Origin of the sequence: Streptomyces filipinensis (assembly GCF_014649495.1) — a bacterium.
GTDB lineage: Bacteria > Actinomycetota > Actinomycetes > Streptomycetales > Streptomycetaceae > Streptomyces > Streptomyces filipinensis.
Genome location: NZ_BMTD01000018.1, coordinates 1 through 111544, shown reverse-complemented (window position 1 = coordinate 111544; position 111544 = coordinate 1). Strand labels below are relative to the sequence as shown.

Sequence of the window (111544 nt, the reverse complement as noted above, 5' to 3'; positions counted from 1 at the left end):
GCGCGTCCCGCTGGCCGACTACCGGGCGTGGTTCGAGAAGCTCGACCCGGAGCTGCGGGACGCGATGACCGAGGCGTGGGGCGAGCCGCCGGGCGGCCTGTACGTCGACGGCGAGGACATCGTGCTCGCCTCCCTGCAGTTCGGGAACGTCGTCGTGATGATCCAGCCGCCGCGCGGGTTCGGTGAGAACCCGATCGCGATCTACCACGACCCGGACATGCCGCCCTCCCACCACTACATGGCGGCGTACCGGTGGCTTGAGAACTCCTTCGGCGCGGACGCGCTCGTGCACATGGGCAAGCACGGCACGATGGAGTGGCTGCCCGGCAAGGGGCTCGGGCTGAGCGCCGGCTGTGCCCCGGACGCGGTGCTGGGCGACCTGCCGCTGATCTACCCGTTCATCGTCAACGACCCCGGTGAGGGCACCCAGGCCAAGCGGCGCGGGCACGCCACGGTGGTCGACCACCTGGTGCCGCCGATGGCCCGCGCCGACACCTACGGCGACCTGGCCAAGCTGGAGCAGCTGCTCGACGAGTACGCGCTCGTCTCCGACCTGGACCCGGCGAAGGCACCGGCCGTCCGCGCCCAGATCTGGACGCTGGTCAAGGCCGCCGAGCTGCACCACGACCTGCACGTGGACCAGCAGCCGGACGACGACGCGTTCGACGAGTTCGTCATGCACATCGACGGCTATCTCTGCGAGATCAAGGACGTGCAGATCCGTGACGGTCTGCACATCCTGGGCGGCGGCCCGGTCGGCGAGCCGCGCGTGAACCTGGTGCTGGCCGTGCTGCGGGCGTCCCAGGTGTGGGGCGGGCAGGCCAACGCCCTGCCAGGGCTGCGGGCCTCGCTCGCGGCCCACTTCGGGCTGGACGAGAAGGAGCTGCTGGCGGAGCCCGGTGCGCCGGTGAAGGTGCCGGTGGAACTGACGGACCTGGCGGAGGGTCCGGCGCGCACCGCGTCGGACGCGATCGACCTGCTGGAGCAGCTGTGCCGGGGGATCGCGCAGAGCATGGAGGCCCGGGCGTGGGACCGGTCGGTCGTCCCGGCCGTCCTGCGCGAGGTCCTCGGCACCGGACAACCCGACGCGACCGCCGTGCTGGAGTTCGCCTGCGACGAGGTCGTGCCGCGGCTCGCGCGGACCACCGACGAGATCGGGCACATCCTGCGAGCCCTGGACGGCGGCTACGTCCCGGCGGGCCCGTCCGGTTCGCCGACCCGGGGTCTGGTGAACGTCCTGCCGACCGGCCGGAACTTCTACTCCGTCGACCCCAAGGCCATTCCGTCCCGGCTGAGCTGGGAGGTCGGGCAGTCGCTGGCCGACTCCCTCGTGCAGAGGTACCTGCAGGACACCGGCGCGTACCCGCAGTCCGTCGGTCTCACGGTGTGGGGCACGTCCGCGATGCGCACCCAGGGCGACGACATCGCGGAGATCCTGGCGCTGCTCGGCTGCCGTCCGGTGTGGGACGACGCCTCGCGCCGGGTCACCGGCTTCGAGGTGGTCCCGCTGCAGGAGCTGGGCCGGCCGCGCATCGACGTCACGGTCCGCATCTCCGGGTTCTTCCGGGACGCGTTCCCGCACGTGGTCGGGCTGATCGACGACGCGGTGCGGGCCGTGGCCGAGCTGGCGGAGCCGGCGGAGTCCAACTACGTGCGGGCGCACGCCGACGAGGACACCGCCGAGCACGGTGACCGGCGGCGCGCGACGGCCCGCATCTTCGGCTCGAAGCCGGGCGCGTACGGCGCCGGTCTGCTGCCGCTGATCGACGCCCGCAACTGGCGCTCCGACGCGGACCTGGCCGAGGTGTACGCCGTCTGGGGCGGCTACGCGTACGGGCGGGGGCTCGACGGGCGGGCGGCGCGCGGCGACATGGAGACCGCGTTCAAGCGGATCGCGGTGGCGGCGAAGAACGTCGACACCCGCGAGCACGACCTGGTCGACGCCGACGACTACTTCCAGTACCACGGCGGGATGGTCGCCATGGTCCGGCATCTGACCGGCGCCAACCCCGAGGCGTACGTGGGTGACTCGGCCGTACCCGACCAGGTGAGGACGCGCACGCTCGGCGAGGAGACGCACCGGGTCTTCCGGGCCCGCGTGGTCAACCCGCGCTGGATGGCGGCCATGCGCCGGCACGGCTACAAGGGCGCCTTCGAGATGGCGGCGACCGTGGACTACCTGTTCGGCTACGACGCCACGGCGGGCGTGGTGGACGACTGGATGTACGAGAAACTCAGCGCGGAGTACGTCTTCGACCCGGAGAACCGGGACTTCATGAAGAAGTCCAACCCGTGGGCGCTGCGCGGCATCACCGAGCGGCTGCTGGAGGCGGCCGACCGGGGCCTGTGGGCGGAGCCGGACGCGGACACGCTGGAGCGGCTGCGCGCCACCTACCTGGAACTGGAAGGCGACTTGGAGGGCGACGACCAGTGAGCACCCCCTTCCCCTTCACGGCCGTTGTCGGCCAGGACGACCTGCGGCTCGCGCTGCTGCTGAACGCCGTGTCACCGGCGGTCGGCGGGGTGCTGGTGCGCGGTGAGAAGGGCACGGCCAAGTCGACGGCCGTACGGGCCCTTTCGGCGCTGCTGCCGGAGGTCGCGGTCGTGCCCGGGTGCCGGTTCTCCTGTGATCCGGCGGCACCGGACCCGTCGTGCCCCGACGGGCCGCACGAGCAGGGGCCGGGCGCCGGAAGGCCGGCACGGATGGTCGAGCTGCCGGTCGGCGCCTCCGAGGACCGGCTGGTGGGTGCCCTGGACATCGAGCGGGCGCTCGCCGAGGGCGTGAAGGCGTTCGAGCCGGGCCTGCTGGCCGCCGCGCACCGGGGCATCCTGTACGTCGACGAGGTCAATCTCCTCCACGACCACCTGGTCGACCTGCTGCTGGACGCGGCGGCGATGGGTGCCTCGTACGTGGAACGCGAGGGCGTCTCGGTACGGCACGCGGCCCGCTTCCTGCTCGTCGGCACCATGAACCCGGAAGAGGGCGAGCTGCGGCCGCAGTTGCTGGACCGGTTCGGGCTGACCGTGGAGGTCGCGGCGTCGCGGGAGCCGGACCAGCGGGTGGAGGTCGTGCGGCGCCGGCTGGCGTACGACGACGATCCGGCCGGCTTCGCCGCGCGGTGGGCCGAGGAGGAGGCCGCCGTACGGCAACGGATCGTGGTGGCACGGGAGTTGCTGCCGCAGGTGCGGCTGGGCGACGGGGCGCTGCGGCAGATCGCGGCGACCTGCGCGGCCTTCGAGGTGGACGGCATGCGCGCCGACATCGTGATGGCGCGTACGGCGACCGCGCTGGCCGCGTGGGCCGGGCGGACCGATGTGCTCGCCGAGGACGTGCGGCAGGCGGCGCTGCTCGCGCTGCCGCACCGCAGGCGCCGCAACCCGTTCGACGCGCCGGGCCTGGACGAGGACAAGCTGGACGAGACGCTGGAGCAGTTCTCCGGGGACGACGGGAGCGGAGAGGACGATCCCGGTCCGGACGGTCCCGGTGGCGGCGGCGGTCAGCCGCAGCCCGACCCCGGTCCGCAGGGGGGCGCCGACACCGCCGCGCGCCCGGAGGCCGGCGAGGGCGGGGAACCGCAGCCGTCCGGCGCGCGGGAGCAGTCGGCCGTACGGGCCGCCGAGCCCTTCCGGACCAGGGTGCTGAGCGTGCCCGGGATCGGTGAGGGCGCGGCCGGGCGGCGGTCGCGGGCGCGGACCGAGCACGGCCGCACGACCGGGGCCCGGCGGCCCCGGGGCGCGCTGACCAAGCTGCACCTGGCCGCCACCGTGCAGGCCGCGGCCCCGCACCAGCGGGCGCGCGGGCGGTCCGGGCCGGGGCTGGTGATCCGCCGGGACGATCTGCGGCAGGCGGCCCGGGAGGGCCGCGAGGGCAACCTCGTGCTGTTCGTCGTGGACGCCTCCGGTTCGATGGCGGCGCGGCAGCGGATGAGCGCCGTGAAGGGCGCCGTGCTGTCGCTGCTCCTGGATGCCTACCAGCGGCGGGACAAGGTGGGGCTGGTGACGTTCCGGGGGTCCGGTGCGGAGGTGGCGCTGCCGCCGACCTCGTCCGTGGACGCCGCCGCCGCGCGGCTGGAGGCGCTGCCGACCGGCGGCCGTACGCCGCTGGCGGCCGGGCTGCTCAGGGCGCACGAGGTGCTGCGCGTGGAGCGGCTGCGCGATCCGGCGCGGCGGGCGCTGGTCGTGCTGGTGACGGACGGGCGGGCCACCGGTGGCCCGGAGCCGGTCGCGCTGGCCGGGCGGGCGGCGCGGCTGTTCGCGGCCGAGCAGGTCGCCTCGGTGGTCGTGGACTGTGAGTCGGGCCCGGTGCGGCTCGGGCTCGCCGGGCAGCTCGCGGGTGAGCTGGGCGGTACGGCGGTGACGCTCGACGAGTTGCGGGCGGACTCGATCGCCGGGCTGGTGAAGGACGTACAGAGGAGGGCCGCGTAATGCCGCAGGGACAGCCGAGTGTCGTGCCGGACGACGGTCTGACGACCCGGCAGCGCCGGAACCGGCCGCTGGTCGTGGTGCACACGGGCGTCGGCAAGGGCAAGTCCACCGCCGCGTTCGGGCTCGCACTGCGCGCCTGGAACCAGGGGTGGCCGATCGGGGTGTTCCAGTTCGTCAAGTCGGCGAAGTGGAAGGTCGGCGAGGAGAACGCCCTGCGGGTGCTCGGTGCCTCCGGCGAGGGCGGGACCGTCGACTGGCACAAGATGGGCGAGGGCTGGTCGTGGGTCCAGCGGGACATCCAGGGTGACAACGCGACCAACGAGGAGAAGGCCCGGGAGGGCTGGGAGCAGGTCAAGCGGGACCTGGCCGCCGAGACGTACCGGCTGTACGTGCTGGACGAGTTCGCCTACCCCATGCACTGGGGATGGGTGGACACGGACGAGGTCGTGGACGTGCTGCGGAACCGGCCCGGTACCCAGCATGTGGTGATCACCGGGCGCAACGCCCCCGAGAAGCTGGTGGACTTCGCCGACCTCGTGACCGACATGTCCAAGGTCAAGCACCCCATGGACGCGGGCCAGAAGGGCCAGAAGGGCATCGAGTGGTGACGTCGTCGGTGCCCCGGCTGGTCGTCGCCGCACCCTCCTCGGGCAGCGGCAAGACCACCGTCGCCACGGGTCTGATGGCCGCGTTCGCCGCGCGGGGGCTCGCCGTGTCCCCGCACAAGGTCGGGCCGGACTACATCGACCCCGGGTACCACGCGCTCGCGACCGGGCGGGTGGGGCGCAACCTGGACGCGTACCTGTGCGGTCCTGAGCTGGTCGCTCCGCTGTTCCTGCACGGGGCGCGGGGGTGCGACATCGCCGTCGTCGAGGGCGTGATGGGGCTGTACGACGGGGCGGCGGGCGAGGGCGAACTGGCGTCCACCGCTCATGTCGCCAAGCTGCTGCGGGCTCCGGTGGTGCTGGTGGTCGACGCGTCGTCGCAGTCGCGGTCGGTGGCGGCGCTGGTGCACGGGTTCGCCTCCTGGGACCCTCAGGTGCGGGTCGGGGGCGTCATCCTGAACAAGGTGGGGTCCGACCGGCACGAGTCGCTGCTGCGGGAGGCGCTGGACGCCTCCGGGGTGCCGGTGCTGGGGGTGCTGCGGCGGGCCCCCCAGGTGGACACGCCCTCTCGGCACCTGGGGCTGGTGCCGGTCGCCGAGCGGCGCTCCGCGGCGGTCGACGCCGTCGGGGCGATGGCCGCGCAGGTCGCTCAGGGGTGTGACCTCGGCGCGCTGGAAGCCCTTGCCCGCAGCGCCGGCGCCCTCCCGGGGGGCTCCGCCCCCTGGACCCCTCCGACGCCGTCGGCCGAGAAGCGCGCGCCCGTGGTCGCCGTCGCCGGTGGGTCCGCCTTCACGTTCTCCTACGCCGAGCACACCGAACTGCTCACCGCCGCCGGTGCCGAGGTGGTCACCTTTGATCCGCTTCGCGACGAGCAACTGCCCGAAGGGACGGCCGGCCTGGTCGTCGGGGGCGGGTTCCCCGAGGTCTACGCCGGTGAGCTGTCCGCCAACGAACGCCTCCGCGAGGCCGTCGCCGGGCTGGCCCTGAGCGGCGCCCCGGTGGCGGCCGAATGCGCCGGGCTGCTCTACCTCTGCCGGGAGCTGGACGGGCAGCCGATGTGCGGGGTCCTCGACGCCACCGCCCGCATGACGGAACGGCTGACCCTGGGCTACCGCGATGCGGTGGCCGTCGGAGACAGTTCGCTGGCCGCCGCCGGCACCCGGATGCGCGGGCACGAGTTCCATCGCACCGTCGTCGAGCCCGGCGCCGGTGCGGCCCCCGCCTGGGGTGTGCGGACCCCTGCCCGGCGGGTCGAAGGTTTCGTACAGCAGGGCGTGCACGCGAGTTATCTGCACACGCACTGGGCGTCCGAGCCCGGTGTGGCCCGTCGGTTCGTGGAGAGGTGCCGGACGTCATGAGCAGCAGGCTGGTCGGGGTCGGGGTCGGACCCGGTGATCCGGAGCTGGTGACCGTCAAGGGGGTCAACGCGCTGCGGGCCGCCGATGTCGTCGTCGTACCGGTGATGGCCGCACCTGATGGAAGGGACGCGGGCGAGCAGGGGCGGGCCGAGGCGACCGTGCTGCACTACGTGCCCGCCGAGAAGGTCGTCCGGGTGGTGTTCGCGCTGAACGAGCGGACCGACCGGGCGCGCCGGGAGGCCACCTGGGACGCGGCGGGCGAGCGGGTCGCCGAGCTGCTTCGGGCGCACGGGTCCGTCGCCTTCGCCACCATCGGCGACCCGAACGTGTACTCCACGTTCACCTACCTCGCGCAGACCATCGTGGAGCTGGTGCCGGGCGTGGCCGTGGAGACCGTGCCCGGGATCACGGCGATGCAGGATCTGGCGGCGCGCTCCGGTGCCGTGCTGACCGAGGGCACCGAGCCGCTGACCCTGGTACCGGTCACCGCCGGGTCCGCCGTGCTCAAGGAGGCGCTGGCCGGGCCGGGGACGGTCGTCGCGTACAAGTTCGGGCGGCAGGCCGCCGAGGTCGCCGAGGCGCTGCGGGAGACCGGGCGGCTCGGGGACGCCGTGTGGGGGGCGGCGCTGGGGCTGCCGGAGGAGTCGGTGCGGCCGGCCGGTGAGCTGGACGGGACGCCGTTGCCGTATCTGTCGACGCTGATCGCGCCGCCGCGGCGGGACGGCGGACGGGGCGGGAAGCTGTGAGCACCCGCCGTGCCGCCGCGCGGTCAGCCGCCGGAGAGGCCGACCACCAGCCAGATGAAGGCCGCGCCGGCCACCGTGCACAGCAGGGTGGAGCGCGCCGGGTGCTCGTGGTGGGCCTCGGGCAGGATCTCGGCGGCGGCCAGGTACAGCAGGACGCCGCCGAAGAGGCCCAGATAGCCGCCGAGCACCGCTTCGGGGATGTGGAAGAAGACCGTCGACACGGCGCCCAGCAGGGGTGCGCAGGCGTCGGCCACCAGCATCGCGATCGCGCGGCGGCGGGCGTTGCCGTACAGGCTCGTGATGGTGAAGGTGTTGAAGCCGTCGGCGAAGTCGTGCGCGATCACGGCGAGCGCGACGGCCGTGCCCATGCCGCTGCCCACCTGGAAGGCCGCGCCGATCGCCACGCCGTCCATGGCGCTGTGCCCCACCATCGCGCCGGCCGCCGTCAGACCCACCTCGGGCGCCCGGTGGTTGTGTCCCTCGGCGCCGCCGTGCGCGGCCTGGCGGGCGGCCAGGGTGCGCTCCACCAGATGGGCCAGCAGGAATCCGGCCACGAACAGCAGCAGGGCGGCGGGCACGCCGAAGACCTCGCGGTGCGCCGCGTGCAGCGCCTCCGGCAGCAGGTCCAGGCCGACCACGCCCAGCATCAGACCGCCGGCCAGTCCGAGGACGAGATGCCGACGGTCGGTCACGCGCTGTGCCGTCCAGCCGCCGGCCAGCGTCATCAGGAACGCGCCGAGCGCGACGAAGACCGCCATAGGGCCTTGCTATCCGATGGAGGCGCCTTCGCGCACATCCGGCACCGATCACACCACCGCAGACCCTGACATTTCACCGATTCCGACTTGAGTTTTCAGCCACCGCGGTCACCGCAGTCACAGCGGTTTCCGCAGTCTCCGCAGTTCCCGTACGAGAGGACCCCTCCCATGGCCGATGCCCCCACCGGCAAGGTGACGTTCGTCGGTGCCGGCCCCGGCGCCGCCGATCTGCTGACGTTCCGTGCCGCGCGCGCGATCGCCCAGGCGGACGTGGTGATCTGGGCGGCGAGCCTGGTCCAGGCCGAGGTCCTGGAGCACGCGCGCGAGGACGCGGAGGTCCTGGACTCGGCGGCCATGTCCCTGGAGGACGTCGTCGCCGTCTACCGGCGCGCCCACGCGGAGGGACTGCGGGTGGCCCGGATCCACTCCGGTGACCCGGCGCTGTGGGGCGGCACGCAGGAGCAGCTGGACCGCTGCGCGCAGATCGGGATCGCGACGGAGGTCGTACCGGGGGTCTCGTCGTTCTCCGCCGTCGCCGCGCTCGCGCAGCGTGAGCTGACCATCCCCGAGGTCGCCCAGTCCGTCGTCCTCACCCGGCTGGGCGGCGGCAAGACGCCGATGCCGCCCGGCGAGGAGGTACGCGAGTTCGCCCGGCACGGCACGACCATGGCGATCTTCCTGTCGGCGGCACGCAGCGGACAGCTGGTACGCGAGCTGCTGGAGGGCGGCTATCCGACCGACACCCCGGTGCTCGTCGCCTACCAGGCGACCTGGCCGGAGGAGCTGATCGTGCGCTGCACGGTCGGCACGCTGGAGGAGACGGTCAAGGAGCACAAGCTCTGGAAGCACACGCTGTTCCTGGTCGGCCCGGCGCTGGACGCGCACGGCACCCGCTCGCACCTGTACCACCCGGGGCACTTCCACGGGTACCGGAAGGCCGACCCGGAGGCCCGGCGGGCGCTGCGCGAGCAGAGGACGAACAGTTGATCACGGTCCTCGGCGCGGGGACCGGCGCCCCGGTCGACGCGGACGTCCTCGCGGGCGCCGCGCTGGTCGTCGGCGGGCGCCGCCACCTGGACGCGGTACGGCTGCCCGACACCGCCGAGCGGGTCGTGCTGGGGCCGCTGGCGCCGGCGCTGGACGTCGTGGAGCGGTATCTGGAGAAGGGGAGCCGGGTCGTCGTGCTGGCCTCCGGCGACCCGGGGTTCTTCGGGATCGTGCGGGTCCTGGCCGAGCGGTTCGGCCCGCGGCGGCTGGATGTGCGGCCCGGGGTCTCGTCCGTCGCCGCCGCCTTCGCGCGTGCGGGGCTGCCATGGGACGACGCCGTGGTGGTCAGCGCGCACGGCCGGGAGCTTCGTACGGCGGTCAACGTGTGCCGGGCGCGGCCGAAGGTGGCGGTGCTGACGGGGCCGGGCGCGGGGCCGGCGGAACTGGCGGCGGCGCTGCTGCACGACCCGCCGGTGCCGGGGGGCTCGGCCGCCGGGCCGGTGGCCGGGCCCGCGCCGGACTCCCCCGGGCCGGAGATCGCCTCGGCACCCCTGCCCGGCGGGCGGGTCCTCGTCGTCGCCTCCGCCCTCGGCTCCGCGGACGAGCGGGTCGAGCGGGTCACGCCCGCCGAGGCCGCCGCCCGGGACTGGGGCTCGGACGTCAGCGTGGTGCTGTGCCTCGACGAGACGCGCGCGCTCGGCGGGGTGCGTACGGTCGCCGGGGCGCCGGCCGGGCCCGCCGGATGGGCTCTGGACGAGGGCGAGTTCACCCACCGCGACTCGATGATCACCAAGTTCGAGGTGCGGGCGCTCGCCCTGGCCCGGCTCGGGCCCCGGCTCGGCGATCTGGTCTGGGACGTGGGCGCGGGTTCCGGCTCCGTGGCCGTGGAGTGCGCGCGGCTCGGTGCCGCCGTCACCGCAGTCGAGAAGGCCCCGGACGGTGTCGCGCGGATCCGCGCCAACGCCGCCGCGCACGGCGTCGACGTGCGGGTCGTGCACGGGGCGGCACCGACCGCGCTGTCCGGCCTGGACGACCCCGACGCCGTCTTCGTCGGCGGCGGCGGGCGTGAGCTGCCCGGCATCGTCGCCGCGTGCGCGCGCCGCGCCCGGCGGACGGTCGTGGTCGCCATGGCCGCGCTGGACCGCGTGCCGGCCGCCCGGGAGGCGCTCACCGATGCCGGGTTCACCTGCGACGGGGTGCTGCTGCAGTCCTCGCGCCTGGCGCCGCTGCCCGGGGACGTGACCCGGCTCGCGGCGACCAATCCCGTGTTTCTGCTGTGGGGCGTCAGACCCCCGGCGTCTAGCGAAGGAGTTACCGAGTGATCGGCCTGATTTCCGCCACCGCGGCGGGGGCGGTGGCGCGGGACCGGCTGGCCGCGGCCTGGCCGGACCGCACGCGGGTGTACGAGGGTCCCGTCGGGGAGGCGGTACGGGCCGCGTTCGCGCAGTGCGAGCAGCTGGTGTGCTTCCTGGCGACGGGCGCGGTGGTACGGCTGCTCGCGCCGCTGCTCGGCGACAAGGCGGCCGACCCGGGTGTGGTGTGCGTGGACGAGGGCGCCCGGTTCGCGGTGTCGCTGGTCGGCGGCCACGGCGGCGGTGCCAACGAACTCGCCCGTGCGGTCGGCGAGGTGCTGGGGGCGGAGCCGGTGGTGACGACCGCGACGGACTCCGTCGGGCTGGCGGGCCTGGACACGCTCGGGCTGCCGTACGAGGGGTCGGTCGCCCTGGTCTCCCGGGCCCTGCTGGACGGGGAGGCGGTCGCGCTGGAGGCGGAGGTGCCGTGGCCGCTGCCGCCGCTGCCGACCTCGGCGCAGGGGCCGTACACGATCCGGCTCACCGACCGGGATGTCCGGGCCGGGGAGCGCGAGGTGCTGCTCAGGCCGCCGTCCCTGGTGGTGGGGGTCGGCGCGTCCCGGGGCGCGCCGGCCGAGGAGGTGCTCGCACTCGTCGAGGCGGCGCTGGCGCAGGCCGGCCTCTCGGTGAGGTCCGTGGCCGAACTCGCCACGGTGGACGCCAAGGCGGAGGAGCCGGGCCTGCTGGCCGCCGCCGAACGGCTCGGGGTGCCCCTGGTGACCTACTCCGCCGAGGAGCTGGCGGCGGTGCAGGTGCCCAACCCGTCGGACGCGCCGCTCGCGGCCGTCGGCACGCCGTCGGTGGCGGAGGCCGCCGCGCTGGTGCGCGGGGGTGAACTGCTGGTCCACAAGCGGAAGTCCGAGCGCGCCGACGGGCAGCCCGCGATGGCGACCTGCGCGGTCGTACGACGCCCGGGGCGCGGCCGGCTCGCCGTGGTGGGGCTCGGACCGGGCGCCCGGGACCTGCTCACCCCGCGCGCGGCGGCCGAGCTGCGCCGGGCGTCGGTGCTGGTCGGACTGGACCAGTACGTGGACCAGATCCGGGACCTGCTGCGGCCGGGCACCCGGGTGCTGGAGTCGGGGCTCGGCGCCGAGGAGGAGCGGGCCCGTACGGCGGTCGCGGAGGCCCGCAAGGGGCATGCCGTGGCGCTGATCGGCAGCGGGGACGCGGGCGTGTACGCCATGGCGTCCCCGGCGCTCGCCGAGGCGTCCGACGACATCGAGGTGGTCGGGGTGCCCGGGGTGACGGCCGCGCTGGCCGCCGGGGCGGTCCTGGGCGCGCCGCTGGGCCACGACCACGTGTCCATCAGCCTGTCCGACCTGCACACGCCGTGGGAGGTCATCGAGCGGCGGGTGCGGGCGGCGGCCGAGGCGGACATCGTCGTGACCTTCTACAACCCGCGTTCCCGTGGCCGCGACTGGCAGCTGCCCAAGGCGCTCGCGATCCTCGCCGGGCACCGGGAGCCGACGACCCCCGTGGGCGTCGTCCGCAACGCGTCCCGGCCGGACGAGTCGAGCCGGGTGACCACGCTCGCCGCACTCGACCCGACGACGGTCGACATGATGACGGTCGTCACCGTGGGCAACACCGCGACCCGCACGGTCGCGGGCCGCATGGTGACCCCGCGCGGCTACCGCTGGCAGGAGGAGCCGAAGTGAACCGTGTGGCCCGTGTGGTCCACCCCATCGAGGAGGAGTCCTACCGGCGGCTGCGCGCCCGCCTGGACACCTCGCACTTCCCGCCGCTGACCCGGGCGGTGGTGGAGCGGGTGATCCACTCCGCCGCCGACCTGGAGTACGCCTCCGACCTGGTCATGGACGAGGACGACCTGGTGAAGGCGCACGCGGCGCTGCACGCCGGGGCGCCGGTCGTCGTGGACGTGGAGATGGTCGGGGCCGGCATCACGCGCCGTGAGACCGTGTGCCGGCTCAAGGACGCCACGGCCGCCCCCGGACTGACCCGTTCGGCGCACGGGATCCGGCTCGCCTACGAACAGGTCGGGCCCGGCGCCCTCTGGGTGATCGGCAACGCCCCGACCGCGCTGGAGGAGCTGCTGACCCTGGACGCCTCCCCCGCGCTCGTCATCGGCCTGCCCGTCGGTTTCGTCGGAGCGGTCGAGTCCAAGGCCGCGTTGCGCGAGAGCGGGCTGCCCGCCGTGAGCAACGTGTCCGAGAAGGGCGGCTCGGCGGTCGCCTCCGCCGCGCTCAACGCCCTGCTGTACCACCCCGTTTCGTCTGAGGAGATCTCGTGACCACCCCGCCCGCCCTGCTCATCGCCGGACACGGCACCCGTGACGACGCCGGAGCCGAGGCGTTCCGTGACTTCGTCCGGGAGCTGGGCCGCCGCCACCCCGGGCTGCCCGTCGCGGGCGGCTTCATCGAGCTGTCCCCGCCGCCGCTGGGCGAGGCCGTCACCGAGCTGGTGGAGCGGGGTGTGCGCCGGTTCGCGGCCGTGCCGCTGATGCTGGTGTCGGCCGGGCACGCCAAGGGCGACATCCCGGCCGCGCTGGCCCGCGAGAAGGAACGCCACCCGGGCATCTCGTACACCTACGGCCGCCCGCTCGGTCCGCACCCGGCCCTGCTCAGCGTGCTGGAGCGGCGGCTGGACGAGGTGCTGGGCGACACGGACCGCGCGGAGGTGACCGTGCTGCTGGTCGGGCGCGGCTCGACCGACCCCGATGCCAACGCCGAGGTGTTCAAGGCGGCCCGGCTGCTGTGGGAGGGCCGCGGGTACGCGGGGGTCGAGACGGCGTTCGTGTCGCTGGCGGCGCCGGACGTGCCGAGCGGCCTGGACCGGTGCACGCGACTGGGGGCGCGGCGGATCGTCGTCCTCCCCTACTTCCTCTTCACCGGCATCCTGCCGGACCGTGTGCGCCGGCAGACCGAGGAGTGGGCGGCCGCGAACCCCGGGGCCGACGTGCGCTCGGCGGACGTCATCGGGCCCGAGCCGGAGCTGCTGGACCTGGTGATGGAGCGGTACGAGGAGGCCGTCAAGGGCGATCTGCGCATGAACTGCGACTCGTGCGTGTACCGGATCGCGCTGCCGGGCTTCGAGGACAAGGTGGGGCTGCCGCAGCAGCCGCACTTCCACCCGGACGACGACGACCACCACCACGGGCACGGGCATCACCCGCACGGCGGGCACGCGCACAGCCATGCGCACTGACGACGCCGGCGGGTCCGGGCACGATCTGCGGCACCACGGAGACGCCGAGGTGCGCGACGACGGGGCCGCGTTGGCCGACCTCGCCGTCAACGTCCGGGCGGACACGCCCCCGCCGTGGCTGCGGGAGGAGATCGCCGCCTCACTGCCGTCGCTCGCGGCGTATCCGGACGGGCGGGCGGCGCGGGCGGCGGTGGCGGCGCGGCACGGGCTGCCGGTGGAACGGGTGCTGCTGACGGCCGGTGCGGCGGAGGCGTTCGTGCTGCTGGCACGGGCGCTGAAGATCCGGCGCCCGGTCGTGGTGCATCCGCAGTTCACCGAGCCGGAGGCGGCGCTGCGGGACGCGGGTCACACCGTGGACCGGGTGCTGCTGCGGGAGGAGGACGGGTTCCGGCTGGATCCGGCGGCGGTGCCGGAGGAGGCCGACCTGGTCGTGATCGGGAATCCGACCAACCCCACGTCCGTGCTGCATCCCGCGGACGCGGTCGTCCGGCTCGCCCGGCCCGGACGGGTGCTGGTGGTCGACGAGGCGTTCATGGACGCGGTGCCGGGTGAGCGGGAGGCGCTGGCCGGGCGGACGGACGTGCCGGGTCTCGTGGTGCTGCGCAGCCTGACCAAGACATGGGGGCTGGCCGGGCTGCGGATCGGGTACGTGCTGGCTCCTTCGGAGATCATCGCCGAGCTGGAGCGGGCCCAGCCGTTGTGGCCGGTGTCCACGCCGGCCCTCGCCGCGGCGCGGGCGTGTGTGGCGCCGCGGGCCCTGGCCGAGGCGGGGCACGCGGCGCATCGCATCGCGGCGGACCGGGCCCACCTGGTGGCAGGGCTGTCCCGGTTCGCCTCGCGGGGCGTGCGGGTCGTGAACCCCGCTCAGGGGCCCTTCGTGCTGGTCCGTATGCCCCAAGCCGTGGTCGTACGGCGTCGGCTGCGCGACCTCGGCTATGCGGTGCGGCGGGGGGACACGTTTCCCGGGCTCGGTGCGGAGTGGATGCGGGTGGCTGTGCGGGACCGGGTCACGGTGAACGGGTTCCTGGAGGCGCTGTCGGCTGCCCTGCCGTGACAGGATCCCCCGCCCGCCGGGAACTCCCGAAGCCGCCGGAACTCCCGGCCCAGAGGTTCCGCTGCGAGATCGCCCTGAACCGGCCTGGTGGGCGGCCACGCTCCGGTCGGGCCGGGAGGCGGCGCCCTACCCGGCGTGACGGCCGAGCGGGGGCGGCGGGTGGGACGGGCGCCGCCGCGCCACCGCTCTCCCGGGCGTCAGCCCCTGCGGCGGCGGGCCACCGTCACCGCTCCCCCACCGACCAGCACCAGCGCCAGCGCGCCGCCGGCGAGGTACGGCGTGGCGGAGCTGCCGCCGGTCTGCGCGAGGCCGGACTTCGCCACGCCCCCCTGGGGCTTCACGTCGGAGGCGGTGTCGGCCTTCGCGGGGGCGCCCTGCGGCTTGGGGCCCGCGGCCGGGTCGTGACTCGGCACCGGGTGCGGGGCCGTCGGGGACTCGCAGGTCGCCCTGGCCAGCGTGACCGTGCCCTCGACGTCGGCCACGTTGAGCTTCAACGGGTTGACGGAGACCTTGAGTTCGAGGGCGGTGGCGGCGGCCGTACGGGTCGTGGTGCGCCGCTGGGCGAGGTCGAGGCGGACCTCTCCGACACCGGGCACCTTCACCTCGGTCGGGCCGCCGGCGGTGAGCGTGACGCGCCTGCCGAGGACGGTGACGGCGCCCAGGACGTTCGCCGAGGCGGCCGGCGCCCGGCCGGCCTCGCAGGTCGCCTGGGCGGTGACCGTGCCCACCTCGATCAGGGACAGCAGGGGCAGGCCGGGGACGTGCAGCCGGGCGTCGACGAGCCGGACCGAGCCCTCGGCGCGCCGCGCGGTCACGGTGGCCTTCGCCGAGGCCACGTCGGCGCCGAGGACCGTGAACGGCCTGCCGCCGGCCACGCCGTCGAGCCGTGCCGACAGCGCGGTCCGGTCGGCGCTCCGCGGCGCCCGGACCTCGTCGAGGGAGACCACGAGCGGGACGTCGACGGTCTTGTCGAGCAGGGACACGTCGAGCCCGGTGCGCAGGACGACGGCGGAGGCGCGACCGGGGTCGGCGGTCGCGTGCGCGGGGCCCGCGCCCAGGACCGCGGGCCCCGCGGCGAGGGCGGTGACCGTCGCGACGGCGGCGAGACGGCGTGCGGGCATGCGGAAGTCGTTGCTGTTCAAGGTGGTGGGACCCCCAGAGGAAACTTGCTTGGGACCCGTCAACCTTGTACGCCCTGTGGGTGAACGGTCAGCGATCCAGGGCCGCTTCACCCGAACGTGGATATGCCGTACTTCCCTTCGAATCACCGGGCACGGGCGTTCCCCTACTGGACGATCCGGCCGTTCAGCACCACCCGGCGCGGCGCCGCGAGCACCCGTACGTCCGCCCGCGGGTCGCCCGCGTACACCACCAGGTCGGCCGGCGCGCCCTCCTCCAGTCCGGGGCGGCCGAGCCAGGCGCGGGCGCCCCAGCTGGTCGCGGACAGCGCCTCGACCGGCGGTATGCCCGCGGTGACCAGCTCGGCGACCTCCTCCGCGACCAGGCCGTGGGCCAGCGAGCCGCCCGCGTCCGTGCCGACGTACACCGGGATCCCGGCGTCGTAGGCGCCGCGCACGGTGTCGTACCGCCGCTCGTGCAGCCGCCGCATGTGGGCGGACCAGCGGGGGAACCGGGTGTCGCCGCCGGCCGCGAGCCGCGGGAAGGTGGCGATGTTGACGAGGGTCGGGACGATCGCGACACCGCGCTCGGCGAACAGCGGGATCAGGTCCTCGGTCAGGCCGGTCGCGTGCTCGATGCAGTCGATGCCCGCCTCGACCAGGTCGCGCAGGGAGCTCTCGGCGAAGCAGTGGGCGGTGACGCGGGCACCGAGCCGGTGCGCCTCGGCGATGGCCGCCCGGGCCGCCTCGCGCGGCCAGCAGGGGGCGAGGTCGCCGAGGTCGCGGTCGATCCAGTCGCCGACCAGCTTGACCCAGCCGTCGCCGCGCCGGGCCTCCTGGGCGACGTACGCGACGAGGTCGTCGGGCTCGATCTCCCAGGCGTAGTTGCGGATGTAGCGGCGGGTGCGGGCGATGTGCCGGCCGGCCCGGATGATCTTCGGCAGGTCCTCGCGGTCGTCGATCCAGCGGGTGTCGGAGGGCGAGCCGGCGTCCCGGATCAGCAGGGTGCCCGTCTCGCGGTCGGTGAGCGCCTGCTTCTCGGCGGTGTCCGCGTCGACCGGGCCTTCGGCGCCGAGGCCGACATGGCAGTGCGCGTCGACCAGGCCGGGCAGCGCCCAGCCCTCGACGGTCCGCACGTCACGGGCGCCGGCGGGGCGGTCGTACGACACTCTGCCGCCGACCACCCACAGCTCGTCGCGGACGTCCTCGGGGCCCACGAGGACCCGCCCCTTCACGTGCAGCACGGCGCCATCGCTCATGCACGCACCCTAACGACCTAGGGCTGGCCCCTCCCCACCTGGTCGGAGGTCTCCTCCTCGACCTGGGCCATCGCCGGGTCGAGGAGCCGGGAGAGGAAGTGGCGGGTGCGCTCGTGCTGCGGGTCGCCGATGACCTGGTCGGGGCTGCCGTCCTCGACGATCAGGCCGCCGTCCATGAAGACGACCCGGTCGGCGACCTCGCGGGCGAAGGTCATCTCGTGGGTGACGACCATCATCGTCATGCCCTCGGTGGCGAGCATGCGCATGACGGCGAGGACATCACCGACCAGCTCGGGGTCGAGTGCCGAGGTCGGCTCGTCGAAGAGCATGACCTCCGGGCCCATCGCCAGCGCCCGGGCGATGGCCACGCGCTGCTGCTGGCCGCCGGAGAGGGAGGACGGGTAGGCGTCCGCCTTCTCGGCCAGGCCCACCCGGGCGAGGTTCTCGGCGGCGATCCGCGCGGCGGTCTCCTTGTCCCGCTTCAGAACCCTGCGCTGCGGCAGCGTGAGGTTCTCGGTGACGCTCAGGTGCGGGAAGAGGTTGAACTGCTGGAAGACCATGCCGATCCGGCGGCGTACGGCGTCGATGTCGACGTCCGGGTCGGTGAGCTCGGTGCCGCCGACGAAGACCTGGCCCCAGGTCGGCTCCTCCAGCAGGTTCACACAGCGCAGCAGCGTGGACTTGCCGGAGCCGGAGGGGCCGATGACGCAGACGACCTCGCCCTGGCCGATCTCCAGGTCGATGCCGCGCAGGACGTGGTTGTCGCCGAAGGACTTGTGCAGGTCCTGGACGCGGATCTCGGGGCGGGTCACCGGATCTCCCTCTGGGCCTTGGACTCCATACGGCGCACGACGAGGCTGAGCGGGATCGTGATCAGCAGGTAGCACAGGCCCGCCACCAGGATCGGTGTGGAGTTGGCGGTCGTGCTGGCCAGGTCGTTGCCGAACTTGGACAGTTCGCGCTGCTCCAGGGTGACACCGAGGAACAGCACCAGCGAGGAGTCCTTGAAGAGCAGGACGAGTTCGTTGGTCAGCGGCGGCAGGATGATCCGGAAGGCCTGCGGCAGGATGATGGAGACCATGGCCCGCGCGGGCGAGAAGCCGAGCGAACGGGCCGCCTCCATCTGCCCCCTGGGGACGGCCTGGATGCCCGCGCGGATGGTCTCGGCCATGTAGGCGGCGGAGACCAGTCCGAGCGCGACGGCGACCTTTCCGTAGATGCCGCCCGGGTACTGGACGCTCGGGAAGGCCAGGGGCACACCGGTGCCGACGAAGATGAAGATCAGCAGTGCGGGCAGGCCGCGGAAGATCTCGATGTAGACACCGGCGAGCCAGCGGTACGGCCCCACGGAGGACAGGCGCATCAGGGCGATGACCATGCCGAGGACCAGGCCCACGACGAACCCGGAGAGCGTGTACAGCACGGTGTTCTTCAGGGCCACCGTGATGATGGCCGGGAACAGCCGCTGGGCGATCCCGGGCTGCGCGAACTGGTTCTGCAGCCGGCCCCAGTCCGCGGTGACCGCGAACGCGATCACCGCGGCGACGAAGAGGGCGTACTGCGCCCCGCGGGAGAGCCGGCGCTTCTGACGGAGCGTCAGTCCGGATTTCCTGGGCTGGATACGTGTGTCCGTGTCGGCCATGGGGTCAGGAGCCGGACGGGGCCGGGGAGGCGACGGAGGCGTTGTACGGGCCGATCCACTTCTCGTAGATCTTCTTGTACGTGCCGTCGGCCTTGGCGTCCTTCAGGGCCTTGTTGACGGCGTCGAGCAGGGCCTTGTTGCCCTTCTTGACCGTGAAGCCGTACTGCTCGCCCGTCTTGAGGTTGTCGACGACCTTGAAGGCGTCCGCGTTGGCCTTGTCCTTCAGCCAGCCCTGGACCACCGGGTAGTCGATGACGACGGCCTGGACCTGGCCGGTGCGCAGGCCGTTGAGGACCGCGTCGGAGGAGGCGAAGGAGACCGGGTCGAAGCCCTTGCTCCGGGCGTAGTCCTCGCCGGTGGTCTGCGCCTGGGCACCGAGCTTCTTGCCCTTCGCCTTCACGTCCGCGAGGGAGGTGATGCCGGCGCTCTTGTTCACGAGCACGGCCTGGGTGGCCTCGAAGTACGGGTCGGAGAAGTCGACGTTCTTCTTGCGCTCGGCGGTGATCGTCATGCCGGCGGCGGCCAGGTCGCACTGGCCGGAGTTCAGGAAGGCGCCGGTCTTGAAGTTCTCGAACGGGGTGTCGAGGATCTGCTGCTTGACGCCGAGGTTCTTGGCGACGAGGTCGATGAGGGAGACGTCGAAGCCCTGCACCGTGCCGTTGATCTCCGACTGGAACGGCGGGTACGGCAGGTGGGTGCAGGTGGTCAGCTGACCGGCCTTGACGACGTGGACCCCCTTGACGGTGGCACCGCCGTTCCCCCCGCCGGACGACGAGGAGCAGCCGGCCACGACGAGGACCAGCCCGGCGGTCGCGGTGGTGGCAGCCAGGAGGCGGGTCCGGCGACCGAGGAGCGTTTTCATGGGGGATCTCCCTGTGGGGGAACTGAGGGTTCCGATTATAAGGAAGAGTTTGAGTCTCTCAAATCAAACCGATGGTTTCTCGGCCGCTGGACCTAAGATCAAGGGAGTCCCGACGTCCGCGAACGAAGAGAGCACCACCGTGAGCCACCCCTTCCTCGATCTGCCCCCGCTGAGTGCCGAGCGCTTCGCCGCCATCGAGGACGCGGTCGCCCGGCTGCTGGACACCCGGCAGGACGTGCTGATCACGCAGGGTGAGGCACTGCTGCCGCTGGAGGGCGCGATCCGCGCGGCGGCCGGCCCGGGCACGGTGGCGCTGAACGTGATCACCGGGCCGTACGGGCAGACGTTCGGGAACTGGCTCCGCGACTGCGGCGCGACGGTGTACGACCTCTCCGTCCCCTTCCACACGGCCGTCACCGCCGAGCAGGTCCGGGAGGCGTTCGCCGCACACCCGGAGATCGACTTCGTCTCGCTGGTGCACGCGGAGGCGGCGACCGGCAACACCAACCCGGTCGCGGAGATCGGCGAGGTGGTGCGCGAGCAGGGGGCGCTGTTCTACCTGGACGCGGTCGCCTCCGTGGGCGCGGAGCCGGTGCTGCCGGACGCGTGGGGCGTGGACCTGTGTGTGATCGGCGCGCAGAAGGCGATGGGCGGCCCGGCGGGCGTGTCGGCGATCTCGGTGAGCGAGCGGGCCTGGGCGCGAATGGCGGCGAACCCGAACGCGCCGCGCCGCTCCTATCTGTCCCTGCTGGACTGGAAGGAGCGCTGGACCGACGCCGGCCGCACGGTGCTGCCGCACGCCCCGGCCCAGCTGGAGATGCTGGCGCTTCAGGCGTGCCTGGAGCGGATCGAGTCCGCGGGGCTGGACGCGGTGATGGCCCGGCACCGCGGCGCCGCGCTGGCCACGCGGGCCGGTGCGGTCCGCCTGGGCGGGGGCCTTGAGCCGTATGTGCACGAGGAGAAGGACGCGGCGCCGGTGGCCACGACGCTCCGGGTGCCCTCGGACGTGGTGGCGTCGGAGGTGGTGGCCCGGGCGCTGGCGAGTGACCCCGGGCTGCCGCTGGCCGCGGGGGGAGGCGCGTTGGCCAAGGAGATGATCCGGGTCAACCACTACGGGGCGGACGCTTCCCCGGAGACCGTGGAGAGGTGCCTGGCGGCGCTCGGAGCGGCGCTCGCGGTGCGGGACTAGGCGCGGGACCGGACGCCGGGGGCTCCCGGCCCCCGAGGTCCCCGTTTCCCGCCCGGCCACCCGGCTGGGTGGCCGGAAAAGGGCCGTCGCCTCCCGCTCGCCGGCGCGGCTGTCCGTGGCCCGTGCCACCCTGCCCTCATGACGACGCCATCGACGCCCCGGAGCCCCGGCACACCCGAAGCACCCCTCACCCTCCCGGACGGGCGGCCCGTCCCCCCGATGACCGGGTCCGAGCGCGCCATGCTGGAGGGCTGGCTGGACTTCCACCGGGGCACGCTGGAGCTGAAGTGCCGGGGGCTGGACGACCGGCAGGTGCGGCTCGCGCCGGCGGAGCCGTCGTCGCTGACGCTGCTCGGGCTCGTCCAGCACCTCGCCGAGGTCGAACGGAACTGGTTCCAGCGGGTGCTGGGCGGGCTGGACGCGCCGCCGGTGTTCGAGGAGGCGACCGGGTACGCCCTCGATCCGCAGCGGGGGCTGCGGGACGCGCTGGCCGTGTGGCGGCGGGAGATCGCGCGCGGCCGGGAGCTGCTCGCCGGACGGGCCCTGGAGGACACCGGCCGGATCGTCGACGAGCCGATGGCCGGTGTCGAGGTGAGCGTGCGCTGGGTGCTGATCCACCTCATCGAGGAGTACGCCCGGCACAACGGACACGCCGACATTCTGCGTGAACGAATCGACGGCACCACCGGGGCCTGAATTCAATTTAGCTTCACAATTCCCGCCTATTCTCCGGGTGACAGCTTCCCGTCTTCTTCTGCCCGCTTTTTGCAAGGCTAAACAGCGAAGTTTCCTGGCGGTTTTCTGGCGGTTTACGCACTGTGACACACTCCACAGCGCGATACTTTTGTCCTGATTTGACGTGGGTCAATTCGGGCATTTCACCGATGCCCCTGTGCGGCACAGCGAAGGCGGCCGTGCATTTCCTAATTCGCCTCGCTAAATTCGTGCCGCATGACTGCCGCACCCGCAGACCTACTCATCGACCGACCGGCGATGACCGACGGAGCCGCGCTCTGGCGTCTCGCCAAGGACTCGAAAACCCTCGACCTGAACTCCTCGTACAGCTATCTGCTGTGGTGCCGGGACTTCGCCGGCACCTCGGCGGTGGCGCGTGGTACGGACGGGGAGCCGGTCGGTTTCGTCACCGGCTACGTACGGCCGGAGCACCCCCGCACCCTGCTCGTCTGGCAGGTCGCCGTCGACTCCGCGTACCGGGGCCACGGCATCGCCGCCCGGCTGCTGGACGGGCTGACCGCACGGCTCGCCACCGAGCGCGGCATCACCGGCGTGGAGACGACCATCACCCCGGGCAACACCGCGTCCGAACGGCTGTTCACCTCGTTCGCCGCCCGGCACGGCGCGCACCTGGAGCGTGAGGTGCTGTTCGCCGCCGAGCTGTTCCCGGACGGCCCGCACGACCCCGAAGTGCTCTACCGCATCGGCCCGCTGACCGACTTCACCGCCCACTGAGGAGCGATTCACCGTGACCATCACCCAGCCCGACCTCAGCGTCTTCGAGACCCTTGAGTCCGAGGTGCGCAGCTACTGCCGCGGCTGGCCCACCGTCTTCGACCGCGCGCAGGGCAGCCGGATGTACGACGAGGACGGTCATGCGTACCTCGACTTCTTCGCCGGTGCCGGGTCACTCAACTACGGCCACAACAATCCCGTACTCAAACGGGCGTTGATCGACTATCTGTCCCGGGACGGGGTGACCCACGGCCTGGACATGTCGACCACGGCCAAGCGGTCCTTCCTGCAGACCTTCCAGGATCTGGTGCTGCGCCCGCGGGACCTGCCGTACAAGGTGATGTTCCCGGGGCCGACGGGCACCAACGCCGTCGAGTCGGCGCTGAAGCTGGCCCGGAAGGTGAAGGGGCGCGAGGCGATCGTGTCGTTCACCAACGCCTTCCACGGGATGTCCCTGGGCTCGCTCGCCGTCACCGGAAACGCCTTCAAGCGGGCCGGCGCCGGAATCCCGCTGGTGCACGGCACGCCGATGCCGTTCGACAACTACTTCGACGGCACGGTCCCGGACTTCCTGTGGTTCGAACGGCTGCTGGAGGACCAGGGGTCCGGCCTCAACAAGCCCGCCGCCGTGATCGTGGAGACCGTGCAGGGCGAGGGCGGCATCAACGTCGCCCGGCCCGAATGGCTGCGCGCGCTCAAGGAGTTGTGCGAGCGGCAGGACATGCTGCTGATCGTCGACGACATCCAGATGGGCTGCGGCCGTACCGGCGCCTTCTTCTCCTTCGAGGAGGCGGGCATCACCCCGGACATCGTCACGGTCTCCAAGTCCATCAGCGGCTACGGGCTGCCGATGTCGCTGTGCCTGTTCAAGCCCGAGCTGGACGTCTGGGAGCCCGGCGAGCACAACGGCACCTTCCGTGGCAACAACCCCGCGTTCGTCACGGCGACGGCCGCGCTGGAGACGTACTGGACCGACGGCTCGGCCATGGAGAAGCAGACCCGCTCCCGTGGTGAGCAGGTCGAGCAGGCGCTGATCTCCATCACCGAGGAGAACCTCGCCGACGTCAGCGAGTACCGCGGGCGCGGCCTGGTGTGGGGCCTGGAGTTCCGCGAGAAGGAGCGGGCGTCGCGGGTCGCCCGGCGGGCCTTCGAGCTGGGGCTGCTGATCGAGACGTCCGGCCCGGAGGGCGAGGTCGTCAAGCTGCTGCCCGCGCTCACCGTCACCCCCGACGAGCTGGACGAGGGCCTGAGCGTCCTCGCCCGCGCCGTCCGGGAAACCGTCTGAACCGTATTGCCGACCAGGAGGAAGAGCACCACCGTGATCGTCCGATCGTTCAAGGACATCGAGAACACCGACCGGCACGTCAAGGCGAAGTCCGGCACCTGGGAGAGCAAGCGGATCGTCCTCGCCAAGGAGCGGGTCGGCTTCTCCCTGCACGAGACCATCCTGTACGCCGGGACCGAGACGTCGATGTGGTACGCCAACCACATCGAGGCCGTCGTCTGCACCCGGGGCGAGGCCGAACTCACCGACCACGAGGCCGGGAAGACGTACACGATCACGCCCGGCACCATGTACCTCCTCGACGGGCACGAGCGGCACACGCTGCGCGTCAAGGAGGACTTCCACTGCATCTGCGTGTTCAACCCGCCGGTGACCGGACGGGAGGACCACGACGAGAACGGCGTCTACCCGCTGCTCACCGAGCCCGAGGAGGTGTGAGAAACCATGACCACTGCCCCCGTGAAGGATCTCTACCCGACCCGCGGCACCACCGAGGTGACCGTGCCGCGCCAGGACCCGGTCATCTGGGGCTCTCCGGACACGCCGGGCCCGATCCCGGCGGCCGACCTGCACGCGTACGAGCGTGACGGCTTCCTCGCCGTCGACCAGCTGATCACCCCGGACGAGGTCGAGGTCTACCGGCGTGAGCTGGACCGGCTGGTCACCGACCCGGCGATCCGCGCCGACGAGCGCTCCGTCGTGGAGCCGAAGTCGAAGGAGATCCGCTCGGTCTTCGAGGTGCACCGGATCAGCGAGCTGTTCGCGAACCTGGTGCGCGATCCGCGGGTCGTCGGCCGCGCCCGGCAGATCCTCGGCTCGGACGTGTACGTCCACCAGTCCCGGATCAACGTCAAGCCCGGCTTCGGCGCGAGCGGCTTCTACTGGCACTCGGACTTCGAGACCTGGCACGCCGAGGACGGCCTGCCGAACATGCGCACCGTGTCCGTCTCGATCGCGCTGACCGAGAATCACGACACCAACGGCGGCCTGATGATCATGCCGGGCTCGCACCGGACGTTCCTGGGCTGCGCCGGGGCCACGCCCAAGGACAACTACAAGAAGTCCCTGCAGATGCAGGACGCGGGCACCCCGTCCGACGAGGCGCTGACCGCGCTGGCGAGCGAGCACGGCATCCGGCTGTTCACCGGCAGGGCCGGCTCGGCGACCTGGTTCGACTGCAACTGCATGCACGGCTCCGGCGACAACATCACGCCGTTCCCGCGCAGCAACGTCTTCATCGTGTTCAACAGCGTGGAGAACACCGCCGTGGAGCCCTTCGCGGCGCCGGTGCGCAGGCCTGAGTTCATCGGCGCGCGCGACTTCACCCCGGTGTCATGACCTGGCTGAAGTGACCCCCCGAGCACCGGGCCGGGGCCTCCTCGTGTGGGACGGGAGGCCCCGGCCCGGTCATGTCAGCCGGCGAGCACGTCCAGCAGCCGGTCCACGTCGGCCGGCGTGTTGTACAGGTGGAACGAGGCCCGCAGACTGCCCGCGCGGTCGGACACCTCGATACCGGCCCGGCTCAACTCCGGCTGGCGGGCGCCCAGTCCGGGGACGGAGACGATCGCCGAGGCGGGGGCGGGCAGCGGCTCGTGACCGAGCGACGCGAGCCCGGTGCGGAACCGCTCGGCCAGTGCGAGGTCGTGCGCCTGCACGGCGGCCACGCCCAGCTCCTCGATCAGGGCGAGCGAGTGGCGCACCCCGGCGTGGGTGAACAGCGCGGGGCTGACGTCGAACCGGCGCGCGGAGTGGGCGAGTTCGGTCACCGGGCCGTAGCAGCTGTTCCACGGCTCCTCGGCCGCGACCCAGCCCGCCAGCAGCGGGGACAGCCCGCCGAAGTCCTCGGGGACGACGAGGAAGGCCACCCCGTGCGGGCCGAGCAGCCACTTGAAGGTCGTCGTCACGGTGAAGTCGTCGGCGCCGGCCTCCATCGGGAGCCAGCCGGCCGCCTGCGAGTAGTCGACGTAGGTGCGCGCACCGTGCGCACGGGCGGCCTCGCGCAGGGCGGGCAGGTCGGCGATCCGGCCGTCGGCGGACTGGGCGGCGCTGACCGCGACCAGGGCGGTGTCGGGGCGGACCGACTCGGCGAGCCGCTCCAGCGGGACCGCCCGCATCTTGAGGTCGCCGCGCACATGGAACGGGTTCAGCACGGAGGTGAAGTCGTCCTCGGCGGTGAGCACTTCGGCGCCCGCGGGCAGTGCCGCGGCGATCAGTCCGCTCTGGGCGGCTACGGACGGACCGGACGCGACCCGGGTCGCCGGCACGCCGGCCAGCCGGGCGAACGTGGCGCGGGCGACCTCGACGTCGTCGAAGAGCGGATCCAGCGGTCGGCCCTCGGCCCGGATCGCCACCGCCTCGTGCAGTGCGGCGACCGTCCGGGCCGGGAGCAGGCCGCTGCTCGCGGTGTTCAGGTAGGTGTTCCTCGGGGTGAACTCGGCGCGGACGAGGCTGTCGAACGACTCCGTGGTCTCCATGGGTCCACTCTGCGGCCCGGTGAAGTCCCCGTCCATTGCGCATTTTTACGTGGATCCGCTTAGAAGCCCTTATAGGTCCGCCCTGACCTGCGGTTTCAGCCCTGCTGCGGTACCGCGCACCCGTCCGGACCGCAGGCCGCCCCGCCCTCCTGGTCCCCCTGCTCGACCAGCTTCAGCGGGGAACGCTCCCCCCAGGCCTGGGCCAGCGCCTGGGTGAAGACCTCGGCGGGCTGGGCGCCGGAGACGCCGTACGCGCGGTCCAGGACGAAGAACGGCACGCCGGTCGCGCCGAGCTGGGCGGCCTCCCGCTCGTCGGCGCGGACCTCGTCGGCGTAGGCCTGCGGGTCGCCGAGCACCCGGCGGACGGCCTCGGCGTCCAGTCCCGCCTCCACGGCCAGCTCCACCAGGCGTTCGTCACCCTCGGTGAAGACGGAGCGCTCCTCGGCGAAGTTCGCCCGGTACAGGATCTGGATCAGCGCGTCCTGCCGGCCCTGCTCCTTGGCGAAGTGCAGCAGCCGGTGCATGTCGAAGGTGTTGCCGTGGTCCCGGTCCCGGGTGCGGTAGTCCAGGCCCTCGGCGGCGGCCTGGGCGCCCAGGTTGTCCTCGCCGGCCTGGGCCTGTGCCTCGCTCATGCCGTACTTCCTGGTGAGCATGGTGATCACCGGCTGCACGTCGCCCTTGGCGCGGCCCGGGTCCAGCTCGAAGGAGCGGTGCACCACCTCGACGTCGTCACGGTGCGGGAAGGCTGCCAGCGCCTTCTCGAAGCGGGCCTTGCCCACGTAGCACCAGGGGCAGGCGATGTCGCTCCAGATCTCGACGCGCATGCTTCGACTCTCTCCAGGTCGTACGGATGCGGGGGCTCTCCCCGGCCAGTACGTGAACGTTCAAGCAGACCGTTTCATTCCCGCGGTGGCACGGCGAGGCGCAGGAAGAGGTGGTGGTCCCCCTCGGCGGGCGGGTTGTCGGGGTCCGGGACCCAGCCCTGGCGGGCGTAGAAGGCCTGGGCGCGGGCGTTGTCCACGTGCACGTCGAGGACGGCCGTGCGCCGGGCGTCGGCACGCCACTGCTCCACGCAGGCCGCGTGCAGGGCCGTGCCGATGCCCGCGCGCCAGTGGTCGGGGTCGACGTGGAACTGGAAGAGTTTGACCGCGTCGGCGGGTGCGCCGTCCGGGGTGCGGAAGGAGGCGATGCCGACGATCCGGCCGTGCTCGACGGCGCACAGCACATGGCCGTCGGGGCGCTCGATGGAGCCGCGCCAGGCCTCGGCCCAGTCCACGTCACCCTGCGGGAGCCCGTCCGGGTAGTACGTCGAGCGGGCCCGGACGTGCAGATCGGCGATGACTTCGGTTTCGGCGGGCAGGGCGGTGCGGATCACCAGGGCGCCGGTCATGCGTTCACTGATCATGCAACGGAGGACGTGACGGCACCGGGCCCGGTTCCCCCGCGGTCCGCGGGCCGCACGGGCGCGTGCCGGCTGAACTGGGCGCGGTAGGTGCTCGGGGTGAGGCCGGTGCGGCGGACCATGTGGGCGCGCAGCGAGTCGGCGGTGCCGAGGCCGCAGGCCGCGGCCACCTGGTCCATGGGCAGGGTGGTGGTCTCCAGCAGTTCCCTGGCCCGCTCGACGCGCTGGTGCAGCAGCCACTGCAGCGGGCTGACCCCGCTCTCCGCGTGGAAGCGCCGGGTGAGGGTGCGTACCGAGACGCCGGCGTGCCGTGCCAGGTCGGTGAGGGTGAGCGGCTTGTCGAGGTTGCGCATGGCCCAGCCGCGGGTGTCGGCGCAGACGGTGCCCCGTTCGGGCGGCAGCGGGGTGTGGGTGAACTGGGTCTGGCCGCCGGGGCGGACCGGGGCGACCAGGGCGAGGCGGGCGACCTCGTTGGCGACGGCGGCGCCGTAGTCGGTGCGGATGAGGTGCAGGCACAGGTCGATGCCGGCGGCGTAGCCGGAGGAGGTGAGGAACTGGCCGTCCTGGGCGTAGAGGACGTCGCCCTGGACCTCGACGCCGGGGTGCCGGCGGCGCAGTTCGTCGGCGTGCGCCCAGTAGGTGGTGGCCTTGCGGCCGTCGAGCAGACCGGCCTCGGCGAGCGAGAAGGCGCCGGTGCAGATGGAGGCGATGCGCACCCCCGCGTCGGCGGACTCGCGCAGCACCCGCAGCACGCGGGGATCCGGCGAGAACGGCTTGCCGGTGCCCGCCACGATCACCGTGTCCGCCTCCCGCAGCGCCTCCAGCCCGTGCGGGACGTGCAGGTCGAGGCCACCGGTGGTGGGCACCGGGCCGGGGTCGGGCGCGCAGATCACCACCTCGTATCCGGGCCGCCCGCCGACCTCGACCTTGTCGAACAGCAGCTCGGGGATGGCGAGGTTGAACATCGACACGGGCGGGGACGCGACGACCGCGACGCGCAGCATGGCCAGAACCTCCGGGTGCTTGGCATTCAGGCCACTACTGTAGGCCGCACGAGATCAGCAGCATGGAGGCATGCCGACAGACCAGCCCCGCACCGAACCTCAACTCGCCACATTGCCAGGCGAGTTGCCCAAAGGTCCCGCACCCGCCCGCACCCTCGCGGCCGCCATGCTCGGCTCCGCGCTCATCACCCTCGACGCCACCGTGGTGACCGTGGCCCTCCCGGCGATCGGTTCGTCCCTCGGCGGCGGGATGGCCGGGCTGCAGTGGGTGGTGGACGCCTACACCCTGGCCCTCGCCGCCCTGATGCTGTCCACGGGCGCCTTCTCCGACCGGGCCGGGGCGAGCCGGGCGTACGCCCTCGGCGTCACCGTCTTCACCCTCGCCTCGGCGGCCTGCGGGCTGGCACCGAACCTCCCGGCGCTGATCGGGGCACGGGCGGTGCAGGGCGTGGCGGCGGCCGCGGTGCTGCCCGCGTCGCTGGCGCTGGTACGACAGGCCTACGCCGATCGGGCACGGCGGGCCCGCGCGGTGGCCACCTGGGCGGTCGGCGGCTCGACGGCGCTGGCGCTCGGCCCGGTCGTGGGCGGGGCGCTGACCACGGCCTGGGGCTGGCGGGGGATCTTCTTCGTCAACCTGCCGCTCGGCGTCGCGGCTCTGGCCCTGCTGCTGCGCGCGCCCCGATCGGAGCGCAGGCCCGCCCCCCTGGACCTGCCGGGCCAGGTGATGGCCGTATTCGCCCTGACGGCACTGACGTTCGCGGTCATCGAGGGCGGTACGACGGGCCTCGTGGCCTTCGCCGTCGCGGTCGCCACCGTCGCCCTGTTCGTCCGGGTCGAGTCCCGCCAGGCGCATCCGGTGGTACCGCCCGGGCTGTTCCGCGACCGGGCGGTGCGGGTGGCGGTCGCCGCGGGCTCCGCGTGCAGCGTCGCGTTCTACGGGATGATCTTCCTCTTCTCGCTCTTCTTCCAGCAGGTGCAGGGGCGCTCCGCGCTCTGCGCCGGCCTGCTGTTCCTGCCGATGACCGGGCTGATCGCGGTGACGAACGTGGCCTCCGGAAAGCTCGCGGGACGCTACGGGCCCCGCCTGCCGCTGCTGCTGGGCCAGGCGCTCGCGGTACTGGGCCTGCTGGCGCTGTTCGCCGTCGACGCCCACACGCCCACGGTCGCGGTGGCCGTCCTCCTCGTCCCGACGGGCCTCGGGGTCGCGCTGGCCGTCCCGACCCTGACCGTCGTCATGCTGGACGCCGTGCCGGCCGAGCGGGCGGGCCTCGCGGCCGGTGTGCTCAACTCGGCACGGCAGGTGTCCGGCGGGCTGGGGATCGCGGTGTTCGGAGTGCTGACCTCCGGGGGGTTCGCCACCGGGCTGCGGCCGAGCCTGGCCGTGGCGGCGGCCCTGCTCGCCGTGACCTTCCTGCTCAGCTGCCGTCTCGCAGGTCGGCCGGCCAGGAAGTCCTGAAGGCGAGGTGGTCGTAGGTGACCACACACCCCTCCCCCATCGGCGACTGGGCCATGAAGCCGACCAGCGCGGCGCCCGTCTCCTTCTCGTCGCCCAGCGTGAACAGCCGGACGAAGGTCCACCGCTCGCCGTCCCGGGAGGCGTGGAAGGCGAAGGCCCGCCCGGTCCGGCTGATCCGCAGCCACACCGAACTCCCCTCCACCGTGAAGGAGTTGGCGTCGTCGGAGTGTCCCCGGGTGACCACCGTGCAGACGGTGGGCAGGTCCGGGGAGTACTCCAGGCACAGCTTGGCCCAGGCCCGCTCGCCGACGTGGACGTAGAGGACGCCCGCGTCGAAGGCGGCCCGGAACCCCACGGTGACCCGTGCGATCAACTGGAAGTCACCCTCGGGCGCGCCGAGCAGCCGGGGCGCGTCCGAGGCGGGGTCGAGCGCCTCACCGGTAGGCGTGACGAACCGGTCCTGCCGGGGCCCGGCCCATCCGGTCAGCACGCCGTCCTCGTGGGTCCAGTGCCCGTCGGGCCCGTAAGTGCGGAGCGGGAAAGGGAGTTCGGGGAGTTCCACGTCCATCACCCAAGTGTCGCAGGGCTGTGATCTACCGCTCCAGAACCCCGTTGAACCGCCGGGGAAGTCCCAGTGGATTCCCGTCGCGAAGTTCCTTCGGCAACAGAGCCGACGGCGCGTTCTGATAGGCCACCGGCCGCAGCCACCGCTCGATGGCCGTGCCGCCCACGGAGGTGGACGTGGAGGTCGTCGCGGGGTAGGGCCCTCCATGCTGCTGGGCCGGGGCCACGGCGACGCCGGTGGGCCACGCGTTCACCACCACGCGCCCCGCCAACGGGGTGAGCTCGGCCAGCAGTTCCGGGCCCCGCCCTTCCCCGGCCGCCTCCTGCGAGGACAGCTGGACCGTCGCCGTGAGATTCCCCGGCAACCGCGACAGCACAGCGGCGGCCTCCCCCTCGGAGGAATAGCGGGCCACCACGGTGACCGGCCCGAAGCACTCCTCCAGCAGCAGGTCGTACGCCCCCTCCTCGGCCAGCCGCCGCGCCGGCACCGTGAGGAACCCGGCGCTGACCGTGTGCTCGCCGCCCGCGCCCGGCGTGACCGGCGACTCCACACCCTCCAGGGCGGCCCGCTCGCGCACCCCGGCGACGAAGTTGTCCCGCATGCGGTGGTCGAGCAGCACCCCCGCGGCGGTGTCGCCGACGGCGTCGGTCAGGGCCTTCACCAGCTGGTCACCCCCGGCCCCGGACGGCACCAGCACCAGACCGGGCTTCACACAGAACTGCCCGACGCCGAGCGTCATGGACCCCGCCAGCCCGACGCCGATCGCCTCCCCGCGCTCGGCTGCGGCGGCCTCGGTCACCAGGACCGGGTTCAAGGACCCCAGCTCACCGTGGAAAGGAATCGGCACCGGACGCGCGGCCGCCGCGTCGAACAGGGCCCGTCCGCCCCGGACCGACCCGGTGAAGCCGGCCGCGGCGACCAGGGGGTGCCTGATCAGCTCGACGCCCGCCTCGAAGCCGTGCACGAGGCCGACGACGCCCTCGGGGACGCCGTGCTCGGCGGCGGCCCGGCGCAGCACCTTGGCGACCAGCTCGGACAGGGCCGGGTGGTCGGGGTGCGCCTTGACGACGACCGGGCAGCCCGCGGCCAGCGCGCTCGCGGTGTCGCCGCCCGCGACGGAGAAGGCGAAGGGGAAGTTGGAGGCGGAGTAGACGGCGACGACGCCGAGCGGGACCTTGTAGCGGCGCAGGTCCGGGATGGGCGGGGTGGCGGTGTCGTCCGGGTGGTTGATGACGACGTCGAGGAAGGCGCCCTCGTCGACGATGTCGGCGAAGGCCCGCAACTGGTAACTGGTGCGGGCGAGTTCGCCGGTCAGCCGGACCGGGCCGAGGGCCGTCTCGGCGTCGGCGGTCTCGATCAGGCCCTCGCCCGCCGCGTCCAGGCCCGCCGCGGCCGAACGCAGGAAGGCGGCGCGCACCGTGCGGTCGGCGAGGGCGCCGCGCGCGGCGTGGGCCGCCCTGACCGCCTCGTCCACCTCGTGGGCCGTGGCCTCCGCCGCAACCTGTTCACGCTGCTTCCCGGTGCGCGGGTCGACACTCCAGACTGGTGCTGCTGCCACCGCGGGTCCCTCCAGTAAGGCCGCAATATCCAAGGGCGTACCAGGGTCATCCATCAGCGGCGTTCGATATACTGAACACCGTCTCTGATGATGAATATGCTGCTCGGAGACTATTTCCCGGCGATTGAAGGGGTCAAGGGCGATGTCGGCTGGCGAGACAGGCGGGGCCCAGGTCAAGTCCGCGGTGCGGACCGTTGAATTGCTTGAGTACTTCGCCGGCCGGCCCGGCATGCACTCCCTCGCATCCGTCCAGGAGGCGGTCGGGTACCCCAAGTCCAGCCTGTACATGCTGCTGCGCACGCTCGTGGAGCTGGGCTGGGTGGAGACGGACGCGACGGGCACGCGGTACGGCATCGGGGTGCGGGCGCTGCTCGTCGGCACGTCGTACATCGACGGCGACGAGGTGGTGGCCGCCGCCCGGCCGACCCTGGACCGGCTGTCCGACGACACCACCGAGACCATCCACCTGGCCCGGCTCGACGGCACCAACGTCGTCTACCTGGCCACCCGCCAGTCCCAGCACTACCTGCGGCCCTTCACCCGCGTCGGGCGCCGGCTGCCCGCCCACTCCACCTCCCTCGGCAAGGCGATCCTCGCCACGTACACCGACGAGCAGGTGCGCAAGCTGCTGCCGGAGACCCTGCCCGCGCTCACCGAGCACACCCTCACCGACCGGGAGAAGCTCATCGAGGAGCTGCACCAGGTCCGTGAGCAGGGCTTCGCGGTCGACCGCGAGGAGAACACCCTGGGCCTGCGCTGCTTCGGCGTGGCGATCCCCTACCGCACCCCGGCCCGGGACGCGATCAGCTGCTCGGTGCCGGTGGCCCGGCTGACTCCCGCCCACGAGCAGATGATCAAGGACGCGCTGTTCGACGCGCGCGACCGGCTGACCCTGGCGACGCGCAGGCTCTGAACGTGACCGGTCGTGGGCCCGGCGCCCGGGCCGTCGTAGGCTCGGACCCCATGGAGATCGCGCTGCGGACCGTCGAGGACGGTGACCTGCCGGTGTTCTACCGGCACATGACCGACCCGGAGGCCGTCCGGATGGCCGCGTTCGGCCCGGAGGACCCGTACGACCGGGAGGCCTTCGCGGCCTACTGGCGACGGGTGCGCAACTGCTCCCACGTGCTGCGCACGGTCCTGGCCGACGGCGAGGTGGCCGGTAACGCGGCGGTCTACGGCGTGGCCGGCGAGCGTGAGGTGACGTACTGGATCGACCGTGCGTACTGGGGCCGGGGTGTGGCGACGGCCGCGCTGCGGCAGCTGCTCGCCCTGGTCGCCGAACGGCCGCTGTACGCGCGGGCGGCGGCCGACAACGCCGCGTCGCTGCGGGTGCTGGGCAAGTGCGGCTTCCGCGAGACGGCCCGGGCCCGCGGGTACGCGAACGGCCGGGGGCAGGAGATCGACGAGGTCGTGCTCATCCTGGAGGGCTGAAGCCCTCCCCCGTGCGGCGGAGACGGATCATCGGGCCGCAGGAGGTGAACCCGGCCCGCGGCCGGGAGCGTTGAGGCATGACGTTTTCCCCGGCCACTGTCCCCGTCCCCACCCCGGTGCTGCGCCGATCGCTCCGGTTCGCCGCGATCGGCGCCTGCCTGCCGTACCTGTCCCTGAAGGTCGCCTGGATCGCCGGGAGTCACCTCGGCATCCCGGACGGCAGTCCGCTGCTGCGGCACCGGCTCACCCTGGCGCTCGCCAACGGCCTCACCGTACTGATGGACGCGTCCGTCGTCGTGCTCGCGCTGCTGCTGACCCGGCCCTGGGGCCGGCGGGTGCCCGCCTGGCTGCTGGCGGTGCCGATGTGGCTGGCCGTGGGACTGCTCGCGCCCATCATGGTGGGCTTCCCGCTGCAGCTCGCCCTGCACGGCGGCCACGGCGGAGGCGGCGGCACGGCGGACCGGCCCTTCCTCGCCGACTGGGTCTTCGGGGTGGTGTACGGCGGCTTCATCGTGCAGGGGCTGGCGCTGGGCGCGCTGTTCGCCGGGTACGCCCGCGAGCGCTGGGGCCGTCTGTGGCGGGGGCGGGTGCGGGAGCTGCCGGCCGCGGGTGCGGCGCGGGCGCAGCGGCTGACGGTCGTGACGGCGGCGCTCGTGGCGCTGGTGCCGGGCGCGGTGCGGCTGCTGCGCGCCTTCGGCGCCGCGGCACCGGACGGGAGCGGCGACCGGTCCATGCAGTGCGCCTACGTCCTCTTCCTCGCCGCGGCCGTCACCGGTGCCTGGCAGCTCGCCCTGGGCCGCCGCGGCACGCTGCCGGTGGCCGTGCCGCTCGCGCTGGCCTGGACCGGTTCCGGGGCCGTGGCCTGCTGGGGCGGCTGGATGTCGCTGGCCGCGTGGGTGACGGGTGACAGGCCCACACCGCCGACCGTCCTGACCTACGCTGGACAGGTGATCACCGGCCTCCTCGTGGCGAGCGTCATCGCCCGCTTCCTCACGGACCAGCCCGGCAAGGCGCCGCAGTGACAAGGGCGTTGGGGCTGCTCTTCGGTGGGCGGGCGCGGCGCCGCTGGATCCATCTGATCCTGGGCGGCGCGCTCGCCATGCCGTACGTCCTCGTCGGCTCCCTGATCGTCGGCCCGCTCACCGGCGTGGACGACGTGTTCCGCTCCCTTCCGCTGCAACTTGGCTCGTTCGCCGTCGGGTTGCCGATCGCCTCGGTCACCTCGCTGTTCCCGCTGACCCGGCCGCTGGAGTCGGCCACCGTGCGGGCCCTGTGCGGGGTCGACGCGGACGCCCTGGCCGCCGGCCCGGCCCGCACCGCGGCCGAACGGGCGCGCACGGCGGCCTGGTTCACGCTGCACCTCGGCCTCGGCGGGATCATCGCGGGGATGTCGCTGGCCCTGCCGCCGTTCGCGGTGGTGCTGATCGCGCTGCCCGCGTTCGCCGGCCTGCGCGACACCCGGCTGGGTCTGCCCGAAGTCCTCGACCACGGATGGGTGTTGGCCCTCTCCCCGGTGGCGGGCCTGGCCGCGCTGTGCGCGCTCGCCGCGTGCGCGGCCGGCTGCGGCGCGCTGCTGGCCCGCTGGGCGCCCGCGCTGCTCGGGCCCACCCCCCGGGACCGGCTGGCCGCCGCCGAGACCCGCGCCGCCGACCTCGCCGTGCGCAACCGGCTCGCCCGCGAGCTGCACGACTCCGTCGGCCACGCCCTGAGCGCCGTCACCCTCCAGGCGGGCGCGGCCCGCCGGCTCCTCGACACCGACCCCGAGTTCGTCCGCGAGGCGCTCGCCGCCATCGAGGAGACCACCCGGCGCACGGTCGGCGAACTCGACGCCGTGCTCGGCGTGTTGCGGGACGGGGACGCGCCGGGCACCGCGCCCGCGCCGACCCTCGCGAGCGACCTGGAGGGGCTGCTGCGCCGGACCAGGGCCGGCGGGCAGACCGTGACCGCCACCGTCGGCCTCGACCCCGCCGCGCTGCCGGCGCTGGTCTCCCGGGAGGCGTACCGGATCGTGCAGGAGGGCCTGAGCAACGCCCTGAAACACGCCGGCGCACCGGTCGCCGTGCGCATCTCCGCCCCCGGCGGCCATCTGGAGATCACCGTCGAGAACCCCCTGGGCGCGGCCCCGGCTCCCCGCCCGGGCGGCGGGCACGGTCTGCGGGGCATCGCCGACCGGGTGCGGCTGCTGGGCGGCACGGCGCAGGCGGGGCCCTCGGCAGACATCTGGCGCCTGTCCGTACGGCTGCCGCTGACCACGCCCCCCATGGCGGCCGACGCGCGGCCGCGACCGCTTCCGGAAGGAACCGCATGACCCAGCCCCCGATCCGGATCGTCCTCGCCGACGACGAGCGCATGGTGCGCACCGCCCTGCGCGCCATCCTCTCCGCCGAGCCGGGCCTGGAGGTGGCCGGCGAGGCGACCACCGGCGCCGAGGCCGTGTCGGTGGTCCGGGAACTGCGGCCGGACGTCGTGCTCATGGACGTCCGGATGCCCGAGGTCGACGGCATCCGGGCCACCGAGCAGATCGTCGGCTCCATGGCACAGCCGCCGCGGATCGTCGTCGTGACCACCTTCGAGAACGACGCGTACGTGTACGACGCCCTGCGTGCGGGTGCCTCCGGTTTCCTGCTGAAGCGGTCCGACGCGGACGCCCTGGTGCAGGCGGTACGGCTGGTCGCGCGCACCGACACCCTGCTGTTCCCGTCGGCCCTGCGGTCCCTCGCGGCCCAGCACGCGCGCAGCGCCGCCCCGGCCGCGCCCTGGGTGAGCAGGCTCACCGGACGCGAGCGCGATGTGCTGCGGCACATGGCCGACGGGCTGACCAACGCCGAGATCGCCCGGCGGCTGGACGTGGGCCCCGCGACCGTGAAGTCGCACGTGGCGGCGGTCCTCGCGAAGACCGGAGCCCGCGACCGCACCCAGGCGGTGATCGCCGCGTACGAGGCCGGTTTCCTGAGCGGACGATGAGAAAGCGGGGCGTACGGGAACGATCGACCCCGCCCCGATCGTCTTCGAAGCGGGATGAACAAGACGATCAGGCGAGCGTCCGTCTTCGCTCTGCTGCTCGTGCTCGCTCTGCTGGTCAGGGCGACCTGGGTGCAGTTCTACGACGGCAAGGCCCTCGCGGACGACAACGACAACCGGCGGAACGCGATCCAGACGTACTCGCGGCCGCTCGGGAACATCATCGTGGCCGGGAACGCGATCACCGGCTCGGCGCGGACGAAAGGCAGCGACCTCGCGTACAAACGGACGTACACGGACGGCAGGCTCTACGCCGCGGTGACGGGCTACGCCTCGCAGGCCTTTGCCCCCACCCAGCTGGAGGGCATCTACAAGGACCTGCTGAACGGCACGGACAACCAGTTGAAGACCGTGCTGGACACGCTGACCGGCGAGCGCTCCGACCCGGGCGACGTGCTCACCACGATCGACCCGGCCGTGCAGAAGGCGGCGTACCACGCGCTCGGCGGCAACAAGGGCGCGGCCGTCGCGATCGACCCGAAGACCGGCAGGATCCTCGCGGCGGTGTCCACCCCGTCGTACGACCCGTCCTCGCTCACCGACGCCAACACGGCCGGGGTGGCCTGGAAGACGCTGAACGCGGACAAGGACAAGCCGCTCACCAACCGGGCGCTGCGCCAGCCGCTGCCGCCGGGCTCGACGTTCAAGCTGGTGGTGGCGGCCGCCGCGCTGGAGGACGGGCTGTACAAGAACGTGGACGACCCGACCGACAGCCCGGACCCCTACACCCCGCCGGGCACGACGCACGTCCTGGAGAACGAGAACAAGTCGGCGCCGTGCAGGAACGCCTCCATCCGCGTCGCCCTGCAGTACTCCTGCAACAACGTCTTCGGTCATATGGCCGTCCAGCTCGGCCAGGACAAGGTGAAGGCCATGGCCGAGAAGTTCGGCTTCAACGACGACGAGCTCGACGTGCCGGTGCGGGCCTACGCCAGCGTGTACCCCTCCGGCATGGACAAGGCGCAGACCGCGCTGTCCGGGATCGGCCAGTTCGACGTCACCGCGACCCCGCTGCAGATGGCCATGGTGTCCGCGGCCATAGCCAACGGCGGCAAGCTGGTCTCGCCGCACATGGTCTCGCAGATCACCGACAGCGGTGGCGGGGTCCTGCGGAACTACGACGACGCCGCGGACAGCCGGCAGATCGTGAGCTCCTCCACCGCCGGGCAGCTCCAGTCGGCGATGGAGACCGTGGTCAAGGAGGGTACGGGCACGAACGCGCTGATCGACGGCGCCACCGTCGGCGGCAAGACCGGCACCGCCCAGCACGGCGAGAACAACAGCAAGACGCCGTACGCCTGGTTCACGTCGTTCGGCAAGTCCGACGGCGGCGGCAAGGAGGTGGCCGTCGCGGTGATGGTGGAGCAGTCGGACGCGGCACGCTCGGAGGTCAGCGGCAACGGGCTGGCGGCGCCGGTGGCCAAGGCGATGATGCAGGCGGCGCTGAAGTGAGCGTCCGTCACTTCACCCCGAGGACCTGCTCCACCGGGTCGATCGCGAAGTACACCAGGAACAGCGCCGACACGCCCCACAGCAGCCAGTTGACCTCCTTCGCCTTGCCCAGCACCGTCTTGACGACGACGTAGGACAGGAAACCCGCCCCGATCCCGTCGGTGATGGAGTAGGTGAACGGCATCGCGGCGATGGTGAGGAACGCCGGGACGGCGATCTCGTACCGGTCCCAGTCGATGTGCTTGACGTGGGTCATCATCAGGAAGCCCACCGCGATCAGCGCGGGTGCCGCCGCCTGGAGCGGGACGATGGTGAGCAGGGGGCTGAGGAAGAGCGCGAGACCGAACAGGCCGCCGGTGACCAGGTTGGCGAGGCCGGTGCGGGCGCCCTCGCCGACGCCGGCCGCGGACTCGATGTAGGCGGTGTTGGAGGAGGCGGAGCCGAGACCGCCGACGGCCGCGGCGGCCCCGTCGATGAACAGCACGCGGCCGATGCCGGGCACCTGCCCCTTCTCGTCGAGCAGCCCGGCCTCCGCGCTGATGCCGACGATCGTGCCCATGGCGTCGAAGAAGTCGGACAGGATCAGGGTGAACACCAGCAGGACGGCGGTGAGGACCCCGGCCCTGGCGAAGCCGCCGAACAGGCTGAAGTGACCGATGAGCCCGAAGTCCGGGGCGGCGACGATCCTGTCGGGGACCTTGGGCGTGGTCAGGCCCCAGTTCCTGACGTCGGCCACGGCGTTGACGACGATCGCGACGACGGTCATCGTCACGATGCTGATGAGGATCGCGCCCTTCACCTTCCGGGCGAGCAGCGCGATGGTCAGCAGCACGCCGAGACAGAAGACGAGCACGGGCCACCCGGTCAGCCGGCCGACCGCGCCGAGCTGGACCGGCACGGTGGTGTGGGCGGCGTCCGGGATACGGCTGACGAACCCGGCGTCGACGAAGCCGATGAACGCGATGAACAGGCCGATGCCGACGCCGATGGCCTGCTTGAGCTGCTGCGGGATCGCGTTCATGATGGCCTCCCGCAGTCCGGTGAGGACCAGAAGGCAGATGACGAGGCCTTCCAGGACCACCAGGCCCATCGCGTCGGCCCAGCTCATCAGGGGCGCCAGCTGGAAGGCGACGACGGCGTTGAGGCCGAGGCCGGCGGCGATGGCGAGCGGGAGGTTGCCGCCGAGGCCCATAGCGACCGTCATCACGCAGGCCACCAGCGCGGTGGCGGTGACGAGTTGGCCGGTGTCGAGGGAGTGACCGAACTTGTCCTTGGCGCTTCCCAGGATGATCGGATTCAGGACAAGGATGTAGGCCATGGTGAAGAACGTGGCGAAGCCGCCGCGTATCTCGCGGCCGACCGTGGAACCCCGCTCGGAGATCCTGAAGTACCGGTCCACTGACATGGTCCCACTCCTCGTCACCTGGTGATCCGTGTGCGGATGATGGCTGGATTGTTCCCTCGTCACAGCCGGTTCAGGTTTTCTCCGTGTTACGGAATCCGGTTCGGCGTACCACACGACGTTCGAAGCTCCGTACGAATCGCGGGTACAGTTCCCGCTCTCGTTTCCATGCCCGGCTGTTCGAGGCCGGGGTATCGCTGCTGGGAGAGCGCCCGTGGGCACAGTCGTCGACGACGCCGCCTCCGATCGCCCAGACCGGCGGGGTGGCCTCGACGGGGGCCTGGCGCTCGCTCCCGGAGGCGGACTTCACCCAGACCGCCGAGGAGAAGGACGGCTTCCTCGTCTACACCTGGACGCTCAGGGACGGCCGTACGGTCCCGGCGGGCCCAGTGGGTGTTCGCCGGCCAGTACAACCACACGCCCGGCGGCCGCGGCGCCGGGGACGACCGCTACACGATCACCGCCACAGCCGCCGGCCCCCGCCACGGCACGGTGCTTCCGGTGACGGGGGCCGAGTACGAGCGGCTGCCGGCCGCCTGCCCGGAGGGTCTCAGCTGACGAAGTACGTCGGGTTCGGCAGCTTGTACGTGCGGTCGGCGTACCCGCCGTCGAGGTCCGAGTACTGGTCGCCGAAGTTGGCGATGACCTCGTAGCCGAGGTCGTCCTCGATGTGCTCACGGGTGCCGGACTTGTACTGCACGGTCGTGCAGTTCCAGGTGCCCGGGGTGGCGCAGTCGCTCAGGTAGGCCGGCGGGTTGGCCTTGTCCTTGAGGAACATGTGGTCGGTGTCGAGGTTCACATCGGCGCCGATCTTCTTCAGGTTGGCGACCGCGGCGGTGCGCTGCGCCTCGCTGAGACCGGAGTTGTAGAAGACCTCGACGCCCTTGGACTGCGCGTACCGGACCAGCTCCGGGCTGCCGAAGACCGCCGGACGGTCGGCGCGGTTCACGTAGTCGCTCCACGTGGTGGGGTTGTACGTGTAGTTGTAGCGCTTCTCGTAGTCCAGGCTGAGCAGCAGCGTGTCGTCGATGTCGAAGACGACGGCCGGCTTCTCGCCGTGGCGGTGCGCCTTGCGGGCCGCCTTGTCGATGTAGCGCTTCGCGTCGGCGTCGAGCTGCGCCAGGTCCTGGGCGTAGGGGCTGTCCGGCGACGCCTGGTAGACGCCGTTGCTGTCGGCCGTGGTGCCGTAGTAGGTGTCGATGTCCTTCACCAACTGCCCGATGTTGTAGGGCTCGTGGGTGGAGTTCGCCGTCGACTGACCGGCGGTGGCCGCGCCCGCGCCGTAGAGCGCGACACCGGCGAGAGCGCAGGCGGCACCGGCGGCGACGACTCTGTGGGACTTCCGCATGGATTCTCCGGATCTGGTGGATGAGAGTGATGTACCAGGTCAGAGATTGTCTACGCGCATAACACCCGTGCTGCGAGGGCTGTTACCCGATCGATACGCTTTTCTCGCCACAGGGTGCCGCGCGCTCGGCGGCCGGCATCGGAGAGGATCCCGGGCATGAGATTCGTCGACGTCCACTGGCAGGACCACGGGTTCTTTCTCGACCCTCGCGCCTACCTGGCCGAACTGCCCCGTCTGCGCGGTGTCCTCCCGCCGGGCGCCTGGGCGTTCGCCTCGGATCCGGGGCACTACGACATCCCCGGCGCGGTCCGCTGCGTGAAGGATCTGGAGCTGGCCGGGATCCGTCCCGCGACCGACAAGAGCGGGCGACTGGTGCTGGAGTTCGCGCCGAACCGGTTCAAGCACGACACGGGGCTGCGCATCAGCTACTCGGGCGTGCGGCACTTCTCCGTCGAGTACCACCACGCGATCGACTGGATGCGGGTCGACACCGTGCTGCTCGACGAGATCCTGCCGGACGGCGAACGCGACGAGGACGGCGCCGAGGGCGGCGGCTGTGTGCACGAGATCGCGCTCACCGACGCCTCGATCACCGTCCGCTGCCAGGACCTCAGGGCCGAGTGGGGCCACAGCGGCTGAGTCGGTTCGTCGTCGCGCCGATGCGCGTGCTGCCCGCGGTCGGGAACGTCGTCGCCGGCTCGCGCCGCCGACGAGCGTGCGTCTGCGCAGGATCAGCATCCCCCCATGGCGTCCCGTCCCCGAGATACGCCTGCCGGGTCGCCGACCGGGCCTCCGAAGGCGGACCCGCCACAGGCCTGACTGTTCTCCGTTCGCGGTAAGCGATTTCCGATCACTGTTCGAGATCTCGGCCATAACGGGCCGCAAGTCGAGGGTGACGCCGGGGCGATTCAGCTCGCGTAGGGGTCCGGGACCTGGCCCGGCCGGGCCAGGAACTCGAAGTCGCAGCCGGTGTCGGCCTGGGTGATGTGCCCGTTGTGGAGGACGCCGTAGCCGCGCTCGTACCGCGGGGGCGGCGGGGTCCACGCGAGCCGCCTGCGCTCCAGCTCCTCCGCGTCCACGTGCAGACGCAGGCTGCGGTTCCCGACGTCCAGGGTGATGAGGTCCCCGGTGCGCACGAGGGCCAGCGGGCCGCCGACGTACGACTCCGGGGCGACGTGCAGCACACAGGTGCCGTAACTCGTGCCGCTCATCCGGGCGTCGGAGATCCGGACCATGTCCCGTACGCCCTGCTTGAGCAGGTGGTCCGGGATGGGGAGCATGCCGTACTCGGGCATGCCGGGACCGCCCTTGGGTCCGGCACCCCGCAGCACCAGCACGCTGTCCGCGGTGATGCCGAGGGCCGGGTCGTCGATGGTGCGCTGCATGGTCCTGTAGTCGTCGAAGACCACGGCCGGGCCGGTGTGTTCCAGCAGGCGCGGCTCGGCGGCGATGTGCTTGATGACCGCGCCGTCCGGGCAGAGGTTGCCGCGCAGGACCGCCACGCCGCCCTCGCTCGCGACCGGGTTGTCGCGGGGGCGGATGACGTCGTCGTCGTGCACCCGGGCGCCGCTGAGCTGCTCGCGCAGGGTGTCGTGCGAGACCGTCGGCCGGTCCAGGTGGAGCAGGTCGGTGATCCGGGACAGGAATCCGGGCAGGCCGCCCGCGAAGTGGAAGTCCTCCATCAGGTACTTCCGGCCGCCGGGGCGGACGTCGGCGAGGACGGGCACGGTCCGGGCGATGCGGTCGAAGTCGTCCAGGGTGAGCCGCACGCCGGCGCGGCCCGCCATGGCGATCAGATGGATCACGGCGTTGGTGGAGCCGCCGAGGCCGAGCACGGTGGTGACGGCGTCCTCGAAGGCCTCACGGGTGAGGATCCGCGAGAGCCTCCGGTCGTCGCGCACCAGTTCCACGGCTGTCATCCCGGCCTTGGCGGCCATCCGGTCGTGCCCGGAGTCGACGGCGGGGATGCTCGACGCGCCCGGCACGGTCACGCCCAACGCCTCGGCGGCGGCGGTCAGCGTGGACGCCGTACCCATGGTCATGCAGTGTCCCGGGGAGCGTGCGAGCCCGCTCTCCAGCTCGGCCAGCTCACAGTCGCCGATGAGACCGGCCCGCCTGTCGTCCCAGTACTTCCACATGTCCGTGCCGGATCCGAGCACCTCGCCCCGCCAGTGCCCCGGCAGCATCGGCCCGGCGGGCACGAAGACGGCCGGCAGATCGGCGCTGGCCGCACCCATCAGCAGCGCGGGCGTGGACTTGTCGCACCCGCCCATCAGCACGGCGCCGTCGACCGGATAGGACCGCAGCAGTTCCTCGGTCTCCATCGCCAGCAGATTCCGGTAGAGCATCGGCGTCGGCTTCTGGAAGGTCTCACTCAGTGTCGAGACCGGAAACTCCAGCGGAAACCCGCCGGCCTGCCACACCCCCCGCTTCACCGCCTGGGCGCGTTCCCGCAGGTGCGCATGGCACGGGTTGATGTCGGACCAGGTGTTGAGCACGGCGATCACGGGCTTGCCCAGATGCTCCTCGGGGAGATAGCCGAGCTGCCGGGTCCGTGCGCGATGGCTGAACGACCGCACCCCCTCGCCCCCGTACCACTGGTGGCTTCTCAGCTCCTTCACAGGGACCACCCGGCGGCGATGGCGGCGACCTCGGCACGCTCGTCCTCGGGCAGGGGCCTGCTCGGCGGGCGGACGTCGCGGCGGCACAGGCCGAGCGCGGCAAGGGCTTCCTTGACGACGGTGACGTTGTCGGCGGAGCCGTGGGCGGCGCGCAGTTCCTCGAAGCGGCGGATCTGCTCCCAGATCTTCATGGCGGCCGGGTGGTCGCCTGATCGAAGCGCTTCGATCATGTTCAGCGGAACCGCGGGGGCGACGTTCACGAGCCCGGAGGTGAAGCCGGTGGCACCCGCCGAGAAGTAGGAGGGGGCGTACGGCTCGGCGAGACCGGCGACCCAGACGAAACGGTCGAGGCCCGCGTCACGCGCGAAGCCCGCGAACCGGACGGCGTCCGGTACGGCGTACTTCACGCCGATGACGTTCGGGCAGTGGTCGGCCAGTTCCGCGAGCCGGGCGCCGGGCAGCCGGTCGTTGCGGATGTAGGGCACCACGCCCAGCTCGGGCACGGACTCGGCGATGGCGCGGTGGTAGTCGACCCAGCCGGCCGCCGAGACGTAGGGGTGGACGGGCTGGTGCACCATCACCATCCCGGCGCCGAGGTCACGGGCGTGCCGGGCGGAGGCCACGGCGGTGGGCAGGTCGTGCCCGACGCCGACGAGGACCACGGCGCGCCCGCCGGCCTCCGCCACGGTCGACTCGGTGACCAGACGGCGCTCTTCGGGGGTCAGGGCGTAGAACTCGCCGGTGTTCCCGTTGGGGGTGAGGGTGCGGATCCCGCCGTCGAGCAGGCGACGCAGCAGGGCCCGGTGGGTGTCCTGATCGACGGAGCCGTCCTCGGCGAAGGGGGTCACCGGGATGGCCACCACGTCGGCCAGGGCCGCCCGTTGGGTCTCGAACGGCACGCTGCTCATCGCTGGCCTTCCTCTGGGCCGGGCTCGGGGAAAGCCCGCGCTACGAACGACGCGATGTGGGCGTGCAGGACACGCGCGGCGCCGTCCGCGTCGCCGTCCAGCGCGAGCCGCAGGATCTCCCGGTGCTCGGCGGCCTCCCGTTCCCAGGACGGGTCGGCCGCCCAGGCCACGGCCGAGACGAGGGCGGCCTGGTCGCGGACCTCGTCCAGCATCCGGCCGAGCAGCGGATTGCCGCACGGCAGGTAGAGGGCGCGGTGGAACTCCCGGTTCGCCAGGGAGCGTTCGGCGGTGTCGGTGGCGTCGTCGGCCCGGGTCAGCGCCTCGCGCGCGGCGTCGAACAAGGCGCCTCGCCCGACGGCCCTGCGCAGCGCCTCCGGCTCCAGCAGCAGCCGCACGTCGTAGACCTCGCGCGCCATGTCCGCGTCCACCATGCGCACCGTGACGCCCTTGTACTGGCTCATCACGACGAGACCGGTCCCGGCGAGTGTCTTCAGCGCCTCCCGCACCGGGGTCTTCGACACCCCGAACTGCGCGGCCAGCTCCGTCTCGACCAGGGCCTGCCCGGGCGTCAACCGCCCCGTCAGGATGCGGTGTCTGATCGCGTCCAGCACGTACTGCGTGCGGGACGGGATCGGGGTGGGCACAGACGTCATGCGGCCCTCTCGGATCTCACGTATCGCGTCTCATATATGACGTACGAAGTACGACGCGATGAAGGTAGGAGGGAGCCCGTGTTTCGTCAATGCCTCTGACAAAAGAAGGCGGGCCGGCGCCCGGGGCTTCTCAGAGGGTGTGGACGTCGCCCTCGACGGCGGTGCGGGTGGGCCGGCCGGAGAACGACGCGGCACGGGCGGTGGCCGCCTCACGGGTGAGCGTGGGTCCGACGTGGGTGACGAGCAGTTCCCGCACCCGCGCCGCGTGGGCGATCCGCCCCGCGTCCTCGGGCGTCAGATGCACCTGGTACCGGTGTTCGCCTCCGTGATGCGCGTCGATGTCCGCCTCGCACAGGAACAGGTCCGCGCGGGCGGCCAGTTCGGTGAGCGCGGCACACGGCCCGCTGTCCCCGGAGTACGCGAGCACGCTCCCCTGGCACTCGGCGCGCAACCCGTAGGTCTCGGTGTCGTGGGCGACGGCGCGGGCGGTGAGGCGCAGGTTCCAGTGCCGTACGTCATGGCCGTCGTACAGGGCCCGGAAGTCGAAGACGCCCTTCAGGAAGTCGACGTCCGGCCGCCCGAAGAAGCCCGCGAGCCGCCGGGCGCAGTCCTGCGGGGCGTACAGCGGGATGGGCGCGGGCGGAGTCATCCCGCCGAACGCGAAGGCGTAGGCGGCCGCGAGCAGATCGGCGCTGTGGTCGGCGTGCAGATGGGAGACCCAGATCGCGGTGAGCCGCGCGGGATCCGTGTGCCGCTGCAACGCCGCGAAGGTGCCGGGACCCGCGTCCACCCACACCGAGGCACCCCCTCCGGACAGCAGGTACCCGGAGCAGGGCCGGTCGGGTCCGGGGTGCGGAGAGGCGGCGCCGAGGACGGTGAGGGTGAGCGGCATGGAAGGGAGCGTACGACGCCTCGCACCACGCTCCCGTGCGTTTCACCCAGGGGAACCGGAATGACGCGGCCAGGGCCGGCCCGGGGCGCCGGCTCCCGGTCAGGTCTCCATCACGACGTCGCAGTCGGGGCAGACCAGGGACGCGTACTCGGCCGGGTACCACGGGTCCCCGGGACGCTCGGCCGGCGTGCCGCGGGCCGTCTCCATGGCGAAGGTGTCCTTGCCGCAGAGTGTCCGCGGGCCGGCCGCGTCGGCCTGGCCGGGGGCGGTGGGCGCCGCGTGCACCCGGCGGGGGAGCCGTTTCGCGCCGGGCGGGCCGTGCGCGGCCATCGGCTTGTCGAGCTCGTACACGACGACGATCCCGCTCATGTCTCCACCGTAGGCGTCGCGTGTGCGGGCCGTGGGGATCGCGGCGGCGTGCGGCGGCCGCGTTCACCCGCGGGCAGCACTCGGGAGGGTGAGTTCACGGCCGCGGTAGAAGCCTTCCCGTTCCTCGACGACGTACGGGGCCATGGCCGCCCGGCGCTGCGCCTCGGCCTCGGAGGCCCGCCACGTGTCGCACGCCTCCCGGGACTCCCAGAGCGACACGCCGGTGATCTCCTGTCCGTCCTCGGACCAGTACGCGTAGGCCCGGTGCAGGCCCTCCGGGGCGGGGGCCGGGCGCCATGCCCGCTCGAACTCCTCCCGTGTGCCGGGCTGAAGGCGGCGCGTCGTCACCCACACGTGGTGCTCCCGCATTGCGGCTCCCTTCCTACCTGTTCCGCTGCCCCCTCTCAGGTTCACCGTAGCCGCGCCACGCCGCTTCCGCCGCCCGGCGATCCGGGCCCGCGGCGTCGGCGGGATCCGGGAGAGACGCCCTCAGGGCCGCCACCCCGGATCCCGTCCGCTCAGGCCCACCGCCCGGTCCAGCAGGGGCGCCTCGGGCGGGACCGGGACGACCGGGCCGAAGATGCCGCCGCCGCGGTCCGGGTCCGCGGCGGCCGCCAGCAGGAAGCCGTGGACCGCGTCCAGGGCCGCCGGGTCGGGGGCGTAGGGCCGGCCGGTGGCGCGGGCCAGATCCCAGCCGTGGATGACCAGCTCGTCGGCGACGACGGCACCGGCGACCTCACCCGGCAGGTCCACCCCGCCCGCGCGGGTCATACCGGTCCAGGCGGCCGGGTCGCGCCAGGCGTCGGCGAGTTCGTCCAGGGCCTTGGGCAGGTCCGCGCGCCAGCCGGGTGCGATGTCCGGGACGAACGCGTCCGGGCTGGTGTCGATCGTCGAGCCGAGGTCCTTGCGGGCCGCGTCACGGAAGGCCACGGAGAGCATGTGGATATGGCCCAGCAGCTGCCGCACCGCGTACTCGGGGCACGGGGTGGGGGCGGACCGCTGCTCGTCGGTCACGGACTCGGCGAGCCGCGCCACGATCCGGGCCTGCGGGCCGAGGTCGACGATGGTCATGCCGCACTCCTTCAGGGTCGCGCTTCGTGTACGAAGGGGTGACCGGCCGGCGGACGGAAACTCATCGGTGCGGGGGCGGGTGCGCCATCGCCGTCCGCGGCGACGGCGCCTTCCGGGAGGGGCCCCGACCCCGGGGAACAGGGCACCTTACCGATCCGCGCCCACCCCCCTTAGTCCCACGATGACCAGACATGACGACTTACTGGAAGCTGCTGCGGGTGCTGCGGGACCGCGACGCGGGGCTGTATCTCACGGGCCTGTCGGTGTCCGCCTTCGGTACCTCCTCGCTGTCCCTGGCGGCGGGGGTGTGGGTCAGGGACCTGACCGGGTCCGACACCCTGCCCGCCCTGTGCATGCTCGCCGCGTGGGCGCCCACGCTCGCCGGCCCGGCGCTGGGCACGATCGCGGACCGCGTGCGCCGGGTGCCCCTGCTGATCGCCCTGAACCTGACGCTGGCCGCCGCCCTCCCGGCCCTCCTCGCCGTCCGCTCGGCCGACGGGCTGTGGCTGCTGTTCACCGTCCTGTTCCTGTACGGCACCGTCGGCGTCGTCGCCGAGGCCGCCGAGTCGGCCCTGGTCACCGCCGTCGTCGCCGCGGACCTCCGCGGCGACTTCAACGGGCTGCGGATGAGCGTCACGGAGGGCATGAAACTCGTCGCCCCGCTGACCGGGGCGGGCCTGTACGCGGCCTTCGGCGGTCCCGCCGTGGCCTGCCTGGACGCGGCGACCTTCGTGCTCGCCTGCGGACTGTGCGCCCTGCTGCGGGTGCGCGAGGAGCGGCCCGTCCGGTCCGGGGGCGGCTGGCGGCAGGAGACCGCGGAGGGCGTCCGGCACCTGTGGGGACACCCGGGGCTGCGCCCGCTGGTCCGGGCGGGCGGTGCGACGATGCTCCTCGCCTCGTTGAGCAGCACGACGGTGTACGCCGTCGTGGACCGGCTCGGCCACTCCCCCGCCTACACGGGCGTGCTCTACGCCGTCCAGGGCGCCGGATCGGTGGCGGCCGGGCTCGTCTCGGGATCCGCGCTGCACCGGCTCGGCGCCCGCCGGTTCGGTGCGGCGGGGATCGCGCTGACGGCGCTCGCGGTGGCCGCGCGTGCCGTGCCGTCGGACGCGGTGGCCCTCGCGTCCAGCGCGGCGATCGGGCTCGGCCTGCCCTGTGTGCTCGTGGCGGCGTTCACCGCCGTCCAGCAGCAGACGCCCGGCCCGCTGCTCGGCCGGGTGACGGCCACCGCCAACACCCTGGTGTTCACGCCGAACGTCATCGGACTCGGCGCCGGCGCCGGTCTGCTCGCGATCGCCTCCCCCGGGCTGCTGCTGCCGCTGTACGGCCTGGCGCTGCTCGGGACGGCGGCCTCGCTGGTTCAGCGCGCGGACAGCCCCGCGCGCACCGCGGCGAGGTCCGAGTCCGACGCCAACCCGGCGTGATACAGGCGCAGTTCCGTCGCGCCCTGCGCACGCGCGCGTGCCGCGTCCACCGCGAGCGTGCCGGGGCTGCCGCCCATCCCCGAGACGACGGTGAGGTTGGCGGCCAGCACCGTCCGCTCCCCGGCCCGTTCGGCGAACGGCGCCAGCAGGGCCGTACCGCCCGCGCAGGGCACCACCACGCCGTCGGCGGCGGACAGGACACGGGCGGGGTCGGTGCCGGCGTCGGCGCCGCAGTGGTAGGAGACCGGGTCGGCGTGCAGCAGGACCTGGAAGCCGGCCGGTGCGGCGGCCCGTACGGCGGCCACGGCCTCCTCCTGGAGGGTGCCGGCGACCTCGTCGCGCCACGCGCGCGTGCGGGCCGCCGCCTCCTCGCCGAGCAGCTTCGCGACGGTGGGCCAGCCCTCGTCGTCCGCCGCGCCCCGCCACAGCGGCTCCAGCGCGGCCCGCACGGAACCGGCCAACTCCTCGGGATCCAGGCCCTGTTCACCGTACCCGGCGCGGCAGGACGGACAGAAGCACAGGGACATCAGGTACTGCCCGGCCTCCCCCAGCTCCACCCCGGAGATCTTGTCGTGGGCGTGCAGGTGCCGCAGCCCGTACCAGCCGAGGGACTCCAGCTCGGTGCCGTGCGCCCCGGGGCGCACGGCGGCCTCGGCGGCCAGGTCGACCAGGTACGCGCGCGTGGCGGGCTGGGCGACGCAGGGTGCCCAGGGGTAGTGGTCGGCGTAGGCGTTGACGACCGAGGTGTCCGGATGTTCGGCGCCGAGCCGGGAGTTGTGGGCGAGGACGACCCAGGTGTGCACCTCCAGGCCCGCCGCGTGCAGGGCCGCCGCCGCCTCGCCGTAGGCGTCACCTGGGGCCCAGCGGCCGGCGGGATAGGGCCTGAGGCCACGGCCCGCCCAGCGTTCGCCCGCCGGGTAGAGGACGGCCGCGTACTCGGCGGTGACGATGCGGTGGCGGGGGTGGCGGGGGGTCAGGGCACGGGTGGAGTGGTAGGCGGCGGCGAGGGTCACCTGCTCGACGCCGAGCCCGGCGATGCGCGCCGGGGCCGCGGGGTCCCCGTTGACGTCCCAGGGGTAGACGAACGCCGAGGCCTTCACGCGCCCTCCTCCAGCAGTTCGTATCCCCGCTCGATCAGCTGGGCGAGTTGTTTGACGTGCTCCTCGGCCGGCTCGTGCAGCGGGGGCCGGACCTCGCCGACGTCCAGGCCGCGCAGCCGGACGCCCGCCTTGACGAGCGAGACGGCGTAGCCCCGGCCCTGGGCGCGCAGTTCCACGAAGGGGCGGTAGAAGCCGTCCAGCAGGCGGTGGACGCTCGCCGTGTCGCCCGTGGCCAGGGCCCGGTGGAAGGCGAGGGCGATCTCGGGAGCGAAGCAGAAGACCGCCGAGGAGTACAGGGTGACACCGAGGGCGCGGTAGGCCGGCTGGGTCTGCTCGGCGGTGGGCAGGCCGTTGAAGTACAGGAAGCCGCCGGGAGCCTCGGTGCGTACCGCACTGATGATCCGCTGCATCAGGTCGAGGTCGCCGAGGCCGTCCTTGAGGCCGGTGATCCCCTCGGTGCGGGCGAGTTCCACCACCGTCCGCGGCGTGAAGACGGCGTTGTCGCGCTGGTAGACGATCATGGGCAGGGCGGTGGCCGCGGCGACCTCCCGGTAGTGCCGCAGCAGGCCCTCCTGTCCGGCGATGACGAGGTATGGCGGCATCGCGAGGAGTCCGTCGGCGCCCGCCGCCTCGGCGAGACGCGCGTAGCGCACGGCGAGAGCGGTGCCGTAGCCGGTGCCGGCGACCACCGGCACGCGTCCGCCGGCCGCCTCCACCGCCGCCCGGACGCAGGCCTCGAACTCCTCCGGCAGCAGCGCGTGGAACTCCCCGGTGCCACAGCAGGCGAACACGGCCGCGGCGCCGGCCTCGACACCCCGGCGCACATGGGTGCGGTAGGCGTCGAGATCGAGTGAGCCGTCCGGGCCGAAGGCCGTGACGGGGAAGAACAGCGGCCCGCGCGGATCGCCGAGCCGTGCGGTGAGAGGTGCTGGCGTCACGGGCTCTCCCTTGAGACACGCCGGTGCATGTTCCTGATCCACGTCTACATCTCTGAACGCGACCACGCTACGGGGGCTGCTCGCGGCAGGTCAAGCAGGCAAACCCGCGACGCCGAGGCGAATTCGCGCACATCAAGGGACACTTGACGGTGCACGGCGAAGCTCCCTAGCGTGTCCACGCATGTGAATACGGTCCACAAGGAGAATCACGGATGCCCGCTCCCCGCACCGTTCTGCTCACCGGCGCCGCCGGCGGGCTCGGCACCCTGATGCGGTCCCTGCTGCCGGAGTACGGCTACACGCTGCGCCTGTTCGACATGCGCCCGGTCGAGGGCGAGCCGGCCGCGATCACCGCCGACCTCGCCGACACGGAGGCGCTGCGCGAGGCCGTGCGGGGCGTGGACGCGGTCCTCCACCTCGCGGGCATCTCCCTGGAAGCCCCCTTCGAGAAGATCGTGAAGTCCAACATCGAGGGCACCTACCACCTCTACGAGGCCGCACGCCGCGAAGGCGTGCCCCGGATCGTCTTCGCCTCCTCCAACCACGCGGTCGGCTTCACCCCGGCCCCCCGCGCGGGCGAGCCGCCCATCCCGGTCGACACCCCGCACCGCCCGGACACCTTCTACGGCCTGTCCAAGTCCTTCGGCGAGGACCTCGCCCAGCTCTACTGGGACAGGCACGGCCTGGAGACCGTGTCCGTGCGCATCGGCTCCTGCTTCCCGGAGCCGACGAGCGTGCGCATGCTCTCGGTGTGGATGAGCCCGGCCGACGGCGCCCGCCTCTTCCACGCGGCCCTGACCGCCGAGCACGTCGGCCACAGCGTCGTCTACGGCTCCTCCGCCAACACCCGGCTGTGGTGGGACCTGACCACCGCGCGGGCGCTCGGCTACGAGCCGCGGGACGACTCCGAGCCGTACGCCGGGAAGCTGATCGCCGAGCAGGGCGAGCTGGACCCCGGGAACCCGGCGCACAGCCACCTCGGCGGGCACTTCGTGAACGACCCGCCCATCTGGCCGTACTGACCCCGAAGCGGAGCCCCCCGCCGGCGGAGCGGTGGAGGGGCTCCGTACGCACGCCCTCCACGGCGGCGTGGGCGGCGCAAAACGAACCCTCACACACGCGGGCGGGCACCGAACGGGCCCGCCCGCGCCGCATCCGGGCATCCGAGGCGCCCGCTCCCACCCCGTCCCGCACGCCCCCGCAGGTCCGCGCCGCCCGGCAAACGGGCACACACGGGCAGGATCGGATCCCCAGCAGACCTGGTCAGCACCGCACACCCGCTGTAGAACTTTGCCGCAGGGCCCGAACGGGCAGCACGCGGGTCAGCGGCGGGGCGCGGCGCCGGCCGAGGCGCCCCTGAGGCGAACGAGCCACGGGACACAGCGGGAAGGTGGGTGACGACATGAGCACCAGGACGGCGGAAGAACGTCAGCGCGAGATCGTGCTGGCCGCGCGTGCGAGCGGCTCGGTGGACGTCACCGCGCTGGCCACGGCGCTGGGCGTGGCCAAGGAGACCATCCGGCGCGATCTGCGCACCCTGGAGGACCACGGCCTGGTCCGCCGCACCCACGGCGGCGCCTGTCCGGTGGAGAGCGCCGGCTTCGAGACGACACTCGCCTTCCGCGCCACCAGCCACGTGCCCGAGAAGCGCCGGATCGCGACCGCCGCGGCCGAGCTGCTCGGGGACGCGGAGACGGTCTTCGTGGACGAGGGCTTCACCCCGCAGCTCATCGCCGAGGCCCTGCCGGCCGACCGGCCGCTGACCGTGGTCACCGCGTCCCTGCCGGTCGCGGGCGCCCTGGCGGAGGCCGAGCAGATCTCGGTCCTGCTGCTCGGCGGCCGGGTGCGGGCCGGGACGCTGGCGACCGTCGACCACTGGACGACGAAGATGCTCGCCGGTTTCGTCCTCGACCTCGCCTACATCGGCGCCAACGGCATCTCCCGCGAGCACGGCCTGACCACGCCCGACCCCGCGGTCAGCGAGGTCAAGGCACAGGCCATGCGGGCCGCGCGCCGAACCGTCTTCGCGGGCGTGCACACCAAGTTCGGCGCGGTCAGCTTCTGCAGGTTCGCCGAGGTCGGCGCGCTGGAGGCGATCGTGACGAGCACCCAGCTGCCGGCCGCCGAGGCCCACCGCTACTCCCTGCTGGGCCCGCAGGTCATCCGGGTCTGACAACTCCACCTCCCCACTCCCCCCTCCCCCTCCATCTCCCCCCTCACGAAAGCCCGCACCCACTCCAGGGGGTGTTCCACACCTCCGAACGCCCCTTATATCCCCAAATCTCCAGGAGCGATCCATGCGTATCCCGAGCCGACGGAGGCCGCGAGCCACGCTCGCCATGGCCGCCGCAGGGACGCTGCTCGCCCCGCTGCTGTCCGGCTGCTGGGCCGGTGCGGGCGGGACCGGTTCCGGCGGCGACTCCATCAACGTGCTGATGGTCAACAACCCTCAGATGACCGAGCTGCAGAAGCTGACCGCCGCGCACTTCACCAAGGAGACCGGCATCAAGGTCAACTTCACCGTCCTGCCCGAGAACGACGTCCGGGACAAGATCAGCCAGGACTTCGCCAACCAGGCCGGCCAGTACGACGTGGCCACCCTGTCCAACTACGAGATACCGATCTACGCCCGCAACGGCTGGCTGCACGAGATGAACACGTACGTGGCGAAGGACCCGGCGTACGACGAACAGGACGTCCTGAAGCCGATGCGCCAGTCCCTCACCGGCGTCGACGGCAAGCTCTACGGGCAGCCCTTCTACGGCGAGTCGTCCTTCCTGATGTACCGCAAGGACGTGTTCGCGGCGAAGGGGCTGACCATGCCCGCCCACCCCACCTGGCAGCAGATCGCCGGCCTGGCCGCGCGGGTGGACGGCGCGCGACCCGGTATGAAGGGCGTCTGCCTGCGCGGGCTGCCGGGCTGGGGCGAGCTGATGGCCCCGCTGACGACGGTCGTGAACACCTTCGGCGGCACCTGGTTCGACAAGAGCTGGAAGGCCCGCCTGGACTCGCCGGAGTTCGAGAAGGCGACAAACTTCTATGTCGACCTCGTCCGCGCCCACGGCGAGTCGGGCGCCGCGCAGTCCGGGTTCGCCGAGTGCCTGAACGACATGACCCAGGGCAAGGTCGCCATGTGGTACGACGCCACCTCCGCGGCCGGCCTCCTGGAGGCGGCGAACTCCCCGGTCAAGGGCAAGCTCGGCTACGCCCCCGCGCCCGTGGTGAAGACCGGCTCCTCCGGCTGGCTCTACACCTGGGCCTGGGGCATCCAGAAGGCCTCCCGCAACCCCGACAAGGCCTGGAAGTTCGTCTCCTGGGCGTCCGGCAAGGGATACGAGCAGCTGGTCGGCAGGACCAGCGGCTGGTCGAACGTCCCCGCGGGCAAGCGGGCGTCGACGTACACGAACGCGGACTACCGCACGTCGGCGGCGGCCTTCCAGGAGATGACCAGGGAGGCCATCGAGGGCGCCCGCCCGAACGACCCGGGCGTGCAGCCGCGGCCCGCGCCCGGCATCCAGTTCGTCGGCATCCCCGAGTTCACCGATCTCGGCACCAAGGTCTCCCAGGAGATCAGCGCGGCCATCGCCGGACGCCAGTCCGTCGCCTCGGCCCTGAAGACATCGCAGGCGCTCGCCGAGAAGATCTCCAAGGAGTACGAGGGACGATGACAGCGACGACCACGGCCCCCTACGCGGCCGCACCGGCGAGGACGTCGAAGCAGCCCTCGGCCCGGCTGCGCGCCTGGGCCACCCGGGCCCCGCTGCTGCCGGCGCTCGTCTTCATGATCGCCGTGACCCAGCTGCCGTTCGTGGCCACGCTGGTGATCTCCTTCTTCGACTGGAACGCCCTCTACCCCAAGGCCCGGCACTTCACCGGCCTCGACAACTACCACCAGGTGCTGACCGACGCCGGCCTGCGCCACTCGGTGTGGACGACCGTGCTGCTCACGGTGGGGGTGGTGCTGGCCAGCCTGGTGCTCGGACTGGCGCTGGCACTGCTGCTGGACCGCAGGTTCCGCGGCCGGGGCCTCGTCCGCACCCTGCTCATCGCGCCGTTCCTGGTGGTGCCGGTGGCCGCCGCGCTGCTCTGGAAGCATGTGCTCTACAACCCCGAATACGGTCTGCTCAATGGGCTGTTGCACTATGTGGGCGGCCCACAGCCCGACTGGATCTCGCACACCCCGCTGCTCGCGGTCGAGGCCTCCCTGGTGTGGCAGTGGACGCCGTTCATGATGCTGATCCTGCTCGCCGGACTGCAGAGCCGGGACCAGCAGCAGATCGAGGCCGCGCGGGTCGACGGCGCGAGCGACTGGCAGATCTTCCGCCATCTGACCCTGCCCCACCTGCGCCGCTATCTGGAGCTGGGCGCCCTGCTGGGCTCGATCTACATCGTGCAGAACTTCGACGCGGTCTTCACGATCACCTCAGGCGGACTGGGGACCGCGAACCTGCCCTACACCGTCTACCAGAGCTTCTACCAGGCCCATGAGAACGGCCTCGCCTCGGCCGCCGGCGTCCTGGTCGTCATCGGCTCGATCGTCATCGCGACCTTCGCCCTGCGCGTGGTGTCGTCCCTGTTCCGCGAGGAGGTGTCCCGCGCATGACCGCCATACGCAGAAACGGCCTCGGCCTCCTGGCCTGGCTCACCGGGATCGTGTTCTTCCTGCCCATCGCATGGATGGCTCTGACGTCCTTCCACTCCGAGGCGGACGCGGCGACCAACCCGCCGTCCTTCGCGGCGTCGCTGACGCTCGACGGCTACCGCGAGTTCTTCGGCAGCGGCGGCGGGCCCAGCCCATGGCCCGCGCTGGTCAACTCCACGGTGGCATCGGTCGTCTCCACCCTCTGCGTCCTCCTGCTGGCCCTCCCGGCGGCGTACGCGCTGTCCATCCGGCCGGTGAAGAAGTGGACGGACGTGCTGTTCTTCTTCCTGTCCACGAAGATGCTGCCGGCCGTGGCGGGCCTGCTGCCGATCTACCTGTTCGCCAGGAACGCCGGGATGCTCGACAACATCTGGCTCCTGGTCGTCCTCTACACCTCCATGAACCTGCCGATCGCGGTGTGGATGATGCAGTCCTTCCTCGCCGAGGTCCCGGTCGCCGTCATCGAGGCGGCCCGTGTGGACGGCGCCCGCCTGCCGACGATCCTCGCCCGCGTGGTGGCCCCCATCGCCCTGCCCGGGATCGCGGCGACGGCCCTGATCTGCTTCATCTTCAGCTGGAACGAGCTGCTGTTCGCCCGGGTCCTCACGGGCGTGGTCGCCGAGACCGCCCCCGTCTTCCTGACCGGCTTCATCACCAGCCAGGGCCTGTTCCTGGCCAAGGTGTGCGCCGCGTCGCTCGTCATCTCCCTGCCGGTGCTCGCCGCGGGGTTCGCCGCCCAGGACAAGCTGGTCCAGGGCCTGTCGTTGGGAGCCGTGAAATGAAGGCCGCCGTCATCGAGTCCGTGGGCCGCGCCGTCGTCACCGAGGTCCCCGACCCGACACCGGGACCGCGCGAGGTCGTCGTGGAAGTGGCCGCGTGCGGCCTGTGCGGCACCGATCTGCACATCCTCCAGGGCGAGTTCGCGCCCAAGCTGCCGATCGTCCCCGGGCACGAGTTCGCGGGCGAGGTGGTCGGGGTCGGCGGCCAGGTCACCGAGGTCGCGATCGGCGACCGGGTGGCCGTGGACCCCTCGCTGTACTGCTACGAGTGCCGCCACTGCCGTACCGGCCACAACAACCTCTGCGAGCGGTGGGCCGCGATCGGCGTGACCACGGCGGGCGGCGCCGCCCAGTACGCCGTGGCGCCGGTGGCGAACTGCGTGAAGCTGCCCGAGCACGTGCGCACCGAGGACGCGGCGCTGGTGGAGCCCCTGTCGTGCGCGGTGCGCGGCTACGACGTGCTGCGGTCCCGCCTCGGCGCCCACGTCCTGATCTACGGCTCCGGCACCATGGGCCTGATGATGCTGGAGCTGGCCAAGCGGACGGGTGCGGCGAGCGTGGACATGGTCGACGTGAACCCCGCGCGCCTGGAGACGGCCCGGCAGCTGGGAGTGTCCGCCGCGGCGGCGCGTGCGGACGAGCTGGACCGGCCGCAGGGCTGGGACGTGGTCGTGGACGCGACCGGGAACGCGGCGGCGATCCAGGACGGCCTGGACCGGGTGGCGAAGGCGGGCACGTTCCTGCAGTTCGGGGTGGCCGACTACGCGACCCGGGTGACGATCGACCCGTACCGGATCTACAACCAGGAGATCACGATCACCGGTTCGATGGCCGTCCTGCACAGCTTCGAGCGTGCGGCCGAGCTGTTCGCGAACGGGGTGCTGGATCCGCGGGTGTTCATCAGCGACCGGATCCCGCTGGAGCGGTACCCGCAGGCACTGGAGCAGTTCGCGGCGGGGGTCGGACGGAAGATCGTGGTGGTGCCGTAGGCCGTTCGACGGGTTTCGGCTGGTAAGGGAACGGTAAAGCGGTGTCGTTCGTTCACCCGGCATGACAGCTATGACCCCTGGCTCGAACATCCCTCTGTCAGCCGCCCGTGTCACGGTGGACGTGGCCGCACCGGTGCGGCTCGACGTGTCGGGCCTGCTGCTCACCGCCGACGGCAAGGTGCGCTCGGACGACGACTTCATCTTCTACAACCAGCCGACGGGCTCCGGCGTGACCTACGCCTCCGGAGGCGGTGCGGCCCCGGACGCGATCACGGTCGACACCGCGGCCGTCCCGCCGGACATCGAGAAGATCGTGGTCACGGCCAGCCCGGACGCGGCCGGGCAGACCTTCCAGGGCATCGAGCCGACGGCCACGGTCCGCGACGCGGACGGCGGCGCGGTACTGGCCACGTTCACCCCGCCGCAGCTCGGCGCGGAGACGGCGCTGGTCGTCGTGGAGATCTACCGGCGGGGCGGCGTCTGGAAGGCCCGCGCCGTCGGCCAGGGGTACGCCGACGGACTGGCCGGCATCGCGACCGACTTCGGTGTGACGGTGGAGGAGCCCACGGCTCCGGCGCGGCCGGCGGCTCCCCCGGCACCCGCCGTGCAGACACCGGCCACCCCGCCCGCGCCGGCCGTGCAGCCCCCGGCCACCCCGCCCGCGCCGCAGGTGGCCGCGGCCCCGGCCGCCCCCGCGCCCGGCGCCGGGAAGATCAACCTCGACAAGGGCCGGGTCAGCCTGCGGAAGAACCAGACCGTGTCCCTGATGAAGGGCGGCCGTCCGCTGCTCTCCCAGGTCAAGATGGGACTCGGGTGGGAGCCGGCGTTCCGGGGTGCGGACATCGACCTGGACGCCTCGGTCATCGTCTACGGCCCGCAGCGCAACCACATCGACAGCTGCTACTTCGGCAAGCTGACGGTCCTGAACGGCGCGATCCGGCACTCCGGGGACAACCTCACCGGTGAGGGCGCCGGCGACGACGAGGTGATCACGGTCGACCTGGGCCGCCTCTCGCAGGAGGTCACCGGCCTGGTCTTCACGGTCAACTCCTTCTCGGGCCAGAAGTTCACCGACGTCGCCAAGGCCTACTGCCGCCTGCTGGACGCCACCACCGGCGAGGAACTGGTCCGCTTCGACCTCACCCACGCCGAGCCCCAGACCGGCGTGATGATGGCCAAGCTCATCCGCCAGTTCTCGGGCGAGTGGGACATGACGGCACTGGGCGACTTCGTGAAGGCCCGGACGGTGCGGAACATGGTGGAGCCGGGAGCGAGGGCTCTGTAGCGCTCCCGCGGCGGGCGCGTGGGAGCCGGTGGCGCGGTTCCCCGCGCCGGACCCAGGGCACCGCACGAGCGGCCCGCGCGCTACGACCGCAGGCCCTCCACCAGCAGCGTCAGATACCGCCGGATCTCCCGCCCCTGCCCGTCGGCCAGTTCCAGCGCGGTGGCCACCCCGTGCACCAGCCGCAGCAACTCGATCGGCTCAAGGTCGGCCCGGACGCTGCCCTCCGCCTGCGCGGCCCGCACCAGCGGGCCCACCGCGCCCTGCACCACAGACCCGCACGCCGTCAGCGCCGCCGCGTCGCCGTCCGTGACCGCCTTGCCCAGCAGCGCCCTCATCCCACGCACCTGAAGCGTGGCGACGCACAACTCGTGCAGCCACTCCATCAGCGCCGCGCCCGGCGGCAGCTCCCGGGCCAGCTCGTCGGCCCGCGTCCCCAGCGCCTCGATCCGGTCCACGTAGGCGGCTTCCAGCAGCTTCTGCCGCGTCGGAAAGTGCCGGTAGAGCGTGCCCGAGCCGACGCCCGCCCGCTTGGCGATGTCGTCGAGCGACGCGTTCTCCCCATGCTCGGCGAAGGCCTCCGCCGCCACCTTCAGCAAGCGCTCGTAATTGCGCCGAGCGTCCGCACGCATGGGCCTCACCTGCGGCATCCCGTCACTCCCCGCTTGTCGCCGTCCGCGTCCTCACCGGCACCGACAGGACGGTCGGCGCCGACACCCGAGTCTGCACCAGCGGGCCGGTCAAGGGCACCTCCGCCGCGGAGCGCTCGCCAGCGCCCGGTCAGTGCCGGTCCGGTGGCTCGTACCCGCCGGTGGCCGGGTCCGGCCCGAGGTGCCGGTGTACGGCGCCGGTGCCCAGACCGATGGTGGCCCGCGTCCGCATGGGGCCGTCGCCGCGGCGGGAGAGCACCTCGATCTCGGCCACACGCGCCTGCAGCACGCCGAGCCGGGCGGCACAGTCGGCCGCGAGGACGCGCGGGACGCGGGTGCGGCCCAGCGAGAGATGCGGGGTGAAGCGAGAAAAGCGCTCCGTACAGGAGGGGAAGGGCTCCGCCAGCGCGCGCTGGAGCCGTGTCCAGGGGGCGAGGCCGGCCGCCGCGGGGTCGAGCCACACCGTGGCGTAGGACCGGTGGCGGAAGGCGTGGACTCCGCTGAGCCGGATGTCGAAGGCCTCGCAACCGGCGGCCGCGGCGGCCAGCAGCCGGAACGCCACCGGGAAGTCCTCCTCCGGTACGAAGCCGAAGACCAGGTTCACATGGGGTGGCCAGCGGCGGATCTGCGGGTCGTGCACGGCGCGGATGCGCTGGACGGCGGGCCAGAGTTCGGCCGGGGGAAGCCACGCCACGGCGGTCCGGGGCGTGGGGGCCGATTCGAGGCGGCCGAAGGCCTCGGCCGGACCGGGCGTCGAGGGGCGGGGCACACCGCCATCATGGCCCCGCCCGCCGACGGCCGCCGCGCACAGGTCATTCGGCCGACGTCACCATGGAAGCCCAGGCGCCCGAGAACCGCTCGACTCCGCGCCCGTGCTTGTGGCTGTGCCCGCGCCCGTGGTGCTTGTGGCTGGGCTTCGCCCCGTGCTGCTTGTGCTCGTGCTTCGACGCCGAGGGCTTGTGATCGGGCTTCGACGCCGCAGGCTTCTTGCCAGGCTTCGACGCCGAGGGCTTGTGATCGGGCTTCGACGCCGCAGGCTTCTTGCCAGGCTTCGACGCCGCGGGCTTCTTACCGGGCTTCGGCGCCGCAGGCTTCTTGCCAGGCTTCGACGCCGAAGGCTTGTGATCACGCTGCGGCCCGGGACCCTGGTGACCCTCCTCCGTCGGCTGATTCTGCTCGTCTTCGGTCGACTCCTCGGCCGGCGAGGTCGCAGGCGAGTCCGACTGCGAATCGGCTTGGGAGTCCGACTGCGGGTCCGCCTGGGAGTCCGACTGGGAATCCGACTGCGGGTCCGCCTGGGAGTGGGACTGGGAGTTGGACTGCGAGTCCGACTGCGTATCGGACTGCGTGTCGGACTGCGGTCCGCCGGGCGGGGCGACCCACGTGACCACCGCGGTGGCCTGCGCGGAAGCCGTCGCCGAGGCCACCGCGGAGACCTGGTACGGACCGTCGTCGTCATCGGCGAAGCCGGTGCCGGCGCCAAGGGCGGACAGTCCCGTGACCACGGCGGCCACAAGCGCTGCGCGCTGGAATGTGCGCATGGTTGACCCTTTCTCACCTGAGCACAAATGCTCACTTAATCGACTACTCAGCGTGAGAAATATAGGCACAGAAGGTAGTAATCTGTGATCAGGTGGCGGCGGGTTCGGCGGACGCGTCGATGCCGATCACGCGGCGCCGGCGTCCGCCGGCCTCTTCGAGCGACCGGAATCCGGCGACCATGCCCACCTGCGTGCACCCGGTCACCCAGCACACGGCCACCGTGTCGAAGAAGACGCCCGACTGCCGTTCCTGGGCGGCGACCTCGTACGCCCAGCCGCACCTCGGCCCCGGCTGCGGCCGGCGGACCGCCGGACATGGGTGTGGCCCGCACCCCCCGTACGAGTGCGGGCCACGATCAGGGCCCGGTCCGTTCCCGGACCGGGTACAGACCGGGTGCCGCTCAGGCCTGCCACGGCCAGCGGGTGTCACGGGCCGCTTCGAGCAGGGGCACCATCCGGAAGGCCGCGTCCGAGAGGCCGCCGAACGTGTGCCGGTTGCCCGTGCCCGACGGTCCGTGGCCCGGCCGGTAGCCCTCCAGGTTCCAGGTGTAGACGGGCACGTGGGCCGGGATCTGGGCGGTCGGGTCGCCGTGCCGGTTCGGGGCGTACTGCTCGTCGGTGACGATCAGCACCCGGTCGTGCTTCGTGTAGTGCCGGCGCACCGCGTCGGTGGTGTCGGTGCCGCCCAGGTTGCCGAAGCGCTCCAGGATCCTCAGCACCGACTCGCCCCGGCGGAACGGCACCTTGTTGCTGGTCGTACCGAACTCGACGAGGTCGGCGTCAGCCGCCCGCAGCGCGAGCGCGGTGCCGAAGATCGCCGCCGCGTCGGCCCGGGTGAGCTCCGAACGGTCACGGGAGGGCGCCCAGAACATCGAGCCCGACCGGTCGACCAGCACCAGCGTGCGGCCCGGCAGCGCGGGCACGTTGGCCAGCGAGTGACCGAGCGCCTGCTCCAGCGGGTACGACCAGCGCAGCGACGGCGCGTGCCGGTGGGCGGCGAGGTAGCGGAACGGGAACTGCCGCGAGCGCGCCACCTGCTCCGGGTCGCTGATGCGCGCGGCGACCCGGGCCGCCACCTCGTCGGACACACCGGCCTCGTCGAAGTTGCGCAGGTTGCGGACCAGCGCCATCGCGCCCATGGAGGGGATCACGGCCTCCCAGGCCGCCCTGTCCATCGGGCCCTGGAGCCAGCCGGCCAGCGCCTCCCAGGTGAGGCCGGCCGCCGCGAGCCGCTCGGCGCCCCCGGGTGAGGTGACGACCGCACGCCGCTCGGCGACGGGCAGCGCCATCAGCTCGCGGTGCCCGGTGAGCACCGGGAGGGACGCGGGCGGCACGGCGGTGTCCGGGTTGTGCCGGCGGTCGAGGGCGTACCGGAACAGCTCACCCTGCCACGGCTTGTCCGGGTCCGGTGCCGCGTGCACCAGGTTGAGGATGTCGCCGAAGCGGTAGCCCTTGGACGCCGTGTCGTACTTCAGCAGCGACTTGGCGTGGTAGAGCCGGCGTACGGCGTCGGCGACCCCGCGCTTGACGGGCTTGGGGACGGCGCGGCCGTACGTCGACGTCCAGTACGCGAGCAGTTCGCCGGGCTCGTCGGGGCGCTGCAGCACCGCGTCCACGACCTGTCGGTTCGACGGACCGTCGGTCGCGCCCGCCGCCAGACGCGCGTGCACGTACTCGGCGGCGCCCACGAGCGAGGCGGTCCGCAGGTGCCCCTCGCCACGCAGCCAGCCGAGCAGTCCGGCCGTCCAGTCCGGGTCGGTGACGGCGAGGTCGCGCACGAGCCGGGCGAACCGGTCGTCGCGGTCGGCGCCGGACTCGTAGAAGGTGTTCTGCGCGAAGTGGGAGACGGCGAGCAGGAACAGCTCCGAGCGCGGATCGCGCTCCTGGCCCCGGCCGCCCTCGTAGGTCCGCAGGATCCGGCCCGTCGAGGTCACCGCCGACTTCGGCTGTGCCCTCGTGGTCCGTGTGTTGAATCGCGCCATGGTGAATTCCCCCGAATTCTTTTCGCTTTCGGAGGGAGGCGCAACAAAAGGAGGGCGTCCGAGGTCGAAATCGACTGCGGTAGCTGTAACTGGCGCGTCTTCCGTTCCGCCACACCGACCCTGAGTCGATGACGGGATTCGAACCCGCACGGGTTTCCCCACCAGCCCCCGAAGTAACCGCTGCCTGCGCACCGGGCACCCACCATGAGCTGCGCCTCCCCGAGATCACATGCTTCGCACCGGGAGGTGCATGAAGTTGTGGTGTCCAGAGATCGAGGTCGGCGGAACCGACGTAGGTGCTCTAACCCCTGAGCTACACCGGCCAGTTGTACCGGTGGCGGGACTCGAACCCGCGGCCGCCCCATTATGAGTGGAAGTAGGTCCTGCCTTCGCACCTGGACGTGCATCACTGTAGGAGGGCGGCCGCGAGTGGGGCGAACGAATTAATCGGCGTGCGGGGTTCAGCCGCGTTTCTGCCGCTTCCAGGGCCCGGTGACGGCGAGCATGATGCCGGGCGTCTGGATGTTCGCGAACAGGGTCCTGCCGTCGGGCGAGAAGGTGACGCCGGTGAACTCGCTGTATTCCGGGGCGTCCTCGGTGCCGATGTTGAGTTCGTTGCGGGCGATGGGGTAGGTACGGCCGCTCTCGGTGGCGCCGAACAGGTGCTGCACGCCCTCGCCGTCCTCGGCGATGACGAGGCCGCCGTACGGGGAGACGGTGATGTTGTCCGGGCCGTCGAAGGCGCCGTCGGCGGCCGGATCCGGGTTCACGCCGAACAGCACCTTCAGGGTGAGGGTGCGACGCCCCGGGTCGTAGAACCAGACCTGGCCGTCGTGCTGGACCGGGCTCTCCGCGCGGGCGAAGGAGGAGACGATGTAGGCGCCGCCGTCGCCCCACCACATGCCCTCCAGCTTGCGGGCGCGGGTGACCTGGCCGTCGGTGAACTGCTTGCGGGTGGAGACCTGCCGGGCGTCGCGGTCGGGGACGTCCACCCAGTCGACCCCGAAGACGGTGCCGGTCCTGGTGGCGCGGGACAGGTCGTCCACGAACCTGCCGCCGGAGTCGAAGCACTTGAAGGCCTGGAGGCTGCCCGCGTCGTCGGCGAGGGTGCGCAGCCTGCCGTGGCCGTGCCGGAAGCCCTCCGGCGGGGTCCAGCGGTAGAGCAGGCCGTTGGGCCCGGACGCGTCCTCGGTGAGGTAGAGGTGGCCGCGCCGGGGATCGACGACGACGGCCTCGTGGGCGTAGCGGCCGAGGGCCTTGACGGGCTTCGGGTCGCGGTTGGCACGGCGGTCCTCGGGGTCGACCTCGAAGACATAGCCGTGGTCCTTGGTGAAACCGTTCCTGCCGGCCTTGTCCTCGGTCTCCTCGCAGGTGAGCCAGGTGCCCCACGGGGTGCTGCCGCCCGCGCAGTTGGTGGCGGTGCCGGCGATGCCCACCCACTCGGCGACCTCGCCGCCACGGCGGACCTCGACGACGGTGCAGCCGCCGGCCGCGGCCGGGTCGTAGACGAGGCCCTCGGCGAGCGGCACGGGGTGCGGCCACTGGGCGCGGGCGCCGGCCAGTTCGTGGTTGTTGACGAGGAGCGTGGTGCCGCGCGGGCCCTCGAAGGCGGCGGTGCCGTCGTGGTTGGAGGGTGTGGACTCGCCGGACTCCAGCCTGGTCCTGCCGCTGTAGGTGACGATCTCGTACGTGAAGCCCGCGGGCAGGGCCAGGATGCCGGCCGGGTCGGGGTGCAACGGGCCGTAGCCCACGCCGTGGTGGCCGCCGTGCGCCGGCTGCGCCTCGTCGCTGTCGATGTCCGTCGCGGCGAGGGCGTTCGGCGCGGTGGCCAGCGCGCCGACACTGCCCGCCAGGGCGACCCCGGCACCGGTGATCGCGGAGGTTCTGGCGAAGTCCCTGCGGGTGAGCGACATGGTGTGTCTCCTGAGACGGTGGGAGTGCCGTGGAGGGTGGCGGACCTCGGTTCGGCGCACACGCTCCCGCCCGCTTCTGAACGGCAGTTGAACAACGCCCTACTTCGGCGGCCCGTGTTCAAGAAACCGTATGCACCGCCCCATGGGAAGCCCAAGCACCGGCCATCCGCGATGTCCCGTCCGTCGCAAGGGCGCACCCGGGACCCGCCCACCCGAAGGCAGCGGGGCGGCACCGGACCGGACCCACCGCGGCCCGGCACCCCCATCGACCCACCCACCGCGCGCCACGACCACACCCCGGCGCGACCCGGCACCCCGTCGGCTCACCCGCCGTACCGCGACCGCGCCCCGGCGCGACCCTGCACCCCCGTCGGCTCACCCGCCCTGCTGCGACCGCGCCTTGAACGCCGCCTTCCGCGCCTCTTTCGCCACCTTCTTGTCCGGGTGCAGCCGCCCCATCGCCTCCAGCACATCGGCGGTGGCCGGGTGCTCGACCCGCCAGGCCGCGGAGAAGAACCCGCCGTGCTGCGCCGCCAGCCCCTCCACCAGTGCCTGCAGCTCCTCGGAGTTGCCCTCGGCGGCCAGCTGCGCGGCGACCGTGTCGATGGTCAGCCAGAACACCATCGCCTCGGACGGCGCCGGGATCCCCGCGGCCCCCCGTTCACTCAGCCACACCCGGGCCAGACCGCCCAGCTCGGGATCGTCCAGCACCTCCCGCAGCGCCGGCTCCGCCTCCGCCCCCACCAGGGTCAGCGCCTGCTGACAGCGCAGCCTCCGCAGCGGCGCGCCCGCGTCGGCACCACGGGCCGCTGCCAGCAACTCCCGTGCCGCGGCCAGGGCTTCCCGCCGCGCCAGCCACCGCTCGGTCTCGGCGCGGGCGGCCGCCTGCCCGTATCCCGCCGTCCCGTCGAACAGCGCGTCCGCGCCCTTGTCGGAGAGTTCACCGACGGCCGGTGCCTGGAATCCGGCCTCCCTCAGCCGCGCCCGCAGCCCGTACACACCGAGCGGGGTGAGCCGGACCATGCCGTAGCGGGAGACGTCGGTGTCGTCCACCGGCGTGGCGGGCTCCTCGTCGGCGTCGGCCATGAGGGCTTCGTCGACCGGCTGGTACTCCACGACCCCGACCGGTTCGAGGGCGCGGAACTGGTCGTCGAGCCGCATCATCGCGTCGGAGACCTGCTCCAGGACGTCGTTGGTGGGCTCGCCCATGTCGTCGGGGACCAGCATCGAGGCGGCCAGAGCGGGCAGCGGAACCGGACCCTCGCCGGGGCCGTCCTCACTCACCGTCAGCAGATAGAGGTTGCCGAGGACGCCGTCGAGGAAGTCGGCCTCGGACTCCGGGTCCCAGTCGAGTGACGAGAAATCGATCTCGCCGCCCTCGTCCAGGGCGTCGACCAGGTCGTCCAGATCGGGGACGCTCGCGTCGGCGATGACGGTCTCCAGCGCGGTGAGCCACACGGCGAGCACATCGGCCGGGGAACCCGCGGTGAGCAGTTTCAGCTCCTCGCCGGCCCGGACGGTCCCGGCCTCCTCGTCCACGATCTCGACCAGCCCGGCGTCCAGGGCGACCCGCCAGGCCTCACTGGCGTACGCGGCGGCGTCGTCGCCGCTCAGTCCGAGCAGTTCGGCGGCGGCCGGAAGCTGGTCCTCGGCCAGTCCGCCGCCGGCGTCCACGCGGGTGTCGGGTCCGGCCCAGCGGGCGAGGCGGGCGGCACGGGAGAGCAACGGCGTGGACAGCGCGGCCCGCGCCAGCTCCGCTTCGGGGTGCAGCCGTACGGGCGGCAGGGGGGAGCTGTCTGACATCGGCTGGTTCTCCTCGGACCGTGAAACGGGCTCAGCCGCTCAGCCTAGACGGATTTCCACCCATGCCGCCCGGTTCATCTCCCCGTCAGCCCTCGTACATGGCCGAAACCTTGACAACTCCCGCCGCCAGGCAGGAGATTGACGCGCGTAGAAGTTGGGGGGACAACTGTTCACTCGGCTCTATGCGTGTCACGGAGGGCTACGACCCCCACACGCTCCCGTTCCACCCTCGTCCCGGCGTTCACGTATGTCCCCGGAGGGAACCCTTGCCGAGCAGGTCTTCCGCGCGCCTCGCCGCGCTCACCGTCGCCGCCGTCTGCAGCGCCGCTTCCGCCGTCGTCCTCACCTCGCCCGCGCACGCCGACTCGGTGCGCGTCCATGACATCCAGGGCACGACCCGGATATCCCCGTTCGCCGGGCAGAAGGTGACGGACGTGCCCGGCATCGTCACGGCCACGCGCACGTACGGCTCCTCCAAAGGCTTCTGGATCCAGGATCCGACCCCGGACGACAACCCGGCCACCAGCGAAGGCGTGTTCGTCTTCACCAGCTCCGCGCCGAAGGTCGCGGCCGGCGACTCGGTGACGGTGACCGGAACGGTCTCCGAGTTCGTCCCGGGCGGCGCCTCCTCGGGCAACCAGTCGGTGACGGAGATCACCAAGCCGACGGTCACCACCGTCTCCACCGGCAACGCGGTCCCGGCGCCGGTCGTGATCGACGAGGACTCGGTGCCGGACGAGTACGCCCCCGCCGGCGACACCGCGGCGAACGGCTCCATCAACGGCGCGGCCCTGGACCCGTCGGCGTACGCCCTGGACTACTACGAGTCCCTGGAGGGCATGAACGTCCAGGTCGCCGACACCCGCGTGGTCACCGCGACCGACCCGTACAGCGAGCTGTGGGTCACCGTGAAGCCGTGGGAGCACCGCAACCGCCGCGGGGGCACGGTCTACGGCTCCTACGACGCCCAGAACACCGGCCGGCTGCAGATCCAGTCGCTGGGCGCGACCGCCGACTTCCCGAAGGCGAACGTCGGCGACACCCTGGAGGGCACCACCACCGGCCCGCTGGACTTCAACCAGTTCGGCGGCTACACGCTGGTCGCGAGCCGGCTCGGCACGCTGCAGAGCGGCGGCCTGGAGCGCGAGACCACGCGGAAGCAGTCACGTGGCGAGCTGGCGGTGGCCACCTACAACGTCGAGAACCTCGACCCGTCGGACAACACGTTCGACAAGCACGCCGCCGCGATCGTGAACAACCTGCAGTCGCCGGACATCGTGTCCCTGGAGGAGATCCAGGACGACAACGGCGCCAAGGACGACGGCACGGTCGACGCGAGCGAGACCGTGAACAAGCTGATCGACGCGATCGTCGCGGCGGGCGGCCCGAAGTACGACTGGCGCTCGATCAACCCGGTCAACGACCAGGACGGCGGCGAGCCGGGCGGCAACATCCGCCAGGTGCTCCTGTTCAACCCCGAGCGGGTGTCCTTCGTGGACCGCGCGGGCGGCGACTCCACCACGGCCGTCGGCGTCACGAAGGTGCACGGCAAGGCCGAGCTGACGGCGTCGCCGGGCCGGATCGACCCGACGAACGCGGCCTGGTCCAACAGCCGCAAGCCGCTGGCCGGCGAGTTCGTCTTCCGCGGCAAGACCGTGTTCGTGATCGCCAACCACCTCAACTCCAAGGGCGGCGACCAGGGCCTGACGTCCCAGTACCAGCCGCCGGTGCGCAGCTCGGAGATCCAGCGCCACGCCCAGGCGACCGAGGTGAACGCGTTCGTCAAGAGCATCCTGGACGTCCAGAAGAACGCGAACGTCATCGCGCTCGGCGACATGAACGACTTCGAGTTCTCCGAGACCGCGAAGATCCTGGAGGGTGACGGCGAGCTGTGGTCGGCGATCAAGTCGCTGCCCAGGAGCGAGCGTTACACCTACGACTACCAGGGCAACCAGCAGGTCCTGGACCAGATCCTGATCAGCCCGGCGATCCGGCGCGGCTGCGACTTCGACTACGACAGCGTGCACGTCAACTCGGAGTTCAACGACCAGATCAGCGACCACGACCCGCAGGTGCTGCGCTTCCGCCCGTGACCCGGGCGCTCAGGACCGGCTGAACACGCCGTTCAGCCAGTCCTGCCAGGCGCTCTCGTTCACCTGGGCATCGGCGTCCGGCGCGAAGTCGTGCACGCTGATGCCCAGCGGGGCGCCCCAGTGACCGCGGCCGAAGAAGCGGATGAGGGCGTTGTCGGTGCGCAGCCCGATGAAGTACGGGTTCCGGTAGTCGACCACGGCGTCCAGGGTCCGCCCGCCGGGTCCCCGGACGCTCGCCTTCGTGCCGGCGGCCGCGTCGTCCGCCAGCCCGAGGGCGTGCCCGACGGCGGCGAGCGCCTGCGTCGTCGCCGAGCTCGCGGGCCCGTTGAGCTGGGCGAAGGTGACCGGACGGGGCGCGAAGTGGGTGAGGTACTCACACAGGGTGTGCAGATAGAAGTTGGTGTGCTTGCTCGCACCGTCGTACTGGTTGTTCCAGTCGTCCGTGAAGATGCCGCTGTGGACGTAGCGAACCCAGGCCCGGCGGCCCTCGTCGCGCGGCTCGATGGTGTAGTCCAGCTGGTTGACCGACTGGACCGGGAAGCCGACGTCCTCACTGCGGTTGGTGTAGCGGTGGGGCGGATCCCAGGCGGTGACCGTCGACCCGAAGGGCCCCTGGCCGCCTTCGCGGGGCTCCGGCGGGTCCATCGGCCACAGATAGCCGCCGGTGCCGGTGGTGACGGCCTCCCAGACCTCCTCCGGAGGTACGTCGACCTCGAACTCGCGGACGATCTCGAATTCCTTGGACATGGCGGAGCTCCTGCTCACTGTTCCGGTGCGGGGGTGGGCGGCTGGTCCTTGACCGTGGGGTGGAGGGCGACGACGATCCGGTGGTCGCGGCCGTCCTCGACGTCCGGGGCGTCGTACTTGCGGATCAGCGCGCTCACGCCCGCCGTCAGCTCCTGCACGAAGGCCGCCCGGTCGGCGGCGGAGGCGAAGCGGACCTGGCCGTCCAGGGCGTAGGTCGCCAGTCGCTTGCGGGCCTTGGCCGCGCCGGAGATCAGCGCGCCCACGTCCCGCACCAGGCGGGCGCCGAGCGCGAGCAGCCAGCGCGCGGACAGCTGGTCGCGGAAGCGGTCCGGGTCCGGCTGTACTGCGGGCAGGGCCGCGGGCGAGATGACGTACGACGCGGCCGTGGCGCGCATCAGCCGCTCGGTGACGTTGCCCTTGCGGCGCTCTCCGGCCAGCTCGACCAGACCGTGCCGCTCCAGCGCCTTGAGGTGGTAGTTCACCTTCTGCCTGGGCAGTCCGACCTTGCCGGCCAGCATCGCCGCCGAGGCGGGTTCGGCGGCCAGCTCGGCGAGCAGCCGGGCCCGCACGGGGTCCAGCGACACGGCCGCCGCCTCGGGGTCCTCGATCACGGTCACGTCCAGCATGCGTCCACCCTCCCACCGAAAACTTTTTTTGTCCAGACAGACAAAGTAATCGGTGAGAGGGTGGCCCCGAAGCCGCCTTCAGTGGTGACGCAGCCGGCGCCAGGCGATGGCGGCCGTCACCGCGGCCGCGCCCAGCACACCCACGGCGAGGACCGGCCCCGGGTGACGCATGCCCCGGCGCACCGCACCGCGCAGCGGCTGCGGAACGGCTTCCTCCACGGCGTGCCCCACACGCCCGGCGCGCCCCTGCACCACATGCCCGGCCTGCGCGGCCCGCCCCTGCACCGCATGCCCGGCCTGCGCCGCCCGTCCCTGCACCGCGTGCCCGGCCTTGGCGGCCCGCCCCTGCACCACATGCCCAGCCTTGACGGCCCGCCCCTGCATGTCGTGTCCCGCCTGCGCGGCACTCACACGCAGCTGTACGGTCATGGCGCCGGCCTTGTCCTTCAGGTCGGCGGCCCGCACCCGGGCCCGCTCGGCGACATCCGTCTTACCGACCAACTGGGCGACGGTGTGCCCGAGTTGGTGTCGTGCCTGCTCGATCTGCTGCCGCAGCTCGTCGGGCCCCTTGGCGCCCGAGCCGTGCGGGATCCTGTGCCTCATCGGTGTGCCCTTTCCCTGATCACGTCGACGTCCGCGCCGCGCCCCCCGAGGCCGGACACGGCGGGAGGGGACGCGGCGGGTGGTGTCCGCCCGCGGCGGCCGGCGGAAACGCCGGGTGCCCCGGGGAGGAACAGTGCGCCGGACCGAGGACGGACACCACCCGGCGCGGCACCGACTCACAAACCACCGTAGGCGCGACCTCGCCCACACCGCACCCGCACGGGAGCCGCCGCAGGCACCCACCCCCACACGGCACCCGCACGGCCCGCCATAGGCATCCACCCACACACCCGCACGGACCACCGCAGATGCGGGTACCCCGGCCGAGGCCCACCAATCCGTCACCCCCGCCCCACTCCCCCGTTCCCCCGCTCGCCGAGCCGCGCGAGTTGGCTCTGGAACCAGTCGAGGCGCGCCTGCAACAGCGCCGCCTCGGCGACGAGTTCGGGCACACCCGGCTCCGCCGCGTCCGCCGACTCGGCGGACGGGGCTCCCGTACCGCCACCCCGCACCCCCACCCGCAGCCCCTCCCCGGCGAGCCGGGCGAAGCCGGCGAGCGAGAGGGACGTACGGCCCCGCACACAGCCGGCGCAGACCGGGGCGAGGGCGAGCCAGCCCGGCCTGCCCCAGCCGGCGTCGGCCAGGCCGACGGCGGTGGCACCGCAGGCACACGGACCGGCGGTCGCCGTGCGCACCCGCTGCCGGGCGTAGCGGAAGCCGCGCTCGAAGCGGATGTAGGCGCCGAGCACGGAGACCTCCAGCAGGAGCGCCGTCCGGTGCTCGGCGGTGCACAGCATGGCCTCGGCGGCACCCCGCTCATGGACGCAGTGGAACCCGCAGTCGCACAGGCGCGCGGGCGGGCGGTGCCGCCGTCCGTAGACACAGGAGGCGTCGTCGAGCACGCCGTAGGGCAGCGCGCCACCGAGCGACACTCCGGTGAACCCGGCCCGGGTGCCGTCCTGGGACAGCACCGGGTGGGCGATCTTGTATCCGGTCGGCGGCTCCGTCGGCCGTTCCGCCGGGAGCCGCAGCCTCATCGGGCGGCCGGGACCTCTTCGCGGGCCGGTTCGGCCGGCTCGGCGTGGACGGTCTCCTCGGGAACCGGGATCTCCTCCTCGCGAACGGGCTGCCGCTCCTCGGCGACTCCGGTGGCCAGTGCCTTGCCGAGCTTCATGGTGCCTCCCATGACTGACGACGTAGGTGACCCTCCGGCCATAGTGACCCATGAGGGGCCGAGTTGGACACACCGACTACGGCCACCCCACGGCCACACCCCAACCCATCAGCAACACTTACCAATACGACGTAGAAGAATTAAGTAGAGCTTCACCAAGGGGGTGCCGAGACTACTCCCATGACGAGCACAGGCACCACCTCCCAGCGCCCCTTCGGCCGGACCCTCTGCGCGATGATCACGCCGTTCACCGCGGCGGGGGACATCGACCTGGACGGCGCCCGGGAGCTGGCCGCGTGGCTGGTGGCCGAGGGCTGCGACGGCCTGGTGCTGAACGGCACCACCGGCGAGTCCCCCACCACCACGGACACCGAGAAGGCAGAGCTGGTCGCGGCCGTCCGGGACGCGGTCGGGGACCGGGCGTCCCTGGTCGCGGGCGTGGGCACGGCCGACACCCGGCACACCGTCGAGCTGGCGCTCGCGGCGGGGAAGGCGGGCGCCGACGGGGTGCTCGTGGTGGCGCCGTACTACAGCAAGCCGCCGCAGGAAGCGGTGGAGGCGCACTTCCGGGCGGTGGCCGACGCGAGCGGCGTGCCCGTCATGCTGTACGACATCCCGGGCCGCACCGGCACCCGGATCGAGTCGGAGACCATGATCCGCCTCGCCGGGCACCCACGGATCGTGGCCGTCAAGGACTGCTCGTACGACTTCCTCGGCACCCAGAAGGTGCTGGCCCACACGGACCTGGCGTACTACGCGGGCTGCGACGAACACGTGCTCGCGCTGTCCGCGGTCGGCGCCGCGGGCTGTGTGAGCACGGTCGCGAACGCCGTGCCGGGCCACATCGCCGCGATCCTCGACGCCTTCGACGCGGGCGACACCGCAGGCGCGACGGAACGGCAACTGCGGGCCACGCCGTTGATCGAGGCGATGATGGGCGCGGGCCTGCCGGGCACGGTCACCGCCAAGGCGCTCCTCGCCCGTCTTGGCCGGCCCGCGGGCCCGGTGCGCGCACCGCTGCTGCCCGCCGGCCGGGAGGCGGCCGACGGGCTGTGGGCGCGGTACGAGGCGCTCACCGCGGGCTGATCAGCGGCGGGCGAAGACGGGCTCCCAGGGCTCCACCAGGTCGGTGGGCTCGGCGGGCTTCTGGACCCCGCTGAGCGGTACGACCTTGTCGCTGCCGATCGTGACCAGCACGAGCTGGGGCCGGTACTCCTCCTCCAGGCTCGTCACCCGCTCCCAGGCGATGAGGTGCTTCTCGTCCGCCCAGGCGAGCAGATGGCCGCCGCGCACCTTGGTGATCTCCTTGCCCGTGCGGGGATCACGGACGGAGGAGTAGGACCTGCCGGGACGGCCGCCGACCTCCTTCGTCAGGCCGAGGGCGGCGAGCCTGCCGCTCGGGGACAGGCGCGCGGGGACGTCCGAGCGCAGGTACTTCTCGTTCGCGGGCGCGGCGACCTCGTCGCCCTTGAGGTCGTAGAACTGCTGCAGGCCGTCCCGGCCGCCGATGCGCTGCCCGTACACCAGTTCACCGGTACGGCTGAAGGCGAAGTCCGCGCGGGAGTTGATGTCGCGGCCGGACGCGACCGGGCTCCAGGAGCCGGCGCCGGAGGCCACGTCGAGGTCGTAGAACCCGGACCGGCTCGACTCGCCGAACCTGACCCCCCACATCCACCCGTCCCTCTTGCCTTTGCCGCGGAACAGCTTCTCCCTGACGCGCAGATCGGGGTTCTCGTCGTACGTCGTCGCGACGAGCCGGGTGCCGTCGTACGAGAACGCGAGCCCACCCACCCCGTGCCGGACCGGGATCCACCGCTCGACCTTCCGCGTCGCGAGGTCGAGCAGGCCGATCCGGTGGGCGGGCAGGTCGCGCTCCAGCACGGCGGCGGTCCTCAGACCCGGAGCGACGGCGACGAAGGACCAGCGGGAGTCCTTCTCGTACTTCCCGGTCTTCGGGTCGAGCAGCCAGTAGGTACGCGCCGAGACGGCCCGCCGGTCGGTCTGCGGCTGGATCTTCGCCGTGTAGTAGGCGGCCAGTACGGCGTCCCCGGCGCCGATCAGCTCCCGCGGCGGCGACTGGTCCGGGTGGGCCTGCACCTCACCGGAGCCCACCGTTCCGGACGGCCGTACGTGGTTCTTGTGGCCGGAATCCAGCAGCGGCCCGCCCACGGCGATCGCCACCACGGCGGCGGTGGCCAGGGCGACGGACGCCACCCGGCGGGTACGGCGGCGCCGGCGGGCGCCGAGCACCCGGTCGGCGAACCCCGGCGGCGCCGGAGGCTGCTGCACGGCCTGCTCGCGCAGCGCGTCACGCACGAGTTCCTCGACGTTCACGGGCGCACCTCCACGGGCGAGAAGTCACGGGACGGCTGGGGCTGCCGGGGAGCCAGCGCCGCCAACTCGGGGGCCAGCTCGCGGAGTCTGGCCAGGGAGCGGTGGGTGGTGGACCGTACTGTGCCCACGGAGCAGCCCAGGAGCCGGGCCACGTCGGCCTCGGGCAGGTCCTCGAAGTAGCGCAGCACCAGCACGGTGCGCTGGCGGGCGGTGAGCCGGGACAGGGCCGTGCGCAGCACGAGCCGCAGCTCGGCGGCGCCCGAGGTGTCCGGACTGTGCCCGGCGCCGCTCTCCGGCGGCTCGGCGACCATGACCTCCCGCCGCCGCCACTTCAGCCGCCAGCGGCTGATCTGCTGCCGGTACAGGATCCGCCGGACGTAGGCCTCCGGCTCGTCGATCCGCTGCCAGCGTCCGGCCGCCTTGACCAGCGCGTTCTGCAGCAGGTCCTCGGCGGCGTGCCGGTCGCCGCCGGCCAGCAGGACGGCCGTCTTCAACAGGGCCGTGGATCTGCCGGCCACGAACTGTCGAAAACTCTCCTGCGCCTCGGCATCCATCGTCACCTTCTCTTTCCCCCGGGCCCCTCGGTGTCCGGGCCCTGCACCCCTCCTGACGCGCCGGCCGGGCGCACGCTATGCCTCGCCCCGCGAGAAATTTCCGGCGGGCCGCCGTCTCCCCTGCCGTACGGTGGCTCCGTGAGCCGCCCCCTGCTGTTCCTGGACGTCGACGGCCCCCTCAACCCGTACGCGGCCCAGCCGGAGGGCCGGCCCGAGGGCTATACGACGATCCTGGTGCCGCTGGACTCCCGGCGTCCGCTGCGGGTGTGGCTGAACCCGGCCCACGGCCCGGCGCTGCTCGGGCTCGGCTACGACCTGTGCTGGGCGACGAGCTGGATGGCCGAGGCCAACATCTGGATCGCCCCGGTCGTCGGCCTGCCCGAGCTGCCGTACGTCGACTTCGCCAGGGGCCTGTTCGCCGAGCGCCCCGACGGGGTGCACTGGAAGACGGAGGCGATCGTGGCGCACGCCGGGGGCCGCCCGTTCGCCTGGGTGGACGACGAGCAGAGCCCGGCGGACACGCGGTACGTCCGGGCCCGCCACCCGGGCCCCGCCCTGCTCCGTCACGTGCATCCCGGGATCGGCCTGCGCGACGCCGACTTCACCGCGCTCCGCAAGTTCGCCTCCGCCCTGCCCGGCTGACCCAGCCGGCCCGCGCGGACGGCGTCGGGGAACACGCCGGTGGATGACCCTGCGTGAAGGACGGGTGCCCGCTTCGTAGCATGAACCGATGATCACATCCGACGGACAGCGTCCTCGGCAGCGGCGCGAGCGGCAGAAGGCGGTGGGCCGTCACCGCCTGCTCGCCCTCGGCCTGGCCGGGACCGGTGTGGTGGTCGTCGCGGCGTTCGTGTTCCGCGCCGGCTCCGGTGGCGCAGCCTCCATCGGCCCCGCCCGGACCCCCCTGCGGACGAAGGGGATCACGGCGTCCGGTGCACCGGCGCCGCCGCGCCCCATGGGCGACGTGCGGATCGCCGCCGTGGGGGACATCGTGATGGGCTCGCTGCCGGACGACCTGCCGCCGGACGGCGGCGCCTCCTTCTTCGACCCTGTCGACGATCTGCTCGCCGGCGATGTGGTGCTCGGAAACCTGGAGGGCACGCTCACCACCGGCGGCTCCAGCAAGTGCGACGACATCGGCGGCCCGAACTGCTTCGCGTTCCGCGCCCCGCCGTCCTACAGCCGCTGGCTCAAGAAGGCCGGGTTCACGGCCATGAACATGGCGAACAATCACGTCGACGACTTCGGGGCGGAGGGGCGGCGCGATACGTTCGCCGCCCTGCGCTCCATGAACCTGCAGTTCACCGGCCGCCTCGGCCAGATCACCATCCAGCGGACACACGGCATCCGGGTCGCACTGATCGGGTTCGCTCCCGACCAAGGGGCGAACGACCTCACGGACATCCCCGCCGCACAGCGACTCACCGCCCGCGCCGCAAAGATGGCGGACATCGTGATCGTCACGATGCACGCCGGCGCGGAGGGCTCGGACCGCACCCACGTGGAACCCGGCACCGAGTACTTCCTCGGCGAGAACCGCGGCGACAGCTACCGCTTCAGCCGTGCGGTGATCGACGCGGGCGCCGACCTGGTCGTGGGCAGCGGCCCGCACGTGATGCGGGGAATGGAGTTCTACAAGGGCCGGCTGATCGCCTACAGCCTGGGCAACTTCACCGGCTACAAGGTGCTCGGCCTCGGCGGCACTCTCTCCACCAGCGGCGTGCTGCAGGTCACCCTCCGCGCCGACGGCACCTACGTGTCCGGGCGCCTGCGCCCGACCCAGATCGTGGAGCCCGGCACGCCGGAGCCGGGCGGCGAGGCGATCGACCTCGTCTCCAGCGTCTCGGAGGAGGACTTCGGCCCGCACGCCGCCCACATCTCGGCGGACGGCACGATCCAGCACCCGTAGCGGGACCCGCGGACGACGACCCCGCCGGGGCCGCCCCTCAGACCCACAAGACCTGCCACCGACAGCTCGGCAGCAGGTCAGGGCGTTGACTGACAAGGTGGCCGCAGTTCACGGCCACCATGCGTCAGTTGTGGCTGTGCAGGATGTCGTTCAGGCCGCCCCAGACCGCGTTGTTCGGGCGGGCCTCGACCTTGCCGCTGACCGAGTTGCGGCGGAAGAGGATGTTGGAGGCGCCGTTGAGCTCGCGGGCCTTGACGATCTGGCCGTCGGGCATGGTGATGCGGGTGCCCGCGGTGATGTAGAGGCCGGCCTCGACCACGCACTCGTCGCCGAGCGCGATGCCGACGCCCGCCTCGGCGCCGATCAGGCAGCGCTCGCCGATGGAGATGATCACGTTGCCGCCGCCGGACAGGGTGCCCATGGTGGAGGCGCCGCCGCCGATGTCGGAGCCGTTGCCGACCACGACGCCCGCGGAGATCCGGCCCTCGACCATGGAGGTGCCGAGCGTGCCGGCGTTGAAGTTGACGAAGCCCTCGTGCATGACGGTGGTGCCCTCGGCGAGGTGCGCGCCGAGGCGGACCCGGTCGGCGTCGGCGATGCGGACGCCCTTGGGGGCGACGTAGTCCGTCATGCGCGGGAACTTGTCGATCGAGGTGACCTGGAGGTGGAGGCCCTCGGCGCGGGCGTTCAGCCGCACCTTCTCGATGTCGTCCACGGCGACCGGGCCGAGCGAGGTCCAGGCGACGTTGGCGAGGTGGCCGAAGATGCCGTCCAGGCTCTGGCCGTGCGGCTTGACCAGGCGGTGCGAGAGCAGGTGCAGGCGCAGATAGACGTCGTGCGCGTCGAGCGGCTTCTCGTCGAGGGAGGCGATGACCGTACGGACCGCGACCACCTCGACGCCCCGGCGGGCGTCCGGGCCGGTCGCCGCGGTGGCGCCGCCGCCCAGCAGCTCCGCCGCCTGTTCGGCGGTCAGCCGCTCGGTGCCGGCCGGGCCGGGCTCCTCGACCAGCTCAGGGGCCGGGAACCAGGTGTCGAGAACGGTGCCGTCGGAGGCGATGGTGGCGAGGCCGGCGGCGACGGCGCCGGTGGTACGGGAAGCAGACTCGGTCATGGGAGAAAACCTAACGTGAGCGGGGTCGTGAGGGCGAACCGCGTCTCACGTGCCGGGCGCGCCTTCAGGGGATCAGCCGAGCCAGCGCGGCGCGGGCGTGCTCCACGTCGTACGAACCGCCGGTCAGCAGCACCTGGAGGCAGATCCCGTCCAGCAGCGCGAGCAGGGCGCGGGCCGTGACCGGGTCCGTGCGCCGGGTCAGCAGCGCTGCCGCGTCCTCGGTCCACTCGGCGGCGACGGGGCGCAGCGCGGGCCGGCGCAGCGCCGCCAGATACAGCTCGTACTCCAGCTCCACGCCGGCGCGGTCGCCGCCGAGCCACTCGCCGAGGGCGTCGGCGAGGTCCGCGGCGAGGTCCCCGCTGTCGCCGTCCGGGGGCAGTCGCTCGGCCAGAACCCTGGCGAAGTTCTCGTTCACCTGCCGCAGCGCGGCCACCATCAGCTCTTCCAGGGTGGCGAAGTGGTACGTCGTGGAGCCGAGGGGGACGTCGGCCTCGGCGGCGACCGAGCGGTGGCTCAGGCCGGCCATGCCGTCCCGGCCGACCACGCGGACCGCGGCGTCGATGATGCGCCGGCGCCGGTCGGGGTCGTAGCGGCGGGGCATCAGTGGCTCGCCCCGCCCAGGTTCAGCACGACCACTCCCCCGATGATCAGCAGGATCCCGCCCACCTTGGCGACGCTCAGCCCCTCGCCGAACAGCAGCAGGCCGAGGACGGCGATGGTCGCGGTGCCCACCCCGGCCCAGATCGCGTACGCGGTGCCGATCTGGACGGTCTTCAGCGTCTGGGCGAGCAGTGCGAAGGAGACGAGGTAGCCCAGAGCCGTCACGAGCGAGGGCCAGAACCGGCTGAACCCCTCGCTGTACTTCATCGCCGTGGTCGCGGCGACCTCGGCGGCTATGGCGCCGGCGAGTGTCAGATATCCCATGTGTACGAGCGTACACAACGGGTGCGTACGGTCGTACACAACCGCGTCGGCGCACACGAGAAGGGGCCGCGGCGTGCTGCCGCGGCCCCTTCTCGCAGGCTCTGTCTCAGACGTTGAAGCCGAGCGCCCGAAGCTGCTCGCGACCGTCGTCCGTGATCTTGTCGGGGCCCCACGGGGGCATCCAGACCCAGTTGATGCGCAGTTCGTTGACGAGGCCGTCCGTGGCGGACTTGGCCTGGTCCTCGATGACGTCCGTCAGCGGGCAGGCCGCGGAGGTCAGGGTCATGTCGATCGTCGCGATGTTCGCGTCGTCGATGTGGATGCCGTAGATCAGGCCGAGGTTGACGACGTCGATGCCCAGCTCGGGGTCGACGACGTCGTACAGCGCCTCGCGGAGTTCTTCCTCCGAGGCCGGCTTCATCTCAGCGGTCTCGCTCATGCCGTCTTCCTTTCGGCGTCGGCGCCACCCAGCGCCTGGGCCGTCGCGTCCTTCCACGCCATCCAGCTCAGGAGGGCGCACTTGACCCGCGCGGGGTACTTGGAGACACCGGCGAACGCGACCGCGTCCTCCAGGATGTCCTCCATCGCGTCGTCCGGCTCGATCCTGCCCTTGGACTGCATCAGCTCCAGGAAGGTCTCCTGGATCTTCTGCGCCTCGGCCAGGTCCTTGCCGACCAGCAGCTCGTTCAGCACGGAGGCGGAGGCCTGGCTGATGGAGCAGCCCTGGCCCTCGTACGAGACATCCGCGATCTTCGTGCCGTCGTACTTCACGCGGAGGGTGATCTCGTCGCCGCACGTCGGGTTCACGTGGTGCACCTCGGCGTCGCCATCCCTCAGACCACGCCCGTGCGGGTTCTTGTAGTGGTCCAGGATGACTTCCTGGTACATCGAGTCCAGCTTCACTGTGTCAGCTCACGCCTCTCAGCCGAAGAAGTTCCGTACGTGCTCCAGCCCCTCGACCAGTGCGTCGATCTCGGCCGGCGTGGAGTACAGATAGAACGACGCTCGCGTGGTCGCAGGAATTCCGTAGCGGAGGCAGACGGGACGGGCGCAGTGGTGGCCGACGCGGACCGCGATGCCCTGTTCGTCCAGCACCTGGCCCACGTCGTGCGGGTGGATGTCGCCGAGGGTGAAGGAGATCGCCGCACCGCGGTCCTCGGCCGTCGTCGGGCCGATGATCCGCAGGTCCGGGACCTCGCTCAGCTTCTGCACCGCGTACTCGGTGAGCGCGTGCTCATGGGCGAGGATCTTGTCCATGCCGATCGACTGGAGGTAGTCGATCGCCGCACCCAGGCCGACCGCCTGCGCGATCGGCGGCGTGCCCGCCTCGAACTTGTGCGGAGCCGGGGCGTACGTCGAGGAGTGCATCGAGACGGTCTCGATCATCTCGCCGCCGCCCAGGAACGGAGGAAGGTCCTCCAGCAGCTCCTGGCGGCCCCACAGGACGCCGATGCCGGTCGGGGCGCACATCTTGTGGCCGGTGAAGGCCACGAAGTCGGCCTGCAGGGCCTGTACGTCCAGCGGCATGTGCGGGGCGGCCTGGGAGGCGTCGATGCAGACCAGCGCGCCGACTTCCTGCGCGCGGCGCACTATCGCCTCGACCGGGTTGACCGTGCCCAGGATGTTCGACACCAGCACGAAGGAGACGATCTTCGTCTTCTCGGTGATGATCTCGTCGATGTTGGAGAGGTCGAGCCGGCCGTCGTCGGTCAGGCCGAACCACTTCAGCTTCGCGCCCGTGCGCTGCGCGAGCAGCTGCCACGGCACGATGTTGGAGTGGTGCTCCATCTCCGTGATGACGATCTCGGTCTCGTGGTCCACCCGGTAGGGCTCGTCGGCCCAGCCGAGCATGTTCGCCACGAGGTTCAGCGATTCGGAGGCGTTCTTGGTGAAGATCACCTCGTCGCGGCTGGGCGCGTTGATGAACGCGGCGACCTTGTCGCGCGCGCCCTCGTACAGCGCCGTGGCCTCCTCGGCGAGCACATGCACACCGCGGTGGACGTTGGCGTTGTAGCGCTCGTAGTACTCGCTCAGGGCGTCCAGTACCTGGCGCGGCTTCTGGCTGGTCGCCGCGTTGTCCAGGTACACGAGCTTCTTGCCGTCGTGGACGACTCGGTCCAGAACGGGGAAGTCCTTGCGGATCGCCTCGGTGTCGAGGAGGCCCGGCAGCTGTGTCACGCGGATGCGCCACCCTTCACGTATGCCTCGTAGCCCTCGTTCTCCAGCTTGTCCGCGAGCTCGGGGCCGCCGGACTCGACGATGCGGCCGCCGGCGAAGACGTGGACGTGGTCGGGCTTGATGTAGCGCAGGATGCGCGTGTAGTGCGTGATCAGCAGGGTGCCGACCTCGCCGGTCTCGCGGACGCGGTTGACGCCCTCGGAGACGATGCGGAGCGCGTCGACGTCCAGGCCGGAGTCGGTCTCGTCGAGGATCGCGACCTTCGGCTTGAGCAGCTCCAGCTGAAGGATCTCGTGGCGCTTCTTCTCACCGCCGGAGAAGCCCTCGTTGACGTTGCGCTCGGCGAAGGACGGGTCCATGTTGAGGCGCTCCATGGCCTCCTTGACCTCCTTCACCCAGGTGCGCAGCTTGGGGGCCTCGCCGCGGATGGCGGTGGCGGAGGTGCGCAGGAAGTTGGAGACCGAGACGCCGGGGACCTCGACCGGGTACTGCATCGCCAGGAACAGGCCCGCGCGGGCGCGCTCGTCGACGGACATCTCCAGGACGTCCTCGCCGTCGAGCAGCACGGTGCCGCTGGTGATCGTGTACTTCGGGTGACCCGCGAGCGAGTAGGCGAGGGTCGACTTGCCCGAGCCGTTGGGGCCCATGATGGCGTGCGTCTCGCCCTGCTTCACGGTGAGGTCGACGCCCTTGAGGATCTCCTTCGTGGCGTTGTCGGCCTCGACGGTGACGTGCAGGTCTCGGATTTCAAGCGTTGCCATGGGTGCCTCAGGACTCCTGGGTGACGGAGACGAGAACGTCGTCCCCTTCGATCTTTACGGGGTATACGGGGACGGGGCGCGTGGCCGGGAGGCCGGACGGCTTGCCGGTGCGCAGGTCGAAGGCGGAGCCGTGCAGCCAGCACTCGATCTGGCAGTCCTCCACCTCGCCCTCGGAGAGCGAGACGTTCGCGTGGGAGCAGATGTCGTAGATGGCGAACACCTCCCCCTCGGTGCGGACGAGCGAGACCGGCGTGCCGTCGAGTTCCACCCGCTTCGGGGTGTCCTCCTCCAGCTCGCTCAGCCCGCAGGCGCGTACGAAGGTCATGCGACCGAAGCCTCCAGCTCTTCCTCGATCTTGGCGAGCAGGCGCTCCTCGATGTCGGCGACACCGATCTGCTGGACCAGTTCGGCGAAGAAGCCGCGGACCACGAGGCGGCGGGCCTCGTGCTCCGGGATGCCGCGGGCCATCAGGTAGAAGAGCTGCTCGTCGTCGAAGCGGCCGGTGGCGGAGGCGTGGCCGGCGCCCACGATCTCGCCGGTCTCGATCTCCAGGTTCGGCACCGAGTCGACGCGCGCGCCGTCCGTGAGGACCAGGTTGCGGTTCATCTCGTAGGTGTCCGTGCCCTCGGCCTTGGCCTCGATGAGCACGTCACCGATCCAGACCGCGTGCGCGTCGTCGCCCTGGAGCGCGCCCTTGTAGACGACGTTCGACTTGCAGTGCGGGGTGTTGTGGGTGACCAGCAGGCGGTGCTCCTGGTGCTGCCCGGCGTCGGTGAAGTACAGGCCGAACAGCTCGGCCTCGCCGCCGGTGCCGGCGTAGGCGACGCGCGGGTGCAGGCGTACGAGGTCGCCGCCGAAGGTGACCACGAACGACTTGAAGGTGGCGTCCCGGCCGATCAGCGCGTTGTGCTGGCCCACGTGCACGGCCTTGTCGTCCCAGTCCTGGACGGAGACGACGGTCAGCTTGGCGCCGTCGCCCAGGACGTAGTCGACGTTGGCGGCGAGCACCGCGTCACCGGTGTGGTCGATGACGACGACGGCCTCGGCGAAGGCACCCAGCTCGATCACCTGGTGGCCGTAGGCGACCCCGCCCTCGCCGTGCACGGCGATACGGATCGGCTCGGTGAGCACCGTCTCCTTGGGGACGGTGACCACGCCGGCCTGCTCGAAGGCGGAGTACGCCTGGGCGGCGACGCGGTCCACCGGGGTGCCGGCCCTGCCGATGCGGGCGTCGTCGCGGCCGACGGTCTCGACGGTCACGCCCTCGGGGGCCTGGACGTCCACCTTCACGCCGTCGCCGGTGGCGACCGCGGTGCCGTCGTGCAGCCCGCGCAGCCGCTCCAGCGGGGTGAACCGCCATTCCTCCTCACGGCCGTGCGGGACCGGGAAGTCCGCCACGTCGAAGGACGGGGGCGCGCTCATGCGCGAGACGACGGTCGACTCGGCGGCGACCGCGATCTGGCCCGCGGTGGTGGACCCCACGGGGATGTTCTGAGCCTCAGCCATGGCTGTCGGTCTGCTCTCTTTCCTGCGTCAGATTTCGCTAGCTGTCGTCCGGAGCGCGGGTCTTAGCCGACCGCGCCTTCCATCTGCAGCTCGATCAGCCGGTTGAGCTCGAGGGCGTACTCCATGGGCAGCTCCTTGGCGATCGGCTCGACGAAGCCGCGCACGATCATCGCCATCGCCTCGAACTCGGTCAGGCCACGGCTCATCAGGTAGAAGAGCTGGTCCTCGGAGACCTTGGAGACGGTCGCCTCGTGCCCCATGGACACGTCGTCCTCGCGGACGTCGACGTAGGGGTACGTGTCGGAGCGCGAGATGGTGTCGACCAGCAGCGCGTCGCACAGCACGTTGGACTTGGAGCCGTGGGCACCCTCGCCGATCTCGACCAGGCCGCGGTACGAGGTGCGGCCGCCGCCGCGCGCCACCGACTTGGAGACGATGTTGGACGAGGTGTTCGGGGCCATGTGGACCATCTTCGAACCGGCGTCCTGGTGCTGGCCCTCGCCCGCGAAGGCGATGGACAGGGTCTCGCCCTTGGCGTGCTCGCCCATCAGGTAGACGGCCGGGTACTTCATCGTCACCTTGGAGCCGATGTTGCCGTCGATCCACTCCATGGTCGCGCCCTCGTAGGCCACGGCGCGCTTGGTGACCAGGTTGTAGACGTTGTTCGACCAGTTCTGGATGGTCGTGTAACGGCAGCGGGCGTTCTTCTTGACGATGATCTCGACGACCGCGCTGTGCAGCGAGTCCGACTTGTAGATCGGGGCGGTGCAGCCCTCGACGTAGTGCACGTAGGCACCCTCGTCGACGATGATCAGGGTCCGCTCGAACTGGCCCATGTTCTCCGTGTTGATGCGGAAGTAGGCCTGCAGCGGGATCTCGACGTGGACGCCCTTGGGCACGTAGATGAAGGAGCCGCCGGACCACACGGCGGTGTTCAGCGCGGCGAACTTGTTGTCACCGGCCGGGATGACCGTGCCGAAGTACTCCTTGAAGAGCTCCGGGTGCTCCTTCAGGGCGGTGTCGGTGTCGAGGAAGATGACGCCCTGCTCCTCCAGGTCCTCGCGGATCTGGTGGTAGACGACCTCCGACTCGTACTGGGCGGCGACGCCGGCGACCAGGCGCTGCTTCTCGGCCTCCGGGATGCCCAGCTTGTCGTAGGTGTTCTTGATGTCCTCGGGCAGGTCCTCCCAGGACTCCGCCTGCTTCTCCGTGGAGCGCACGAAGTACTTGATGTTGTCGAAGTCGATGCCCGAGAGGTCGGAGCCCCAGTTCGGCATCGGCTTCTTCTCGAAGAGCTTCAGGCCCTTCAGGCGCAGCTTGGTCATCCACTCCGGCTCCGACTTCTTGCCGGAGATGTCGCGGACGACCTCCTCGTTCAGGCCGCGCCTGGCGGAGGCACCGGCCACGTCGGAGTCGGCCCAGCCGTATTCGTACTTGCCCAGGCCCTCGAGTTCGGGGTGGGCAGTCTCCGTGGGGAGAGTCATGCGGGGTTCCTCCCGGCCGTGCTTGCAGGTGCGTCAGTGGATGTCTTGGGGATGAACGTCGTGCAGACGCCGTCGCCGTGCGCGATGGTCGCCAGTCGCTGGACGTGGGTACCCAGCAGCTCCGCGAAGATCTCCGTCTCCGCCTCGCACAGCTGCGGGAACTGCTCCGCGACATGGGCGACCGGGCAGTGGTGCTGGCACAGCTGCTCGCCGACCGGTGCGCTGCGCGCCGTGGCAGCGTACCCGTCGACGCTCAAGGCCTTGGCCAGTGCTTCGGCGCGCTTGTCGGGCGTCACGGCCTCGATCGCCTTGCGGTACGCGCTCGCCTGGGCGGCGATCCGGGCGCGGGCGAAGGCGGCGACCGCCTCGGGGCCGCCCCCCTGCTCGGCGATCCAGCGGAGCGCGTCCACGGCCAGCTTGTCGTACGACTGGTCGAAGGCGTCCCGGCCGCAGTCGGTCAGCGCGAAGACCTTGGCGGGGCGGCCGCGCGTGCGCGTGCCGTAGACCCGCTGCTCGCGCGCCTCCACGACGTCGTCGGCGACCAGTGCGTCCAGGTGACGGCGGACGGCCGCCTGGGTCAGTCCCAGCCGGCCGGCGAGATCGGCGACGGTCGACGGGCCGTGGTCCAGGATGGAGCGCGCGACTCGGTTGCGCGTGGAGCGCTCACCGGTCGCGAGTTCCTCCTGCGGGGCCCCCAGGGGGGTCTCCCGAGCCTCGCCGACGTTTTTCACAACGCCATTGTTGCGTAATTCCGCAGAACCTGACAAGCGCCGTTCGGATCATCGAGCGGTGCCCTGCGTCACTTAGGCATACCTAATCTGACCTGCGAAAACGATCTTTGATCGATCATCCGGCAGGTAATCGGGTGACAGCGCAAGGGCCCGTGGAGGAGACTCCCGGACCATGCCCACACCCCCTCCGACCGGCCCTCTTGTCTCCCGGGACACCGTCGCCACCCAGCTGCGCGCGCTGGGTGTCGAGTCCGGCGAGATCCTCCTCGTCCACACCTCACTCAGCTCCCTCGGCTGGGTCAACGGAGGCGCCGTCGCGGTCGTCCAGGGACTTCTCGACGCCCTCGGCCCGACGGGCACGCTGGTCGTCCCGACCCAGTCCGCGGAACTCTCCGACCCGGCCGTGTGGGGGAACCCGCCCGTGCCCGAGGAGTGGTGGGACCGGATCCGCGCCACGATGCCCGCCTACGACCCGCTGGTCACCCCCGCCCGCGGGGTCGGTGTGCTCCCGGAGACCGTGCGCACCTGGCCCGGGGCGCTGCGCAGCGCCCATCCGCAGACCTCGTTCGCCGCGCTCGGCCCGCGCGCCCGTGACATCACCGACGGCCACGCGCCCGACTGCCGCCTCGGCGAGCGCAGCCCGCTGGCCCGGCTGGAGCAGCTGGGCGCCCGGGTGCTGCTGCTCGGCGCGGGCTACGACGCCTGCACCAGCTTCCACCTCGCCGAGTACCGCATACCCGGGCCGCTGGTGCGGGTGGGTCGGCCCGGGCCCGACGGCTGGGAGACGGTGACGGAGGTGTCGATCACCTCGGACCGGTTCGACGAGCTGGGCCACGACTTCGAGCGGGACCGGCCCGTCGTGCGCGCGAAGGTGGGCGCGGCGGACGTACGGCTCTTCCCGGTGGCGGACGCCGTGGCCTACGCGGAGCGGTGGCTTCCACTGCACCGGCCCCGTGCGGAGGAGTTCCCCCACCCCCGCGCCTGATCGGCCCGCGGTCTCCCTAGACTCTGGGTTCATGCGCAGTGAGCCCGCCCGCCCGTCTCCCGACCACCACCCCTCACCGGGACGCTTCGCGTCGCACCCGCTGATCGAGGTCCAGGCCCTGGTGAAGCGGTACGGCACGAAGACCGCGGTGGACGGCCTCGACCTGGTGGCCGGGGCGGGCGTGACCGCCGTCCTCGGTCCCAACGGGGCGGGGAAGACGACCACGGTCGAGACCTGCGAGGGGTACCGGAGGCCGGATTCCGGCACGGTGCGCGTCCTGGGCCTCGACCCGGTGCGCCAGTCCGCCGAGCTGCGTCCCCGTATCGGTGTGATGCTCCAGTCCGGCGGTGTGTACTCCGGTGCCCGCGCCGACGAGATGCTCCGGCACGTCGCCAGACTGCACGCGCACCCCCTGGACGTGGACGCGCTGATCGAGCGGCTGGGTCTGGGCAGCTGCGGGCGGACCGGCTACCGGCGGCTGTCCGGCGGCCAGCAGCAGCGGCTCGCGCTCGCCATGGCCGTCGTGGGACGCCCGGAGCTGGTCTTCCTGGACGAGCCGACGGCCGGCCTGGACCCGCAGGCCCGCCGGGCCACCTGGGACCTGGTGAAGGACCTGCGCGCCGACGGTGTCTCGGTGATCCTCACCACGCACTACATGGAAGAGGCCGAGCAGCTCGCCGACGACGTGGCGATCATCGACGGCGGCCGGGTCATCGCCCAGGGCTCCCCGGAGGAGCTGTGCAAGGGCGGCGCCGAGAACACCCTGCGCTTCACCGGCCGCCCCGGCCTCGACGTGGGCTCCCTGCTCAAGGCGCTCCCGGCCGACTGCACGGCCGCCGAACTGACCCCGGGCAGCTACCGGGTCGTCGGCAAGGTCGACCCGCAGCTGCTGGCCACCGTGACCTCGTGGTGCGCCCAGCACGGCGTGATGCCGGACCGGATCTCGGTGGAGCGGCACACCCTGGAGGACGTCTTTCTGGAGCTCACAGGCAAGGAGCTGCGTTCATGACCACCGCCACGGGTGCCTACGCCCCGAAGCCCGGCGCGGCGCCCCTCCCCCGCATGATCGCGGCGCAGGCGGCGCTGGAGACGAAGATGCTGCTGCGCAACGGTGAGCAGCTGCTGCTGACGGTCGTCATCCCGACGCTGCTGCTGGTGCTCTTCAGCTCCGTGGACATCGTCGACACCGGCAAGGGCGCGGCGGTGGACTTCCTGGCCCCCGGCGTCCTGGCGCTGGCGGTGATGTCGACGGCGTTCACCGGGCAGGCCATCGCGACCGGCTTCGAGCGCCGCTACGGTGTGCTCAAGCGGCTCGCCTCCTCACCGCTGCCCCGCTGGGGCCTGATGACCGCCAAGACGGCGTCCGTGCTGGTCACGGAGGTTCTGCAGGTGATCCTGCTGACGGTGATCGCCTTCGCGCTGGGCTGGTCCCCGCACGGCAGCCCCGCTGCCGTCCTGCTCCTGCTGGTCCTCGGTACGGCCGCCTTCTCCGGGCTCGGTCTGCTGATGGCGGGCACGCTGAAGGCGGAGGCGACGCTGGCCGCCGCCAACCTCGTCTTCCTGCTGCTGCTCGTCGGCGGCGGCGTCATCGTGCCGCTGGAGAAGTTCGGCCCGGCCGCACAGCACGTGCTCGGGCTGCTGCCCATCTCCGCGCTGTCGGACGGCCTGCGGGACGTCCTCCAGCACGGTGCCGGGATGCCGTGGGGCGACCTGGGCGTCCTCGCCGCGTGGGGGGTCGTCGGGCTGGCCGCGGCCGGGAAGTTCTTCCGCTGGGAGTGAGCAGGACGACAGCGCCGGACCGGGACCCTCGTGAACGCATGCACAAGCGGCGGCCTACGATGGTGCGCGTGCCAAAGCTGAACCGCGCCGACGCCGTAGCGGCCCTGCGCAACCCGCTCGCCTTCATCGCCGACCGCTGGACCCCGGAGCCCCGGACCGTCCAGCGGGCGGCCCTCGCCGCGCTCGTCATGTCGGTGGTCATCGTCGTCACCGGCGGTGTGGTCCGGCTGACCGCCTCGGGCCTCGGCTGCCCGACCTGGCCCGAGTGCACCGACGGCTCGCTGACGCCGACGCAGGCGCTGAGCTATCACAGCGCCATCGAGTTCGGCAATCGCATGCTGACGTACGTGCTGTGCGCCGCGGTCGGCTGGGCGATCATCGCCGCCCGCTCCGCGAAGCCGTACCGGCGCAGCCTGACCCGGCTGGGCTGGGCCCAGTTCTGGCTCGTGATGAGCAACGCGGTCATCGGCGGCATCGTGGTGCTCGTGGGCCTCAATCCGTACACCGTCGCGGTGCACTTCCTGTCGGCGACGGCTCTCGTGGCGGTCGCCGCGGTGATGTGGCAGCGCACCCGCGAGGGCGACGGCGCCCCCCGGCCGCTGGTCGGCAAGGCCGTACAGCAGCTGGTGTGGTTCCTGGTGGCCGCGTCCCTGCTGCTGATCGTGGCCGGCACGGTGGTCACGGGAGCAGGGCCGCACGCGGGCGACTCCAGCGACGTCAAGCGGATCCCCGTCGACTGGGAGACCGTGGCCAAGATGCACGCGGTGCTGGCCTGGATCGTGGTGACGCTGACGTTCGCGCTGTGGTTCGTCCTGAAGGCGGTGGACGCCCCCAGGGGTCCGCTGTCGCGGACCCGCGAGCTGTTCGTCGTGCTGCTGTGCCAGGGGGTCGTGGGGTACGTCCAGTACTTCACGCATCTCCCGGAGGCCCTGGTCGCCGTGCACATGCTCGGTTCCTGCGTGATGTGGATCTGGGCCCTGCGCGTCCTCCTGTCCTTGCGGGAGCGCCCGGAAGCCGCCGTGGACCTGCCGGGCCCCTCCGCCGAGGTGACGGTCGGCGCCCGCGCGTGAGCCGACGCGTCAGCCGTACGTGCTGACCAGCGCGTCGATCGCGGGTCCCAGGTAGGCGCGGGTCAGCTCGGCGCGGCGGGCCGGCCAGTCCGGGGCGGCCGGTGCGGACGCGCCGTCGTAGCGCCGGCGGGTGATGTCGTCGACGATCTCGGCGGGAGCTCCGAGCGACGCGAGCTCGGCCAGTGCCTCCCCCTTGGAGATCAGCCGCCCGTCGCGCAGGGTCACGGTGGCGCGGGCGAAGGTCAGCAGCCCCAGGTCGACCCACACGTCCTGCCACCACAGCCGCGCCCGGTCGACCGCCGGCCGCCAGTAGTCGCGCTGGTCCCGGACGACGAAGGCGTTGAGCTGCCGGTCGGGCACCGGCGGGAGCAGGCCGCCGGGAGGCTCACCGTGCAGCACCCGGCCGAAGTCGTGCAGCTCCCGCCGGGTGACGGGGGTGACCGGGCGGCGCATCACGCGCGCGTGCGCCCAGGTGAGATGCGCGCGGTCCGGGTTCTCCAGGGCGGCCGGGCCGAGATAGCTGCAGTGGAGTTTCGCGGCGAGCGGTTCGGCCCGCAGGCGGCGGTGCAGGCTCACCACCCGCCGCACCGTCCGCAGGTCCACCGGCCCCGGCAGGACGGCGATCAGGTCCAGGTCGCTGCGGCCCTCCTGATAGTCCCCGCCGGCCAGGGAGCCGTGCGCCCAGACGGCGCGGGGCCCGAGGTCCGACAGGTCACGCACAAAGCGGGCGAGGAGCTTCTCGGTCTGCATCCGCCCAGTCTGGACAGCTCACCCCAGACCGTAAACCCGGCGCGCGTTGTCCGCCGCGACCATCCGGGCCACCCGCTGGGCGTCCTCCAGGGACCAGGCGCCGTCGGCCACCCAGGTGCCCAGGATCCGGGCCAGGGCCTCGCGGAAGAGGCGGGCGCCGACGACGTGCAACTCGGGCAGGCCGTGCGCGCCGGTGGAGAAGAGGATCTTGCCGAAGGGGGCCAGCTCCAGGATCTCGGCGAGGACCGGGGCCGCGCGGGCGCCGGTGCGCACGAGGGCTGCGCCGGAGTCGGTGTAGACGTGCGGGAAGACCCCGGCCAGGTGGGCGGCGTGGCGGTGGTAGGGATAGCCGTGCAGCAGGATCAGGTCGGTGCCGAGGCCGGCCGTAGCCCGCACGAAGTCGGTGAGCAGCACGGGGTCGGTGCGGTCGATGCGGGAACCCGGCTCGCCCAGCCCGGCGTGCAGTTGCAGGGGCAGTCCGGAGGCGACCGCGTTCCACAGCAGGTGCCGGAGCAGCACCGGATCGGTGAGCGTCCCGCCGACCCGCCGCCCGGCCAGCCAGCGGCCCGCCGCGCCCCGTACCTCCCCCGGCCCCGGCGGCTCGGGGGCGAGGGCCAGGCCGTGGCGCAGGCCGGCGACGGAGGTGAAGGCGACGGCGTTCGCGGCGGCGCCGTGCACGGACTCGGCGAGGTTGGCGAGGAAGGACTCGACGGTGCCGGAGGTGTCGGCGACCTGCTCGGCGAGCAGCTCCAGCCGGACGATCTCGCGGGCCTGGGCGTCCCCGTCGCAGGCCATCTCGGCGGGGCCGGTGAGGTCGCCGGGCAGGCCGGTGTCGACCAGGTACGTGGTGATGCCGCTGCCGCGCAGCAGCCTGCGGCCGGCTTCCAGTACGCCCAGTTCGCGGCGCCGGGCCAGATAGCGTGCGGGCGGGCAGTGCGGTTCCAGGCCGAGCAGGGGCGGGCACCAGCGCCGTACGGCGAAGCCCGTCTGGGTGTCGAAAAGGGTGGTGCCGGGCGCGGGCGGGCCCTCGGTGCGGGCGAGCTGGGCCTCGAAGGTGCCGAGGCCCAGTTCCGTGCGGAGCACTCCGTGGCAGTACTGGTCCACCAGGGACGGCGTTTCGATCATTCCGGCTCCCCGTAGGACGCGGGTCTTGCACGTCCTAACGGGTGAACGGGGTATGAGGTCGCGGATCAGCTCGGGGCTGCGGGTTGTTTGGCGGCTTCGGACCGTATGTGGCTGATCGCGCCCCCGCGGCGGAGCCGCATGTCGATACGATCCCGCACCTTTCGGGCGCGGGAGATCAACCGCCGATCTGTATGCCGGCCATCCGCTTCCACTCGTACGCGCCGGTCGTCACCTTCGCCGCGAACTCGCCGTCGAACGACTCGTGGACGGTGATGCCGGACTTCTCCACGGCCTTCTCGGCGATCTCGGTGCTGGGGGCCACGAGGTCGCCCCAGCCTCCGTCCTCGCCCACGAGCACGATACGGGCGCCGCGCTCGCCGATGTGGGCCACCTGGCCCTCGGCGCCGCCGTGGGCCTTGGCGAAGGTGCTGATCTGGTGGGCGAGCTTCGCCGCCGTGCGCTCGGCCTTCGGGTCAACCTGCTGCGTGTCTGCCATGACCAGGATGCTACTCACGAGTAGATCGACTGGCGAGGGCAGACCCGTGTGACGTGCGTCAGCGCAGGAAGGGGTCCACCGCGACGGCGACGAACAGGATCGACACGTAGGTGATCGACCAGTGGAAGAGCCGCATCTCCTTCAGCTTCACGCCGGTCACCTCGGCCTTCGCCCGGTTCTGCAGCCCATGCGCCTCCCACAGCCAGAAGCCGCCGGCCGCGAGGGCGACCACCGTGTAGAACCAGCCGGTGTAGCCGAGCGGGGTGAGGAGCAGGGAGACCAGGACCATCACCCAGCTGTAGATGACGATCTGCCGGGCGACGACCTTGTTGGAGGCGATGACCGGGAGCATCGGCACGCCCACGCGCGCGTAGTCCTCCTTGACCTTCATGGACAGCGGCCAGTAGTGCGGCGGCGTCCAGAAGAACATGACGAGGAAGAGGATGACCGGCGCCCAGGACATCGAGTTCGTGACCGAGGACCAGCCGATGAGCACCGGGAGGCAGCCGGCGATGCCACCCCACACGATGTTCTGCGAGGTACGCCGCTTGAGGATCATCGTGTAGACGACGACGTAGAAGAGGAGCGCTCCGAGTGACAGCCAGGCGCTCAGCCAGTTGACGGTGAACCCGAACAGCAGCGTGGACACGACCGCCAGGGTGATGCCGAAGGCCAGGCACTCGGGCGGGCTGACCATGCCGGTCACCAGCGGCCGCTGCGAGGTGCGGTCCATCAGGGCGTCGATGTCCCGGTCGATGTACATGTTCAGCGCGTTGGCGCCGCCCGCCGACAGGTAGCCGCCGACGCAGGTCAGCAGGACCAGCCCCAGGTCGGGCACACCCCGCTGGGCCAGGAACATCACCGGAACGGTGGTGATGAGCAGCAGCTCGATGATCCGCGGCTTGGTCAGCGCCACGAACGCCTTGACACGGGCCCCGAACGGCCGGTGAACCGGGCCCTGGTTCGCCCCACGAACCACACCCGCTGGACGGGATTCGACGGCCGTCACGCACACCCCTGACAGAGACATCCCAGCAAGCCCGCCCGTGTGAAGTACCGGTAAAGGCTCGCGCGTACCACGCCACTTTAGACGTTGCCCATACCCCGGCCTTCGCGGGGGTGGGGTCGTGTTGGCGCACGCCCCATAAGAGGGGACCCGCCACTCGATTGAGCGCTCAGATGACCCCCGCCGTATTCATGTGCCAAATGGCGCGTTCGGCCAGTCGGGAGGCGGATCGCGCGCAGTCCCTGCAGTCTGGAAACACTCGAAAAAATGCACGTCCTCACGGGGGTAGGCTCGACAGCGGCCGGCGGGCGCCAAGCACGCCGGCGGCCGGGTGGGCGCATGCCCCGAAGACCGGCGACCGACATGTGGAGAGGAGCCCTGACCCAGGGTGAGCACCAAGCCGACCACCACAGACCTTGAGTGGACCGAGCTGGACCAGCGGGCCGTGGACACCGCCCGGATCCTGGCCGCAGACGCCGTACAGAAGGTCGGCAACGGCCATCCCGGTACGGCGATGAGCCTGGCTCCGGCCGCCTACACCCTCTTCCAGAAGGTGATGCGGCACGACCCGGCCGACCCCGAGTGGGTGGGGCGCGACCGCTTCGTGCTGTCCGCCGGCCACTCGTCCCTGACCCTCTACACCCAGCTGTACCTGGCCGGCTTCGGCCTGGAGCTGGACGACCTGAAGGCCTTCCGCACGTGGGGTTCGAAGACCCCGGGCCACCCGGAGTACGGCCACACCAAGGGTGTGGAGACCACCACCGGCCCGCTCGGGCAGGGTGTGGCCAACGCGGTGGGCATGGCGATGGCCGCCCGCTACGAGCGCGGTCTGTTCGACCCCGAGGCCCCGCAGGGCGAGTCGCCCTTCGACCACTTCATCTACTGCATCGCCGGTGACGGCTGTCTGCAGGAGGGCATCTCCGCCGAGGCCTCCTCGCTGGCCGGGCACCAGAAGCTCGGCAACCTGATCCTGCTGTGGGACGACAACCACATCTCGATCGAGGGCGACACCGAGACGGCCGTCTCCGAGGACACCGTCAAGCGGTACGAGGCCTACGGCTGGCACGTGCAGCGCGTCGAGCCGCAGGACAACGGCGACCTGGACCCGGCTGCCATCTACGACGCCGTCCAGAAGGCCAAGGCGGTCACCGACCGGCCGTCCTTCATCGCGATGCGCTCGATCATCGCCTGGCCGGCCCCGAGCGCCCAGAACACCGAGGCCGCGCACGGCTCGGCGCTGGGCGAGGACGAGGTCGCGGCCACCAAGCGCGTCCTCGGCTTCGACCCCGAGCAGAGCTTCCAGGTCGAGGACGAGGTGATCGCCCACACCCGCAAGGCCCTGGAGCGCGGCGCCCAGGCGAAGGCCGAGTGGGAGAAGTCCCTGCAGCTGTGGCGGGACGACAACCCGGAGCGCTCGGCCGAGTTCGACCGCATCAGCAAGGGTGAGCTGCCCACCGGCTGGGAGGAGAAGATCCCGGTCTTCGAGCCCGGCAAGGGCATCGCCACCCGTGCCGCCTCCGGCAAGGTGCTGCAGGCACTCGGCGCGGTCATCCCCGAGCTGTGGGGCGGCTCCGCCGACCTGGCCGGCTCGAACAACACGACCATCGACAAGGACAGCTCCTTCCTGCCCGAGGGCAACCCGCTGCCCGAGGCCAACCCCTACGGCCGCACCATCCACTTCGGCATCCGCGAGCACTCCATGGGCGCGGAACTGAACGGCATCACCCTGCACGGGAACACCCGCGTCTACGGCGGCACCTTCCTGGTCTTCTCCGACTACATGCGCAACGCCGTGCGCCTGTCGGCCCTGATGCACCTGCCGGTGACGTACGTGTGGACGCACGACTCCATCGGCCTCGGCGAGGACGGCCCGACCCACCAGCCCGTCGAGCACCTGGCCTCGCTGCGCGCCATCCCGGGCCTGAACATCGTCCGCCCGGCCGACGCCAACGAGACGGCGATCGCCTGGCGCGAGATCCTGGCGCGCTACACCAAGGAGTTCGGCAAGGGCCAGCCGCACGGCCTCGCCCTCACCCGTCAGGGCGTGCCGACGTACGAGCCCAACGAGGATGCCGCGCGCGGCGGTTATGTCCTCTTCGAGGCGGAGGGCGGCGAGCCGCAGGTGATCCTGATCGCCACCGGCTCCGAGGTGCACGTGGCCGTCGAGGCGCGTGAGCAGCTGCAGGCCGGCGGCGTTCCCACCCGTGTGGTGTCCATGCCGTCCGTGGAGTGGTTCGAGCAGCAGGACCAGGGGTACCGGGACTCGGTGCTGCCGCCGTCCGTCAAGGCCCGTGTCGCCGTGGAGGCGGGCATCGGGCTGACCTGGCACAAGTACGTGGGGGACGCCGGCCGCATCGTTTCCCTGGAGCACTTCGGTGCTTCCGCCGACGGCAAGGTGCTCTTCCGCGAGTTCGGCTTCACTGCGGAGAACGTGGCCGCCCAGGCCCGGGAATCCCTCGCCGCCGCCCAGCGCTGACGCTCATATACGACACGTAGGAGATGTAATTCCATGACAGACGCACTCAAGCGCCTCTCCGAGGAAGGCGTCGCGATCTGGCTGGACGACCTGTCGCGCAAGCGGATCACGTCCGGCAACCTCGCCGAACTGATCGACCAGCAGCACGTCGTGGGCGTCACCACCAACCCGACGATCTTCCAGAAGGCGATCTCGCAGGGCGACGGCTACGACCAGCAGCTGTCCGACCTCGCCGCCCGCAAGGTCACCGTCGAAGAGGCCATCCGCATGATCACCACGGCGGACGTCCGCGACGCCGCCGACATCCTGCGCCCCGTCTTCGACGCCACCGGCGGCAAGGACGGCCGGGTCTCCATCGAGGTCGACCCGCGCCTGGCGCACCACACCAAGGCCACCGTCGCCGAGGCCAAGCAGCTCGCCTGGCTCGTCGACCGTCCCAACACGCTGATCAAGATCCCGGCCACCCGGGCGGGTCTGCCGGCCATCGCCGAGACGATCGGCCTCGGCATCAGCGTCAACGTCACCCTGATCTTCTCGCTGGAGCGGTACCGGGCCGTCATGGACGCCTACCTCTCCGGCCTGGAGAAGGCCCGGGAGCGCGGCCTGGACCTGTCCCTGATCCACTCGGTGGCGTCCTTCTTCGTGTCCCGTGTGGACACCGAGATCGACAAGCGCCTGGACGCTCTCGGCACGGACGAGGCCAAGGCGCTGCGCGGCAAGGCCGCCGTCGCCAACGCGCGTCTCGCCTACCAGGCGTACGAGGAGGTCTTCTCGTCCGACCGCTGGCAGGCGCTGGAGAACGCGGGCGCCAACAAGCAGCGTCCGCTGTGGGCGTCGACCGGCGTGAAGGACCCGGCGTACCCGGACACGATGTACGTCACCGACCTGGTCGCGCCGAACACGGTCAACACCATGCCGGAGGCCACGCTGGAGGCCACCGAGGACCACGGTGAGATCACCGGCGACACCGTCTCCGGCACCTATGAGCAGGCGCGTGCGGACCTCGACGCGCTGGAGCGGCTCGGCATCTCGTACGACGACGTCGTGCAGGTGCTGGAGGACGAGGGCGTGGAGAAGTTCGAGGCGTCCTGGAACGACCTGCTGAAGTCCACCCAGGCGGAGCTTGAGCGCCTCGCCCCTTCGGAGGGCTGACTTGTCACCCGTTTCCGGTTCCGGAGCGAACCCGCTTCGTGACCCGGCCGACCGACGGCTCCCGCGTATCGCGGGGCCGTCGGGTCTGGTCATCTTCGGTGTCACGGGCGACCTGTCGCGCAAGAAGCTGATGCCCGCGGTGTACGACCTCGCCAACCGGGGCCTGCTGCCTCCGGGCTTCTCGCTGGTGGGCTTCGCCCGCCGCGACTGGGAGCACGAGGACTTCGCCGAGGTCGTGCACGACGCGGTGAAGGAGCACTCGCGCACACCGTTCCGTGAGGAGGTCTGGCAGCAGCTCATCCAGGGGATGCGCTTCGTCCAGGGCACCTTCGACGACGACGACGCCTTCGACCGGCTGCGCGCCACCATCGAGGAGCTGGACAAGGCGCAGGGCACGGGCGGCAACTTCGCCTTCTACCTGTCGGTGCCGCCGCGCTCCTTCCCGGTGGTCATCCAGCAGCTGAAGAAGCACGGTCTGGCCGACCAGTCGGGCGGCTCCTGGCGGCGCGCGGTCATCGAGAAGCCCTTCGGACACGACCTGAAGTCGGCCGAGGAGCTGAACAAGGTCGTGCACGAGGTGTTCTCGTCGGACCAGGTCTTCCGGATCGACCACTACCTCGGCAAGGAGACCGTCCAGAACATCCTGGCGCTGCGCTTCGCCAACACGATGTTCGAGCCGATCTGGAACCGGTCCTTCGTGGACCACGTGCAGATCACCATGGCCGAGGACATCGGCATCGGCGGCCGGGCCGGCTACTACGACGGCATCGGCGCCGCCCGTGACGTCATCCAGAACCACCTGCTGCAGCTCATGGCCCTCACGGCCATGGAGGAGCCGGCCTCCTTCGGCGCGGACGCGCTGGCCGCGGAGAAGGAGAAGGTCCTCGGTGCGGTCCGGCTGCCCAGGGACCTGGGCCGCAGCACCGTGCGCGGGCAGTACGCGGGCGGCTGGCAGGGCGGCGAGAAGGTCATCGGCTACCTCGAAGAGGAGGGCATCGACCCGAAGTCGAAGACCGACACCTACGCGGCGATCAAGCTGGAGATCGACAACCGCCGCTGGGCGGGCGTCCCCTTCTACCTGCGCACCGGCAAGCGCCTCGGCCGTCGTGTGACGGAGATCGCCGTCGTCTTCCAGCGGGCCCCGCACTCCCCCTTCGACACCACGGCGACGGAGGAGCTCGGCCAGAACGCGATCGTCATCCGCGTCCAGCCGGACGAGGGCGTGACCGTGCGGTTCGGCTCCAAGGTGCCGGGCACCTCCATGGAGATCCGGGACGTCTCCATGGACTTCGCCTACGGCGAGTCGTTCACGGAGTCCAGCCCGGAGGCGTACGAGCGGCTCATCCTGGACGTGCTGCTCGGCGACGCCAACCTCTTCCCGCGCACGGAGGAGGTCGAGCTGTCCTGGAAGATCCTCGACCCGATCGAGCAGTACTGGGACAAGCACGGCAGGCCCGCGCAGTACCCGTCGGGCACCTGGGGCCCCGCCGAGGCCGACGAGATGCTCGCACGAGACGGACGGAGCTGGCGCCGGCCATGAAGATAGACCTGACCGACACCACCGCCGGCGAGATCAACAAGGCGCTCGTGCAGGGCCGGCGTGCCATCGGCACCCCCGCCGTCGGCATGGTCCTGACCCTCGTCATCGTCACCGACGAGGAGAACGCCTACGACGCCCTGAAGGCCGCCAACGAAGCGTCGCGCGAGCACCCGTCGCGCACGCTGGTGGTCATCAGGCGGGTCTCCCGCACCCCGCGCGGCCGCACGTCCTCGCGGCTGGACGCCGAGGTGCGGGTGGGCGCGGACGCCGGCACCGGTGAGACGGTGATCCTGCGGCTGTACGGCGAGGTCACCGGCCACGCCGACTCGGTCGTGCTGCCGCTGCTGCTGCCGGACGCGCCGGTGGTCGTGTGGTGGCCGGTGACCGCCCCGCTGGACCCGGCGAAGGACCCGCTGGGCGCGCTGGCCCAGCGCCGGGTCACCGACACCTACGCCGCCGAGCAGCCGGTGCGGGAGCTGTCGGCCCGCGCCGCGGCCTACACGCCCGGCGACACCGACCTGTCCTGGACCCGGATCACGCCGTGGCGCTCGATGCTCGCGGCGGCCCTGGACCAGGTCACCTGCGAGGTGCAGGCCGTCGAGGTGGAGGGCGAGGAGTTCAACCCGAGCTGCGAGCTGCTGGCGATGTGGCTCGCGGACCGGCTGGACGTGCCGGTGAAACGCTCGCTGTCCTCCGGCCCGGGCCTCACGGCCGTCCGCATGGACACCGACTGCGGCCCGATCGTGCTGGACCGGGCGGACGGTTCGCTGGCCACGCTGTCCATCGAGGGCCAGCCGGCCCGCGCGGTGGCACTGAAGCGGCGGGAGACCGCCGAGCTGATCGCGGAGGAGCTGCGCCGGCTCGACCCGGACGACACCTACGCGTCGGCACTGCGCTACGGCGTGGAGCGGCTGAGCACGGTTCCTGAGCAGGCTTCCGCTTCCGAGCAGGCCTCGCAGGAGGCGGCCGGGCCGGTCGCCGAGCCGGAGCCGGTCGAGGAGGCCGCGAAGGCGCCCGCGAAGAAGGCCGCGGCCAAGACCGCGAAGAAGGCACCGGCGAGGAAGGCGGCGGCGAAGTGAGCACCCCGCAGCTGGTCGTCCACCGCGACAAGGAACTGATGGCCCAGGCCGCCGCGGCCCGCCTGATCACGAAGATCGTGGACGCGCAGGCCTCCAGGGGCGCCGCGTCCGTGGTCCTCACCGGCGGGCGCAACGGCAACGGCCTGCTGGCCGCGCTGGCGGCGGCACCCGCGCGGGACGCCATCGACTGGGGCCGCCTCGACCTGTGGTGGGGCGACGAGCGCTACCTGCCCGAGGGCGACCCCGAGCGCAACGTGACGCAGGCCCGCGCGGCGCTGCTGGACGCCGTACCGCTGGACCCGGAGCGCGTGCACGCCATGCCCGCCTCCGACGGCCCGTACGGCAAGGACGTCGACGCGGCCGCCGAGGCGTACGCGACGGAGCTGGCGAAGGCGGCCGGGCCGGAGAACCACGGCTCGGTGCCCACCTTCGACGTGCTCATGCTGGGCGTCGGCCCGGACACCCATGTGGCCTCGCTCTTCCCGGAGTTGCCGGCCGTACGGGAGACCGAGCGCACCGTGGTCGGCGTGCACGGCGCGCCCAAGCCGCCGCCCACCCGGATCAGTCTGACCCTGCCGGCGATCCGCTCGGCCCGCGAGGTGTGGCTGCTCGCGGCCGGCGAGGACAAGGCGGAGGCCGCGGCCATCGCCCTGTCGGGCGCCGGTGAGATCCAGGCACCGGCAGCGGGGGCGCGGGGCCGCTCGCGCACGCTGTGGCTCCTGGACTCGGCTGCCGCTTCACAGCTGCCGAGGTCGCTGTATCCGCCGGCGTCGCCGTGAGCCGGTGAATCTCTGAACGACGAGGGCGGCAGGGGATGACTCCCCTGCCGCCCTTCGTCTGTGCCGACACCCCCCTCGGCCGGGTCCTCCACTTTTTCTGCGCCAAATATTCATACAAGACTCAACTTTTGTGTAAGCTCCTGCCGCTGCATCCGCACCACTGAGGGGGGACCTCATGCGTATACGTTTCGCGCTGGCCGCATCCGTCACGGCCGCAACGCTCGCCGTCGTCGTCGCGGCTCCGGCCCAGGCCACGGAGTACTCCTCCGCCCTGAAGATCAAGGGCGTCCAGTACGACGCCCCGGGGCGGGACTCCAACAACTGCCGTACCGGCAACACCAGGGACGAGTACCTGACGATCAAGAACTACTCGCGCACGACCGTCAACCTCAAGGGCTATGTCGTCAAGGACGCCACCGGCAACCGGTTCGCGTTCGGCTCGAACCACTACCTCGAACCCGGTGACTACGTGAAGCTGCGCGGCGGCCACGGCACCGACTCGGACGCGAACAACGTCGTCTACCGCCAGAACTGCAACTTCCTGTGGAACAACGACAAGGACACCATCTACCTGTACAAGCCGTCGGGGGCCCACGCGGACACCCACGCCTACACCAAGTCCCGTGACGACCGGGACGGCAACGGCTACATCACCTTCCACGGCTGATGCCACGCCGGACCAGGAAGGTGCGGGTGTGGGCCGCCTGCGTCGCCCTGCTGGCCGCCGGTGCGGCCGGCTGCGGCCAGTCCGCGCACGACGGCACGGCCAAGGCGCCGGCGGCGGCGCCCCGGCCCACCGTGACCGTCACGGCCACCACCACCGTCACCGCCCGGCCGGAGCCCGGGCCGACGGTCACCAGGACGAAGACCGTCCGCACGCCCGGACCGACCGTCACCGTCACCAGGGCCGCCTCCGGCGCCGTACACAGTGACGACACCGGTGGTGGCACCTGCTCCCTCGTCTCCAGCGCGGGCAACTGCTACCAGGCGGGCCAGTTCTGCCGGAACAGCGATCACGGGGCGACGACCACCACCGCCGGTGGTACGCCGATCACGTGCGCCTACAGCGGCAGCGCCTGGCGCTGGACCTACGCCTGACCCCGGCGGGCCCGGTCACTTGACCGAGCCCGCCATCACGCCCTGCACGAAGTGCCGCTGGAACGCGAAGAACACCACCACCGGCACGATCAGGGACAGGAACGCGCCCGGCGCCAGGACGTCGATGTTGCTGCCGAACTGCCGGATCTGGGACTGGAGTGCCACGGTCAGCGGCTGGGAGGAGCTGTCGGCGAAGAGCAGGGCGACCAGCATGTCGTTCCAGACCCAGAGGAACTGGAAGATCGCGAGCGAGGCGATCGCCGGGCGCCCCACCGGCAGGACGAGCCGCGTGAAGATCCGCCACTCGCTGCCGCCGTCCATCCGCGCCGCCTCCAGCATCTCCTTCGGCATCTCCGCGAAGTAGTTGCGCAGCAGGAACACCGCGAACGGCAGCCCGTACGCCACGTGGAACAGGACGACACCGGGGATCGTGCCGAACAGACCGAGGGCGCCGAAGAGTTTGGCCACCGGCAGCAGGCCGATCTGGACCGGCACCACCAGCAGGGCCACCACCAGCAGGAACAGCGGTTCCCGCAGGGGGAAGTCCAGCCAGGCGAAGGCGTATCCGGCGAGCGCGGCGATCACCACGACGAGGGTGGTGGCCGGCACCGAGATCAGCACCGTGTTCCAGAAGGCCTGCGTCATGCCGGAGTTCTTCAGCAGCGCCGCGTAGTTGTCGAAGGACAGCCGGCCGGGGCTCGCCAGGGCCGTCCACCAGCCGCCCGTCGCGGTGTCCTGCGCCGAGCGGAGGGAGGACAGGAAGAGTCCCGCGAGTGGGGTCAGCCAGACCAGGCCGATCACCACGAGGAACGCCTGGACGAGACCGTTGCCCAGGCCCCGCCTGATCGTGTTCATCGCTGACTCCTCATCGCTGGCTCTGTCGGAAACGGCGGACGTTGAAGACCATCGCGGGGATCACCAGGAGCAGGAGCAGCACGCCGAGGGCGCTGCCGAGGCCCTGGTTGTTGCCGCCGCCGAAGGACACGAGCCACATCTGGGTCGCGAGGACGGTGGCGTCCTCCTGCACGGGTCCGGGCGCGATGATGTAGACGAGGTCGAAGACCTTCATCACGTTGATCACGAGGGTCACGAAGACCACGGTGAGCACGGGCGCGAGCAGCGGGACGGTGATCCTGCGGAAGATCTGCCACTCGTTCGCGCCGTCCATCCGGGCCGCCTCCAGCGCGTCCCGGGGCAGGGTGGACAGGCCGGCCCCGATCAGCACCATCGCGAAGCCCGTCCAGATCCACAGGTACGCGCCGATGATCGCCGGGGTGACCAGGGTCGGGCCGAGCCAGGAGACGCCCTGGTAGGGCGGCGCGAAGTTGGACTCCGGGAGCTTCAGCGTGTACGAGCCCGCGTCCAGCCCGGCGAAACGGTAGGAGCCGTCGGCCGCGGTCGTGGTGCTTGCGACCGTGCCGCCGTCGCGCACCGCCTCGACCTTCATGCCGGGCAGGCCGCTCTCCTTCGGGTCGACCTTGCCCTGCCTGCCTCCTCCGCCGGGGGTGAAGTCGAGGTAGACGACACCGCGCAGCTCGCCTGCCGCGGCCGTGTGCGAAGCCCCCCGGGACGCGGGTTCGGCGCCCCTGGGCAGGTCCTTGGGCAGGACGCCGACCATGGGCAGGTCCACCGAGTGGCCCGGGGACACGGCCGCATGGGTGAGGTAGGAGCCGTCCCGTTCCTGGGTGAGCAGGCCCGCACGGCCCCGTGCCGTCGGATACGACGACGTGCCCTTGAAGGCGTCGTGGACGGAGACGACGGCCGCGTTCAGCACGCCCTTGTTCGGGTCCTCGTCATAGGCGAGCCGGAAGATGATGCCGGCGGCGAGGAAGGACACCGCCATCGGCATGAAGAGCAGCAGCTTGAACGCCGTGGCCCAGCGGACCTTCTCCACCAGGACGGCCAGGATCAGGCCGAGGCCGGTGAGCAGGGCGGGGGCCACGACCACCCAGATGGTGGTGTTGCGGATGGCCTTCAGGGTCGCCGGGTCGCGGAACATCTCGGTGTAGTTGGCGCCGCCGACGAACCGGGTACCGGAGGCGTCGAAGAAGCTGCGGCCGACGGAGAACAGCACCGGGTAGACGACGAGTGCGCCGAGCAGGAGCAGGGCGGGGAGGACGAAGAGCAGGGCGATCAGCCGGGCGCGCCGCCGGCCGCGGCGCACGGGCGCCGGGCCGGCGGCCCGCGGGCCCGCCTGCTGTTTCACGAGAGCGGTGGCGGTCATGGTGCTGCCGCTCAGTCCTGGTAGGCCTTGGCCGCCGCGGCTTCCAGCTTCGCCGCGGTGCCCTTCGGGTCGGAGGGGTCGCGCAGGAAGTCCTGGAGCAGCTTCCACTCCCCCGCGCCCTTGGTGCCGCCGAAGGCCGCGGGCGCCTGGTCGGACATGTCGAAGCGGACCGAGTCACCGGCTCCGACCAGGGACTTGGCGGTGGCGCGGGTGACGTCGTCGCCGTAGGAGGAGAGGCCGAGCTTCTTGTTCGGCGACAGGAATCCGCCCGCCTTCGCCCAGACGGCCGCGGCCTCGGGGGTGGCCAGGTACTCCAGGAGTTTCATGCCGGCCTTGGCGTTCTTGCCGTCCTTGAGGACGACCGCCGCGTCACCGCCGCTGACCACGGGCGCCGTGCCGCCGTCGACCGCGGGGAAGGGGAAGAAGTTCGCGTCCTTGCCGATGGTCCTGCCGAACTGGTCGTGTGCGACGCCGGCCACGAAGTCGCCCTCGTACACCATGCCGGCCTCGGGCTTGGGCCCGAACACCTTCTCCACCGAGCCGGGGAAGTCGGTGTTCAGGGCCTCCTTCTGGCCGCCTGCGACGAGCTGCTTGTCCTTGAACAGCTTGCCGAGCGTGGTGAGCGCCTTGACGACGGACGAGTCGGTCCACTTCAGCTTGTGCGCGGCGAGGGCGTCGTACTTCTGGGGTCCGGCCTGGGAGAGGTAGATGTTCTCGAACCAGTCGGTGAGGGTCCAGCCGTCCTGGCCGGCGACCGAGAAGGCGGCGAGGCCGGAGTCGGAGACCGTGTGCCCGGCCTTGAGCAGCTGGTCGTACGTCTTCGGGGGCTTGACCCCGGCCTGGCTGAGGGCGTCGGGGCTGTACCAGACGGTCGACTTGTGGGCGGCCTTGAAGTAGAGGCCGTACAGGGTGCCGTCGACGCTGCCGTACTTCTTCCAGACGGGCGCGTAGTCGGCGCCGACCGTCTGCTGGGCGGTCTGCGACAGCGGCGTCAGCCAGCCCTTCTTCGCGAACTGCTGGAGGACGCCGACCTGCGGGACCATCACGACGTCGGGCGCGTTGCCGCCCTCGATCTTGCTGCCGACGACGGTGGAGACGTTGTCGCCGGTGGAGGTGAACTGCGCCTTGGCGCCGGTCTTCGCGGTGAAGGCGTCCAGCACCTTCTGGAAGTTCTTCTGCTCGCTGCCGGTCCAGACACCGGCCACGGTGACGGTCTGGCCGCTGAGCGCCTTGTCGCCGCCGCCCGCGGAGACCGGTCCGCCGCCGCAGGCGGTGGCACCGAGGCCCAGGACGAGTGCGGTGCAGCAGGTGAGCAGGGTGGTACGTCGTCGCATCATCGTTGATGTCCCTTCGGGGGGATGGGAGTTGACGGGTCGGGTCAGAGATCGCTCAGCCACCAGGCCGCCGTGGCGGCGGGCAGCACACCGGCCGGGCAGGGGCCGCTGGAGAGCAGAGGGGTGCCGGAGACAGGTGCGGGCGTGGGGGCCGTACCGAAGTTGACGGCGCAGACCAGGCCGTCGCCGCGGCTGAAGGCGAGGACGCCGGGCGGGGTGTCCAGCCACTGCAGGGTGCCCTCGCCCAGCTGGGGCAGCGAGGAGCGCAGCTGGAGGCCGTCGCGGTAGAGGTGCCAGAAGGAGCGGGTGTCGGCGAGGGCGCGGTCGGTGGCGTACTCGGCGAAGTACTCCGGTTGCGGCAGCCAGGGCTTGGCGGACTCGGCACCGGAGGTGAAGCCGAACGGGGAGGCCTGTCCGGACCAGGGCAGCGGGACCCGGCAGCCGTCGCGTATGCGGGCGCGGCTGCCGGTGCGGCGGAAGATCGGGTCGGTGAGGACGTCGTCCGGCAGGTCGACGACCTCGGGCAGACCGAGCTCCTCGCCCTGGTAGATGTACGCGGCGCCGGGAAGCGCCAGCATCAGCAGCGCGGCGGCGCGGGCGCGGGCGGCGCCGAGGCCGCTGCCCTCGGTGGCGGGTTCGCCGTAGCGGGTGACCGTGCGGACCTGGTCGTGGTTGTTGAGGACCCAGGTGACGGTCGAGCCGGTGCCGGCGATGTCCTGCATGGCCTCGGAGATGACCTTGCGGAAGGCGTCGGCGTCCCAGGGGGCGCCGAGCAGGTCGAAGAAGAAGGCCTGGTGGAGTTCGTCCGGGCGGACGTACAGGGCGTGTTCCCGGGCGGTGGGGACCGAGACCTCGCCGACGAGGAGGCGTTCGCGGCCGTCGCGTGCGGTGTACTCCTCGCACAGGGAGCGCCAGCGGCGCCACACCTCGTGCACCTCGGGCTGGTTCCAGGCGAGCGGGTTGACCGAGTCGCGGGTGCGGGCGTCGGCCTCCGGGTCGTCGGAGTCGGGCAGTTCGGGGTGCTTGTAGAGGCCGGCCGCCACGTCGATGCGGAAGCCGTCGACGCCCCGGTCCAGCCAGAAGCGCAGGACGCGGTCGAACTCGGCGGTGACCTCGGGGTCGCGCCAGTTCCAGTCGGGCTGCTCCGGCGTGAACATGTGCAGGTACCACTGGCCGTCGCCGACCCTGCTCCAGGCCGGGCCGCCGAACATGGCGTGCCAGTTGTTGGGCGGCTCGCCGCCGTCGGGGCCACGGCCGTCGGCGAAGTGGAAGCGGGCGCGGGCCGTGCTGCCGGGCGCGCTCTCCAGCGCCTCACGGAACCACGGGTGCTCGCTGGAGCAGTGGTTGGGGACGATGTCGAGCAGCACCTTGATGCCGAGCCGCCGCGCGGCCGCCACCAGCAGGTCGAACTCGGCGAGGTCACCGAAGAGCGGGTCGACGTCGCAGTAGTCGGCCACGTCGTAGCCGTGGTCGTGCTGCGGCGAGGGGTAGAACGGGCTCAGCCAGATGCCGTCGACACCCAGCTTCTTCAGATACGGCAGCCCGGCCCGGACGCCGGCCAGATCGCCGATGCCGTCGCCGGTGCTGTCCAGGAAGCTGCGGACGTACACCTGGTAGATGACCGCGTCGCGCCACCAGTGGTGCTTACTCAACATGCATGCATGTTAGGTAGGCGTATCGCGAGGGTGTCAATGAAAAGAACTTTTGCTACCGCCAAGTTGGGATACTAAATCCGGACTTATCGGGGCGTCGATGCCACAGATGAGATGTCCGCGTTACTTAACAAGTAACTATCGGCCGGAGACGGCCGCCAGCTCCCGCGCCAGTCGGCGCACCGCGGCGGCGGGGGTCTCGTGCCCCGTCAGCGCGTCATGCACCACGGCCTGCACCACCAGGCTGACCTGGTCGTAGCGGGCGCTCTTGGGGCGCGGGGCGGCGGTGAGCACGGCGGTGCGCAGGGTCGGCAGATAGGGGAACCGGCGCACCAGCGCGGGGTCTTCGTAGAGCGCGGCGCGTACGGGCGGCAGCGCACCCCGGGTGAGCACCTGCCGCTGGACGGGCGCGCTGGTGAGGTAGGCGATCAGACGCGCGGCCGAATCGGGGTGCCGGGTATGGGAGTTGACGGCGAGGTCGGAGCCGCCGAGCACACTCGTCCCCGGCCCGTCGGGGCCGGGGATCGGTACGGCGCCGATCTTCCCGGCGACCCGGGAGCCCCTGGCGGAGGCGACGGCGTAGGCGTAGGGCCAGTTGCGCAGGAACAGCAGCCTGCCGTCCTGGAAGGCCTGTTTGGACTCCTCTTCCTTGTACGTCAGCGCCGCCTTCGGTATCCAGCCCTCGCGGACGCCACGGACGAGGAAGCCGATGCCCTCGCGGGCGGCGGCCGAGTCGACGGTGACCCGGGTGCCCTCGTCGCCGAGGATCGTGCCGCCCGCCGAGTACACGGCCTCGGCCGCGTTGACGGTGAGGCCCTCGTAGGGCAGGAACTGACCCGCGTAGCCGCCGAGCCCGTACTTCGGCGCGATGGTCTTCGCGTCGCGCTCCAGCTCGGCCCAGGTGCGCGGCGGGGGCACGCCCTCCTTGGCGAGGATGTCCCTGCGATACAGAAGGAGTCCGGCATTCGTGACATACGGGACGGCGTACAGCCGTCCCTCGTAGGTCGCGGTGTCCACGACCGGCGGCAGGAAGCTCTTCAGCGGGAAGCGGTCACGCGGGAGCGGGCGGATCCAGCCGGCCGCCGCGAACTCCGAGGTCCAGTTGACGTCGATGTTCAGGACGTCGAAGCGGCCCCGGTCGCCGCCGCGCAGATCGGTGGTCATCTGCGCATGGGTCTCGTCGGCGGAGTCCGGCAGCTCCACGAGCGTGACCTTCTCGCCGGGGTGGGTGCGGTTCCAGCCCTGGAGCAGCGGGCCGAGATAGCCGGTGAGGTCACCGGCGGTGGCCAGGGTGAGCGGTCCGCGGCCGTCGCCCGCGACCTCGTCGGCCTGCGCGCCGGAGGCGACGTAGCCGGTCATGATCACGGCGAGAACGAGGAGGCCCCTACCGGCGGCGCGTATCCACCGCATAGGTTCCTCCCTGAACACGTACACACGGCTCCGGGCACCCTCGCCCGGGAGTCAGAGGCCATCTATACCTGTTAGGTATGGGCGATACTAGGGCCTGGAGCACATTGTGAGCAGACAGGAGGACAGCCCGAGTGCGCCTGCCCCTCCTGGCACTCCTCGCCCGTGGCCCGGCCCACGGCTACGAGCTGAAGCAGGACCTTGAGCAACTGCTGGGCTCCGCGTACCCTCAGCCGAACGTCGGCCAGATCTACGTCACCCTCGGCCGCCTCGAGAAGTCGGGACTGATCGAGGGCGAGGACGTCGAGCAGTCCAGCCGGCCCAACAAGAAGGTCTACCACCTCACCGACGCCGGGCGGGAGGCGCTGCACGCCTGGTTCGAGGAGACCGAGGACGAGCCGCGGGTGCGGGACGAGTTCTTCATGAAGCTCGCCGTCGCCCCGCAGACCGGTCTCGCCGACCAGATCGCCCTCATCAACCGGCAGCGGCGCCAGTACCTCACCACCATGCGCAACCTGTCGAAACTGGCCGCGGCCGAGAGCCGGGACAACCGAATCGCCCACCTGCTCATCGAGGGCGCGATGCTGCATCTGCAGGCCGACCTCGACTGGCTGGAGCGGTGCCAGGAGGAACTGGAATGAGCGAGCACGGCACTGCGGTGCTGCGCGCCGAGGGGCTGGTGAAGACCCACCACGGCGAGGGCGCGCCCGCGCATGCCGTGCGCGGGGTCGACCTGTCCGTGGCGCGGGGCGAGTTCGTGGCGATCACCGGGCCGTCCGGCGCCGGCAAGTCCACGCTCCTGCATCTGCTCGGCGGTCTGCACCGGCCGGACGCGGGCAGCGTCTGGCTCGGCGGGCGCTGCACGGACTCCTTCAGCGAGGCCCGCTGGGCGGTCGAGCGCCGCAAGGCGATCGGGATCGTGTTCCAGTTCTTCAACCTGGTGTCGAACCTGTCGGTGGCCGACAACGTCGAGCTGCCCGCCCTGCTCGCCGGCGTCGCGCCGAGGAAGGCGCGCGCCGAGCGCGAGGAACTGCTGGCCGAGCTGGGGCTCGAAGGCAAGGAGCGCAGCATGCCGGGCGAACTGTCCGGCGGCGAGCAGCAGCGGGTCGCGCTCGCCCGGGCCCTGGTCAACCACCCGCCGCTGCTGCTGGCCGACGAGCCCGCCGGAAGCCTGGACAGCAAGGGCACGCGCGAGGTGATGCGGCTTTTGTCCCGCTTTCACGGCCGCGGGCAGAGCATCGTCCTGGTCACCCACGACGCCCGGCTGGCGAGCGCCGCCGACCGCGTGATCAGCTTCTTCGACGGCCGCATAGCCGACGACGCGACCCTGGACGACGCACCGCCGCCCCATAAGCCCGGGATCTCGGGCGTACTGGAGCTGAGGGACTGATGACCGCCCTGAAGGGGCGCGAGCCCACGTCTGATGTGCGGCTACCGCCGGGTGGGCGCGACCGGCCACGACGGCGCAGCACACGACCGACCACGCGCCGCGGCCCTCTTGCCGGCGTAGCCGTCGGCGGCGCGGCCGGCCGGCGCTGGGCGCAGTCCGATCTGCGGACGCATCGTGGCGAGGCGCTGTTCCTCGTGCTGGCCACCGCCGGCATCGTCGCCTCGTTGCTGCTGGCCACCGCCCTGTTCGGCTATGCGACCAACCCCTGGCAGCGGATCTTCACGCAGGCCCGCGGGGCGCACGTGTGGATCCACACCGTCCCCTTCGCGGACACCCGCAAGCTCGCCCGGCTGGACGGTGTCGAGTCCGTGGCCGGCCCCTACCGCACCGAGTCCGCCACCGTCGCCGTGCGCGGCAGCCGCGCCTCCGTGGAGTTGCGCGGCGTCTCGCGGCCGCCCTCCGTCGGCCGGCCGCTGCTCACCGCCGGCCACTGGCCGGATGCGGCCGAGCCGGACGGTGTGGTGCTGGAGAGCAGCCTGGCCCGGGCCTTGCTGGCCGAGCCGGGCGACACCCTCACGCTGCCCGGCACGGCCCGCAGCCTGACCGTCGAGGGCATCGCGGACAGCGCCGAGCCCCGCTACAGCCCGGGCGAGCAGCCGGGCCTGGTCTGGGCACGGCCGTCCGCCGTGCGCGCCCCCGGCGGCCAGGTGATCGGGCTGCGGCTGGGCGACCCCGGGGACACGGACTACGCGGTGCAGCGCGCCGTCACGGTGCTCGGCGCGGGCGCGGTCGGCGAGGTCTCCACCTGGCAGCAGGCGCGCGCCGCGGCGCAGGGCGACAACCGGCTGCTCGGCCAGGTGCTCGGCCTCTTCGGTCTGGGCGCGCTGATCGCCGCGGGGTTCGCGGTGCACGGGGCGATCGCCACCCGCATCCGGGGGCATCTGCGGGACCTGTCGGTGCTGAAGGCGATCGGCTTCACACCCGGCCAGGTCGTCCGGGTCTTCCTGCTCCAGCATCTGGCCTACGCGCTGCTCGGTTCGGTGGCCGCCGCGGTGCTCACCGAGGCCCTGGGCAGCCGGATCCCCGGGCGGCTCGGCGACGCCGTGGGGGTGTGGCAGGGGCTGCCCGGGCACACCCTCGCGCTGCTGGCGGTGCCCGTGGGCGCGGTGCTGTTCATCGGTCTGACCACGGGACTCGCCGCCTGGCGGGCCGGGCGGGTGCCGCCGGTCCCGGTGCCGCGCCCGGCGGCACCGGCCGGTGGCGGGCTGACCGGCCTGGCCCGGCGGGCGCTCGGGCTGCGGCTGCCGGCCGCGCTGGTCCTCGGCTGCCACAAGGCGTGCGCGGGGCGGGGCCGGTCGCTGGCCACCGTGGCCCGGCTGACGCTGCCGCTGCTGCTGATCGTGGTGGCGCTCAGCGCCTGGACCACGATCGACCGCTTCCACAGCAGCCCGGAACGCGTCGGCATGCCGACGGCCCTGACGGTCCGCTCCGACGGCGCGCTGGACGCGTCCGCGGTACGGGCCCTGCTCTTGGACGATCACCGGGTCACCGGCGCCTATCCGGGGGTGGAGGTCGCCGCGCTGGTCCCCGGCCAGACCGGCACCATCGCGCTGCGAGGCGTCGGCACCCGTACCGAGCCCTACCCCTACACCCTCGCCGAGGGCCGGACCGCACGCGGTCCCGACGAGGCGGTGGCCGGCCAGGGCCTGCTCGACCTGCTGCACGCGCGGGTGGGCGACTGGGTGCGCATGACGGTGGGCGACCGGCCGCAGATCCTGCACATCGTGGGCCGCAGCATCGAACCGCAGAACGCCGGCCGGGTGGTCACCACGTCCCTGGACACCCTCCGCCAGAACGACCCCGGGCTGTCCCCGGCCTTCTACGAGCTGCGGCTGCGCCCCGGCGCCGAACCGCAGCGCGTGGCCGCCGCGCTGGCCTCGGCCGGCCGGGGCCACCTGGACGTGCACCCCGTGGACAACCCCGCCGACGGACTGTCCCCGCTGCGCGGCGTCGTCGCCGGGCTGATCGCCGTACTGGCCCTGATCGGGCTGGTCGAACTGCTCACCGCGATCGGCGGCAGCGTCCGCGAGGGCGAACGGGACCTGCTGGCGCTGAAGGCGATCGGCATGTCCCCACGGCAGATCACCGCGATCACCGTCACGGCGACGAGCTGTACGGCCCTGGCCGCCGCCCTCGCCGGTACGGCGCTGGGGCTGCCACTGGCCCGCCGGCTGATCGACGCCCAGGGCAGCTCCAGCGGTATCGGCGCAGGTGTCGCCCAGTCCCCTTCGCCCGCGCTTCTGCTCGCCCTGGGCGCGGCAGCCGTGCTCGGAGCGGCGGCGCTCGCCGCGCTGCCCGCGGCCCGCGCGGCCCGCAGACGGCTCGCGGACACCCTGAGCGCGGTGACCTGAGCCCCGGTCCCGCGGGCCTGTCCCAGCGGCGGGTCGGCGGGGCGGGTCTGCGAGGCGGGTCGGGTCGGCGGAAGGTGTCAGCCCGCGTTCCGCCACGCGCCGGGGTTCGCCCGGATGTCCGCGAGCAGCCTGGAGAAGGCGTCACCGTCGAACAGCACGCCGTTGTACTCACCGGGGACCCGTACGGCGTTGATCTCGGCGGTGGGGGTGCCGGGGCCCTTCGGGTCCTGCGCCCCGCCCGCCTTCTCGTATGCCTTCTCCGACCGGGTCACGAACGAGCGGTACTTCATGCTCTTGACGGCCGAGTCGAAGTCCGGCCCGCGCAGCCCGGGGACCCGCCCGGCCAGTTCGAGCAGATACGCGTCCGTGAAGCCGTCGACGCTCTCGGCGGGCTGGTGGGCGTAGAGCACGTCGTGGTATTCGGCGAACCTGCCCTTCTCCAGCGCCGCCCGCAGGGCGTTGACCGCCTTCTCGGACCCGGAGCCGGTCAGCCGTCCGTCCAGGAAGGAGGCGAGGGTGTACTGGGTCCTCGTCTCCCGGCGGAGGGTCGCGGCGCGCAGCCGCGGGGCGCCCCCGGTGGTCTCGAACTCCTTGCACACCGGGCACCGCGGGTCCTCGTACAGGTGCACGGCCACCGGCGCGGCCGGGTCCCCGACCGTGATGGTCGTCCCGTCGCTCCCGAGCCGCTCCGGCACCTGAGACCACCCGGAGTACGCCGGCCGGGATGCGCTCGTGGCCCCGTCCTTGGACTCCGCCGGCCGGTGTCCACTGCCGCAGCCGACCACCGACACCCCGATGACGGCCGCCGCGACCACCGCGGCGAACCCTCTGTGCACCATGCGCCTTCCTCCCCTGAAGATCACCTGAACCTTAGGGGACGTACGGGGAGAACGCACAAAAAGGGCCGCCGCGACGGCTCGGCCGACGGATCAGCTCCGGCCGCGCAGCTCCCGGTACTTCCCGACCAGCGCCTTGGTGGAGGCGTCGAGACCGGGGACCTGTGCGCCCTCGGTGAGCGCGGGCTCGACGCGCTTGGCGAGGACCTTGCCCAGCTCCACGCCCCACTGGTCGAAGGAGTCGATGTTCCACACGGCGCCCTGCACGAACA

The 111544-nt window shown here is 72.1% G+C and carries 109 protein-coding genes and 2 pseudogenes (1 of these 111 cut by a window edge); 52 read left to right on the top strand and 59 right to left on the bottom strand.

Going from position 1 to position 111544, the window contains the following annotated elements:
- The 5 genes in view from cobN to cobI are tightly spaced (each overlapping or abutting the next) and all read left to right on the top strand, a layout consistent with a single transcriptional unit that may run on beyond the window.
- Window positions 1-2434, top strand: partial view of a cobaltochelatase subunit CobN gene (cobN, locus tag IE244_RS32130; protein ID WP_191877099.1) — the 3' portion only. It extends 1220 nt beyond the left edge of the window; the window shows 2434 of its 3654 coding nt (coding positions 1221-3654); its start codon lies beyond the left edge, outside the window; it ends in the stop codon at window positions 2432-2434.
- Window positions 2431-4425: a putative cobaltochelatase gene (locus tag IE244_RS32125; protein WP_191877098.1), complete on the top strand. Its 1995-nt coding sequence runs from the start codon at window positions 2431-2433 to the stop codon at window positions 4423-4425. The genes cobN and IE244_RS32125 overlap by 4 nt, the downstream gene beginning before the upstream one ends.
- Complete coding sequence (gene cobO / locus IE244_RS32120) at window positions 4425-5033, top strand: cob(I)yrinic acid a,c-diamide adenosyltransferase (RefSeq protein ID WP_031165881.1); 609 nt, start codon at window positions 4425-4427, stop codon at window positions 5031-5033. The genes IE244_RS32125 and cobO overlap by 1 nt, the downstream gene beginning before the upstream one ends.
- A complete protein-coding gene (locus IE244_RS32115; RefSeq protein WP_191877097.1) occupies window positions 5027-6388 on the top strand; it encodes a cobyrinic acid a,c-diamide synthase CobB in 1362 nt (453 codons plus the stop codon). The genes cobO and IE244_RS32115 overlap by 7 nt, the downstream gene beginning before the upstream one ends.
- Window positions 6385-7134: a precorrin-2 C(20)-methyltransferase gene (gene cobI / locus IE244_RS32110; RefSeq protein WP_191877096.1), complete on the top strand. Its 750-nt coding sequence runs from the start codon at window positions 6385-6387 to the stop codon at window positions 7132-7134. The genes IE244_RS32115 and cobI overlap by 4 nt, the downstream gene beginning before the upstream one ends.
- Before the next feature lie 23 nt (window positions 7135-7157).
- Here the strand turns inward: cobI and IE244_RS32105 are convergent, their stop codons facing one another.
- Window positions 7158-7892: a ZIP family metal transporter gene (locus tag IE244_RS32105; RefSeq protein ID WP_031165888.1), complete on the bottom strand. Its 735-nt coding sequence runs from the start codon at window positions 7890-7892 to the stop codon at window positions 7158-7160.
- A gap of 168 nt (window positions 7893-8060) precedes the next feature.
- Here IE244_RS32105 and cobM point away from each other — a divergent pair, with 168 nt between their 5' ends.
- The 6 genes from cobM to cobC are packed head-to-tail and all read left to right on the top strand — an operon-like array spanning window position 8061 to window position 14450.
- Window positions 8061-8879 (top strand): precorrin-4 C(11)-methyltransferase, encoded by an 819-nt coding sequence (cobM, locus tag IE244_RS32100; protein ID WP_191877095.1) that lies wholly within the window; start codon window positions 8061-8063, stop codon window positions 8877-8879.
- Window positions 8876-10201: a precorrin-6y C5,15-methyltransferase (decarboxylating) subunit CbiE gene (gene cbiE / locus IE244_RS32095; protein WP_191877094.1), complete on the top strand. Its 1326-nt coding sequence runs from the start codon at window positions 8876-8878 to the stop codon at window positions 10199-10201. Before cobM ends, cbiE begins: the two co-directional genes overlap by 4 nt.
- Entirely contained in the window at window positions 10198-11889 is a 1692-nt protein-coding gene (gene cobJ, locus IE244_RS32090; RefSeq protein WP_191877093.1) for a precorrin-3B C(17)-methyltransferase, read from the top strand. The genes cbiE and cobJ overlap by 4 nt, the downstream gene beginning before the upstream one ends.
- Window positions 11890-11894: 5 nt before the next feature.
- Window positions 11895-12482, top strand: coding sequence for a precorrin-8X methylmutase (locus tag IE244_RS32085; RefSeq protein ID WP_191877151.1), 588 nt, complete (start codon window positions 11895-11897; stop codon window positions 12480-12482).
- Window positions 12479-13396, top strand: a complete 918-nt coding sequence (locus tag IE244_RS32080; RefSeq protein WP_191877092.1) for a sirohydrochlorin chelatase — start codon at window positions 12479-12481, stop codon at window positions 13394-13396. The genes IE244_RS32085 and IE244_RS32080 overlap by 4 nt, the downstream gene beginning before the upstream one ends.
- Window positions 13386-14450, top strand: a complete 1065-nt coding sequence (gene cobC / locus IE244_RS32075; protein WP_191877091.1) for an Rv2231c family histidinol phosphate aminotransferase CobC — start codon at window positions 13386-13388, stop codon at window positions 14448-14450. Before IE244_RS32080 ends, cobC begins: the two co-directional genes overlap by 11 nt.
- Before the next feature lie 197 nt (window positions 14451-14647).
- On the opposite strand, the gene IE244_RS32070 is transcribed toward cobC, so the two are convergent.
- The 5 genes from IE244_RS32070 to IE244_RS32050 all read right to left on the bottom strand — a co-directional run bounded on the left by IE244_RS32070 (window position 14648) and on the right by IE244_RS32050 (window position 19331).
- The gene (locus IE244_RS32070) at window positions 14648-15592 is read right to left on the bottom strand and encodes an SCO1860 family LAETG-anchored protein (RefSeq protein ID WP_191877090.1); all 945 of its coding nucleotides are present in this window, start codon (window positions 15590-15592) and stop codon (window positions 14648-14650) included.
- A gap of 143 nt (window positions 15593-15735) precedes the next feature.
- Window positions 15736-16827: an amidohydrolase family protein gene (locus tag IE244_RS32065; protein ID WP_031165907.1), complete on the bottom strand. Its 1092-nt coding sequence runs from the start codon at window positions 16825-16827 to the stop codon at window positions 15736-15738.
- Between the two features lie 17 nt (window positions 16828-16844).
- The gene (locus IE244_RS32060) at window positions 16845-17639 is read right to left on the bottom strand and encodes an amino acid ABC transporter ATP-binding protein (RefSeq protein ID WP_191877089.1); all 795 of its coding nucleotides are present in this window, start codon (window positions 17637-17639) and stop codon (window positions 16845-16847) included.
- On the bottom strand, window positions 17636-18469 hold the full coding sequence (locus IE244_RS32055) for an amino acid ABC transporter permease (protein WP_191877088.1): 834 nt from the start codon (window positions 18467-18469) through the stop codon (window positions 17636-17638). Before IE244_RS32055 ends, IE244_RS32060 begins: the two co-directional genes overlap by 4 nt.
- A 4-nt stretch (window positions 18470-18473) precedes the next feature.
- Window positions 18474-19331 carry a transporter substrate-binding domain-containing protein gene (locus IE244_RS32050; protein ID WP_191877087.1) on the bottom strand — a complete coding sequence of 286 codons (858 nt, stop codon included), beginning with the start codon at window positions 19329-19331 and terminating at the stop codon, window positions 18474-18476.
- Window positions 19332-19470: 139 nt separating this feature from the next.
- Between IE244_RS32050 and IE244_RS32045 the strand changes: the two genes are divergently transcribed.
- The 6 genes from IE244_RS32045 to thpD all read left to right on the top strand — a co-directional run bounded on the left by IE244_RS32045 (window position 19471) and on the right by thpD (window position 24613).
- Window positions 19471-20520: a pyridoxal-phosphate-dependent aminotransferase family protein gene (locus IE244_RS32045; RefSeq protein WP_191877086.1), complete on the top strand. Its 1050-nt coding sequence runs from the start codon at window positions 19471-19473 to the stop codon at window positions 20518-20520.
- 138 nt (window positions 20521-20658) lie between these two features.
- Window positions 20659-21216 (top strand): DinB family protein, encoded by a 558-nt coding sequence (locus IE244_RS32040; protein ID WP_191877085.1) that lies wholly within the window; start codon window positions 20659-20661, stop codon window positions 21214-21216.
- 255 nt (window positions 21217-21471) lie between these two features.
- Window positions 21472-21990 carry a diaminobutyrate acetyltransferase gene (gene ectA / locus IE244_RS32035; protein WP_191877084.1) on the top strand — a complete coding sequence of 173 codons (519 nt, stop codon included), beginning with the start codon at window positions 21472-21474 and terminating at the stop codon, window positions 21988-21990.
- A 13-nt stretch (window positions 21991-22003) separates the two neighbouring features.
- Complete coding sequence (gene ectB / locus IE244_RS32030) at window positions 22004-23275, top strand: diaminobutyrate--2-oxoglutarate transaminase (protein ID WP_191877083.1); 1272 nt, start codon at window positions 22004-22006, stop codon at window positions 23273-23275.
- Between the two features lie 33 nt (window positions 23276-23308).
- Complete coding sequence (locus IE244_RS32025; protein WP_191877082.1) at window positions 23309-23713, top strand: ectoine synthase; 405 nt, start codon at window positions 23309-23311, stop codon at window positions 23711-23713.
- 6 nt (window positions 23714-23719) lie between these two features.
- Window positions 23720-24613, top strand: coding sequence for an ectoine hydroxylase (thpD, locus tag IE244_RS32020; protein ID WP_191877081.1), 894 nt, complete (start codon window positions 23720-23722; stop codon window positions 24611-24613).
- 74 nt (window positions 24614-24687) lie between these two features.
- On the opposite strand, the gene IE244_RS32015 is transcribed toward thpD, so the two are convergent.
- From IE244_RS32015 to IE244_RS32000, 4 genes are all read right to left on the bottom strand, one after another.
- Entirely contained in the window at window positions 24688-25749 is a 1062-nt protein-coding gene (locus tag IE244_RS32015; protein WP_191877080.1) for an aminotransferase class V-fold PLP-dependent enzyme, read from the bottom strand.
- Window positions 25750-25844: 95 nt separating this feature from the next.
- On the bottom strand, window positions 25845-26573 hold the full coding sequence (locus IE244_RS32010) for a DsbA family oxidoreductase (protein ID WP_191877079.1): 729 nt from the start codon (window positions 26571-26573) through the stop codon (window positions 25845-25847).
- Between the two features lie 74 nt (window positions 26574-26647).
- Entirely contained in the window at window positions 26648-27154 is a 507-nt protein-coding gene (locus tag IE244_RS32005; protein WP_191877078.1) for a GNAT family N-acetyltransferase, read from the bottom strand.
- Window positions 27151-28155, bottom strand: coding sequence for a GlxA family transcriptional regulator (locus tag IE244_RS32000; protein ID WP_191877077.1), 1005 nt, complete (start codon window positions 28153-28155; stop codon window positions 27151-27153). The genes IE244_RS32005 and IE244_RS32000 overlap by 4 nt, the downstream gene beginning before the upstream one ends.
- A 70-nt stretch (window positions 28156-28225) precedes the next feature.
- Here IE244_RS32000 and IE244_RS31995 point away from each other — a divergent pair, with 70 nt between their 5' ends.
- Window positions 28226-29611 (top strand): MFS transporter, encoded by a 1386-nt coding sequence (locus IE244_RS31995; protein WP_191877076.1) that lies wholly within the window; start codon window positions 28226-28228, stop codon window positions 29609-29611.
- Here IE244_RS31995 and IE244_RS31990 read toward each other — a convergent pair.
- Together IE244_RS31990 and IE244_RS31985 are read right to left on the bottom strand one after the other, a co-directional pair.
- Window positions 29571-30179, bottom strand: a complete 609-nt coding sequence (locus tag IE244_RS31990; RefSeq protein WP_191877075.1) for a DUF1349 domain-containing protein — start codon at window positions 30177-30179, stop codon at window positions 29571-29573. The two genes, IE244_RS31995 and IE244_RS31990, sit on opposite strands and share 41 nt — an antisense overlap.
- Window positions 30180-30204: 25 nt before the next feature.
- Window positions 30205-31734 (bottom strand): aldehyde dehydrogenase (NADP(+)), encoded by a 1530-nt coding sequence (locus IE244_RS31985; protein ID WP_191877074.1) that lies wholly within the window; start codon window positions 31732-31734, stop codon window positions 30205-30207.
- A 142-nt stretch (window positions 31735-31876) separates the two neighbouring features.
- Between IE244_RS31985 and IE244_RS31980 the strand changes: the two genes are divergently transcribed.
- From IE244_RS31980 to IE244_RS31955, 6 genes are all read left to right on the top strand, one after another.
- Window positions 31877-32647, top strand: coding sequence for an IclR family transcriptional regulator (locus IE244_RS31980; protein WP_191877073.1), 771 nt, complete (start codon window positions 31877-31879; stop codon window positions 32645-32647).
- 50 nt (window positions 32648-32697) lie between these two features.
- On the top strand, window positions 32698-33168 hold the full coding sequence (locus tag IE244_RS31975; RefSeq protein ID WP_191877072.1) for a GNAT family N-acetyltransferase: 471 nt from the start codon (window positions 32698-32700) through the stop codon (window positions 33166-33168).
- 77 nt (window positions 33169-33245) lie between these two features.
- On the top strand, window positions 33246-34190 hold the full coding sequence (locus tag IE244_RS31970; protein WP_191877071.1) for a hypothetical protein: 945 nt from the start codon (window positions 33246-33248) through the stop codon (window positions 34188-34190).
- Entirely contained in the window at window positions 34187-35476 is a 1290-nt protein-coding gene (locus IE244_RS31965; RefSeq protein ID WP_229854472.1) for a sensor histidine kinase, read from the top strand. Before IE244_RS31970 ends, IE244_RS31965 begins: the two co-directional genes overlap by 4 nt.
- Window positions 35473-36132 carry a response regulator transcription factor gene (locus IE244_RS31960; protein ID WP_191877070.1) on the top strand — a complete coding sequence of 220 codons (660 nt, stop codon included), beginning with the start codon at window positions 35473-35475 and terminating at the stop codon, window positions 36130-36132. The genes IE244_RS31965 and IE244_RS31960 overlap by 4 nt, the downstream gene beginning before the upstream one ends.
- Before the next feature lie 54 nt (window positions 36133-36186).
- Window positions 36187-37641, top strand: coding sequence for a peptidoglycan D,D-transpeptidase FtsI family protein (locus IE244_RS31955; RefSeq protein WP_191877069.1), 1455 nt, complete (start codon window positions 36187-36189; stop codon window positions 37639-37641).
- 7 nt (window positions 37642-37648) lie between these two features.
- Here IE244_RS31955 and IE244_RS31950 read toward each other — a convergent pair whose 3' ends face one another.
- Complete coding sequence (locus tag IE244_RS31950) at window positions 37649-39046, bottom strand: NCS2 family permease (RefSeq protein ID WP_191877068.1); 1398 nt, start codon at window positions 39044-39046, stop codon at window positions 37649-37651.
- 212 nt (window positions 39047-39258) lie between these two features.
- Between IE244_RS31950 and IE244_RS31945 the strand changes: the two are divergent.
- Window positions 39259-39601 (top strand): annotated as a pseudogene (locus tag IE244_RS31945) (hypothetical protein); the annotation flags it as partial.
- On the opposite strand, the gene IE244_RS31940 reads toward IE244_RS31945, so the two are convergent.
- A complete protein-coding gene (locus tag IE244_RS31940) occupies window positions 39594-40391 on the bottom strand; it encodes an HAD family acid phosphatase (protein ID WP_191877067.1) in 798 nt (265 codons plus the stop codon). The pseudogene IE244_RS31945 and the gene IE244_RS31940 overlap by 8 nt on opposite strands.
- 156 nt (window positions 40392-40547) lie before the next feature.
- Here IE244_RS31940 and IE244_RS31935 point away from each other — a divergent pair, with 156 nt between their 5' ends.
- Window positions 40548-41030, top strand: a complete 483-nt coding sequence (locus tag IE244_RS31935; RefSeq protein WP_191877066.1) for a hypothetical protein — start codon at window positions 40548-40550, stop codon at window positions 41028-41030.
- Between the two features lie 269 nt (window positions 41031-41299).
- Here the strand turns inward: IE244_RS31935 and araD are convergent, their stop codons facing one another.
- From araD to IE244_RS31900, 7 genes are all read right to left on the bottom strand, one after another.
- A complete protein-coding gene (gene araD, locus IE244_RS31930) occupies window positions 41300-43021 on the bottom strand; it encodes an L-arabinonate dehydratase (protein WP_191877065.1) in 1722 nt (573 codons plus the stop codon).
- Window positions 43009-43920, bottom strand: coding sequence for a dihydrodipicolinate synthase family protein (locus tag IE244_RS31925; RefSeq protein ID WP_191877064.1), 912 nt, complete (start codon window positions 43918-43920; stop codon window positions 43009-43011). The genes araD and IE244_RS31925 overlap by 13 nt, the downstream gene beginning before the upstream one ends.
- Window positions 43917-44573 carry a GntR family transcriptional regulator gene (locus IE244_RS31920; protein WP_191877063.1) on the bottom strand — a complete coding sequence of 219 codons (657 nt, stop codon included), beginning with the start codon at window positions 44571-44573 and terminating at the stop codon, window positions 43917-43919. Before IE244_RS31920 ends, IE244_RS31925 begins: the two co-directional genes overlap by 4 nt.
- A gap of 130 nt (window positions 44574-44703) precedes the next feature.
- Window positions 44704-45465, bottom strand: coding sequence for an MBL fold metallo-hydrolase (locus IE244_RS31915; protein ID WP_191877062.1), 762 nt, complete (start codon window positions 45463-45465; stop codon window positions 44704-44706).
- Between the two features lie 99 nt (window positions 45466-45564).
- A complete protein-coding gene (locus IE244_RS31910) occupies window positions 45565-45834 on the bottom strand; it encodes a hypothetical protein (protein WP_191877061.1) in 270 nt (89 codons plus the stop codon).
- Between the two features lie 63 nt (window positions 45835-45897).
- The gene (locus tag IE244_RS31905) at window positions 45898-46203 is read right to left on the bottom strand and encodes an NIPSNAP family protein (protein WP_191877060.1); all 306 of its coding nucleotides are present in this window, start codon (window positions 46201-46203) and stop codon (window positions 45898-45900) included.
- Between the two features lie 120 nt (window positions 46204-46323).
- Window positions 46324-46905, bottom strand: coding sequence for a TIGR03086 family metal-binding protein (locus tag IE244_RS31900; protein ID WP_191877059.1), 582 nt, complete (start codon window positions 46903-46905; stop codon window positions 46324-46326).
- Between the two features lie 191 nt (window positions 46906-47096).
- Between IE244_RS31900 and IE244_RS31895 the strand changes: the two genes are divergently transcribed.
- Window positions 47097-48329: an MFS transporter gene (locus IE244_RS31895; RefSeq protein ID WP_191877058.1), complete on the top strand. Its 1233-nt coding sequence runs from the start codon at window positions 47097-47099 to the stop codon at window positions 48327-48329.
- On the opposite strand, the gene IE244_RS31890 is transcribed toward IE244_RS31895, so the two are convergent.
- Window positions 48266-49429: a hypothetical protein gene (locus IE244_RS31890; protein WP_191877057.1), complete on the bottom strand. Its 1164-nt coding sequence runs from the start codon at window positions 49427-49429 to the stop codon at window positions 48266-48268. The genes IE244_RS31895 and IE244_RS31890 overlap by 64 nt on opposite strands.
- Window positions 49426-50367 carry a 5-dehydro-4-deoxyglucarate dehydratase gene (locus tag IE244_RS31885; RefSeq protein ID WP_191877056.1) on the bottom strand — a complete coding sequence of 314 codons (942 nt, stop codon included), beginning with the start codon at window positions 50365-50367 and terminating at the stop codon, window positions 49426-49428. Before IE244_RS31885 ends, IE244_RS31890 begins: the two co-directional genes overlap by 4 nt.
- A 212-nt stretch (window positions 50368-50579) precedes the next feature.
- Here IE244_RS31885 and IE244_RS31880 point away from each other — a divergent pair, with 212 nt between their 5' ends.
- From IE244_RS31880 to IE244_RS31850, 7 genes are all read left to right on the top strand, one after another.
- A complete protein-coding gene (locus IE244_RS31880) occupies window positions 50580-51389 on the top strand; it encodes an NAD-dependent epimerase/dehydratase family protein (RefSeq protein WP_191877055.1) in 810 nt (269 codons plus the stop codon).
- Window positions 51390-51769: 380 nt separating this feature from the next.
- A complete protein-coding gene (locus IE244_RS31875) occupies window positions 51770-52540 on the top strand; it encodes a DeoR/GlpR family DNA-binding transcription regulator (protein ID WP_191877054.1) in 771 nt (256 codons plus the stop codon).
- Window positions 52541-52664: 124 nt separating this feature from the next.
- Entirely contained in the window at window positions 52665-54035 is a 1371-nt protein-coding gene (locus IE244_RS31870; protein WP_191877053.1) for an ABC transporter substrate-binding protein, read from the top strand.
- A complete protein-coding gene (locus IE244_RS31865) occupies window positions 54032-54970 on the top strand; it encodes a carbohydrate ABC transporter permease (RefSeq protein WP_191877052.1) in 939 nt (312 codons plus the stop codon). Before IE244_RS31870 ends, IE244_RS31865 begins: the two co-directional genes overlap by 4 nt.
- The gene (locus IE244_RS31860; protein ID WP_191877051.1) at window positions 54967-55791 is read left to right on the top strand and encodes a carbohydrate ABC transporter permease; all 825 of its coding nucleotides are present in this window, start codon (window positions 54967-54969) and stop codon (window positions 55789-55791) included. Before IE244_RS31865 ends, IE244_RS31860 begins: the two co-directional genes overlap by 4 nt.
- Window positions 55788-56777, top strand: a complete 990-nt coding sequence (locus IE244_RS31855) for a zinc-dependent alcohol dehydrogenase family protein (protein WP_191877050.1) — start codon at window positions 55788-55790, stop codon at window positions 56775-56777. Before IE244_RS31860 ends, IE244_RS31855 begins: the two co-directional genes overlap by 4 nt.
- Before the next feature lie 70 nt (window positions 56778-56847).
- Complete coding sequence (locus IE244_RS31850; protein ID WP_191877049.1) at window positions 56848-58062, top strand: TerD family protein; 1215 nt, start codon at window positions 56848-56850, stop codon at window positions 58060-58062.
- A gap of 80 nt (window positions 58063-58142) precedes the next feature.
- Here IE244_RS31850 and IE244_RS31845 read toward each other — a convergent pair whose 3' ends face one another.
- The 7 genes and pseudogenes from IE244_RS31845 to IE244_RS31815 form a co-directional block, all read right to left on the bottom strand.
- The gene (locus IE244_RS31845; RefSeq protein WP_191877048.1) at window positions 58143-58709 is read right to left on the bottom strand and encodes a TetR/AcrR family transcriptional regulator; all 567 of its coding nucleotides are present in this window, start codon (window positions 58707-58709) and stop codon (window positions 58143-58145) included.
- 130 nt (window positions 58710-58839) lie between these two features.
- Window positions 58840-59478, bottom strand: a complete 639-nt coding sequence (locus tag IE244_RS31840) for a 2'-5' RNA ligase family protein (RefSeq protein WP_191877047.1) — start codon at window positions 59476-59478, stop codon at window positions 58840-58842.
- 43 nt (window positions 59479-59521) lie between these two features.
- A complete protein-coding gene (locus IE244_RS31835; protein WP_191877046.1) occupies window positions 59522-60250 on the bottom strand; it encodes a hypothetical protein in 729 nt (242 codons plus the stop codon).
- 91 nt (window positions 60251-60341) lie between these two features.
- A pseudogene (locus IE244_RS31830) lies at window positions 60342-60524 on the bottom strand (1-aminocyclopropane-1-carboxylate deaminase); the annotation flags it as partial.
- A 127-nt stretch (window positions 60525-60651) separates the two neighbouring features.
- Window positions 60652-62232, bottom strand: coding sequence for a TROVE domain-containing protein (locus IE244_RS31825; RefSeq protein WP_191877045.1), 1581 nt, complete (start codon window positions 62230-62232; stop codon window positions 60652-60654).
- Between the two features lie 461 nt (window positions 62233-62693).
- Window positions 62694-64145, bottom strand: a complete 1452-nt coding sequence (locus IE244_RS31820; protein WP_191877044.1) for an alkaline phosphatase PhoX — start codon at window positions 64143-64145, stop codon at window positions 62694-62696.
- A 375-nt stretch (window positions 64146-64520) separates the two neighbouring features.
- On the bottom strand, window positions 64521-65948 hold the full coding sequence (locus tag IE244_RS31815) for a hypothetical protein (RefSeq protein WP_191877043.1): 1428 nt from the start codon (window positions 65946-65948) through the stop codon (window positions 64521-64523).
- Between the two features lie 266 nt (window positions 65949-66214).
- Here IE244_RS31815 and IE244_RS31810 point away from each other — a divergent pair, with 266 nt between their 5' ends.
- On the top strand, window positions 66215-68041 hold the full coding sequence (locus tag IE244_RS31810) for a DUF8508 domain-containing protein (protein WP_191877042.1): 1827 nt from the start codon (window positions 66215-66217) through the stop codon (window positions 68039-68041).
- 9 nt (window positions 68042-68050) lie between these two features.
- On the opposite strand, the gene IE244_RS31805 is transcribed toward IE244_RS31810, so the two are convergent.
- The 5 genes from IE244_RS31805 to IE244_RS31785 all read right to left on the bottom strand — a co-directional run bounded on the left by IE244_RS31805 (window position 68051) and on the right by IE244_RS31785 (window position 71203).
- The gene (locus IE244_RS31805) at window positions 68051-68788 is read right to left on the bottom strand and encodes an SRPBCC family protein (protein ID WP_191877041.1); all 738 of its coding nucleotides are present in this window, start codon (window positions 68786-68788) and stop codon (window positions 68051-68053) included.
- A gap of 14 nt (window positions 68789-68802) precedes the next feature.
- Window positions 68803-69414 (bottom strand): ArsR/SmtB family transcription factor, encoded by a 612-nt coding sequence (locus IE244_RS31800; RefSeq protein WP_191877040.1) that lies wholly within the window; start codon window positions 69412-69414, stop codon window positions 68803-68805.
- 78 nt (window positions 69415-69492) lie between these two features.
- The gene (locus IE244_RS31795) at window positions 69493-70017 is read right to left on the bottom strand and encodes a DUF3618 domain-containing protein (protein ID WP_191877039.1); all 525 of its coding nucleotides are present in this window, start codon (window positions 70015-70017) and stop codon (window positions 69493-69495) included.
- Window positions 70018-70358: 341 nt separating this feature from the next.
- Window positions 70359-71054 (bottom strand): hypothetical protein, encoded by a 696-nt coding sequence (locus IE244_RS31790; protein WP_191877038.1) that lies wholly within the window; start codon window positions 71052-71054, stop codon window positions 70359-70361.
- On the bottom strand, window positions 71051-71203 hold the full coding sequence (locus tag IE244_RS31785) for a hypothetical protein (RefSeq protein ID WP_191877157.1): 153 nt from the start codon (window positions 71201-71203) through the stop codon (window positions 71051-71053). Before IE244_RS31785 ends, IE244_RS31790 begins: the two co-directional genes overlap by 4 nt.
- Before the next feature lie 168 nt (window positions 71204-71371).
- Between IE244_RS31785 and dapA the strand changes: the two genes are divergently transcribed.
- Window positions 71372-72277 (top strand): 4-hydroxy-tetrahydrodipicolinate synthase, encoded by a 906-nt coding sequence (dapA, locus tag IE244_RS31780; protein ID WP_191877037.1) that lies wholly within the window; start codon window positions 71372-71374, stop codon window positions 72275-72277.
- On the opposite strand, the gene IE244_RS31775 is transcribed toward dapA, so the two are convergent.
- Complete coding sequence (locus IE244_RS31775) at window positions 72278-73525, bottom strand: YncE family protein (protein WP_191877036.1); 1248 nt, start codon at window positions 73523-73525, stop codon at window positions 72278-72280.
- On the bottom strand, window positions 73522-74079 hold the full coding sequence (locus IE244_RS31770; RefSeq protein WP_191877149.1) for a SigE family RNA polymerase sigma factor: 558 nt from the start codon (window positions 74077-74079) through the stop codon (window positions 73522-73524). Before IE244_RS31770 ends, IE244_RS31775 begins: the two co-directional genes overlap by 4 nt.
- A 138-nt stretch (window positions 74080-74217) precedes the next feature.
- Between IE244_RS31770 and IE244_RS31765 the strand changes: the two genes are divergently transcribed.
- Window positions 74218-74721, top strand: coding sequence for a hypothetical protein (locus IE244_RS31765; protein ID WP_191877035.1), 504 nt, complete (start codon window positions 74218-74220; stop codon window positions 74719-74721).
- An 88-nt stretch (window positions 74722-74809) separates the two neighbouring features.
- Window positions 74810-75988, top strand: coding sequence for a CapA family protein (locus tag IE244_RS31760; protein ID WP_191877034.1), 1179 nt, complete (start codon window positions 74810-74812; stop codon window positions 75986-75988).
- A gap of 124 nt (window positions 75989-76112) precedes the next feature.
- On the opposite strand, the gene dapD is transcribed toward IE244_RS31760, so the two are convergent.
- The 11 genes from dapD to IE244_RS31705 form a co-directional block, all read right to left on the bottom strand.
- Window positions 76113-77099 (bottom strand): 2,3,4,5-tetrahydropyridine-2,6-dicarboxylate N-succinyltransferase, encoded by a 987-nt coding sequence (dapD, locus tag IE244_RS31755; protein ID WP_191877033.1) that lies wholly within the window; start codon window positions 77097-77099, stop codon window positions 76113-76115.
- Window positions 77100-77163: 64 nt separating this feature from the next.
- Window positions 77164-77700, bottom strand: a complete 537-nt coding sequence (locus IE244_RS31750; RefSeq protein ID WP_191877032.1) for a TetR/AcrR family transcriptional regulator — start codon at window positions 77698-77700, stop codon at window positions 77164-77166.
- Complete coding sequence (locus IE244_RS31745) at window positions 77700-78023, bottom strand: DMT family transporter (RefSeq protein ID WP_031166060.1); 324 nt, start codon at window positions 78021-78023, stop codon at window positions 77700-77702. The genes IE244_RS31750 and IE244_RS31745 overlap by 1 nt, the downstream gene beginning before the upstream one ends.
- Window positions 78024-78129: 106 nt before the next feature.
- A complete protein-coding gene (locus IE244_RS31740) occupies window positions 78130-78462 on the bottom strand; it encodes a metal-sulfur cluster assembly factor (RefSeq protein WP_031166063.1) in 333 nt (110 codons plus the stop codon).
- Complete coding sequence (sufU, locus tag IE244_RS31735; RefSeq protein WP_031166065.1) at window positions 78459-78926, bottom strand: Fe-S cluster assembly sulfur transfer protein SufU; 468 nt, start codon at window positions 78924-78926, stop codon at window positions 78459-78461. Before sufU ends, IE244_RS31740 begins: the two co-directional genes overlap by 4 nt.
- A gap of 18 nt (window positions 78927-78944) precedes the next feature.
- Window positions 78945-80201, bottom strand: a complete 1257-nt coding sequence (locus IE244_RS31730) for a cysteine desulfurase (RefSeq protein ID WP_031166068.1) — start codon at window positions 80199-80201, stop codon at window positions 78945-78947.
- Window positions 80198-80962 carry a Fe-S cluster assembly ATPase SufC gene (gene sufC, locus IE244_RS31725; RefSeq protein ID WP_073892537.1) on the bottom strand — a complete coding sequence of 255 codons (765 nt, stop codon included), beginning with the start codon at window positions 80960-80962 and terminating at the stop codon, window positions 80198-80200. The genes IE244_RS31730 and sufC overlap by 4 nt, the downstream gene beginning before the upstream one ends.
- 7 nt (window positions 80963-80969) lie before the next feature.
- Window positions 80970-81287: a non-heme iron oxygenase ferredoxin subunit gene (locus IE244_RS31720; protein WP_191877031.1), complete on the bottom strand. Its 318-nt coding sequence runs from the start codon at window positions 81285-81287 to the stop codon at window positions 80970-80972.
- Window positions 81284-82468 carry a Fe-S cluster assembly protein SufD gene (sufD, locus tag IE244_RS31715; protein ID WP_191877030.1) on the bottom strand — a complete coding sequence of 395 codons (1185 nt, stop codon included), beginning with the start codon at window positions 82466-82468 and terminating at the stop codon, window positions 81284-81286. Before sufD ends, IE244_RS31720 begins: the two co-directional genes overlap by 4 nt.
- Window positions 82469-82530: 62 nt before the next feature.
- The gene (gene sufB, locus IE244_RS31710; RefSeq protein WP_031166078.1) at window positions 82531-83952 is read right to left on the bottom strand and encodes a Fe-S cluster assembly protein SufB; all 1422 of its coding nucleotides are present in this window, start codon (window positions 83950-83952) and stop codon (window positions 82531-82533) included.
- Complete coding sequence (locus tag IE244_RS31705; RefSeq protein ID WP_031166080.1) at window positions 83949-84683, bottom strand: helix-turn-helix transcriptional regulator; 735 nt, start codon at window positions 84681-84683, stop codon at window positions 83949-83951. Before IE244_RS31705 ends, sufB begins: the two co-directional genes overlap by 4 nt.
- 172 nt (window positions 84684-84855) lie before the next feature.
- Between IE244_RS31705 and IE244_RS31700 the strand changes: the two genes are divergently transcribed.
- Genes IE244_RS31700 through IE244_RS31685 form a run of 4 tightly spaced genes read left to right on the top strand, consistent with a single transcriptional unit; the run spans window position 84856 to window position 88517 of the window.
- Window positions 84856-85668, top strand: a complete 813-nt coding sequence (locus tag IE244_RS31700; protein ID WP_191877029.1) for an AAC(3) family N-acetyltransferase — start codon at window positions 84856-84858, stop codon at window positions 85666-85668.
- Between the two features lie 31 nt (window positions 85669-85699).
- Window positions 85700-86677 carry an ABC transporter ATP-binding protein gene (locus tag IE244_RS31695; RefSeq protein WP_373305798.1) on the top strand — a complete coding sequence of 326 codons (978 nt, stop codon included), beginning with the start codon at window positions 85700-85702 and terminating at the stop codon, window positions 86675-86677.
- Complete coding sequence (locus IE244_RS31690) at window positions 86674-87447, top strand: ABC transporter permease (RefSeq protein ID WP_191877028.1); 774 nt, start codon at window positions 86674-86676, stop codon at window positions 87445-87447. The genes IE244_RS31695 and IE244_RS31690 overlap by 4 nt, the downstream gene beginning before the upstream one ends.
- A 59-nt stretch (window positions 87448-87506) precedes the next feature.
- Window positions 87507-88517, top strand: a complete 1011-nt coding sequence (locus tag IE244_RS31685) for a COX15/CtaA family protein (protein WP_191877027.1) — start codon at window positions 87507-87509, stop codon at window positions 88515-88517.
- 9 nt (window positions 88518-88526) lie between these two features.
- Here IE244_RS31685 and IE244_RS31680 read toward each other — a convergent pair whose 3' ends face one another.
- The 4 genes from IE244_RS31680 to IE244_RS31665 form a co-directional block, all read right to left on the bottom strand.
- A complete protein-coding gene (locus tag IE244_RS31680; RefSeq protein ID WP_191877026.1) occupies window positions 88527-89267 on the bottom strand; it encodes a nucleotidyltransferase domain-containing protein in 741 nt (246 codons plus the stop codon).
- An 18-nt stretch (window positions 89268-89285) separates the two neighbouring features.
- On the bottom strand, window positions 89286-90392 hold the full coding sequence (locus IE244_RS31675; RefSeq protein ID WP_191877025.1) for an amidohydrolase family protein: 1107 nt from the start codon (window positions 90390-90392) through the stop codon (window positions 89286-89288).
- 175 nt (window positions 90393-90567) lie between these two features.
- Window positions 90568-90888, bottom strand: a complete 321-nt coding sequence (locus IE244_RS31670) for a hypothetical protein (RefSeq protein ID WP_031166095.1) — start codon at window positions 90886-90888, stop codon at window positions 90568-90570.
- A 58-nt stretch (window positions 90889-90946) separates the two neighbouring features.
- Complete coding sequence (locus IE244_RS31665; RefSeq protein WP_031166097.1) at window positions 90947-91903, bottom strand: heme o synthase; 957 nt, start codon at window positions 91901-91903, stop codon at window positions 90947-90949.
- Window positions 91904-92282: 379 nt separating this feature from the next.
- On the opposite strand from IE244_RS31665, the gene tkt reads away from it, so the two are divergent.
- The 7 genes from tkt to IE244_RS31630 all read left to right on the top strand — a co-directional run bounded on the left by tkt (window position 92283) and on the right by IE244_RS31630 (window position 100018).
- Window positions 92283-94370: a transketolase gene (tkt, locus tag IE244_RS31660; RefSeq protein ID WP_191877024.1), complete on the top strand. Its 2088-nt coding sequence runs from the start codon at window positions 92283-92285 to the stop codon at window positions 94368-94370.
- Window positions 94371-94403: 33 nt separating this feature from the next.
- Window positions 94404-95522 (top strand): transaldolase, encoded by a 1119-nt coding sequence (tal, locus tag IE244_RS31655; RefSeq protein ID WP_191877023.1) that lies wholly within the window; start codon window positions 94404-94406, stop codon window positions 95520-95522.
- Window position 95523: 1 nt separating this feature from the next.
- Entirely contained in the window at window positions 95524-97062 is a 1539-nt protein-coding gene (gene zwf / locus IE244_RS31650) for a glucose-6-phosphate dehydrogenase (RefSeq protein WP_191877022.1), read from the top strand.
- Window positions 97059-98141, top strand: coding sequence for a glucose-6-phosphate dehydrogenase assembly protein OpcA (opcA, locus tag IE244_RS31645; RefSeq protein ID WP_191877021.1), 1083 nt, complete (start codon window positions 97059-97061; stop codon window positions 98139-98141). Before zwf ends, opcA begins: the two co-directional genes overlap by 4 nt.
- Window positions 98138-98920 (top strand): 6-phosphogluconolactonase, encoded by a 783-nt coding sequence (pgl, locus tag IE244_RS31640; RefSeq protein ID WP_191877020.1) that lies wholly within the window; start codon window positions 98138-98140, stop codon window positions 98918-98920. Before opcA ends, pgl begins: the two co-directional genes overlap by 4 nt.
- A gap of 175 nt (window positions 98921-99095) precedes the next feature.
- Window positions 99096-99587: a lamin tail domain-containing protein gene (locus IE244_RS31635; RefSeq protein ID WP_191877019.1), complete on the top strand. Its 492-nt coding sequence runs from the start codon at window positions 99096-99098 to the stop codon at window positions 99585-99587.
- Window positions 99587-100018, top strand: coding sequence for a hypothetical protein (locus IE244_RS31630; protein WP_191877018.1), 432 nt, complete (start codon window positions 99587-99589; stop codon window positions 100016-100018). Before IE244_RS31635 ends, IE244_RS31630 begins: the two co-directional genes overlap by 1 nt.
- 15 nt (window positions 100019-100033) lie before the next feature.
- Here IE244_RS31630 and IE244_RS31625 read toward each other — a convergent pair whose 3' ends face one another.
- The 5 genes from IE244_RS31625 to IE244_RS31605 all read right to left on the bottom strand — a co-directional run bounded on the left by IE244_RS31625 (window position 100034) and on the right by IE244_RS31605 (window position 106638).
- Window positions 100034-100873 (bottom strand): carbohydrate ABC transporter permease, encoded by an 840-nt coding sequence (locus tag IE244_RS31625; RefSeq protein ID WP_191877017.1) that lies wholly within the window; start codon window positions 100871-100873, stop codon window positions 100034-100036.
- Window positions 100874-100883: 10 nt separating this feature from the next.
- Window positions 100884-102242, bottom strand: coding sequence for an ABC transporter permease (locus IE244_RS31620; protein ID WP_191877016.1), 1359 nt, complete (start codon window positions 102240-102242; stop codon window positions 100884-100886).
- Window positions 102243-102253: 11 nt separating this feature from the next.
- Window positions 102254-103579 (bottom strand): ABC transporter substrate-binding protein, encoded by a 1326-nt coding sequence (locus IE244_RS31615; RefSeq protein ID WP_191877015.1) that lies wholly within the window; start codon window positions 103577-103579, stop codon window positions 102254-102256.
- Between the two features lie 41 nt (window positions 103580-103620).
- Window positions 103621-105231 carry a glycoside hydrolase family 13 protein gene (locus tag IE244_RS31610; protein ID WP_191877014.1) on the bottom strand — a complete coding sequence of 537 codons (1611 nt, stop codon included), beginning with the start codon at window positions 105229-105231 and terminating at the stop codon, window positions 103621-103623.
- A gap of 135 nt (window positions 105232-105366) precedes the next feature.
- The gene (locus IE244_RS31605) at window positions 105367-106638 is read right to left on the bottom strand and encodes an ABC transporter substrate-binding protein (protein WP_191877013.1); all 1272 of its coding nucleotides are present in this window, start codon (window positions 106636-106638) and stop codon (window positions 105367-105369) included.
- A gap of 131 nt (window positions 106639-106769) precedes the next feature.
- Between IE244_RS31605 and IE244_RS31600 the strand changes: the two genes are divergently transcribed.
- The 3 genes from IE244_RS31600 to IE244_RS31590 are packed head-to-tail and all read left to right on the top strand — an operon-like array spanning window position 106770 to window position 110436.
- Window positions 106770-107276, top strand: coding sequence for a PadR family transcriptional regulator (locus IE244_RS31600; protein WP_031166122.1), 507 nt, complete (start codon window positions 106770-106772; stop codon window positions 107274-107276).
- A complete protein-coding gene (locus IE244_RS31595; protein ID WP_191877012.1) occupies window positions 107273-108025 on the top strand; it encodes an ABC transporter ATP-binding protein in 753 nt (250 codons plus the stop codon). The genes IE244_RS31600 and IE244_RS31595 overlap by 4 nt, the downstream gene beginning before the upstream one ends.
- The gene (locus tag IE244_RS31590; RefSeq protein WP_191877011.1) at window positions 108025-110436 is read left to right on the top strand and encodes an ABC transporter permease; all 2412 of its coding nucleotides are present in this window, start codon (window positions 108025-108027) and stop codon (window positions 110434-110436) included. Before IE244_RS31595 ends, IE244_RS31590 begins: the two co-directional genes overlap by 1 nt.
- Window positions 110437-110513: 77 nt before the next feature.
- On the opposite strand, the gene IE244_RS31585 is transcribed toward IE244_RS31590, so the two are convergent.
- Both IE244_RS31585 and IE244_RS31580 read right to left on the bottom strand, forming a co-directional pair.
- Window positions 110514-111275, bottom strand: a complete 762-nt coding sequence (locus IE244_RS31585) for a DsbA family protein (protein WP_191877010.1) — start codon at window positions 111273-111275, stop codon at window positions 110514-110516.
- Window positions 111276-111365: 90 nt separating this feature from the next.
- On the bottom strand, window positions 111366-111544 hold a 179-nt coding region (locus IE244_RS31580; protein ID WP_506005178.1), incomplete at its 5' end, for a phosphoglucose isomerase-related protein.

What these genes read in the sequence shown, in the direction of transcription:
- cobO (WP_031165881.1), top strand. Translation starts at nt 4,425, where the DNA reads ATGCCGCAGGGACAGCCGAGTGTCGTGCCGGACGACGGTCTGACGACC.
- cobI (WP_191877096.1), top strand. Translation starts at nt 6,385, where the DNA reads ATGAGCAGCAGGCTGGTCGGGGTCGGGGTCGGACCCGGTGATCCGGAG.
- IE244_RS32105 (WP_031165888.1), bottom strand. Translation starts at nt 7,892, where the DNA reads ATGGCGGTCTTCGTCGCGCTCGGCGCGTTCCTGATGACGCTGGCCGGC.
- cobM (WP_191877095.1), top strand. Translation starts at nt 8,061, where the DNA reads ATGGCCGATGCCCCCACCGGCAAGGTGACGTTCGTCGGTGCCGGCCCC.
- cobC (WP_191877091.1), top strand. Translation starts at nt 13,386, where the DNA reads ATGCGCACTGACGACGCCGGCGGGTCCGGGCACGATCTGCGGCACCAC.
- IE244_RS32065 (WP_031165907.1), bottom strand. Translation starts at nt 16,827, where the DNA reads ATGAGCGATGGCGCCGTGCTGCACGTGAAGGGGCGGGTCCTCGTGGGC.
- IE244_RS32055 (WP_191877088.1), bottom strand. Translation starts at nt 18,469, where the DNA reads ATGGCCGACACGGACACACGTATCCAGCCCAGGAAATCCGGACTGACG.
- IE244_RS32050 (WP_191877087.1), bottom strand. Translation starts at nt 19,331, where the DNA reads ATGAAAACGCTCCTCGGTCGCCGGACCCGCCTCCTGGCTGCCACCACC.
- IE244_RS32040 (WP_191877085.1), top strand. Translation starts at nt 20,659, where the DNA reads ATGACGACGCCATCGACGCCCCGGAGCCCCGGCACACCCGAAGCACCC.
- ectA (WP_191877084.1), top strand. Translation starts at nt 21,472, where the DNA reads ATGACTGCCGCACCCGCAGACCTACTCATCGACCGACCGGCGATGACC.
- thpD (WP_191877081.1), top strand. Translation starts at nt 23,720, where the DNA reads ATGACCACTGCCCCCGTGAAGGATCTCTACCCGACCCGCGGCACCACC.
- IE244_RS32015 (WP_191877080.1), bottom strand. Translation starts at nt 25,749, where the DNA reads ATGGAGACCACGGAGTCGTTCGACAGCCTCGTCCGCGCCGAGTTCACC.
- IE244_RS32010 (WP_191877079.1), bottom strand. Translation starts at nt 26,573, where the DNA reads ATGCGCGTCGAGATCTGGAGCGACATCGCCTGCCCCTGGTGCTACGTG.
- IE244_RS32005 (WP_191877078.1), bottom strand. Translation starts at nt 27,154, where the DNA reads ATGATCAGTGAACGCATGACCGGCGCCCTGGTGATCCGCACCGCCCTG.
- IE244_RS32000 (WP_191877077.1), bottom strand. Translation starts at nt 28,155, where the DNA reads ATGCTGCGCGTCGCGGTCGTCGCGTCCCCGCCCGTGTCGATGTTCAAC.
- IE244_RS31995 (WP_191877076.1), top strand. Translation starts at nt 28,226, where the DNA reads ATGCCGACAGACCAGCCCCGCACCGAACCTCAACTCGCCACATTGCCA.
- IE244_RS31990 (WP_191877075.1), bottom strand. Translation starts at nt 30,179, where the DNA reads ATGGACGTGGAACTCCCCGAACTCCCTTTCCCGCTCCGCACTTACGGG.
- IE244_RS31980 (WP_191877073.1), top strand. Translation starts at nt 31,877, where the DNA reads ATGTCGGCTGGCGAGACAGGCGGGGCCCAGGTCAAGTCCGCGGTGCGG.
- IE244_RS31975 (WP_191877072.1), top strand. Translation starts at nt 32,698, where the DNA reads ATGGAGATCGCGCTGCGGACCGTCGAGGACGGTGACCTGCCGGTGTTC.
- IE244_RS31970 (WP_191877071.1), top strand. Translation starts at nt 33,246, where the DNA reads ATGACGTTTTCCCCGGCCACTGTCCCCGTCCCCACCCCGGTGCTGCGC.
- IE244_RS31960 (WP_191877070.1), top strand. Translation starts at nt 35,473, where the DNA reads ATGACCCAGCCCCCGATCCGGATCGTCCTCGCCGACGACGAGCGCATG.
- IE244_RS31955 (WP_191877069.1), top strand. Translation starts at nt 36,187, where the DNA reads ATGAACAAGACGATCAGGCGAGCGTCCGTCTTCGCTCTGCTGCTCGTG.
- IE244_RS31950 (WP_191877068.1), bottom strand. Translation starts at nt 39,046, where the DNA reads ATGTCAGTGGACCGGTACTTCAGGATCTCCGAGCGGGGTTCCACGGTC.
- IE244_RS31940 (WP_191877067.1), bottom strand. Translation starts at nt 40,391, where the DNA reads ATGCGGAAGTCCCACAGAGTCGTCGCCGCCGGTGCCGCCTGCGCTCTC.
- IE244_RS31935 (WP_191877066.1), top strand. Translation starts at nt 40,548, where the DNA reads ATGAGATTCGTCGACGTCCACTGGCAGGACCACGGGTTCTTTCTCGAC.
- IE244_RS31925 (WP_191877064.1), bottom strand. Translation starts at nt 43,920, where the DNA reads ATGAGCAGCGTGCCGTTCGAGACCCAACGGGCGGCCCTGGCCGACGTG.
- IE244_RS31920 (WP_191877063.1), bottom strand. Translation starts at nt 44,573, where the DNA reads ATGACGTCTGTGCCCACCCCGATCCCGTCCCGCACGCAGTACGTGCTG.
- IE244_RS31915 (WP_191877062.1), bottom strand. Translation starts at nt 45,465, where the DNA reads ATGCCGCTCACCCTCACCGTCCTCGGCGCCGCCTCTCCGCACCCCGGA.
- IE244_RS31910 (WP_191877061.1), bottom strand. Translation starts at nt 45,834, where the DNA reads ATGAGCGGGATCGTCGTCGTGTACGAGCTCGACAAGCCGATGGCCGCG.
- IE244_RS31905 (WP_191877060.1), bottom strand. Translation starts at nt 46,203, where the DNA reads ATGCGGGAGCACCACGTGTGGGTGACGACGCGCCGCCTTCAGCCCGGC.
- IE244_RS31900 (WP_191877059.1), bottom strand. Translation starts at nt 46,905, where the DNA reads ATGACCATCGTCGACCTCGGCCCGCAGGCCCGGATCGTGGCGCGGCTC.
- IE244_RS31895 (WP_191877058.1), top strand. Translation starts at nt 47,097, where the DNA reads ATGACGACTTACTGGAAGCTGCTGCGGGTGCTGCGGGACCGCGACGCG.
- IE244_RS31880 (WP_191877055.1), top strand. Translation starts at nt 50,580, where the DNA reads ATGCCCGCTCCCCGCACCGTTCTGCTCACCGGCGCCGCCGGCGGGCTC.
- IE244_RS31875 (WP_191877054.1), top strand. Translation starts at nt 51,770, where the DNA reads ATGAGCACCAGGACGGCGGAAGAACGTCAGCGCGAGATCGTGCTGGCC.
- IE244_RS31870 (WP_191877053.1), top strand. Translation starts at nt 52,665, where the DNA reads ATGCGTATCCCGAGCCGACGGAGGCCGCGAGCCACGCTCGCCATGGCC.
- IE244_RS31865 (WP_191877052.1), top strand. Translation starts at nt 54,032, where the DNA reads ATGACAGCGACGACCACGGCCCCCTACGCGGCCGCACCGGCGAGGACG.
- IE244_RS31860 (WP_191877051.1), top strand. Translation starts at nt 54,967, where the DNA reads ATGACCGCCATACGCAGAAACGGCCTCGGCCTCCTGGCCTGGCTCACC.
- IE244_RS31855 (WP_191877050.1), top strand. Translation starts at nt 55,788, where the DNA reads ATGAAGGCCGCCGTCATCGAGTCCGTGGGCCGCGCCGTCGTCACCGAG.
- IE244_RS31850 (WP_191877049.1), top strand. Translation starts at nt 56,848, where the DNA reads ATGACCCCTGGCTCGAACATCCCTCTGTCAGCCGCCCGTGTCACGGTG.
- IE244_RS31845 (WP_191877048.1), bottom strand. Translation starts at nt 58,709, where the DNA reads ATGCCGCAGGTGAGGCCCATGCGTGCGGACGCTCGGCGCAATTACGAG.
- IE244_RS31835 (WP_191877046.1), bottom strand. Translation starts at nt 60,250, where the DNA reads ATGCGCACATTCCAGCGCGCAGCGCTTGTGGCCGCCGTGGTCACGGGA.
- IE244_RS31825 (WP_191877045.1), bottom strand. Translation starts at nt 62,232, where the DNA reads ATGGCGCGATTCAACACACGGACCACGAGGGCACAGCCGAAGTCGGCG.
- IE244_RS31820 (WP_191877044.1), bottom strand. Translation starts at nt 64,145, where the DNA reads ATGTCGCTCACCCGCAGGGACTTCGCCAGAACCTCCGCGATCACCGGT.
- IE244_RS31815 (WP_191877043.1), bottom strand. Translation starts at nt 65,948, where the DNA reads ATGTCAGACAGCTCCCCCCTGCCGCCCGTACGGCTGCACCCCGAAGCG.
- IE244_RS31805 (WP_191877041.1), bottom strand. Translation starts at nt 68,788, where the DNA reads ATGTCCAAGGAATTCGAGATCGTCCGCGAGTTCGAGGTCGACGTACCT.
- IE244_RS31800 (WP_191877040.1), bottom strand. Translation starts at nt 69,414, where the DNA reads ATGCTGGACGTGACCGTGATCGAGGACCCCGAGGCGGCGGCCGTGTCG.
- IE244_RS31795 (WP_191877039.1), bottom strand. Translation starts at nt 70,017, where the DNA reads ATGAGGCACAGGATCCCGCACGGCTCGGGCGCCAAGGGGCCCGACGAG.
- IE244_RS31790 (WP_191877038.1), bottom strand. Translation starts at nt 71,054, where the DNA reads ATGAGGCTGCGGCTCCCGGCGGAACGGCCGACGGAGCCGCCGACCGGA.
- IE244_RS31785 (WP_191877157.1), bottom strand. Translation starts at nt 71,203, where the DNA reads ATGGGAGGCACCATGAAGCTCGGCAAGGCACTGGCCACCGGAGTCGCC.
- dapA (WP_191877037.1), top strand. Translation starts at nt 71,372, where the DNA reads ATGACGAGCACAGGCACCACCTCCCAGCGCCCCTTCGGCCGGACCCTC.
- IE244_RS31770 (WP_191877149.1), bottom strand. Translation starts at nt 74,079, where the DNA reads ATGGATGCCGAGGCGCAGGAGAGTTTTCGACAGTTCGTGGCCGGCAGA.
- IE244_RS31760 (WP_191877034.1), top strand. Translation starts at nt 74,810, where the DNA reads ATGATCACATCCGACGGACAGCGTCCTCGGCAGCGGCGCGAGCGGCAG.
- dapD (WP_191877033.1), bottom strand. Translation starts at nt 77,099, where the DNA reads ATGACCGAGTCTGCTTCCCGTACCACCGGCGCCGTCGCCGCCGGCCTC.
- IE244_RS31750 (WP_191877032.1), bottom strand. Translation starts at nt 77,700, where the DNA reads ATGCCCCGCCGCTACGACCCCGACCGGCGCCGGCGCATCATCGACGCC.
- IE244_RS31745 (WP_031166060.1), bottom strand. Translation starts at nt 78,023, where the DNA reads ATGGGATATCTGACACTCGCCGGCGCCATAGCCGCCGAGGTCGCCGCG.
- IE244_RS31740 (WP_031166063.1), bottom strand. Translation starts at nt 78,462, where the DNA reads ATGAGCGAGACCGCTGAGATGAAGCCGGCCTCGGAGGAAGAACTCCGC.
- sufC (WP_073892537.1), bottom strand. Translation starts at nt 80,962, where the DNA reads ATGGCAACGCTTGAAATCCGAGACCTGCACGTCACCGTCGAGGCCGAC.
- IE244_RS31720 (WP_191877031.1), bottom strand. Translation starts at nt 81,287, where the DNA reads ATGACCTTCGTACGCGCCTGCGGGCTGAGCGAGCTGGAGGAGGACACC.
- sufD (WP_191877030.1), bottom strand. Translation starts at nt 82,468, where the DNA reads ATGGCTGAGGCTCAGAACATCCCCGTGGGGTCCACCACCGCGGGCCAG.
- sufB (WP_031166078.1), bottom strand. Translation starts at nt 83,952, where the DNA reads ATGACTCTCCCCACGGAGACTGCCCACCCCGAACTCGAGGGCCTGGGC.
- IE244_RS31700 (WP_191877029.1), top strand. Translation starts at nt 84,856, where the DNA reads ATGCCCACACCCCCTCCGACCGGCCCTCTTGTCTCCCGGGACACCGTC.
- IE244_RS31695 (WP_373305798.1), top strand. Translation starts at nt 85,700, where the DNA reads ATGCGCAGTGAGCCCGCCCGCCCGTCTCCCGACCACCACCCCTCACCG.
- IE244_RS31690 (WP_191877028.1), top strand. Translation starts at nt 86,674, where the DNA reads ATGACCACCGCCACGGGTGCCTACGCCCCGAAGCCCGGCGCGGCGCCC.
- IE244_RS31685 (WP_191877027.1), top strand. Translation starts at nt 87,507, where the DNA reads ATGGTGCGCGTGCCAAAGCTGAACCGCGCCGACGCCGTAGCGGCCCTG.
- IE244_RS31680 (WP_191877026.1), bottom strand. Translation starts at nt 89,267, where the DNA reads ATGCAGACCGAGAAGCTCCTCGCCCGCTTTGTGCGTGACCTGTCGGAC.
- IE244_RS31675 (WP_191877025.1), bottom strand. Translation starts at nt 90,392, where the DNA reads ATGATCGAAACGCCGTCCCTGGTGGACCAGTACTGCCACGGAGTGCTC.
- IE244_RS31670 (WP_031166095.1), bottom strand. Translation starts at nt 90,888, where the DNA reads ATGGCAGACACGCAGCAGGTTGACCCGAAGGCCGAGCGCACGGCGGCG.
- tal (WP_191877023.1), top strand. Translation starts at nt 94,404, where the DNA reads ATGACAGACGCACTCAAGCGCCTCTCCGAGGAAGGCGTCGCGATCTGG.
- opcA (WP_191877021.1), top strand. Translation starts at nt 97,059, where the DNA reads ATGAAGATAGACCTGACCGACACCACCGCCGGCGAGATCAACAAGGCG.
- IE244_RS31635 (WP_191877019.1), top strand. Translation starts at nt 99,096, where the DNA reads ATGCGTATACGTTTCGCGCTGGCCGCATCCGTCACGGCCGCAACGCTC.
- IE244_RS31630 (WP_191877018.1), top strand. Translation starts at nt 99,587, where the DNA reads ATGCCACGCCGGACCAGGAAGGTGCGGGTGTGGGCCGCCTGCGTCGCC.
- IE244_RS31625 (WP_191877017.1), bottom strand. Translation starts at nt 100,873, where the DNA reads ATGAACACGATCAGGCGGGGCCTGGGCAACGGTCTCGTCCAGGCGTTC.
- IE244_RS31620 (WP_191877016.1), bottom strand. Translation starts at nt 102,242, where the DNA reads ATGACCGCCACCGCTCTCGTGAAACAGCAGGCGGGCCCGCGGGCCGCC.
- IE244_RS31615 (WP_191877015.1), bottom strand. Translation starts at nt 103,579, where the DNA reads ATGATGCGACGACGTACCACCCTGCTCACCTGCTGCACCGCACTCGTC.
- IE244_RS31610 (WP_191877014.1), bottom strand. Translation starts at nt 105,231, where the DNA reads ATGTTGAGTAAGCACCACTGGTGGCGCGACGCGGTCATCTACCAGGTG.
- IE244_RS31605 (WP_191877013.1), bottom strand. Translation starts at nt 106,638, where the DNA reads ATGCGGTGGATACGCGCCGCCGGTAGGGGCCTCCTCGTTCTCGCCGTG.
- IE244_RS31595 (WP_191877012.1), top strand. Translation starts at nt 107,273, where the DNA reads ATGAGCGAGCACGGCACTGCGGTGCTGCGCGCCGAGGGGCTGGTGAAG.
- IE244_RS31590 (WP_191877011.1), top strand. Translation starts at nt 108,025, where the DNA reads ATGACCGCCCTGAAGGGGCGCGAGCCCACGTCTGATGTGCGGCTACCG.
- IE244_RS31585 (WP_191877010.1), bottom strand. Translation starts at nt 111,275, where the DNA reads ATGGTGCACAGAGGGTTCGCCGCGGTGGTCGCGGCGGCCGTCATCGGG.